Genomic DNA, 111,378 nt, shown 5'->3' on the forward strand with positions numbered 1-111,378 from the left:
CAGGCCGTGGCCGCTTCCCACGGCGGCCTGGATCAACCGACCGCAGATCCAAACGACCACGAAGGAGGTGTGGCGACCGGGAGCCTAATTCACAAAGGAACTTGTCTCAGAGGTGTTGACACGTTCCACAAGTGCTATGGTATCAATGCCAGGGCCGCATCCAACATCAAGCACTTTGTGCCCTGTTTGAATGTGCATACGTGCATATGTGCGTTGCTTGAGTTGTTTGAGAAACGCTCCAGCAACCTGAAGATATTCTTGGTCAACATATCCTTTGGGTGTAGCCATGAAATGTTCCTCCTCTGCCCTGGTGGGCAGGCTAACAAGAAATGGACAGACCTGCCTAAACCCCCAAACACAGCAAGCCCTGCAGTCTAGCACCTACCACCATGTTCTCCCTGATCCCGCTCGCTTCCTTATGAGCCGAGCCCGCGACCCCCTACCCGCCGCCGCAATAGACAGATCTGCCCATTCCATCCTTCACCGACCTGGCGGCGGCCCCCGCACGCCGCCCGGCTCTTGGCCCGATTATCGCGCGCTGATGATACTCCCGCAATCCTGGAGATGCCTCCACGGGCCGCCGCCCCACCGGGTCTGGCCGCCCCCTACACCCCGGTGAACCGATAGAAAGGGCTCAGAGCCGCCCCGGGCCCCCGGTTCAGCACGAGCGTGTAGATCATGGTCGTGCTCACATCCCGGTGGCTGAGGAATTCCTGGACCGTGCGAATGTCGTGCCTGTCCTCAAGCAGGTGTGTGCCAGACGAATGGCGGAGTGACCAATGGGCCCGTGACAGAAGGGCGGCGCCCGGGCCTAGGTGGGATCTGGCTGGTGGAAGGTTTCGCTCATAGGCCGGCGCAATACCACAGCCGGATCGGCAGGCCCGTGTCCCCTTCCGATCGGCAGGCCGGCCGAGATCGCCGCGGTGATGAGCTCCTTGGCCCGGGCGACCGCGTCGGGCACGGCAAGTCCCCTCGCCAGGCCCGCGGCGATGGCCGCGGAGAAGACACAGCCGGTGCCGTGGGTGTGCCGCGTCGCCGCCCTGGGAGCGGCGAATTGCCGGAACGTTGCGCCGTCGTAGAGAAGGTCCACGGACCGGTCGCTGTCCTGGAGGTGCCCGCCCTTGACCACGACGTACCGTGGCCCCATCGCGCCGATCGCGCGCGCCGCTTCCTCCATCTCGGCGAGAGTCCGGACGGGCCCGCCGACCAGCACGCCTGCCTCATGCAGGTTGGGCGTCACGACCTTGCACAGCGGAAGCAGCAGGAGGCGCAGGGCCTCGGTGGCCTCGGGCCGCAGCAGCGGCGCGCCGCTCTTGGAGATCATCACCGGATCCACAACGAGGCATCTGATGCCCCAACGCCGCACCGCGCCTGCCACCGCCTCGATGATCGCCGCGTTGGATAGCATCCCGGTCTTGGCGGCATCTGTTCCGATGTCGCTCATGATCGCGTCTATCTGCTGGACCACAAACTCGGGCGGCATCTCGACCACGCCGGTGACTCCAGTCGTGTTCTGAGCGGTGAGCGCGGTGATGGCCGACGTGCCGAAGACACCCATCACCGTGAAGGTCTTCAGGTCGGCCTGGATGCCGGCGCCTCCGCCCGAGTCGGAGCCGGCTATGGTCATCGCGCGCGGAACCGTCATCGGAGATCTTCCTTGAAGTGTGTCCATCCACCTGGATCCAGCTGCCGCACCAGCCCACCCTCATCCACGACGATACGGCTCGTACCGTGCCCGGTGAACTCGCCGACCACCGTCGCCGGAGTGCCGGTCTCCTCGACCAGGCCGCGCAGCACCCGGTCGGCGTCCTCCGGCGCCACAGCGAAGAGGAGCTCGTAGTCCTCGCCGCCGGCAAGCGCCAGGTCTAGCGCGTGGCTGGACCCGGCCCGCGTACCACCAGGAGCTACGGCCGCGGCTGCGGCCATAACTGCAACAACGTCGGGATCCGCTGGCACCCTTCCGGCGTCCAGGCGCACGCTCAGACCGCTGGCCTCGCACAACCGCCATAGGTCGAGCAGCAGGCCATCGGAGATGTCAATCATGGCCCGCACCGCGCCGGTCTCCGCCAGGGCCCGGCCTTCACGCAGGCGCGGCCGGGGACGGCGCTGCGCGGCCAGGAGGCGGTCGAGCGCAGGATCGTCCGGCGTGTCGCCCAGCCCCTCAAGCACTGCCAGCCCCGCGGCCGCCCTGCCCAGGGTGCCAGTAACCGCCAGCAGATCGCCGGGGCGCGCGCCGACGCGACGTACTAGCAGTTCGGGCGCGACCTCACCTAGCAGCGCCACGTCCACCACGACGACCGGCGCCTGCGCCAGGTTGCCGCCGACGACGGCGACGTCCGCCTCCCCGGCCATCTCCAGCAGGCCGTCGTAGAGTCCATCCACCCAGGCAGCCTCCAGGTCGCCGGGCAGCATGAGCGAGACAATCGCGTGCTTCGGTACGCCGCCCATCGCCGCGATATCGCTGGCGTTGATGGCCAGGGCCTTCCAGCCGGTGTCGGCCGCCGCGCTGGTGGCGCGCCGGAAGTGCACGTCCTCCACCAGTGCGTCGGTGGTCGCCAGGACCAGGGCACCGGGTGTCCACCGCAGCGCCGCGGTGTCGTCGCCTATGCCCAACACCACATCGCAGCGCTGCCGACCATCGCCGGCCACCGCCTCATCGCGAGGATGCGTGCCGGCGCGAGCCCCGCGGCCGGCGCGTGCGACCCGCGCGGTGATGCGCTCCAGCAGCACCAGTTCGCCCAGGTCGGAGACGCGCACGCCAGAACCAGCCCTCCGAGGGCTATCATCGGAGATGCGCGGGCTATCCCCGGGCCGCACGCACGGCCTCCAACAGGCGGCGCGTCGCACCGGCCACGTCGTCTGCGCCGACCACCGCCGAGATCACCGCAACCCCGTCGGCGCCGGCACGAATCGCCTGGGCGGCATTGTCGTAGGTTATCCCGCCGATGGCAACCACCGCGATCCCCACCGCCGCCCTGATCCGGGTCAGGGGCTCGACCCCTATCGCCTCGCCTGCGTCCGGCTTGGAACTGGTTGGAAAGATGCTGCCCACACCAACGTAGTCGGCGCCCTCGGCCTGCGCCATCAGCGCCTCCTCGACCGTTGCTGCTGAGGCGCCGATGATCTTCTCCGGCCCGAGCAGGCGGCGCGCGTCAGCCACCGGCAGGTCGTCCGGCCCCAGGTGCACACCGTCGGCGCCAACGGCCAGCGCGATGTCAACACGGTCGTTGACGATTAGAGGCGCGCCGGCCCTTCGCGTGATCTCAAGCAGCCGGCGCCCGGCCTCAACCACCCGGCCGGCGGACCACACCTTCTCACGCAGTTGAACCATGGTCGCGCCGCCGGTCACGGCCGCGGTGACGAGGTCCTCCAGCAGACGGCCGCGGCCGAAGGCGCGATCGGCGATGACGTACACGCTTGGATCAAAACCCATCGGACCGAAACGCATCAGCCCTCCCTCACCCGTGCCGCCTGCCGGAGTTGCTCAGCTGTCAGATTGTAGAGCGCGTCCAGCAGGGCCGGGGTCAGCGTGCCAGGGCCGCGCGCGTGTGCAGCGGCGATCTCTGCCGCCACGCCGAAGCACGCTAGTGCCGAGGCGGCGGCCAGCAGAGGTCCCGTACCGTCCGCATATGAGCGGGCGGCCGCGCAGAAGGCCCCGATCACCCCGGTGACCATGCACCCTGCCCCTGGGATCGCGGCCAGCCATGGGTGCCCGTTCTCGACGACCAGAACGCGGCCGGCGCCGGCGACGTAGTCGCACGCGCCTGTCACCGCCGCGACAAGGCCGCGCTCGCGCGAGAGCGCCGCGGCCAAGGCGGCCGCGTCACCCGCGCCACCCGCACCCGCCGATCCCACCGCCGACCCCGCAGAACCCACCGATTCCACCCCGCGGACGAACCCGCTCCGGCCCAGCAGCGCCGCGGCCTCACCAGGATTGGCGCGTACAACTGTCACCAGCAACTCATCGAGCAGGCGGCCGGCCGCGACCGTGCGGTAGCGCGTCGCGCCGGCGCCCACAGGATCCAGCACGATGGGAATACCCCGCACCGTCGCCACGCGCCCGACGGCAAGCATCGCCTCGAGGCGCTCCGGAGTGGGTGTCCCCAGGTTCAGCACCAGCGCGTCCGCAGCAGCGGCCACTTCCTCCGCGTCATCTCCTGCCATCGCCATCACCGGCAGCGCGCCGACCGCACGCGTGGCGCTGGCCACCGCCTGCATCGTCACGAAGTTGGACAAGTGGTGCACAAGCGGGCGCTGCTCGCGCACAGCTGCCAGGAGCAATGCGGCGCGGTCGCCTAGGTGTGCCATCGCTACCGCGACAACCTCCCGGCTGGCGCTGCCACGCCCGCGCGCTCCAGGGCACGCAGGATCAGAACCCCGAGTATCGCGCCCGGAATGCTGCTAGCCAGGAACAGGTATGCGAGCGTCCCCAACGGGATGGCCTTCCCCATCAGGGACGGCGCCACAAGCGCGGCGCCGACCGTGGCTCCGACCACCACGGTTCCGACCGGTTCGAGCAGGCCAACCCAGGACCGGCGCCAGAGCATGTGGGCGAATCCTACGACCAGTGCACCGGGTATGCCTCCTGGAAACGCCAGCAGCGTGCCGACGCCGAACTGGTTGCGCAAGATCGCGGCCACGGTGGCGGCGAGCGCGGCGTACCAGGGCCCCAGCAGAACCCCTGCGATCGCATTGGTCATGTGTTGCCAGGGCAGTAGCTTGGCGCCTGCCACGGGGATGGACCCGGGCACGAACGAAAGCACCACGGGCAGCGCCGCGAAGAACGCGGCAAGAACCAGCTTGCGTGTGGACACTTCTTTGCCTCCTTCTTCTATCCTGTCTTCTATCCTGTCATGGATCAGGTCGCTTTCCGGCCTCGGTGCCGGACTGTCCCGCAAGCGGCCGCACCAGCGTCCGAAGCCGCTCCAAGTCGAACGGCCGGCCGGCAAACGCCAGCGCAGTCGTAATCACCGCCGGCACGGACGCGGCCAGAGCAAACGACGTCAGCAGGTGGCCGCGCGTGAAGCCCGGGTTCGGAAAGAAGGCAACACCGGCGGCCAGACCGGCCAGCGCGCTGACCATCGCCGCCGCTCCGCTGAAGCGCGGCGCGTACATGCCCGCGAAGACCGGCACCATTGCCGCGGCGCAGACCAGGTCGGCGACCAGGAACAGGTAGAGGACGCTGTACCCGCGCGAGGCCACCGCGATCGCCGCGACGGCCAGCGCGACCGTGATCAGGCGCGACCATCGCAGGAGCGGCGCAGGGCCGGCCGCCGGACGAAGCCTGGCCAGGTCCGAGGTAAACACCGCGGCCAGCCCGTTGAGCAGCGTGTCAATGCTGCTCATCGCCAGCGCCACCGCCAGCACCAGTACGGTGAGCACCAACCAGGCCGGCGCCACACCCAGCAGCAGGCTGAAGAACGCTACCGACGGCACTTCCGCGCGGCCGCTGGCGACCGCGACGATGCCCAGCAGGCCGGGCAGGGCCACAATGGGCACCACAACCGCGGCCGATGCGAGGAGCGCATTGCGCAGGACCCGGCTGTCCCTGGCGATGTAGACCCGCTGCCAGTAGCCCTGGTGAAAGAGGTTGGCGGCCAGGATCGCGATCACGAACGTCACGGCGGCCTCGATGCCCGGACGGTGCCCCGGCGAGAGCAGCGCCGGCGCGCCGCTGCGCACCTTCTCGAGCACTGCTCCGCCGCCGCCCATCGCCACCACCACGCCCGAGAGGACCACCACCAGTAGCGGCATGATCACCGCTGCCTGGATCCGGTCGGTGAAGACCGTGGAAGGCAGTCCGCCGTAGGCGGTGTAGGCAACGGTGGCCAGGCCGACCAGCGCCGCGGTCAGTGGAAGCGGCGCCTGCGCCACCTGCCTGACCGCCAGCGCAATCCCGGTCGTCTCGGCGGCCAGGAACACGAACATGTAGAAGAGCATCACCCCCAGGGTCAGGGCATACATCCCCCTTCCGTACCGCAGCCACACGAACTCGGTCAGCGAGTGCCCGCAGGGCATCAGCGCCCGCATCCTCCGGCCGAGCGGGATGAGCGCCAGCATCGGCGCCGCGCTCCCTAGGCCGTAGCCGACCAGCGCGGTCAGCCCGCCCCAGGTACCTGCCTCCGCAGGGCTGTAGAGGATCCATGCGCCCATCGCCGAGGCCACGAGCGTCGTCGCGGTCGCGCTTGTACCGGCCGAGTTCCGATCGCTGATGTAGTCCTCGATCGAGAGGCGCCGGGCGCGCGCGTGGACGACACCGGCAAGCGCGAATCCCAGCGCCGCGGCGATAACCAACGCTATGGCGACGATCCCACCCGACATCCTGCACCCTCGCCAAGCCGCCTTCACAAACCGGCGGCCGCCTTCCCGTCCAGGGCTGGCGGCCACGACCTTCTGCCCTACTTCCCCACGCCAGCATTATCTGGATCGGGTGTATGGGGTCTGCGACAGCGCCGTGTACGGGAGGTCGCACTCTCAGCCCGGCTCGCCCGAGCTCCCCCAGAGGATCGCTATTGAACTGCTATGTCTTACTATAGCCCGGGCGCCATCTGCTGGCAATCGCGCCAACCGCACGATGCTTCCCACGCGTTGAGCCAGCGGGCGGAAACGCTACCCGCTCAATATCCCGGCCAGGGTTCGATCCCCAGGGCGTCCAGCCACGCCGTCACCAGCTCGAAGGCGCGGCGCTGTTCGATGGCGCGCTCTTCTGGGTCTCGGACTTCGTTGAAGTCCGCCACCCAGCTGGGGCCGGCATGTTCCACCGACAAGAACTGCCGTCGGATCTTCCCCAGCCCTTCCCGGACCAACCCGTGGGTGAGGCGCGGGCGAAAGGCCTCGGCCAGCTTCAAGAATCCAACCGGGAAGTAGCGCACGCAGTACAGAATGTCGTAAGCATCCTTCTCTTTCAGACGACCAGCCAGTGCCATTCCCTTCATCACCAGAAACGGGACAACACCGGCCACACTCAATACCACGCGGTCCCGACCACTCCCGGGGAGAGCTCCGTCAACGGTGACACTAACCGTGTCCGCAAAAGCAAGGTCGCACCCCCGAGTCTTCCTCGCCCTTGCGTCCTGCACCGGCACATCGCGGAAGAACCTAAATGGCTGCGTCGGGTCCTGACGATAGCCACGGGCCTGCAGGGCGCGAAGGATGGTCAGGTACGACTCCTCATGGCACCCATCCCCCCACAACGACCATGTTTCCCCGGAACTCACCCATTACGTGCACCAGTTCTATGAGGACGGCCTTGCATGCCTCGACCGCGTCAGGCGAGTAGTCCCCCCCGCGTCACCATTGCGGTCGGAGCCTCTGCTCTAGCAGAAACTGCGCCGCCTCTTCACCACGGCCCTTGTATCCTGCGAGGTCCAGGTAGAGTTGCACGTCACCCACCACGACGTCTCTGCCCACCTTGCGCACGCCGTACAGAAGCCCGTCATCGTATGGCCGCAGGATCGTGAAGTTCGCGCCAGAGGGTACAGGTTTCCACCCAAGGCGCTTGGCCAGTCCTTGGGGATCTGTGACCACATACGAGAACCCTCGCGCATACCGCGCGAAGGGAGCCACTCGGGCTGCTCCCGAGAAGAGCGCCAGGGCATACCGGATGTCGTTGCCCGCGCAGTAGCGGGTCAGTTGCTCCTCCAACTCGGGAGGATCGCCCGGCCCATAGCAATCCAAAGACTCACTCCTGCGGTATGAGTAGTTCGCCGCCCACTGCCGGAGGAGTTCCTCCGGCTTGGTTAGCCTCAACCCCTTGTCCTGTTCCTGGCCGTACTCGAGGTCGAGGAACCGTTGCTTCACCTTGAATGCCAGGCCAATACTTACTCCGGCCTGCAGGGCGAGGGTTTTCACCCGCCAGGGGCACGTCACGTCTTCTAGAAGCACTCGAAGTACGCGGCTGGCTCTAGCAGCAAAGAGGGAGCGTAGCGGACGCCGCTCTAGCCGTGGGTTGGGGAAGTTTCGGTACTCGATGAATACCTTTCCGAAGACGAGGCGGCAGTTGCCCGCCAGGTCCACAAAGCCGACCCCCGCTTCCCGGCAGATCTCCCCGGAGCTTTCACTGATATAGGGGGCGGCGACCACGGGGTAAGTCCGCTGTTTGTCGAAGGTGGCTGCCCGCAATTGTTGGGTCGCGATTCGGATGAGCCGGGGCTCTCCACTCCCTTTCACCTCAACCAGCACTTGCCACCGCTCACCGTCAACCGCGATGTTGAGCGCCAGGTCCCGCCTGCTGCCTCCATCCCGTGCATCGCTCTGCCATCCTTTGAGGCGGATGAAGGGGACCTTCCCTAGGAGGCCCTGGAGGCGCCCCTTCACTTCAGAGACCAGGGCTGTTTCGAGACCTCGAGCGGTTTCGCGGTTCGCGATAGTTTCGCTGTTCATGGCGGTTTCACTCTACTGGGCTCTTTCACCGGTTGGTGAAACAATACTATCCAGTGAAGCCGAAGTCAAGAGGTGGCGTGGCCGCGCGAGACACCGCCGTTGGAGACACCGCGGTTGGGGGCACCGACGCTGGGGCGCCTCCCTATCTACGCCGCCGACAGCCCGCCGTCCACCAGGAGCGCGGCCCCGCTGATCCAGGAGGCCGCGTCCGAAGCGAGAAACAGAATCGCCCGGGCAGCGTCCTCCGGCGTCCCCAGGCGGCGCAGCGGGTAGGTCTGGATGACCTGCGCGCGATGCTCGGGCGTCCACGTCTCCCAGGAGTCGCGGTTCAGGTCGGTCGGCACAAACCCTGGGCAGACAGCGTTGCAGCGCACGCCGTCCGGGCCGTAGCGCACGGCGAGCGAGCGCGTCAGCGCGGCGACCCCGGCCTTGCTGACATCGTAGGCAGGGGTGCGGCCTGCGGCAGAACGGAACGCGAGCACCGAGGACACGTTGACGATCGCGCCCCGGCTCGCGATCAGAGCCGGCAGCGCGTACCTGCAGCAGAGGAACACCCCGCGGAGGTTGACGGCCATCAGATTGTCCCAGCCCTCCGGCTCCTCTTCGAGGACGGGTCGCCGGTGGATCACGCCCGCATTGTTGACCAGGACGTCCAGCCGGCCGAACCGCTCGAGCACTCTGGCGACCATACGCCGCACGTCCTCCTCAAGCGCGACGTCGGCCTCGATGAAGAGCGCGTCGTCGCCGAGCCCGGCGACCGAGCTGCGGCCGCGCTCTGGATCCCGTCCCGCAACCGCCACGCGGGCCCCCAGCTCCAGGGCCAGTCGCGCGGTTGCGAGCCCAATCCCGGCCGTGCCTCCGGTGACGAGCACCGTCTTCCCGTCGAGCCTGATCATCTACCTTCCCTCCTCAATCAGAGACGCGCCACCGACATTCTCCATCCTCATGGTAGGAACGCGCCACCGAACACCGCGAACCGTTCACGGGAGAACGAAGGCGACCCCAGGGGTGCCCATGACCGGCCGCACTATCCTGCACGTGGACATGGACGCGTTCTTCGCCGCGGTTGAGCAGCTGCGGCGGCCCGAGCTGCGCGGACGCCCTGTCGTTGTTGGCGGAAGAGGCGACCCGAGCCAGCGTGGGGTGGTCTCCACCGCTTCCTACGAAGCCCGCCCTTTCGGTGTGCACTCGGGCCTGCCGCTGCGCACCGCCTACCAGCGGTGCCCGCAGGCCGTCTTCCTGCCGGTGGACTTCCAGGCATACAGGGAGGTTTCCGAGCGGATGCACGCGATCCTGCGTGGCACCGGCGCCCGCGTGCAGTCGCTTGGCCTGGACGAGGCGTTCCTCGACGTCACCGACCTCCCGGAACCGGGCGAGGTCATAGCCCGAACCATCCAGGAGCGCATTGCATCCGAACTGCTGCTGACGGCGTCGGTCGGCGTAGGGCCGAACAAGCTCGTGGCCAAGATCGCCTCGGGTCTCAACAAGCCGGCGGGTCTGACCGTGATTGCCGAAGGAGACGTGGAAGCGCGCCTCTCACCGATGCCCGTCACCATCCTGTGGGGCGTCGGGCCCAAGACCGGGGAGCGGCTGTACGAGACCTTCGGTGTGAAGACCGTTGGCGATCTGGCCGGCATTCCGGAGGAGCGGCTGCAGGAAGAGTACGGGCCGCGCGTCGGCGCCCACCTGTACCGCATTGCCCGCGGCATTGACGAGAGCCCGGTCCAGACTGAGTGGGAGCCCAAGTCGGTCAGCCGGGAGCACACCTTCCAGGTGGACCTGCGCCGGCCGGAGGTGATGCGCGAAGCGGTCGCGCGGCTGGCTGGCCGGGTCGCGGGCGACCTCAGTGAGCAGGGCTATCGTGCCGCAACGGTCACGCTCAAGGTCAGGTTTGCCACGTTCATCACGGTGTCGCGCTCATGCACGCTGTCGGCTCCGACGGACGACCGTGCGGCGATAGCGGAGGCCGCGGTGGCCCTTCTCAACAAGGTAACCTTGGACCGCCCGGTGCGCCTGCTGGGCGTGCGGGCGGCGAAACTGACGCCGGCGGTTGTCCAAGCCCCCGCGGCTACCCCAGCGCCGGCGGTTGTCCAAGCCCCCGCGCCTACCCCAGCGCGCTGACCGCCTGCTCCACTGCGTTGTAGTCCGGCTCGGTACCCTGGGTGGGAGCGACCCACCTGTACCGCACGGCGCCGTCGCGGTCGAGCACGAAGACCGACCTCATGGCGACCCCCGGCAGCAGCCCGCCGGCGAAGTTGGGGTCCTCGATGCCAAAGGCGCGAACTGCCTCCCGGTTGAAGTCCGACAGCAGCGGGAAGTTCAGGCCGTGCTGGTCGGCGAACGCCTTCTGCGCGAAAGGCGTGTCCACGCTGATCCCGATGACCCGCGCCTCGAATGCGTTGAACGCGGCCATCGCGTCGCGGAGGGTGCACATCTCCCTGGTGCACGTCCCGGTGAACGCACCGGGGAAGAACGCCAGCACGACCGGCTTTCCACGCAGGTTGCTGATCCGTACGGCCTTGCGATCGTAGTTGATAAGCGTCGCATCAGGTGCCTGATCGCCCACCTCGACTGCCACGAGTCCACCCCCTTTGACTCTGGCGTGCTCAGCCGCTATGGCAGGACCCGTATCCGCGTGCCGGTCGCCGACAGATCGTATCCGCCCAGCGCGGCCACCGCGTGCTTGAAATCGTCGCGGTCCAAGACCTCCAGCACGCGGCGGACCGGATGCGCAGCCATGTGCTCTTCCAGAATCGCCAGGTCGAACCGCTCGCGCGCCACCGGAACGAACTCCAGCCCCATGGCCCTTGCCGCTGCCAGAATGCCGAGCCCTGCATCGGCCGCACCCGAACCGACCGCGGCTGCGGTTGCCATGTGGGTGTAGACCTCGCGGTCATATCCATAGATCTGGTCGGGAGCCAGGCCGCAGCGGCGCATCTCGTAGTCCAGCAGCAGCCGCGTACCGGCGCCGCGCTGCCTGTTGACGAAGCGCACATCAGGTCGGGCAAGATCGGCGATGCTCCCTATGCGCTTCGGGTTGCCGGGTTGAACCATCAGCCCCTGCTCCCGGTGGGCAAGGGTGACCAGCACCACGGGGCGGCCCGGCAGGTACTGGCGGACGTAGGGCACGTTGTACTCGCCCGTGGCCTCGTACAGCAAGTGCACGCCTGCCATGTGCGCCTCGCCGCGGCTCAGCGCCAGCAGCCCGCCCAGACTGCCGACGTGCGCCGATGTGAGCGATGCGCCGGGATCGGCGCGGTGCAGGAAGTCGGCCACCACGTCCAGCGCCACGTCGTGGCTGCCCACGACCAGTACCGCGGCCTCGATCGCGGCCCTGGGGCGCCGCAGCTCGATCTCCACCTCTTCGCCGGCCTCGATGCCCTCGCTTGTCCGCGGGATGACCAGCATCCCGTCCGCCCGCACGAGCGAGGTCACCAGCCCTGCGCCCCGGCCCAGCGGCGCGGCCACCATTCGGCCGCCCACCCTGCCGGCGGTCACGCGCACGAACTCGTCCACGCCCATCGTGGAGTGCACCTTGCGCACGAGCGTGGCGCGCAACCTCTCCCGCTCCGGCGGCGCCAGCCCCAGCAGTCCGTACACGATCGGCCTTGCAAACAGATCGAAGGTGAGCATGGCGGAGACGGGGTACCCGGGCAGGCCGATTGCCAGGCGGCCGCGCACGATCCCAAGGATCACCGGCTTGCCGGGCCGGATCGCCACGCCATGCACAAGCACCTCGCCCATCTTCTCGAAGACCATGGCGGTGTGGTCTCGCTCGCCGGCCGAGGCGCCCGCGTTGACGACCAGCAGGTCGCAGCCCGCCTCGGTCCCGGTCGCGGCTCGGGCCCCGGCTGCGGTCCCAACCGCCGCCTCGATCGCTGCGGCCAGGCGCTCGGGATCGTCGGGCACGATTGAGTGGCGAAAGGCCTGGCCGCCCCAACCCGCCACCTCCGCGGCAAGCATCGCGGTGTTAAACTCGGGCACCTGGCCGGGACGGAGCGGACCGGCGGCATCTGCCACCTCGTCTCCCGTAGGTATGAGCACAACCCGCGGCCGCCGCCGGACCATCACCGCTGTCACACCGGCGGCCGCCATCGCGCCCACGTCCACGGCGCGGATGAGGTGGCCTTGGGGAAGGAGCAGTTCCGTCGCGATGATGTCTTCCCCGACAGACCGAACGTGCTGCCAGGGCACCGCGGGCGCCAGGATCTCAAACGAGCCCCCGACATCCCGGATCTCTTCGACCATCACCACCGCGTCCGCGCCCTGGGGCATCGCATCGCCGGTGTTGACGGTCACAAAGCGATCCGGGGGCAGCAGGATCGGCGTGGTCTCCGAAGCCCCGAAGGTGTCCTCCGCGCGCACCGCGATCCCGTCCATCCCTGCCGCGTGGTAGTGCGGCACGGAACGCGCGGCGCAGACCGCCTCTGCGGTGACGCGGCCGCAGGCATCGGACGCGTCAACCGTCTCGGCCGGCACCGGTTCCAGCAGGCCGCGCGCCCGCAGCGCGCCTGTCCAGCGGGAGAGCGCTTCTTCCAGCGGGAGATCGGTCAGATAGACACGCCGGCCGGAGCTGCTCACCGGCCTTGCACCCAGACGGTCACGAGGTCAGCATCTCCACGACTACCTCTTCCCCGGATTCGATTCCCTCTACCGGCTCAGGTATCGTCGCAAGCCCTTCCGCTCCCACCATGGTGGAGATCAATCCCGACTTTCCAAGGATGGGTTCTGCCCACACGGCTCCGTCACGCTGGTGAAGCGTGACGCGGAGGTAATCTGTCCGGCCGGGTGCGGAGGCCACGCGGCGGGTGAGACGGGCCTTCACGGATGGAAGCGGGTCGGGTCGCCGCCCCAGCAGCCGGGCGATCATCTCGCGCACGAAGACATGAAACACGACCAGCACCGTGGTGGGATGCCCGGGCAGGCCGACAACAGGCACTCGACCGCACAGTCCCAGCACCGTCGGCTTGCCGGGCTTCATGGCCACCCCGTGCACCAGCACCCCGGGCGGGCCCAGCGCTGCGATCGCGCGGGCAACCTCATCGCGGAGCCCGATCGAACTGCCCCCTGAGACCAGGATCAGGTCGGAGCGCTCCTGCGCCGCGCGCATCACGGCCAGCAGCGGATCGAGCCGGTCGGGAACAATCCCGCAGAAGAGCGGCTCCCCTCCCTCGGCCAGGACCGCCGCGGACAGTGCCGGGCCGTTGATGTCGCGGATCTGGCCTGCCTCGGGCGTTTGCTGGGGTGGAACCACCTCGTCGCCGGTCGAGATGATGGCCACGCGCGGTCGGACCGCCACATCCACGTGCGCGATCCCCAGGCCGGCGAGCAAACCAATCTGAGCCGAGCGCAGGACGGTTCCGGCGGGCAGCACGACAGTGCCGCGCCGCGCGTCCTCACCGGGCCTGATAACGTTCTCACCCGGGCCCACGGGCCGGCGGACCTCGATCTCGGCCGTTGCCGCCTCCGCCGTGGCCATCTCGGCCGTTGCCATCTCCTCCGTGTGCTCGACCATCACCGCGGCGTCGGCACCGGCAGGCAGTATTCCGCCGGTCGGGATGCGGGCGGCCTGGCCCGGACCGAGCGTGAGCGCCGGGAGTTGGCCCATCAGGATCTCCCCGACGACCGTCAGGTAGGCGGGAAGACCCTCGCTGGAACCGAAGGTGTCGGCCGCGCGCACCGCGTAGCCGTCAACGACCGAGCGTGGAAATAGTGGCAGATCCTCGGCGGCGACGACATCCGCCGCGAGCACGCGCCCGCAGGCCGCGGAGAGGTCGGCCGGCGCGGTCCGCGGCCTGGGAGGCGCCCACGCCTCCAGGAACCGCGCCCGGGCCTGGGCCACCGTGCGGATGTGCAGAAACTCCCGCACCTGCGCGCCATCAGGGATCGGCGGGAACGCGCCCGGCCCTGCGCCGCCGGCAATCGGCGGGAACGCGCCTCCCCCTTCGCCGCCAGCAATGGGCGGGAACGCGCCCACCTCGTCGCCCGGCCGCAGGACGTACGAGTCCTCCCGCGCGATTCCGCCCACGAACACCTTTCGCACGGTCCCGGCAGGGATGCCGAGGTGCGCGATGAGGCCGCCTACGGTTGTACCCTCTGGGACGTCAACCTCGAGGGCCTTCCTTCCGCCCGGAACCAGATCCCGGAGCGTCGCGTAGAGCCGTACCGTCACGATCACGGTGGGTCCGTCAACTTGCGGAAGTACTGCCGGTATAGCAGCGCCATGTCGCGTCCGAATACCGCCAGGCGGTCCCCAGGCCGCACGCGTCGGCCTGCGGCCGAGTACTCGCCGTTGAGGAAGAGGTGGCTGACCTCGTTGGGTTCTATGCCAAGCTCCACCAGGATGTCCTGGATGCGGCTGTCATGAGACGACACAACCTGTCTGCGCACCGCCTGAAACGGCGACGGCGCGCCGAACCGCTTCTGCAGCGCGCCATAGATGTGCACGTCCACCGGTTCGCTAGACATACAGCATCCTCATGTCCGGCGGGAAGAGTCCTATCCTGTCTCCGCTCCGAACGGTTTGGTCCGGGGCCGCGGGATCGTAGCGGCCGTTGATGAAGATGTTGCTCACTTCTTCCGGCCCAACACCAAGCGCCTCCATCACCTGGGCGACCGTGCCTTCCTGCAGGTCAACCCAGGCGATGGAAGGCCTCCACACCCCGGATTGCGCGGCCAGACGCCGCAACCTTCCGTACAGATGGACCTCAATCAATAGGCGTGCACCTTGTCCAGATCTTCGTCCGTCACGTCGAACACCGTGTTGTGCGGCGGGAGCGGCTCGTACTTCATGAACTCGGGCAGTCGGTCGTGCGCCTTGGTGAATCCGGCCGCCGCGTTGAAGGCGCGCTCGACCTTGAGGACCTCGATGCCGAGACGCCCGATATCGTCAACCGTCCACTTCGTACCCAGCACCGCCGCGCACGACTCCACCATGCCGGCCAGGCCTTCAGGGATGTCCAGCACGGCGAAGGCGTCGAACAGGCAGTACCCGCTAGTGTCAATGAACGCGGTGGCCGCCTGGAACGAGCGCGACAGCTCGGCCTTCTGGGGGTTGAACGGATCGGCCTTGCCGCCCACGCTGAGAATCTCCGGAGCGATCGTGTAGCCCGACGTGTGGTCGGCGCCCATGGTGCTGGTGGCGTAGGTCACGCCTATGCCCTTGACAGCGCGGGGCTCGTAGGCAGGCATGGCCTGCCCCTTGACCGTGGGCACGCGCACTACGCCAAACGCCCTGCCGGTGGTCTCGGCGCCGCAGCCGATGATGCGTCCCAGCGGCGTGCCTCCCCGCACGTCCTCGTTGAGCAGCTTCTTGGCGCCCTCTGCATCGCCGAACTTGAGCAGGCCGCCCTCCATGGCTACGGCGATCGTGGCGCCCGCCTCGATCGTGTCCAGGCCGACATCGTTGCAGGCCCAGATGAGGTCGGCGATGTCGTCCAGGTTGCCTATCCCGCAGTTGGCGCCCAGCGCCCACACCGATTCGTACTCCAGCACCGAGGTGTGGAACTTGCCGTCGGGGTAGGGGTAGATGTTCGAGCACTGGATGATGCAGCCGGGATGGCAGGGATGGCCCGTGGTCCCAACGCCTCCGCGCTTCTTGACGATCTCGGCCACGGCCTCGCCGCTGATCTGCCCGGTCAGCTCGAACCGTCCGCCGCTGAAGTTGCGCGTGGGATATCCGCCGGCCTCGTTCATGATGTTGGCCAGGACGTTGGTGCCGTAAGTGTTGAGGGCGCCTCCTTTCTTGACGATGTCGTGCTTGAGCGAAGCGTCCGTGAGGGGCTTGATCGCTGCGCGGAAGCGCGTCTGATCGGCGATCTCCACCCCCGGACCTCCCGTGTCGTCAACGACTATCGCCTTGAGCCCCTTGGAGCCCATGACCGCGCCCATGCCGCCTCTCCCGGCGTAGCGGCCGGCGCTGTTCTCAGGGTCGTTGACGCAGATGCCGGCGTTGGTCAGGCGGTACTCGCCTGCCGGCCCTATGCCGATGACCGCCACGCCCTTGCCGTGGCGCTCCCACAGCGTGCGGCAGACCTCGTACATGCCCTTGCCCACGAGGTCGGTCGCCGGGAGGAACTCCGCGCCGTCCTTGTTGATCTTGAGCAGCCAGAACTGCCCGGCCTCCTTGGGATGACCCTCGACGATTATCCCCTTGATGCCGAGTCGGGCTATCTTCTGCGAGGACAGACCCCCGACGTTGGTCTCCTTGATGGTCCCGGTAAGCGGGCTCTTGCCGCCGAACGACGTGCGGCCGGAAGTGGGCGCCGCGGTGCCGCTGACGATCCCCGGCGCGATGACGAGCTTGTTGTTGGGTCCCAGGGGATGGCAGTTGGGCGGGACCTCCCTGGATGTGACCATCGAAGTGAAACCCCGGCCTCCCCAGAGCCGGTAGGGCTCGGGGACTTCCTCGAACGCGGCCTTCAGGTCGGCCATGTTGACCCGAAGCAGTCTGCTCATCGGACTCTCCCCTCCCTTCCTCAGAGTGAAAACAGGAGGCCACCCGCATTGGGGTCGCCTCCTTTGCATACGGCAGGCGGGGGAGTTGCCCCCCTCACCCTATCGCCCGCACCTCCCAGGGGGATGGTGTGGGTCGGAGACGGCTATTGTGGAGCACCTGGCCTATTCGCGGCCGGGCGCTGTTCCTCCTGGTCCGCCAGGGCTCCTGCAAGGAAAGCCCTGCCGCGGGCCGAACCTTCATCCCGATGCCTGCATCCCGCTCTGCCATGCAGATCCTGGTCTTCCGCGGCTCGGAGACCATCACCGACCCTCCGGAGCCGCTCGATACCCTCCGTGGGCGCGCGGGTCAGGCCCTGTGGATTGACCTCTCGCACCCCACGTCCGAGATGATGATGCCCATCGCCGCCGCCTTCGGGCTGCACCCGCTGGCAGTCGAGGACGCGCTCAAGCGCCGGCAGCGGCCCAAGGCCGAGGAGTACGAAGGGTTCCTTTTCATCACCACCCACGCCGCGCGGCTCCGCGGCGCGGCCGGGCACGACGTGTCCCTGGACGAGATTGACATCTTCTTCGGCGCGGGCTTCGTCATAACCGCGCACAGCGGCGCGGCGCCCGTTCTGGACGAGGTCCGGCGGCGGCTGGCGCTGACCTCGCCTGATCTGCGCGACACGGATGGCTACCTCCTCTACGCCATCCTCGACGCCGTCGTGGACTCGTACTTCCCGGTGCTCGACGCCCTGGACGACTACGTTGAGCGCCTCGAGGACACGCTCTTCAAAGGCCCAAAGCAACGGACGATGGACCAGCTCTTCGCGGCAAAGCGCGCGCTGCTGCACCTGCGGCGGGTCGCCGCGCCCCAGCGCGACATGATGAACCTGATGCTGAGGCACGACTCGCGGTTGATCGGCGCGCCGCTGCGCGCGTACTTCCGCGACATCTACGACCACCTGCTGCGCATCACCGAGCAGATTGACACGCACCGCGACCTGCTGGCCGGCGCGCTGGACATCTACCTCAGCATCGTGAGCAACCGGCTGAACGAGGTCATGAAGGTGCTCACGGTGATCACAGCGGTCTTTGCCTCGCTGGCGGTGATCTCCGGGGTCTACGGGATGAACTTCGAGCGCGCCTATCCGCCGTTCGGCTGGCGGCACGGGTTCATCGCGGCCCTGGGGTTGATGGCCGCGAGCGTGCTGACGATGCTCGCGATCTTCCGCCGGCTGCGTTGGCTGTGAGCGGCCCCGCACCTTCGCCCGGCTTCGGCTACGTAACGCCGTCCAACGTTGCCCTGCTCGTTGACCTCTACGAGCTGGCCATGGCGGACAGCTACCTGCGCAACGGCATGAACGGGCGGGCGACGTTTGCCCTGTTCGTCCGATCCCTGCCCCCGTCCCGCGCGTTCCTGGTAAGCGCCGGGATCGAGCCGGCCCTGGCCTGCATCGAGGCGCTGCGCTTCACAGACGAGGCAATCAGCTACCTGCGTGGGCTGCGGCTGTTCAGCGAGCAGTTCCTGGAGTACCTGCGCGACTTCCGCTTCACCGGCGACGCGCGCGCGATCCCAGAAGGCGAGGTGTTCTTTCCACCAGAGCCCCTGCTGGAGATCAGCGCGCCCCGCATCGAGGCCCAGATCGTCGAGACGCTCCTGCTGAACACGCTGAACTTCCAGGTGATGGTTGCCAGCAAGGCGGCCCGGACGGTGCTGGCCGCCCGGGGCCGCGGGGTGGTGGACTTCTCGCCGCGGCGTGACCACGGCGCCGACGCCGCGCTGAAGGCCGCGCGCGCCGCCTACATCGCGGGCTGCACCGGCACGTCGAACGTGCTCGCAGGCATGATGTACGGAATCCCGGTCGTGGGGACCATGGCGCACTCGTACATCATGTCCTTCTCGGATGAACTCGAGGCCTTCCGCGCGTTCGCGCGCGACTTCCCCACCAACGCCGTGCTGCTCATTGACACCTACGACACGATGCAGGGCGTGGTGAACGCCATCACGGTCGGCCGCGAGATGACCGCGGTGGGCGCGCGCCTGCTCGGCGTGCGCATAGACAGCGGGGACCTGACCGCGCAGAGCCGGGCCGTGCGCGCGGCGCTGGACGCGGCCGGGTTGCGTGAGGTGCAGATCTTCCTCAGCGGAGACCTCAACGAGTACCGCATCGCCGAGATGCTGGCGCAGGGCGCGGCCGCGGACGCCTTCGGCGTTGGCACCGAGCTGGGGACCTCCGCGGACGCGCCCAGCGTCGGGGGCGTCTACAAACTGGTCGAGGACGAGAAGGGCTACCGGATCAAGTTGAGCGCCGGCAAAGCGACCCTGCCGGGTCGAAAGCAGATCTGGCGTCGCCACGACCCTGAAGGACAGCCATCCGGCGACCTGCTGGCGCTGCACGACGAACCCGGACCGCCCGGCGCGACGCCTTTGCTGCTCCCGGCTATGCAGGCAGGCAGCCGGATCCGGTCCGAGTCCCTTGCGGAGGTCCGGCAGCGGTGCACCGAGCGGCTGGCCGCGCTACCCGAGGAGCTGAAGCATCTCGACGACGGCGCGGCCTACCACGTGTCCCTGAGCCCAGGGCTGGCTGCGCTGCGCGAGCGGATGGATACCTAGGGCAGCCCGGCGAACCGCTCGATCAACCGCGCCATCATGTAGATCGTCTCATCGAAGTCCGCCATCCGGATGTTCTCGTCCGGCGTGTGGGCGCGGCTGCCCCAGTAAGACCCCCCGACGCTCACAACCGGGATTCCCAGCGCCGCGCCCAGGTCGTGCATCGGCCCGGTGCCCGGAGAAGAGGGGTACAGCTTGACCTCGCGGCCCGTCGCCTCCCCGGCCACGCGCGTCACGAGCGAGACAAACGGGTCGTCCAGGTCGGTGCGGTAGGCGCGCTCGCCTCCCAGGAGCGACACCGCGATCTCGATCCCCAGCTTCTTGAAGTGCGCTTCCACCAGGGCCGCGATCTCGCGCGGATCCTGGTCGGGCACGAGCCGGAAGTCCACCTTGGCCCGGGCACGACGCGGTAGCACTGTCTTGGAGCCCTCTCCGGTGTAGCCGCCCTCCAGGCCGCACACCGTACACGTTGGCTGGTAGAGAAGCCTCATCACCGCGTCGAAACCGGTCGCCCCTCCGATGAAGCGGTCCACGCCGACGTGCGCCCGGAACTCGGGCTCATCGAAGGGGACCTTGCGCGCGGCCTCGATCTCTCGCGCGCTGGGCTCCCTCACGCGGTCGTAGAAACCCTCCACCAGGACGCGGCCCGTGACCGGATCCTTCAGGGAAGCCAGCGCCCAGGCCATCCGGTTGCCGGCACCCTCCACGACAGCCCCCAGCGACGAGTGAAGATCCCGGCTCGTGGCGTGCAGCTCCAGGTCGAGGTAGCATATCCCCTTGATGCCGGTGGTGATCTGCAGCCGCTCCTTGAGGTCGCGCTGCCCGGATTCCCAGATGCAGGCGTCGGAGCGCAGCGCGTCCGCATGAGCCTTCACATAGGAGCCAAAGTTGGGCGATCCGATCTCCTCCTCGCCCTCGACCAGGAACTTCACCCGGCACGGCAGCCGGCCGTGGGCTGCTTCAAGCGCCCTCACCGCGGCCAGGCGGGTGACCAGGTCACCCTTGTTGTCCGCGACGCCGCGCGCGTAGAGGCGGCCGTCCCGGACCACCGGCTCGAACGGCGGTGAGGTCCACTCGGCGAGCGGATCGGCGGGCTGAACATCGTAGTGGTCGTAGAACAGGAGCGTGCGTTCTCCCTCACCGGGGAACTCGGCGATCACGATCGGGGCGGCGTCTCCCTCCTGGTGAACCGCGACCGCGGCGCCGGCCTCCTCGAGCGCACCCCTGACCAGTGCCGCGCACTCGGCCACCCCCTCGCCGGTGGCCGCCACGCTCGGCTGGCGGAGCAGCGTGCGCAGCACCTCCAACGCGGGATCGGTCTGCTCTCTGGCGATGTCTCTCAGCGACGGCATCAGGACCTCCGCACTATGATTCGAGCGCGAAACGCTCCAGCACGTGCGCAATCATCACGATCGTCTCCTCGAAGTCGGCAGCCCGGATGTGCTCGTCCGGCGCGTGGGCCCCGCAGCCCCAGTAGCCGCTCCCGATGCTGAGGATGGGCACGCCCAGCAGATCCCCCAGGGGGTACATCGGCCCCGTGCCCGCCGAGGTGGGAAGGAGCACCGTCTCGCGTCCGGTTGACGCGCGGACCGCGTTCACGACAGTTCGTACGAACGGATGGGACAGATCGGTCTGGAAGGCGCGCTCACCCCCCAGAGATCTGATGTCGCAGTCCGCAAACCCGGCGCGGTCGAGGTGGGCGCGCAGGAGTCCTACGATCTCCTCGGGATCCTGGTCGGGCACAAGCCGGAAGTCAATCTTGGCGCGCGCCCTGCGGGGGAGCACGGTCTTCATCCCGCCTCCGGTGTATCCCGCCTCAAGCCCGCAGACGGTGCAGGTGGGTTCAAAGAGCAGGGCACGCAACGCATCCCCTCCGGTGCGTCCGCCGATGAAGCCGCGCACGCCCGCGTGTACCCGCATCTGCCCCTCTTCGAAGGGCACCTCCCGGGCGGCGGCGAGCGCTTCGGCCCGCGGGGCTTTCACCCTGTCGTAGAACCCCGGGATCAAGATGCGACCGGTGGCGTCGCGCAACCCGGTGACGGCCCACGCCAGACGGGTAGCAGCACCCTCGACGAGGGCGCCCAGCGAGGAGTGCAGGTCCCGACTGGCGGCGGTCAGTTCGATCTCAACGTAGCAGATGCCCTTCACCCCGGCGATGACGTTCATTCGTTCGGCCGGATCCCGGTCGCCGTACTCCCACACGCAGGCATCGGCCCTCAACCGATCGCGCAGGCCGGTGACGTAGGAGTCGAAGTGCACCGATCCGATCTCCTCTTCACCCTCAACCAGGAACAGCACGCGACACGGGAGCCTGCCCGAGGTATCGCGCAGCGCCCGCAGCGCGGCCACCCGCGTGACGAGGTCGCCCTTGTTGTCGCTCGTCCCCCGTCCGTAGATGCGGCCGTTCCGCACCGTGACCGCAAACGGCGGAACCGTCCACTCATCGAGGGGCTCTGCGGGCTGCACATCGTAGTGGTCGTAGAACAGGAGTGTCCGGTCGCTGCGGCCTGCGAACTCAGCCAGGACCACGGGCGCGGCGCCGGGGAGGCGCAGTATCTCGGCGGTTCCTCCGGCGGCCTCGAACATCCCGCGGACCGCGGCCGCCGTCTCTTCCAACCCCTGCCCCTGGGCGGCAACGCTGGGCAGCCGGACAAGCCCATCGAGGAGGCTGATGTGTTCGGTCAGGTGAGCGGCGGCGTGGGCGCGGAGTGCATTCATGGGAGTCGCAGGAAGAGTTCTGACCTGGCCCGGCGAATCCTTCCCCGTTGTGAAGCGGTCATGAGCGAAATCATAATCAAGACCCTCAAGGACATCGAGTCGTTCCGGCGGATCGAGGCACTCCAGATGGAGATCTGGGGAATGCCCGAGCGCGACGTCGTGCCGGTGCACCAGTTGCAGGCGGCATCCGGTGCCGGCGGCGCGGTGATTGCCGCGGTTGACCCCGACGGCGCATTTGTCGGGTTCTGCTACGGCTTCGCCGGATGGCGCGACGGCCGGCCGCTCTTCTATTCGCACATGGCCGGCGTCCTGGGAGGCAGGCAGTTGCAGGAGGTAGGGTTCCGGCTGAAGTGCGCCCAGCGGCAGGCCGCTATCGCCATGGCATATGACCGCGCGGTCTGGACGTACGACCCGCTCCAGAGCGTGAACGCGCGGTTCAACATGCACAAGCTGGGGGCCACGGCCTGCCGCTACTACGTCAACTACTACGGCGACATGCCGGACGAGCTGAACCGCGGAATGGAGAGCGACCGGATCGAGGTGGATTGGGAGCTATGCTCCCGTAGGGTTGAGGACGCGATGTCGGGCCGGGCCCCGGACCGCGCGTGGCCGCAGGCGCCGCACGCGTTGCGGGCAGAACCGGCAACCTCGGCGCCAGCAGATCCGGAGCTCGGCATCGAGGCGCCGGTGGTCCTCCTGGAGATCCCCACCGATTTCCCGGCCGTTCGGCTGCGGGACCAGAGTCTGACCCAGGCGTGGCGGGTGGCCAGCCGCGAGGCGTTCCTGCACTACTTCGGTCGCGGCTACCGGGCCGTGGACTTCCTGCTGCACCGGGGCGAACGGCTCAGGGGCGAGTACGTGCTTTCACGAGAAACCAGTGAGGAGGAGCCATGAGGGTCGAGGCGGTTGAACTGCGCCAGATCGAGATGAGGTTGCGTGCGCCGTTTGAGACTTCGTTTGGGCGCGAGGAGGACAAGGTCTGCCTGTTGGTGCGCGTGCAGGCCGGCGGCCTGGAGGGTTGGGGCGAGGTCCCGGCCGGCACGGCCCCGCTCTACAACGAGGAGACATCTGATACGGCCTGGTCGGTGCTGGAGCGGTTCCTGGTCCCGCCGCTGCTTGGAAAACAGGTTCCCTCACCGCAGGAGTTCGCCGCCGGCGCCGTCCATATCCGCCGCCACCACATGGCCAAGGCAGGGTTGGAGGCCGCGTTGTGGGACATCGCGGCACAACAGCAGGGGCAGCCGCTGTCGCGGCTGTTGGGCGGCGAACGCGCCACGGTGCCGGTGGGCGTGAGTCTGGGAATCGAGCCGACGGTGGCCGACCTGCTCTCCCGGGTCGCCAACTACCTAGGGCAGGGCTACCGGCGCATCAAGGTCAAGATCAAGCCGGGCTGGGACATCGAGCCGACACGCCGCATCCGCGAGCGGTTCGGGGAAATCCTTCTCCAAGTGGACGCCAACTCTGCCTACAATCTGGCCGACGCCCCGATCTTCAAGGCGCTGGACGCCTTCAACTTGCTGCTGATCGAGCAGCCGCTGGCCGAGGACGACATGGTGGACCACGCCGCGCTTCAGGCGCAACTGCGGACAGACATCTGCCTGGACGAATCCATCGTCCACGAGCGCGCGGCCAGGGCGGCCCTGCAGCTCGGGGCCTGTCGGGTCATCAACATCAAGCAGGCGCGGGTCGGCGGGCTATCGGCGGCGGTGGCGATCCACGACGTGTGCCGTGCGCAGGGCGTCCCGGTGTGGTGCGGCGGCATGCTGGAAACGGGCATCGGCCGGGCGGCCAACCTGGCGCTCACGTCGCTTCCGAACTTCGCGCTACCGGCCGACCTTTCGGCCAGCGACCGCTACTTCGCGCAGGACCTGATCGACCCCCCTATCACGCTCAACACCGACGGGACGATCACGGTTCCGACCGGCGTCGGATTGGGCGTGCGGATCGTGCCCGAGCGTGTCGAGAAGCACACGGTGCGGATGGTGCGGCTAACGTCGTAACGATCTCACCGCTAGTCACCCAGCACCGGCGGCGGAACCACCGGCACCGGAGCCGGCGGTCTCCGGACTGCCGGAGCGCCCGTGCCCCTGAACACCGATACCGCCTGGATCAGCGTGCCGCCCTCGGCGTAGATGACCCGGAAGCCGATCCCGGCCCCGCGATAGAGCAGCCAGTCCGCCCGCGTGCCGGCGAAGTTGCTGGGAACCGCCTGGTCGGGCGGGCCGTGGATCCACCAGACGCGTGAACCATCCAGGCCGACGGTGATGCCCTCCGCGGTCTGATAGGCCACGCCGCAGTTGGTTTCCAGGCGGCTGACCCGGCCGTCGGTGTAGGCCACGGCGATCTCGCACGGCAGGCGACCGAGCAGCGACCGCACCTGCGCAGCGGTCATGCCGATCTTGACAGGGCCGATCGCTTCGCCCGGCACGATCGCCCAAACGCCCGGGATCTGAGCGGCACCGGCCGCAGGAACCGCCAGGACCAGCAGAGTGGCCCAGGCGGTCAGCGCGTGGATGTGGGCCGACATGTGTCCTCCCTGCTTCACCTCGCCTGCGTGGCCGCGCGGAGCCGTTCGAGTATCTGCCCCAGCCGCTCGATCTCCTGCCCGTAGCCCGCCAGGTCGCCAGCGCGAAGGCGCTCCTGCGCCCTCCGATGTACGTCCACCGCCTGCTGGACCAAGGCCCGCACCTCATCTGCGGATGGCCCCGAGGGGAGCGGGGCTGCTCCCGGAGCCACGCCCGGGACCGGTACGGAGGGAACCGGCCTGCCCGGCGGCGCGCCGCCAAACAACTCGGCGAGCGCTCCTTCCAGTGTCGGCGCCATCACTATCCGGGCGCCGCTGGCGGCGATCACGCGTTTCAGCTCGGGCATCTGGCTGCGCTCCGCCTGCAGGAACAGGGGCTCGACGTAGAGGAGACCGTCCTCGATCGGGATCACGAGCAGGTTGCCGCGGATCACCTGCGAACCCAGCTGGTTCCACAAGGTCAACTGCTGGGAGATGAAGGGATCCTGGTTTATCCGCGCCTCCACCTGCATCGGCCCGAAGACGACGCGCGCCTTGGGGAACCGGTAGACGATCAACTCGCCGTAGTGCGGCTGGTCGTTCCGCGCGGCCATCCAGGCGATCATGTTGTCCCTGCCGGCCTGGACCATGGGCAGCATGAGCACGAACTCGGGCGCGGTGCCCTCGGCCAGCCGCATCGTCACGTAATAGGGCTCGACCCAGACCGTCTCGTTGCCCAGCAGCTCGCGCGGGATCGCCCACACGTCCTCTTTGTTGTAGAACACCTGGGGATCGCGCATGTGAAACGTGGCGTAGACCCGCGCCTGGAGCTCGAACAGGTCCACGGGATAGCGCAGGTGGGCGGCGATCTCCGGTGGCATCTGGCCTGCCGGCCTGAGAAGGTCCGGGAAGATCGCGGCCAGGGTGCGGGCAATCGGCTCGTCCGGGATCATCTGGTAGAAGGTCACGGCGCCGTCGTAGGCGTCTACCACGACCTTGACGCTGTTGCGCATGTAGTTGACGTCGCCGTACCGGGTCGCGTACGGGTAACGGTCCGTGGCGGTGTAGGCGTCAATGATCCAGAACAGCCGGCCTCCGGCCAGCACAAGGTAGGGATCGCGGTCGTAGCGGAGAAACGGCGCGATCAGCCCCACGCGGGTAGCAATCTGTCGAGCGAAGAGCAGCCGGCTGTCCCGGCCGATGTCCGTGGACAGCAGTAGCTTGGCATCGCCGAACCGGTAGGCCAGGGCCAGGCGCGCCAGGTATCCGAGACGGATCCCGCCCTTCCCCTGGTAGCGGGTGTAGACGTTCTCGTCCCCGCGCGGGTAGTCCAGCTCGCGGACGTTCGTGTTCACGATGGCGTAGCTCGTGGTCAGCTCGCCGAAGTAGATCTCCGGCCGCGCAACCTCCATACCTGGGATCGCCTCGGGGGGGATGTCCTTGATGAGGAACGCGGGCATCCCCTCCTCGGTGACACGGTTGACAGGCGCCATCACAAGGCCGTGGCCGTGGGTATAGACAAGGTGCTCGTTGACCCAGGTGCGCGCCTGAGTGGCCAGCCGGCGGGTGTCCATCTCGCGCGCTGAGAGCATTACCTGCCGCTGTGCGCCGTCGATCGCGTAGCGGTCTATGTCCACGTCGGAGAAGGCGTAGTACTGCCGCAGTGTCTGCAACTGCCCGTAGGCCCGCAGCAGCGGCCGGTAGTCCCACAGGCGCACGTTCTCCACGGTGGCACGGTTGCGGGTTATCGCGGCGGCATCGAGCGGCGCGGTACGGAACTCGCGCTGCCGCACACGGTCCAGACCGAATCCCCGCAGCGTGCCCGCGATGGCGTGGCGGATGAACGGCGTCTCGGCGGTGAGTTCGTTTGGACGCACGCGCAGCGCCTGCACCAGACCCGGGTACACCACAAGACCCCCGGCCCAGGCCACGACGATCAGCACAACCGTCCAGATCGCCAGGCGCACCGTGCGCAGCCAGGCGTTGGCGATCAGCAGCAACCCGCACGCTGCGAAGAGCACGGTCAGCACGCGCAGCGCCGGCAGTACCGCGTGGACATCGGTGAACGCGGCGCCCAGAACCGGCCCTCGTGACGAGTACAGGAGATCGAAGGCGTCCAGATGGAACCCCCAGCCGCGCGTCAGCACCGATGCCCCAAGCAGCACTGAAAGATGTACCCGCACGCGCATGGGCGCCAGAGATACCCCGCGCAGCATCATGCGTCCGTGGACCGCGCCGTATCCAGCGGCGACGCCGGCGGTGATGACCACGAGCCAGGCAAAGAGACCGTCGGCCAGCATGCGGTATACCGGCAGGCGGAATACATAGAAGCCCACGTCGAGGCCGAAGAGCGGATCGGTCTCGCCGAACGGCCGGGCGTGCAGGAACTGCTGGAAGGCCACCCACTCGCGCGAGGCCGACAGGCCGGCCAGCACCGCGACCGCCACCAGGACCCACCTCCACCACCGGATGCGACCGTTCCCCAAGGCCGCGAGCACGGGCCGCAGGTTGACGACCACCAGCAACCACACCGCGGCCGCCACACCGAGCGTCATTGCGACCCTCGACAGGAACGGCACCCAGAAGACCCTCAAGTAACCGACCTCGGCGAACCAGAGCCAGTCGGTGTACCAGCGCGCGATCGCCGGCCCCACCACGAAGAACGCGGCGATGGCAATCAGAAGTGCAAGCCTGAAGCGTCGCATGGCTCGGCGATCCCCTTCCCTCGTTTGACTGCCCCTCTGGGGGGCGATACCATATTCGCTATGGACGAGCCGATCACCCGCGAGCAGGCCATCGAGGTGCTCAAGACCGTCTTCGATCCCGAGATCCCTGTGAACGTCTGGGACCTGGGGTTGATCTACGACCTCCAGGTGGCCGGCGGCGAAGTTGCCGTCAGGATGACGCTCACGGCGCCGGGGTGCCCGATCGGCCCGCAGATTGCGGCGGAGATCGAAGAGAAGATGCAGGCAGCCGGCGCCCAGCACGCTTCGGTGGCCTTCGTGTGGTCCCCGCCGTGGACCACCAAGATGGTCACACCCGATGGACGGCTGCAGCTCCAGATACTCGACATCCCGGTCTAGCCGGGGATCAAGAGTGTGCCCCATGAAGCGCCAGGCCGTAGTGCTCGCCCTGCTCCTGGTGCCTGCCATGCTCCTGGCCGGGGCGTGCGGTCGCGGCGACCGGCTGGGCGACATTCCCTACTTCCCGGGATCCACGCACGTCGGGAGGGCGTCGTCCGTCGGCGAGGCGCACGGGTTCCCCAGGTCAAAGTGGGAACAGATCGAGTTGCGCAGCACCGCGCCGTATGATCAGGTGCGGGAGTTCTACGCGAAGCTGACAATCAGCGGCTGGACGTCCACCTTCGAAAGCGAGATCCCAAAGAGCGCGGGAAGCGTGTACTACCGGTTCCTGGCTGACGCCAAGCGCAGGCAGTTCTACGTCATCACCGTGGAGGAAAGGCAGGCGTCGCGGACGGTGACGATCCTATTGCGCCGCGGCCTGGCCACGACGGCCCCACGGTGATGCCGCGAGCGCACAACCAGGTGACCAGGCGGGGGCTGTTTGCCGGACTCTCGGTCTTCCTGTGCCTGCTGTCCGCCGGCGTGACCGTGGCGCAGCCGGGCGGGACCGCCGCCTACGATATCGTCATCCGCAACGGGCGGGTCATGGACCCGGAGACCGGGCTCGACGCCGCAGGGGTCGCGGTGGGCATCCGGGGCAAGACCATAGCCTCCATCTCCCGCGATCCTATCCGGGGGCGGGCGGAGGTTGACGCGCGCGGCCTCGTCCTGGCGCCCGGCTTCATTGACATCCTCTCCTACAACCCAAACGGATACGGCGTCTGGTATAAGATCGCCGATGGCGTGACCACCAACCTGTCCATGCACGGCGCAGAGGGAACGCAGGGCGACATGGCTGCCTGGTATCGGATCCAAACGAACCAGCGGCCGCCCGTGCACTTTGGCGGCGCCTTCCACTACGAGGCGGCCAGAACCCGCCTGGGCGTGGGGCGCTATCGCCCTGCCGGCGTAGAGCAGGTGGCGCGCCTAGTCGCCCTGGCCGAGAAAGCCCTGCTGGACGGCGCGCTGGGGATCGCCATGAGCCCTGAGTACGCCCCAGGAACCAGCACCGGTGAAATCGAGGCCATGATGCGGGTGGCCGCACGGTACAACGTGCCCGTCGTGTTCCACGCGCGTTACTCCGACATGACCCCGCCCGGGACGAACCTGGACGCCCTGAAAGAGATCGTCGCCGCCGCTCGGAAAACAGGTGCCGCGGCGCACATCGGGCACATCAACAGCACCGGCGGCACGTTCTCAATGGTCGAATCCCTGCGATTCCTCGAGGCCGCCCGGAAGGAAGGTCTTGACATCACCGCCGACGCCTATCCCTACTCCTTCTGGGCCACATATCTGAACTCGGCACGATTCGACCCCGGCTGGCAGGAGCGGTTCCGCATCTCCTACGGGGATCTCCAGATAGCCGGGACCAGCGAGCGCCTGACGGCCGAGAGCTTCCAGCGGTACCGCAAGACCCGCAAGGTAGCCGTGGCCTACGCCATCCCCGAGGATGACATCGTGGCCGCTCTGCGTTCGCCCTTCGTCATGATCGGCAGCGACGCCATCCTGGAACCGGGAAACAACAACCATCCGCGGGCAGCGGGCACGTTCACCCGGACGCTCTCGGTGTACGCGCGCGACCGGCAGGTGCTGACCTTGATGGAAGCGCTGACGAAGATGACGATAATGCCAGCGCGGCGGCTGGAGGCCCAGGCGCCGGCACTACGCCGCAAGGGGCGCCTGCAAGTGGGCGCCGACGCCGACATCGTCGTCTTCGACCCTGCGCGAGTGCGCGACCGGGCCACGGTGGAGAGGCCCAACCAGTTCGCCGAAGGCATCGAGTACGTGCTGATCAGCGGGAAGGTGGTCAAGGACCCCCGAGGGCTCCGCCGCGACGTGCGCGCGGGAGAGGCGGTCCGCGCCGTCTTCCGGTAGGTCCTGCCGACGGTTTCTGGGCAGGACTCTGCAATCCCCGCAGCGTAGTGACCAGTCAATCGGTTCGCGCCTGATCCTGACGTCGCGCCACGGATGTGACGATGCCTCGTACCCTGCGACGCCGCATGATAGCCCTGGGGCTTCTCGTCGGCCTCGGCGTGGCGTCGCACGGGGTTCCGGCAGGGGCCGCCGACCACTCCGCCCGCATCCTCGACCTCCGCTGGCGCCTGACCGGTGAGACCGCGACCGTGACGGTGCGGCTCTCCGCGCCTGTTCGGCACCGCACGTCCGCCTCGGATCTTGCCGTGGCCGTTGATCTCTGGACGGTCCGGCACGAAGGCGACCGCACCGTCGCCGTTGGGGGAGGCGTGGCCTCCTCGATATGGGTGCGCCGGCTCACCCCCGAGGTTGTGCGCCTGACGATCTCCCTGCGCCGGCCGGGCCGGTTCAAGGTATTCGCGCGCGAAGACCGCCTGACGATCAATGTCTTCCCCATACGGCAAGGAGCCATCGCGCTCCCGAAAGGCGTGACATACAGATCGCTCCTCGTCGCCACCCGCGCAGGCCGCGCGCGTGCTCACGTGGTGACGATAGACCCGCGCGCACCTGGTATCGAGATCCGATCGGCGCTCGGCGGCGGCGCGGTAGCCGCGACCGAGGCCACGAGCACGGCAGCCACCCGGCTGGAAGCCGCGGCCGCGATCAACGGTAACTACTACTCGCGCGCAGGCCTGCCGCTGGGACTGGTCGTGCTTGACGGGCGCATCCTGTCGGCCCCGCTGCCGCGGCGCACGGCATTTGGCGTGGACGCCGCGGGCCGGCCCTGGATCGGCACCGTGGAGTTCGGCGGGCGGCTCGTAGCCGACACCGGAATGGAGGTCCCGATCTCCGCGGTCAACCGTCCGCCGCGCGCGAGCGGGGTCGCTCTATACACGCCGGAGTTCGGGCCGCACACCCCGCCGCAGGCGCTGGTGGCTGTTGTGCGCGGTGGACGGATCGCCGCATTCAGCAGCGGGCGTCCGGCCATCCCCTCTGATGGCTACGCGCTCGCTGCGGCCAGCTCCCAGCAACACTTCCTAACCAACCTGGTACGGGAGCAGCGCGTCACGGTGCACCTGGCGCTCGAGCCGCGCGGCCTCCACCACGCCCTTCAGGGCGGCCCGCGCCTGGTGCGGGCCGGGGCGGTGGAGGTCCCATACGCTTGGGAGGGATTCGGCAGGTGGTTCGCCAGGGTGCGGACTGCCCGGTCGGCGATCGGCATCACGAGGAACGGCACGGTGCTCTTCGTCACCGTGGACCGAAGGGCTGGCCGCCGCGGCCGCATGGAGAGCACGGGCATGGACCTGTTCGAGCTGGCGTCGCTGATGCGCTCGCTCGGCGCGCGCGACGCGGTAAACCTCGACGGAGGCGGATCCGCGACGCTCGTGGTGGGCGGACGCGTGGTCAGTGCTCCACCCCGGGCTGGTGAGCGCCGGGTTTCCGCGATGTTGGTCGCACGGCACCGACCGGCAGAGCGGTAGCAGAGAGGACCGCAAGGGGACCCCACGGTCCGGCGATCCTATAGCCTGGCGATCCTGGGCGATGCAATCGCCAGCAGGCCGACCAGGGCCACGACCACCGCCCCGCCCAGCGCCAGGGTCAGCGGAACGCCTACGACGCCGGCCAGGGCGCCCAACGGCAGCGTGCCCAGCGCAAGCATTCCAAACGTGACCATGCCGTAGAGCCCCATTATCCGCCCACGCTGGTCGGGCTGCACGCTTGTCTGCACCAGCGTGTTGGCCGCCGCCATCGCCACGGCATGGCTGGTGCCGGCCAGCACCAACAGCCCTACCGAGACGGCAAACAACGGCGAGAGCGCGAAGAGCACCACCATGACGCCGGTCGCCATCCCAGCCCCCACAAGCAGCCTGCCCTTCTGCGCCGTCTCGCCTATTGCGCTCAGCAGAAACACCGCCAGGATTGTGCCAACCCCGGGCGCGGCCTGCAGCAGGCCCAGCCCGGAGGGGCCCACGCGCAGCACCTCGCGGGCCAACGTGGGCATCAAGCGAATGTAGGGGCGGCCGAAGAAGTTGATCGCCGCGACGATCCCCAGGATCGCCAGCAGGTGCCGGTGCCGGACGAGCAGCCCGACCCCCTGCCGGATGTCCTCCCCAACTGATTCCTGCCTTCCGGCGTTCGCCGGCGGCACGTCCATCAGCCAGAGCGCCGTCATCACGGCGATGTAGCTTGCGGCGTTGGCGAAGAAGCACCCTGCGACACCCACCGTGGCGATCAGCACCCCGCCCAGCGACGGTCCGAAGATACCGGAGCCGTTGAACGCCATCGAGTTCAGACTGACCGCCTGCATCAACTGGCGCTCGCTCACCAGGAACGGAACCAGCGACTGCCTGGCCGGCATGTCGAACGAGTTGGCAAGCGAGTTGAAGGCGCCGATCGCCAGGATCTGCCAGACCTGGACGCGGCCCGAGATCGTCAGCAACCCCAGCAGGACCGCGGAGATCATCGTGGCGCCGTTGGTCCAGAGCAGAATCCGGCGGCGGTCGAAGCGGTCGGCCGCCACGCCGCCCAGGAAGGCGAAGAGCAACCGGGGCACGGCCTGGCTCAGCCCCAGCAGGCCAAGGTAGATGGGGTCCTTCGTGATCTGGTCAACCAGATAGCCGAGCGCTGTGAACTGCATCCACGATCCGGTGTTGGAAACGAGCAGGCCGGTCCAGAGCAAACGGAAGTTGCGCCGGCGAAGCGGCGCAAAGACATCTCTTCTTCCGGCGGGCCGCACGGCGGCGTCAGCCAACGTGATGGCCCGCCTTGCGAGGAGCGTTCACCACGGCGGCGAGTAACGCTCTTCCTTCCAGGGATCGCCGTGCATGTGATACCCGTTGCGCTCCCAGAACCCGGCACGGTCCTCGGCCATCAGCTCGATGCCGCGCACCCACTTGGCGCTCTTCCAGAAGTAGAGGCGCGGAACCACCAGGCGCAGGGGCCATCCGTGCTCGGGGGTCAGGTCCGCGCCGTCGGCGCGGTGGGCAAAGAGGGCGTCGCCGGCGAGCAGGTATTCCAGGGGCAGGTTCGTCTCAAACCCTGCCTCGGCGTGTACCATGACGAATCGTGCCTCCGGGCGGATGCGCACGATGTCCAACACCACCCGGGCAGGAACACCTTCGAACGTCATTCCGAGGCGGCTCCACGTCGTCACGCAGTGGATGTCGCACGTGGTCGAGGCGGTGGGCAGAGCGCGGACCTCGTCGTACGAGAGCCGCACCTGCTCCTCGACCAGGCCGAAGATCCGGAAATCCCAACTGGCGGGATCGAATCCAGGCACGTCGCCGTAGTGGAGCACAGGCCACTTCTCGGTGACGCGCTGTCCGGGCGGGACACGCTCCTCGGAGCGGCGCACCATCATCCCTCGCTCCCCTTCGCAGCGCCCCGAGCAACGGAACCCTGACCAACGGGGCCCTGGCCGACGGGACCCTGCTCCGCGGCGCTTTGATCCGCTAGAGATGCCGGGCGCTTCGGGTTACAGAGGCGCATGGCCGCATCAACGCCCTCGGTCACCCACAACCCCACGCCCTCGGCCGCGAGTGCGACCGCCTCGTCCAGCAGGACGCGTTCCTCTGCCGCGGGCCGCTGGAGTACGTACTCCGCAGGATCCTCGCCCGCCGGAGGCCGGCCGATGCCCACGCGTACGCGGGCGAACGCCGTCGTGCCCAGGGCTTCGATGATCGAGCGGAGCCCGTTGTGTCCCCCGTGGCTGCCTTTCTCGCGCACGCGTACTGTACCAACCGGAAGATCGAGGTCGTCTACGATCACCAGCAGGTGCTCCACCGGAACGCGGTGGCGCCGCCGAAGGTCGGCGACGGCCGTACCGCTAACGTTCACGTAGGTCTCCGGCCTGGCGAGCATCACGCGTCGGCCGCCGATCGCACCTCGCCCCACCTGGGCCCATCCGTCCTCGGTATCAATGGAGATACCGTGGGCGCTTGCGAGCGTCTCCAGTACCTCCCACCCGATGTTGTGCCGGGTGCGGCGGTACCGGCGCCCAGGATTGCCCACTCCCACGATCAGTCGCATGTGATCTCTCGCATCTCCTATGCGAGCAGGGGCGCCACCCGGCGCCCCTGCTCACACTTTGGGGCCGACTCGCCCTGGGCGTCGCGCCGCCTACTCCTTCTCGGGAGCCGCCTCGGGAACCGCAGCAGCAGGCGCGCCCTCCACCGCGACCGCCGCCGCCGGCGCCGCCTCCTCGTGCACGCGGGGCGCGACGATCGTCACGATGACCTCGTCAGGCGGGGTGAGCAGCGTCACGCCCCCTGGGACCACCAGGTCACTGGCGTGCAGCGAGTGCCCGACTCCCAGTTCGGTGACGTCCAGATCGAGCTGCTCGGGGATGAGCGTCGGCATGCACTCAACGAGCACATCCCTCAGATGGTGCTCCACTATGCCGCCCTCGGCGACACCCTTGGATGCACCCCGCAGCACGACCCGCACGCGCGTCTCGATCGTCTCGGTAAGTGAGATTGCGTGGAAGTCCGCGTGAATGATGTGCTGCTTGAAGACGTCGCGCTGGATCTCCTTGACCATGACCGTTGCCGGCTCGCCCCCGCCGCTCCCTGTCACGTCGAGATCAATGAGCACGTTGCGCCCGGCGTCGGTCTGAAGCGCCGACGAAAGCGCTCTTCCATCAACGGCAACGGGCATCGGCCCGCGCCCGCGGCCGTAGACCACGGCCGGTACGAGCCCCTTGCGGCGCAGGCTTCTCGCCACGCCTTTTCCAACACCCTCGCGAACCTGTGCAGTCAGCGCCAACCGCTCCATACGGGAATCCCTCCAACACACAACAGGCCCCAACCGCGGGGGCCCGAACACCAACCATTATAGCACGCGGGACCCTTGCCGCAAGCGGTGCCGCGGGTCGGGGTGCTAGCGCGGTCCGGCGCCGTGGTATCGTTGTGGGGATATCGCCGCCACGGGAGACCGCACGATGACGCGAATCGAACGCCTCGCAAACGACTTGATGCTGATTGACACCGGCTACTGCCGCGCTCCCGCGGCGATCGGCGTCTACCTGCTGTCGGGCGACCGACCGGCCCTGGTCGAGACCGGGCCTGCCTCGACCGTGGACGCGGTGCTGGAAGGGGTGAGGACCGCCGGGATCGAGCCGAGAGATCTGCGGGCGGTCGCGGTCACCCACATCCACCTGGACCACGCGGGCGCGGCGGGAACGCTCTTGCGGCGGTTGCCCCACCTGGATGTGTACGTGCACCCTGTCGGGGCGCCGCACCTGGTGGATCCCTCGCGCCTGATCACCAGCGCCCGCCGGCTCTACGGGGACGATCTCGACACGCTCCTGGGAGAACCCGAGCCGATCCCCGGCGATCGAGTGCACCTCCTTGAGGACGGAACCCAGATCATGCTTGGATCACGGCGGCTGCGGTCTCTCGATACGCCCGGGCACGCCCGGCATCACCTTGCGCTCCTGGACGAATCCTCGGGCGACCTCTTCACCGGTGATGCGGCAGGCATCTGCCTGCCAGGAGCGCGCTACGTGCTCCCACCGACGCCGCCGCCGGAGCTCGATGTGCCGACCTGGGATGCGACCCTGGGCCGGCTGCGCGCCCTGCGGCCCCAACGCCTGCTGCTTACGCATTTCGGGCCGCACGCCTGGTGCGACGAGTTGCTGGCGCAGGTGCAGCAACGCCTACCCGCAGCCGTGGATCTCGTGCGGTCGGCGCTCGGAGCCGGTATGGACGAGGAAGCGATCGTGGAGCGGCTGCGGGATGCGGGCGCCAGCGCGGCCGCGGAGGATGGACCTGATGCGGCGGGCCGGCTGGAGGTCGTGATGCCCTCGCGCCTGAACGCGTTGGGGCTGATCCGGTACGTCAGGACTGCAGCGTCACGGTAAGCCACGTCCAGCCACACCGAGAGGGCGCGGTCTGCGGCGATCCCTACTACGCGGCAATGGCTCGTGCTGCCGACATCATTCAACCGGGAGCGCCCTCAGGTCTCCCGAGTGTGTATCCAGGGTGATGGCGAACACGATACTGCGCTCGGGGTCTACTTTGCCCGTCAGGGGGTCGGTCGGGTTGGCCCTAGAGTAGGCCGATGTTGCGAAGACGGCCTTCACCGTGATGCCTCCCTGCGCTTCGGTACGTGTGGCCTGGGCCGGGGGTTGCCCCGTCGCGGCGTGCGCCATGAACAGGACCAGGACAACGGCAACGAACATGCCAACCAGGCCGTGTGAGGTGTTCCGCCGCATCAGACTCTCCTCGTGCCCCTGTACGATCTACTGTTCCAATGCCTTCCGCAGCTCACGGTGCTGTTCGAGCGTGATCTCGCCTCGGGCGAGGCGCTCGTCCAGGATCTCTCGGAACGTTCCCGACGCCCGCGTAGGGGGCCCTGACTTATCCCTTTGTGAGGTCGCCGCCTGGGCGATCCACCAGATCGCGGCGACGATCACCACGATCCACAACAGCATCCCGATACCACCGAATCCACCCATCATTGTGAGTCCCTCCTTCCGTGCACCGTCCGATTCCCGTCACCTCGTATGGTGATCGACCCGTATGCACTCACAATGAAGGTGGCGTGAATTTACCGTGAACGAACTGCCGGCGTCACGGCGAGCATCGACATCACTGTGCGCGCCTCCGGCGTATCAACGCCGCGAGCACTAGCACGACAACCACTCCTCCTCCGACCCACAACCAGCGCGCGGGCCGGGAAGCACGCTGCTGAGCCGCGGCCGGGGGCCCCACACCTGCAGCCACTGGCGCATCTGCTCGATCTCGTGGCTCTGGGCGCCGATGATGGCCTGGGCCAGGGTCTTGAGCTCGGCCCGCTCCGCTCGCTCTGCGACCAGTTGCGCCATCTCGATTGCAGATTGGTGATGGACGATCATGTCCTCTGCGAACTTACGGTCAAACTCAACGCCGCGGGCCGTCTTCAGCGCGGTCATCTCCCGGTCCATCTCCTGCATGAAGGCGATCTCAAATGCGGCACGGCTGAGACCCTCGAGCCTGGCGGCCGCATCCTCCTGAGCCGCGGAGACTCCGACCAGTGATAGCGCATCCAACAGTGCCGCGGCCGGTACGCGAAGCAGCTTCATCATGAAGTACCTCCTCATCAGGATGAACACCGCCCGCGGCGGCTCAATCCGGGACGCGCTCCGGCCCCTTGTTGCGGTACGCCTTGATAAACGCCACGATCCGCGGCTCGTCGTAGGTGTCCAACTTCAGCAGCCGCTCCCAGGCCGCGACCGCGATCGGGCTGTCGTTCCGGGGTCGCGGCGTCAAGATGATCTTCGACCTGTAGCGCGCCACCAGGGTCTCGAGCTTTCCCACCAGGACGGCGTCGCCGGGGTCCTTGTACGAGATCCAGATACCGCCGTGCTCGAGGTTGTGCAGCACGACCTCGTCCGGGATCTCGGTCTGGTTCGCGCCCCACCGGGCCTCCTGCGGCGTGTGCCACCCCGAGGCTGGGGGGTTCGAGTTGTACGGTGGGTGCGACTGCCCGAGCTGCACGTGAGCCTGACCCTGACCTGGGATCTTCTCTCCCAGGTCAAGAGGAGCAGGACGGACCGCCACCTTTGCGATCAGGACTGCGGCCGCAGCCACAGCGATTGCGACCCCTCCATAGATCGTCAGGGACCGCCTGCGCCGTTGCCCCTCGCGCCGCCGCTGCTCCTGGCGGCGCGACTCGAGCGCCGCCTCACGGCGCTGCCGTTTCGCCTCCCGGGATGCGCTGCCTCGCGTCGTCATGCGTCTAACCTCACAAGCAAGGCCTACCTACAGAGACTTTGCATAGTCGATCATCCCCTGGAAGTCCACCACAACCGCGGGCTCATCTCCGACGACCCACGCATCGTGACCTGAGGGAAGAAGCGACACGTCTCCTGGCCGGGCGTCAAACTCGGTGCCGTCGTCCATCCGGATCCTCAGCGCCCCTGAAATATGATACTGAAAGTGCGGAGCTTCGCAGCTCTTGGTCTTCGCGAGCGGCTGGACCGAGGTCGCCCATCTCCAGCCCGGCTCGAAGATGGCACGGCCCACCGTCGCACCGCCGATCTTGATGAGCTCCAGTCGGCCCTTTGGGAACTCCCGAACCTCATCTGGCTTGCCGAAATGCTTCACCTCTGCCTTGTTCACGGTTCACCCCCCTGTTCTTGGATAGCCACCTTTGGTGGCCGCCTTGCCTTATGCTCCTCTACGACTACGAGGGCGGCTCTATTCCAGTAGAGCGCCCAGAGATCCAACTGGGAGGAATCCTCTGCTGGCAGGGAAGAGGTAGATGGTACGCCAAGACACATGCATGCGGTATCTGCCCATGCGCGTTGCACGTGCGATCCGGCCGGTGCCCTAGGATGACGAGCTCGGGCCGTCTTCGGTTCGACCGCGGCTCTCTCCGCCTCGACCTCCCAAAGGCCACCTGGGTGCCGCCCTACATGGTCTGGGACCCGCGAGTGCAGGCGTGGCGCACCGAGGCGGTGCACTACCCGCAGGTTCGGGAGGACGCGCCGGCCTACCACCTGGACCTATCCGACGAGGCGCCGCGGTTCTTCGACTGTCCGCCGCTGACCCCATCGCTGCCGGCGCTGCGGCCCGACCAGCAGGCCGCGGTGGAGGCATGGGAGCAAGCCGGAGGCAGGGGTGTCGTCGTCAAGCCCACGGGCACGGGCAAGACCGAGATCGCGCTGGCGCTGATCGCCCGCCACCGCGTCTCGGCGTTGATCGTGGTGCCGCTGCGCGACTTGATGTACCAGTGGCAGCGCCGGATCAAGTATGGTTTGGGCTTCGACGCCGGGGTCCTGGGCGATGGACGCCGCGAGGTCTGGCCGATCACGGTCACCACCTACGACAGCGCCTACATCCACATGAAGGAGATCGGCAACCGGTACCGCCTCATAGTCTACGACGAGGCGCACCACCTCCCGGGGGCCACCTTTCGCGAGAGCGCGCTGGACTGCCTGGCGCCGATGCGGCTGGGGCTCACCGCCACCCCCCGCCGTGCCGACGGTCTGGACCGGTTGCTCGACGAGCTGATCGGCCCGACCGTGTACGACGAACAGATCGTTGACGCAAGGGGGAAGACCCTGGCCGGCTACAGCATCATCCGTGTGCCGATCGCCCTGACCGAGGACGAGCAGGCCGAGTTCGACGGGCTGTCGCGGCGGATCCGCGCGTACGTCGCCCGCCGTCGGCGGGAAGGCGCCGTAAGTAAGGCAGCGCGGGACGGGGGCGTCCGGGGCGGGGCTGCGGGCGAGCGAGCCCCGGCGTTCGACTGGACGCATGACCTGGCCAGGCGGTCGCGCACCGATCCCGAGGCCAAGGCGATCCTGCGCGCCTACCGGAGGAAGTTGACGCTCATCCATCGCTCCGCCGAGAAGTTACGCGTGGTCGAAGACGTCCTGCGCCTGCACCCTGCGGATCAGTGCGTGGTCTTCACCGCCTCCAACCGAATGGCCCTGGACGTCTCGGCGCGCTTCCTCATCCCGGCGCTCACCGCCCACTCGGACAAGAAGGAACGGAACGCCGTGCTCGACGCGTTCGCTCGGGGCACGCTGCGTGCGCTCGTCGCCTGTGAGGTCCTCAACGAGGGATGGGACGCGCCTGCGGTGAAGGTCGGCGCGGTGCTCGGGGGAGAGAAGGGCGCCAAGGAGGCCGTGCAGCGCCTGGGGCGGCTGCTGCGCAGGTCGGGCGACCGCTCCGCGCGCCTCTACGAGGTCGTGGTGCAGGAGAGCCCCGAGATCACCAGGGCACGGCGCCGGAGCCGGACGGATGCTTACCAAACAGCAACGCGTCTATCGGTGGATCAGGCCCGGCAGCTCGATCTCTTCTGATCGGCTGGACGACGAGGACCTGCCGCATCTGGCGCGGGCCATCTCCGTCTACCGGCGGTTGGTCGGCGGCCGGCGGGGACGCGTGCGGGATGCGGCGCGGGGCGCGCTCGGCGGGATCCAGCCTGATCGGGTCGAGGGGATCATCAAGCTCCTGGACGATGTGGCCACCTACGAGTGGCCCCGTGGCTCTCGGCAGGCCGAAGTGCGGGTGCGGGTGTTCGAGACGGCCGCCCGGAATCACCCGGTGCTGGACCGCGCCGGAACCGAGGCGATCATCGTCGCTGCGCTGCCCGAGGCGCCCCGCCAACCCGAAGGCCTTGTACCCTTCCTCTACGCCGACTACCCCGAGTTCCACCGCCTCGTCGCCTTCCCGCAGAACTACGCCGCAGAAGATCTACGGGCAGATTACGACCTCGCCCAAGCACAGGCGTTGCTCTACGACGCCGTCCGGATCACGGTTGAAGCCCGGCGCGACTTCAGGCACATCGTCCAGTACGCGCGTCTCTCGCGGCTGCTGCACCGGGGCGAGCGGGTGCGCGGCGGAGCATACCGGCTGGTCTTCGACGGCCCCAACTCGATCCTCCGATACACCCATGCCTACGGGGTTGACTTCGCGAAGTTCCTGGCGGCGCTCGTCCAGGCCCGGGGCTGGACCTTGACCGCGGAGGTCGTGATGCGCAAGGGGTGGCGGCCGGTTCTGTTCGTGCTCTCGGACGCCGACGGCCTGCGCTCGCGGGTGCCTGTCCCGGCGCTGTTCGACTCGCGCCTGGAGGAGACTTTCGCGCGCAAGTTCGGTCCCGAGCGCGACGGCTGGCGACTCGGCCGGGAAGCGCTCATCCTCGAAGCGGGCGAGGCGCTTGTGGTGCCGGACTTCGTCTTCACTCACGAGGATGGTACCGAGGTGGCCATGGAGATCGTCGGGTACTGGACCCCACAGTACCTCAAGACGAAGCTCGATAAGCTCGCCGCGGTGCGGGGACCGAACCTGGTCGTAGCCGTCCGGAAGGCGATGGCCGTGGCGGCGGGGGGTCTTCCTGCGGCGGTGTTGCCGTTCTCGAGCGGAATCCTACTGCGGGACCTCATGCCAAGGCTGGAGGCGTTCCGGCCGCGGCCGGGAGGTGCCCGACGCGGCCGGCACTAGACCCATGGATGGCCGGTGCAACGCAGCTCCCCGCAGCGAGCCAGAACAAATGGCAACTGGGCCGTGTCGCCCGCCGTCGGCCGCACACCGGTGCTAGCCCGCCGCTGCTCGGATTATCACTGACCTCTCCTCCAACGAGCGAACTTCGTAGATGAGTCGGTAGGAGCAAACGAAGACTTCGCGGATGTCGGGATCACCGAGCTCGGGAATCACGCGACCGCGCTCTCTGAGGGTAGCGACATGTCCCGCGTCCGCCTCCGAGTGCCCCTTCTGAACCGCATGAACGACATGAAGATGATGGAGCACGCCGTCCATTCTGCAGTCGTCTGGCAGGCGGTCCAGCTGCTCTCTTGCTGTCTGCTTGGCTTGCTCAAGAACCGCCCTCCGAATGCCGACTCGTTCTAGCCCATCTCCGACTCGCCGGCCACTGGTGCCTTTCGCTTCTCCCCCGGGATTTGCGCCGGACCAAGGCGGTGTCGGGCTAACGACTGGCGGTGAGCCGCGGGCGCGGCCGCGTGTCGCGATCGCACTGATCCTGGCCTCCGCTGGCCGCGCCCGTCGGCTCCATGGGCGGGTTAGGCGGCCGCTTCATCGAAGTAGCCTCTTGAACTCCTCAATTGTGAGGCCTGCGTCGACTATAAGGCCACCCATCGTGTACGCGTTGACCGGGGCATGCCGCGGGATTGTGATAATGCGTGTCCCGTCTGACATCACGACGTGTTTCCCCTGGCGAACAATGCGGAACCCCGCCTTCTCAAAGGCCCGGACTGCATCGGGGTGGTTGACGCCAGCGAGTTTGGGCAAGATCAGACGAGGACCTCGACCTCCCGAGTCCTCTCGTCTCTCAAAGATGCGTCCCGAGCTTCGAGGTACTCGCGAATCGCGTCCTGAATGTTGTTCAGGGCCTCCTCCTCGGTCTTCCCCTGTGACCAGCACCCGGGCAGGCCTGGACAGGAAACGCTGAAACCCTCTTCTGATTCCCTCAGGACAACCTTGTACTTCACATCTTCCACCCCCTCCGGGCCCATCCTACAGCGGGATCGCTCGCCCGCCTAACAAGAATTGGCGCTTTCCTTAGTCTTCAGCAAAATAGTCTGAATCCATGCGCTTCACTGCATAGCTCGCAACAGGCGCAACCCCGATGTTGTGCTCAATCATATATCGCGCGAGCTGCTCACCATCGATCAGGATAATCTTGCTGTCAATGCGCGAGGCATACTCCGTGGCATCCTTCGAGAAGTCTGAGGTGGTTACGAAGATCCCTTTCCTGGCACGCTGACCCTGAAGAGCGCCGGCAAACTTCTGAATCTCGGGCCGAGGAACCGTGCTCGACCAGCGCTTTGCTTGAACGTATATGATGTCGAGACCCAGTTTATCCTCCTTGATGATTCCGTCAATCCCCTCATCCCCTGACCTGCCGGCGGCTTGCCCAGCATCCTTCAGTGAACCCCCGTAGCCCATGCTAACTAGTAGCTGGATGACGATCCTCTCGAACAGGCGGGGGGAACCAGATCTGATCTGCTGAAGCAACTCGCTGGCAAGGTTGTCCTGCAATGTTTGAATGGCTTGCTCCAAGAGCTCCTGTGGCGTCTCGTCAGTCGGCTGCTCCTGCTGCTTCTCCCGCTTCAAGGCGCGAAACTCTTGGAACTCGGGGAACTGCTCGAGGAATGCAACATCTATCTTCAATGGGCATGTGGCAAGAACCTCGCGACCTCTTTGCGTTATCATGATATGCCCACGCCGCGGCATCTCGAGCAATCCGGCCTTCTTCATATACGTCCTGGCCCAGCCGACCCGATTGTCGAAGATCGGCTGCTGTCCACTCGGGAGCAAAGCGCGCCGTTCGTCGAGAGTCAGATTGAATTGAGCAGCCAGATTATCGATTGCCTCGCGCAGAGTGTGCTCCTTCGCATCACCGGCGAATGTGAGCAGCGGCAGCATGATGCTCTGATAATCAGGGATTGCCATTTCGAGCTCCCTTCATCCCCGGCATCAAGAGCGCTAACGGCCTCGAGCTGAGCCGCCTGGCCAGCCCAAGGTTAGTATGGATCGCAATTCAAGGAACCGGGCTGGCCAGGTCGGCTCCAGCGAGTTGTTAGGCGGATGACGGACTACCCGCCTTGCCATATAGACACAGATCGGCCTCGTCCGGGGAGAAGACCCGGAAGAGGGCCACGCAATCCTCTTGAAGGCAGCCGCCATCGAATCCGTGGATCCTGGCTTTCATGTAGGGGTTCGCCTCCAGCGCAATGCGGCCCGCGGTGTAGTTATCCAGCATCCCAAACACGATGTTCCTGATGTTGGCCATCACGATTGCGCCGATGCACATCGGGCAGGGCTCACAGGTAGTGTACATGGTGCATTCGGGCCCGTGGAGCTTGAGGAAGCTGGCCGAGGCAAGGATCGCTTGAAGTTCAGCGTGGGCAACGTCGCTTGAGGCCGACTGGAATGCATTGGAGCCCCGAGCGACGATCCGCCCTTCGTGGACGATGATGGCGCCGATCGGCCTATCGCCACGCTCAAGGGCCTTCTCGGCCTCCTCGAGAGCCAGCCGCATGAAGCGCTCGTCAGTTGAATCAGAGATACTCATCGTTCCACTTAGGGCAGAAGGTGGTTAGAAGTGGAAGGCTCGCTGCAAGCAGGGAGCTCCATCCGCCTAACAAGAATTGGACAGACCTGCCTAGCATCCCAAACACAGCGAGCCCTGCAGTCTAGCGCCTGTCACCGTTTCCCCCCTGGCCCCACAATCTTCCTTATGATCCCTGCCCGCGACGCGCTCCCTGTAACCGTGATAGGCAGACCTGTCTAGTCCGGCGTCACTGGTGCTCCGGCACCGCTCCGGCGCGCCAGCCGTCCTTGGCCCCCATTATCACGCGCCGGTGATGCCTCTGCAATCCTGGGAGGACCTCTGCCGACCGGTGGCCCACCGTCGCCTAGCCACCTACTCTACACCCCGGTCAGCCGATCGGCTGGGCTCCGGACCGCCCCGGGGCCGCGGTTCAGCACGTGCGTATAGATCATGGTCGTGCCCACGTCCCGGTGCCCCAGCAGCTCCTGGATCGTCCGGATGTCGTGCCCATCCTCGAGCAGGTGGGTGGCAAACGAATGGCGGAGGATGTGGCAGGTCGCGTGCCTGGCAATCCCGGCCCGGCGGGTGGCCGGGAAGACCCACTGCCAGCCCCACTCTTGGCCCGCGTTGGCGTATTTCCGCATCAGGGCGCCGGGGAGCTCAACCCAGCCGGCACAGCGCGTGAGCTCCCGCTCATGCAGCCGCCTCACGGACTCAAGGTGCCGAGCAAGCTCAGCTTTGACGGAAGCGGGCAGCATCGTCACGCGGTCCCTGTCCCCCTTGCCGGCCCGCACCACAATCTGGTTCGACGCGAAGTCGATGTCCTTCACGCGCAGCCGGGCGCACTCGAGTACGCGCAGCCCTGCTCCATACAAGAGCAGCGCCATCAGGCGCGGGACGCCATGGAGATGGCCAAGCAGCGCCCGCACCTCATCGCGGGCCAGGACAACAGGGAGCCTACGGGAGCGCTTCGCCTGCACGAGACCGTCGAGCCAGGGGACCTCCTGCCCGAGCACCTCGCGGTAGAGGAACAGGAGCGCGCTCAGGGCCTGGTTCTGCGTGGAGGCGGCCACCTTTCCCTGAACGGCGAGAGCCGTGAGGAACTGTGTGAGTTCCGCGGCGCCCATCTCGGCTGGATGGCGCTTGCCGTGGAACAGGATGTACCGGCGGATCCACGCGATGTACGCTTCTTCGGTGCGGCGGCTGTAGTGGCGCGCGCGGAGCGCGTCTCGCACACGGTCGAGGAGACGCGGCTACCGTGTGCCGGCCGGACCGGCGTCAGAGGTGAAAGGGCTTGTCACGCAGACGTCCCCTCACCTTCGGGCATTCCAACACTCAGTCCCTCGTACCGGTGATCGGTCAAGCGGGGCGCTGTATGTGGGGGCTCGGTCGCAGCCAAGCCCTGTCGCAGCCGGGGACTGGACCGGGGCCGTCCTCCCGGTTGCCGTACTTGGTGGCAACCGGTGTCTGGCGCGTGCGGAGCGACAGAGCACTCGTCTCCCTGAATCCATCGCTCAAGACGCAGGCCGTGGCGGGCGTTCTAGGGCTGGAGGCGGGTGCCGGCCGAAAAGCGCGCCGCGGTGCTGCTGCGCGCCGCGGACATCCTGCGCCGACGTCGCCGAGGCGATCGGCTTCCTCAAGTACTACGCCCGTGAGGCGCTGCGCAACGCCCCCACCATTCGCATCCGCAGGAAGAGCTGCGCCCGGTGGCGCACCAGGTGCTCGCGAGCATACCACACCGCGTCGAGTCCATCGAGGGTGGCTGTCACTGTTGGAAACCTGTCACCGGCGGCGGCAGGGGCTCGATGAGGTCGGGTGAGTCGTTGGCCGGCGCGTTCACGGTCGTCGAGACCTCATGGGCTTCCATCGGCTCTTCCTCGTAGGGACGGAGCAGGCCCAGCAGCCGGGCTTCGTCCCCGAAGTCAGGATCCAACCACATCGCCTCCTGGTCCCGGGGGATGATCACCGGCATCCGGTGGTGGATGGGCCGCATGAAGGCGTTGGGCCCGGTGGTGATGATGGTGCACGTGCCGATTCGCTCGCCCGAGGGCGAGATCCGGGTTTCGTACAGGCCGGCGAACCCAAAGGGCCGACCCGAGACCAGATGCACATAGATGGGGCGCTTGCGGGGACCCACCTTCTGCCACTCGTAGAAGCCGTCGGCGATGATCAGACACCGGCGCCGGCGGAACGCCGACCGGAAGGCGGGCTTCTCGGCCACCGTCTCGGCGCGCGCGTTGATCATCCGGTTTCCGACCGCAGGGTCCTTCGCCCACGAAGGGATCAGCCCCCAGCGGAACTGCACCAGCTGCCTGCCGCCCTCGTCGTTGATGACGACCAGGTAGTGCCCGGGCGCCACGTTGTAGCTGGGCGCCAGACCGGTGGCCACGCGCACCACTCCGAACGCCTCCGCGATTGCTGGCACCGGGGTCCTGCGGACGAACCGGCCGCACATGGGGTCAGCGCGTCGGGCCGTGCGCGTTGGCGAAGGATAGCTGGGCCTCACCCACCAGGCGTCGGGCCTCAACGGCGCCGGCCCAGCCGCGAATCTCGACTGGCTTCTGCTCGAGCGTCTTGTAGACCGTGAAGAAGTGCTGCACCTCCTTGAGGAAGTGCGGTGGCACGTGCTCCAGTTCGGTCACGCCGTCGAAGCGCGGATCGCCCACGGGCACGGCAAGCACCTTCTGGTCGTGCCCCTTCTCGTCGTGCATGTCCAGCACGCCGATGGGGCGCACCTCCACCAGGCAGCCAGGGAACGTGGGCTCGTAGGTGAAGATCAGCACGTCCAGGTGGTCGCCGTCGTCGGCCAGGGTGTCCACTATGAACCCGTAGTCGGCCGGGTAGTGCAGCGGCGAGTAGAGCACCCGGTCGAGCCGGATCCCGCCGCGGACAGGGTCCAGTTCGTACTTGTTTCGGCTGCCGCGCGGAACCTCGACATGGGCCAGCACGGTCACGGCTCGTTCGGTCATCCCCGTCTCCCTCCGTTGGGCCCGGCCGCCCCCGTGTCGCGATCCGCCAGGTCCCGAACCAGCGCTTGGATACGGCCGGCCAGGTCGTCGCGGATCGCGCGGTAGAACGTGAGATCACCGCCGGCCGGATTCGGCAGCGGCCAGTGCATGCTGCGCGCCCCTGGCACCACCGGGCACGCCTCCTCGGCGCATAGGCCCACCACCAGTTCGACGTCGGGCCCCAGGGCCGCCTGCAGTGGCTTGGGCACGTGGCCACTGATGTCCACGCCGATCTCGCGCATGATCGTCACGGCCTCCTCGCGCACGCGCTCCCCGGGGTCCGTGCCCGCGGACCCAGCCCGCCAGCCCGCAGGCGCCAGGGCGTTGAATAGCCCCTCCGCCATCTGCGACCGGGCGGAGTTGTGCACTCAGAGAAACAGGACCTGTCGCATCTGCTCCCCCCTCGAGGAGCCAGTTCTGTCCCGCGCGGAGGATTCCTGGCCGGCCCGGGCCGGACGCGGCAGGCGCCCGGTTACGGCGTGCCGAACTGCCTGTCCAAGGCACAACGTGGCTTGGGGGGAGGAGCATGCCGCTGCAACTGCTGCCCAGAGAGGATATCTTCTTCGACCTGTTCAACCAGGCGGCCGACAACGTGCTCCAGGCGGCGCGGCAGCTCAGGGACTTGATGGACGACTACCGCGACGTCGAGCAGCGGGCGGCCGCGATCAAGGCCCTGGAGGACCGGGGCGATGAGATTACCCACTCGATTATTGACCGCCTCAATCGCACATTCGTCGTACCCCTGGACCGCGAGGACATATTCGACCTGGCCAAGGATCTCGACGACGTGCTGGACTGGATCGAGGCGGCCTCGGCGCGGATGGCCGTCTACCGAATCCCGCGGTCCAGCGGTGAGGCGCGAGAGATGGCTCACATCATCGTCAGCGAGTGCGAGGCAATCGTCGAAGCCGTGGGCAACCTGCGCCGGCTCGACCGGATCGAGGGGCCCATCCGCGAGATCAACCGCCTGGAGAATCTGGCCGACCACGTACAGCGGGAGGCCATTGCACGACTCTTCACCGAGGAAGCCGATCCCATCGAGATCATCAAATGGAAGGAGGTCTACGAGACCCTGGAGGAAGCCACCGACCGGGGCGAGCACGTCGCGCACGTGCTCCAGGGCATCCATGCGAAGAACCTGTAGCGCCGCAGGCCCAGACGCGGCGAGCCCTCCCACGGCACGGACCCGCTGATGGACCTGGCCCTCCCCGCCGGGCTGATACCCATTCTCCTGCTGGTACTCGCGGCCGAGTTCGTCAACGGCTGGACCGACGCGCCCAACGCCATTGCCACCGTAGTATCCACGCGCGTGCTGACCCCATCGGTGGCGGTGGTCATGGCTACGGTTATGAACGTCCTGGGCACAATGGCCGGCACCGCCGTGGCCGCGACGATCGGCAAGGGGATCGTGCGCGCCGAGGTCATTGACCCGATCACAATCGCCGCCGCGATGCTGGCCATCGTGGTGTGGAGCACGCTGGCCTGGTGGCACGGGCTCCCCACAAGCGAGAGCCACGCGCTGGTGGCGGCGCTGTCCGGGGCAGGGCTGGCCACCGCCGGCCCGGGCGTGCTGCTGTGGGATGGCTGGCGCAAGGTGATAATCGGCCTGGGGTTCTCGTCGGTGCTCGGCTTCTCGGGCGGATTCCTGCTACTGCTGGCGGTCTCCTGGTGGTTCACGAAGACCCCGCTGGGCCTGGCGCGCCGCCTGTTCGGACGCCTGCAGATCTTCTCCGCCGCCTTCATGGCGTTCAGCCACGGGAGCAACGACGGCCAGAAGTTCATCGGGGTCTTCGCCCTGACCCTGGTGCTGGGAGGAGTCCTGCCCGAGTTCCAGATCCCCTTTTGGGTGATTCTCCTGTGCGCGGTCACGATGGGGATCGGCACGGCGCTGGGCGGATGGCGGATCGTGCACACGATGGGGATGCGCCTGACCAAGCTCGAGCCCTACCAGGGGTTTGCAGCCGAGACGGCCGCCGCCTCTGCTATCGAGCTGGCCAGCCGTCTCGGCATCCCCGTGAGCACGACCCACACCATCAACACCGCGATCATGGGCGTCGGCGCGACGCGGCGCCTCTCCGCGGTCCGGTGGGGCGTCGGCCTGGAGATCGTGGCGGCCTGGGTGCTGACCTTCCCCGTCTGCGCGCTGATCGCCTGGGTGGCCGCCGCGCTGCTGCGCCGGGTGTTCTAGCGGTACAGCGGCAGCGGGTGCGGCTGGAGCGCCGGACCGATCCGCCGCTTCAGCAGGTCGAACACTTCCATGTCGTACTGACCTACAAAGGTGACCGCCTCGCCTGCACGGCCGGCCCTGGCAGTGCGGCCGATCCTGTGAATGTAGGTATCCACGTCCTCGGGCATGTCGAAGTTAATCACGTGCGAGATGTCGGGAAGGTCCAGCCCGCGGGCGGCCACGTTGGTGGCCACCAGCACCTGGGCCTTGCCCTTGGCGAAGGCGGTCAGCGCGCGCACCCGCGCGCCCTGGGTCATGTCGCCGTGGATCACCTCTACCGGCTGACCGCGCTCACGCAGGATCTTCGCAAGGCGATCGGTGCCACGGCGGGTCCGCCGAAAGACAAGGGCAGAGGGCACGTCGCCGCTGGTCAGCAGCAGCCGCAGCGCCCGCACCTTGTCCTGCTCGGCCACTTCCAGGTAGTACTGCGTGACCGTATCCACCGTGGGCATCGTGGCGGCAACCCTAACCCACGCCGGGTTGCGCATGTGCCGCGCCGCGATTGTGGACACCGCGTCGGGCAGCGTGGCCGAGAACAGAGCGGTCTGGCGCGCCGGCGGCGTCCGCCGGAGGATCTCCTCAACGTCGGGCAGGAAGCCCATGTCCAGCATCCGGTCGGCTTCGTCCAGAACAAGGAACCGTACGCCGTCGAGCTTCACGGATCCCCGGGAGATGTGATCGAGCAGGCGGCCCGGCGTGGCCACGGCCACCTGAACGCCGGATCGCAGCGCGCTGAGCTGCCGTTCGATGGGCTGCCCGCCGTACAGCGCGGTAACACGGAGCCTAGGTCCACCCAGCGCGCGCACGGCGTCCGCGATCTGCAGGGCCAGCTCGCGGGTGGGTGAAAGTATGAGCGCCTGGATCCCTCGGGCGTTACGGTCGAGGCGCTCCAGCATGGGAATCACATAGGCACCGGTCTTACCGGAGCCGGTCTGGGCCTGGCCGGCCACATCGTGCCCGGCGGCCAGCTTTGGAATCACCTTCAACTGAATCGGGGTGGGTTCGGTCCACCCAAGACGGGATATCGCCCGGATGGTCTCCGGACGCAGTACGAGGCCGCCGAACGCGGTCTCGTGCGTTGAAATAGAAATCAGACTTACCTCCTGATTAGACCCGGGGGAAACCCGGGCCGGGTTTGAGCCGGCATCCTGCGCGTGCCCACCGGTCCACCCAGCCCTGGTGAGAGAAACTCCGCGGACACATGAAACGGGCGACTCAGCAGTTACATCGCCCGTTTCGGAAGACGCAACTATGTCGACTAGAGTTACTGTATCACACTACGCGTACGAGTTCAACCCCGCCTGACTCCAGAACCCGGTGCGCCGCCTGATCTGGATACTCGCCCGCGAAGACGACGCGGCGCAACCCTGAGTTGAGGATCATCTTGGCGCAGGTCAGGCACGGCTGGTGGGTGACGTAGATCGCGGCGCCCGCGATGGCGACACCGTGGTAGGCCGCCTGGATAATGGCGTTCTGCTCAGCGTGCAGGCACAAACAGGTGTCGTGACCCGTGCCAGCAGGCGCATCGCTGGCGCACCTCTCGCAGCCACCGTCCCCGCAGTTGGGCAGGCCCCGGGGAGTGTCGTTGTAGCCCGTTGACAGGACCATCCGATCCTTGACCACGACCGCGCCCACCTGGCGGCGCAGGCAGGTGGAACGGCTGGCCGCGAGTTGGGCCATCCGCATGAAGTAGGTGTCCCACGAAGGCCTGCTCATCTAGAAGGCCGTAAGGTAGCAGTCAACCTCCCAGGGGTGCACGCGGGTGACGTACTCCCGCCACTCCAATCGCTTGGCCCGCGTCAGGTGGTCTACAATGTGGCTGCCGAGCGTATCGCAGATGAGCTCGTCGGCCAGGAACTCTCCCACCGCCTCGTTGAGGTTCCGGGGAAGCACCCGGATTCCCAACTGGTCCAGCTCGTCTTCGGTCATAGCGTAGATGTTCCGGTTGAGCGGCGGGCCGGCGTCCAGTCCCCTGGCGATGCCGTCGAGGCCGGCGGCCAGCATCACCGCCATGGCCAGGTACGGGTTGCAGGAGGGATCCGGCATGCGCAGCTCTATGCGCGTGCCATCCCCGCGCGACACCGGGACGCGCACCAACGGCGACCGGTTGCGCTCTGCCCAGGCGATGTAGACCGGCGCCTCGTACCCTGGCACCAGGCGCTTGTAGGAGTTGACCAGGGGGTTGGTCACCGCGCACATGCCCCGCGCGTGGGTCAGCAGCCCGGCGATGTATTGCAGGCATGTTGCGCTGAGCTGGTGGGTGCCCTCGGGGTCGTAGAAGGCGTTCGTCCTGTTGCGGTACAGCGACTGGTGGGTGTGCATCCCCGACCCGGCGATGCCGGCAATGGGCTTCGGCATGAAGGTCGCGTGCAGCCCGTGGCGCCTGGCGATCGTCCGCACAACCAGACGGAACGTGGCTATGTTGTCGGCCGCGCGCAGCGCGTCGGCGTACTTGAAGTCAATCTCGTGCTGGCCATGGGCCACCTCGTGGTGACCGGCCTCGACCTCGAAGCCCATGGCGGAGAGCGCGGTCACCATGTCGGCCCGCGCTTCTTCACCCTTGTCTACCGGCGCCATGTCAAAGTAGCCGGCCCGGTCGTGCGTCGCCAGCCTGGGCTGACCGTCGGCGTCCGTGGGAAAGAGAAAGAACTCGCACTCCGGCCCGGCCATCATGCTGAACCCGCTGCGCGCGGCAGCGGCGATGACGCGGCGCAGCACAGAGCGGGGATCGCCGGCGAACGGTTCCCTCTCGGCGGTATAGATATCGCAGATCAGGCGCGCCGTGGCCCCTTCCCGGTTCTTCCATGGGAAGAGCGCGAAGGTCGCGCGATCCGGTATGAGATACATGTCCGACTCTTCGATGCGCACGAAGCCCTCGATTGAGGAGCCATCAAACAGGATCTCGTTGTCGAGCGCCCTCTCGAGCTGCTCTACCGGGATCTCCACGTTCTTGAGGGTGCCAAGGATGTCCGTGAACTGCAGACGGACAAACCTGACACCCCACTCGCGGGCCTGCTCAAGAACCTGTTCCTTCGTCATCGCCGCTCCTCCGAAGTGCCGTGGTCTGAACCTCGAACCCCATCTCGGCCGCCCGTGCCACCAGGTACTCGATGTTCTCGGTCTTGGTGCGGTCCCCCAGACTGACGCGCTGGGTACACCCATCGAGCGCGATGATCACCGTCTCAGCCAGGCAGGCAGGCACGAGGCCCGGACCGTAGCCCAGGTTGATATTCCAACTAGGATTCCCGGGAAGGCGCACGACTCCTCCTGGAATGACCTCGGCTCCCGGCATTGTCTTCACCGAGTCGTCTACATCGTAGGGCCTTCCCAGGTCTATGATGAGACAGCCTTCTCTGACGTGCTCAGGGAAGATGACCGGCCGCGGCGAGGAGGTGGCGGTAAAGATGGCGTCGGCCCCGCACAGCACCCCGTGGTCGGTCGTCGCTTCGATGCGCGCGCCGGGGTGGCGGCGCGCCAGCAACTCACGCGACCGCTCCAGCCGTGACGCATCGGTCCCCAACATGATCAGGCGACCCACGTGCTCCACCACCTGACGGCAGATTCCGAAGCCCACGACGCCGTTTGCGCCAACCACCGCGATCGTGGCGTCTGCCGGATCAATGCCGCGGGAGCGAAGCCGGTCGAGGATCACGGGCACTGCCATCTTCACGGTGCCGGCGGTGTAGGCGCCGCCGTTGGTGACCGCGATCCCGGATCTGGCCGCCACCTCGGTGCCCTTGTTCCCGACGACCGACCAGTAGGCGCCCAGCCCCAGCACCGTGGCTCCCAGGTTCTCGGCCAGGTGGGCGGCCTGCACCGCCCGCCGTACCGCAAGACGGGGACGCGCTCGAATCTGGTCGGGCAGTAGCGGCACGCCAATCAGGTAGACGCGCGCCCGCCGGCCGTCGGCGGTGACAACCGGGTGGAGATCGTCAACCTTCATGGGCCGCACGAAGCGCGCGATCCAGCGCACGACGACATCGGAGATGATCCCGCGCCGGCGTAGGGGCATCAGCCAGCGGAACCTGCCGGCCTCCCAGTTGTCGTCAACGGTCATCGGGTGGATCAGGAACGCGCACACGGCGTCGTCGCCCAGGAGCAGCGGCAGTGGAAGGCGCTCGCCCATTCTGGGCTCGGTGCCATCGGCTATCCGCGCCAGGTGCTCCTTGTGGTTCCACAGGATCACGATCGCGAGCGCCAGACCCAGTACCAGGTACGGCGCGCGGCTGCCAAGCACCCACAGGGCCGGGGGCAGGCTTGCCGTGCCGAGCACCGTCGCCAGCGAGAGATAGCCCCAGCGCCGGCCCGCGATCCTCGGCAACCCCAGCGCCACAAACGCTACGGCCGCGGGAACCGCCAGTGCTGTCCAGGGTACCGCGCTCAGGATCGCCAGGCCGAGAAACGCACCCGCGGCCACCACGACACCCTTCACCCGTACCGTTGCCGGCGGCGCAAGAAACCAGAAGGGCGAGTAGGCGTGGCCAGCCACCACCGCGGCCGCGGAAGCGGTCAGGGTCCAGTCGCCGCCGCCCAGCAACCGGGCGGCGGCAACCGCGAGTCCTCCTTTGAGCAGGTCAAGCGCGGCGGCCAGCGCAAGGGTGTGGGCCCCGGCCGCGGCGGCTACCGTCCCCAGGCCGAGGTTGTGCGCGGAGTAACGGCGCAGATCCACGCCGCGCAGGAGCCGGCCAACGGCGTATCCGGTGGGAAGGCCTCCGAGAGCGAAGGCGAGGACGGTGGCTACGATGCTCAGCACAGGGTCTACTTGGTCCCGAACAGGCGATCGCCCGCGTCTCCCAACCCGGGCACGATGTAGCCCTTGTCGTTGAGGTGGCTGTCCACCTCGGCGGTGTAGATCTCAACGTCCGGGTGGGCGTCCTGGACCTTCTTGATCCCTTCGGGCGCGGAGATGATCGCCATCACCTTGATGTTATGGCATCCATGGGCCTTGAGGGTGTTGATCGCCTCCACGGTTGATCCACCGGTGGCCAGCATGGGATCTAGAATCATCGCCTCCCGCTCGGCGATGTCGGCCGGCAGCTTGACGAAGTAGCTGACCGGCTGCAGGGTGTCGTGGTCGCGGTACATGCCTATGTGTCCGACCCGCGCGGTGGGAATGAGCCGGGTAATCGCGGTCTCCATCACCAGCCCGGCTCGTAGAATCGGAATCACCGCCAGTTCTTGCCCGGCTATGGACCAGCCGGTGGTTGTGGCGAGCGGCGTCTCGACCTCGATCTCGCGCACCGGGTGCGAGCGGGTCGCCTCATAGGCCATCAGCGCCGCCAGCTCCTCGGTGAGTTCGCGGAACTCCTTGTGGCCGGTGCGTTTGTCTCGCAGGATCGTGAGCTTGTGCCTTATCAGCGGGTGATCGAACACGTGCACGGTGGGCATCACCGGGCCTCCTGGATGGTCTGGAAGTTGCTACCGGCTTCGATGCCGTCTGGAGGCATCCCTCCCCACAGATGCGCACCTCCCCATGGAACCATCCCTCCCCGTGGAGGCAAGTCGCTGGCCTCCGCCGAAGACATATGGGGACGCAACCGCACGGATCCCCTGGAGGCCCGAAGATGATCCTTGAGCGTCAGGACCTGGAACTGTCCGCGATAATGGCGCGCGAGCGCGCGCGGCAGCGGGACGGCATCGAGCTCATACCGTCCGAGAACTACGTCTCGGCCGCTGTGCTGGAGGCGATGGGCTCCATTCTCACCAACAAGTACTCGGAGGGGTATCCCGGCCACCGGTACTACGGCGGAAACGAGAACATAGACGAGATCGAGCGGCTGGCGCAGCGGCGCGCCAGGGATCTGTTTGGCGTGCCGCACGTGAACGTCCAGCCCTACTCCGGCAGCCCTGCCAACCTGGCGGTGTACCTGGCGACCTGCGAGCCGGGCGACGTCATCATGGGCCAGAACCTGACAGACGGTGGTCACCTGACCCACGGGTGGAAGGTCAGCGCCACCGGTATCTTCTACCGGAGCGTCCCTTACCACGTGCGCCCCGACGGCCTGATTGACCTCGACGAAGTACGGCGTCTGGCGCACGAGGCCCGGCCCCGTCTGATCTGGTGCGGCGCCACCGCCTACGTGCGGGAGATGCCGTTTGCGCAGTTCGCCGAGATCGCCGACGAGGTGGGGGCGTATCTGGCCGCGGACATCGCCCACATAGCCGGGCTTATCGCAGGAGGCGCGCACCCCAGCCCGGTCGGGCACGCGCACATCGTCACAACCACCACGCACAAGACGCTGCGCGGCCCCCGCGGCGCCATGATAATGGTCACCGCCCGCGGCATGGCCAAGGACAGGCAACTGCCCGAGAAGATTGATCGGGCCATCTTCCCCGGACTCCAGGGCGGACCGCACGACCACACGACCGCCGCGATCGCGGTTGCGCTGGCCGAGGCCTCGCGGCCGGAGTTCAGTGACTACGCCGCGCAGATCGTGGCGAACGCGCGGGCGCTGGCCTCGGCGCTGATCAGCAAAGGGTTCACGCTCGTGACGGGTGGGACCGACAACCACATGCTGCTGGCGGATCTCACACCGGGGGGTGCCGGCCGCGGCGTGTTCATGCAGGAGGCGCTGGACGCCGTTGGGATCACGGCCAACAAGAACACGATTCCCGGGGAGCCCTCGTCGGCGTTCTACCCCTCGGGTGTGCGCCTGGGCACGCCGGCCGCGACGACGCGCGGCATGCGCGAGCCAGAGATGGCCCAGATCGCGGGCTGGATGGCGCAGGTGCATGAGGAGATCCGACCGTTCCTGCTGCCGGAGGATCGGGTGGCCAGGAACCGGGCGCTGAAGGAGTTCCGCGCCATGATCGGCGCAAGTCCGCGCCTGGGGGCAATCAGGGAAGAAGTGCGGGCGCTATGCCTGAGGTTCCCGGTGCCGGGTATCTCGTAGTCCGAACACCGGGCCGGCTTACCTCCTGTGGTCCCGCTCGTACTTCGAGATCTTCTCGATCCGCGGGATGTGCCGGCCGCCCTCGAACGGGGTCGTCAACCAGGCCCGGACGATCTCCTTGGCCACCTCCATGCCCACGATGCGCGCGCCCAGGGCGATCATGTTTGAGTCGTTGTGGGATCTGGCCAGCCGGGCGGTCGTAACGTCGTGGACCACGGCGCAGCGAATGCCCAGGACCTTGTTGGCCGCCATGGCCTCGCCGTTGCCGGTCCCCCCAAAAATGATGCCCCGGTCGGAATCACCGCGTGCAACTGCCTCGGCCACCGCGATGCAGTAGTCGGGATAGTCCACGGGCTCGACCGAGCCGGTGCCAAGGTCGCGCACCTCGTGGCCGAGTTCCAGCAGCAACCGCGCCACCTCGGCCTTCAGGATCACGCCCGCGTGGTCTCCACCGATCGCTATCCGCATACGGATCACCTCCCGCAATCAATGCCTACACAACGAGCACCCGCGGGCCAGCGGGCGGCGACCACGCGTTCCCATCCCAGCCCGTCGCGCCGCACCTGCACGGCTTCGTAGCCGGCCCTCTGTTCCAGAAGTTCGACCACCCGCGGCGCCTGGCCTGCTGCCACCTCCATCACCAGCCAGCCGCCAGGACGCAGCGCCCCAGGTGCCTCGTCCACCAGGCGAGCGTGGACGCTCTCGCCCTGCCCTGGCGCCACAACCGCCAGCGCCGGCTCGAACTCCCGGATCTCGCGCGGCAGGCCGGCGGCGGCCTCCGGGGCAATGTACGGCGGATTGCACGCCACGGCGTCGAGCCGCCATCCCCCACCGATCACCGGTTCCAGCAGGTCGCCGGCGAGGAAGGTGATGCGCTCAGCGACCCGGTGGCGCGCGGCGTTGGCGCGGGCTACCTCCAGGGCGCCGTGCGAGAGATCGGTGGCCACCACCGGCGCATCGGGCCGCAGGACGGCCACGCTCACCGCTATCGCGCCGCTGCCCGTGCCGATGTCGGCAACAACCGGAGAGGTGGCGCCGCGCAGCAGTTCCAGCACGGTTTCTACCAGTACCTCGGTCTCGGGGCGCGGGATCAACACCCGCTCGTCCACCAGGAAGTCGAGTCCCATGAACTCGCGGTGACCGACGATGTAGGCCAGCGGCCGCCCGCGGGCACGCTCGCCGATGTAGCCCAGGTACCGGTCCCGGGCCCTGTCGGGGACCGGTTGGTTCCTTGCGATGTGGAACTGGGTGCGGGTCAGGTCGAGCGCGTGGCGGAGCAGCAACTCTGCCGTGACCGCGGCTTCCTCGATCCCCAGCGCCGCCAGGTGATCCCTGCCCGCCTGCCAGGCCTCGGCGACCGTTCTCAATCCACGGCCGTCAGGCGCTCTGTCTCCTCGGCCGCGGTCAGCGCGTCAACGACCTCGTCCATGTCGCCGTCGAGGATCGCGTCGAGGCGGTGAAGGCTGAGCCCGATGCGATGGTCGGTCATGCGGTTCTGGGGAAAGTTGTAGGTCCGGACCTTCTCGCTGCGCACCCCGGTTCCCACCTGCAACCGGCGTTCCTGGGCGATCGCCTCGGCCTGCTCCTGCTCGGCCCGCTCCAGAAGGTGCGCCCGCAGGATGCGCATCGCCTTCTCCCGGTTCTGAAACTGGGATCGCTCGTCCTGGCAGGCCACAACGATCCCCGTGGGGATGTGCCGGATCCGCACCGCGGTCTCGACCTTGTTTACGTTCTGGCCGCCGGCCCCACCCGCCCGGTAGGTCCCCACGTCAATCTCGTCGGGCCGGATGGTGACCTCCACCTCTTCGGCTTCGGGCAGCACCGCAACCGTGACGGTGGACGTGTGGATGCGTCCCGAGGCCTCGGTCACCGGCACGCGCTGCACGCGGTGCACGCCGCTCTCGTACTTCAGCCGGCTGTACGCCCCGCGGCCGGTTATCGCGAAGATCACCTCTTTGAACCCGCCGATGCCGGTTGCATTCGCTGAGAGAACCTCCGATTTCCACCGGCGCAACTCCGCGTAGCGCGAGTACATCCTAAGGAGATCTCCGGCGAACAGGGCGGCCTCATCGCCGCCGGTCCCCGCGCGGATCTCAACGATGACGTTGCGGTCGTCGCGCGGATCACGGGGCAGCAGGAGTACCCTCAACTCTTCCTCGAGATCGTCGAGCACCTCGCGCAGTTGGGCGGCCTCGCTCTTTGCCAGATCGCGGAGTTCGGGGTCGGCCTCCTCGCGCACCATCACCTCGGCCTCTTCGGCGTCGCGGCAGGCCGCGCGATAAGCGCGGAAGCGCGACACGGTCAGATCGAGCCCCGAGAACTCGCGGGCGATCTGCTGATAGCGGGCCCGGTCGGAGTGAACCGCCGGGTCGGCCATGGCCGCGGACAGCGCCTCGAACCTGGCCTCCGCTGCTTCCAGGCGGGCCTGCATGCGTGAATCCATACGTGTCATGGCTCTCCGATTATATCATCGGTCCGGCGGGATGGCCGAAATGGTCAGACAGCCGGTCCACCCGGGCGGCCTGGGACCTGATGGCACCTGCGGCAGCGTGCTTCATAGGCCTCTCGCGCGCCCACCAGGATTACCGGATCGTTGTAGTGCGCCGCGCGGCCTTCCACCAACCGCTGGGTGCGGCTCGCAGGGGCCCCGCACGTCATGCAGATCGCCTGCAGCTTGGTGACTTCCTCGGCCACCGCCAGCAGGTGGGGGATCGGTCCGAAAGGCACGCCCCGGAAGTCGGTGTCGAGGCCGGTCAGGAGAACGCGGATCCCCCTGCCGGCAAGCGTCTCGGCCACCTCCGCGATCCCGTTGTCGAGGAACTGCACCTCGTCCACGGCCACGACCTCGGTGCCCGGATCCACCAGATCCAGGATCTCGGCGCTCCGGGTCACTGGTATCGCCTCGATGCGCACGCCGTTGTGCGAGGTGATCGCGCCTGCGGCGTAGCGGTCGTCGAGCGCGTGCTTGAAGACGGCCACTCGCTGCCGGGCGATCTGAGCGCGGCGCACGCGGCGGATTAGCTCCTCTGTCTTGCCACTGAACATGCTCCCGCAGATGATCTCGATACCCCCGGTAGCGCGATTCATCGTCGCCTCCTGGTTCCTGCGCGCCTGTACCCCCGGCCTCGCCAGGCGTGGCGGATGGTCGGCCCCGCCAGCAGGAGCACGGCCAGAACGATCGGTCCCAGGCCCAGTGCCCACAGCGCCGCCGTGACTGCCAGCCGCGTCCGGGAGACCTGCCGCTGGACCTGCTCGCCGGCCTTCCGGCCTGCCTCCACAGCCCGAGAAGCGCCCACGATGTCCAGCCGGCGCAGGGCCCCGGTTGCGCGTAGGGCCTCGACATAGGCCGTCGCGCCGCCGGGTCTGGACACCAGCCGCCCTGGGGTCTGGGCAAGGGTATAGGCGCATGCATATTCTACCCCGCGCCTGTAGGTGCGGAAGTCCACGTCCGAGAGGCGCGGGGGCGCGGTCTGCGCGAGCCGCGTGCGCCAGCGCCAGTCGGCCTCGGCCATTGAAATGCCAAAGTGCCGCTGGAAGAGCGAGGGGAAGTCGTACCACCGCACTCCGCCCTCCAGCGCAAACGCCGCCACATGCCGCAGGCCGTGCTCCTCGGCCAGGTAGGCGAGAAACGATACGCTCTGGGCGTAGGCGCTGGGCAGGGCCCGGCTGAAGTCGAGCTGGTGCACGATCTCCGCAATCGGCGGCAGGCCATCCCTCTCGAGGAACAGCCTGGCATGAGCGTGGCTGTCAACCCCGATCAGCCTGTCGGCGATGAGATCCCCCATCCCCCAGGATAGGAGCGGCACTGATCGTCCCACTGCCTGGCGGACGACAATCCGCGCCACCTGGTAAGGGGAGACCAGAACATCGCCTCCCTCCACGACGGTCCCCCACCCGTGGACCGTGCCGTCCCGAAGGATCGCAAACTGCCACCAGTCCTTCTGGAACCGATCAGGCGATGGGAACAGCGGGTAGGTGAGCAGGCCGTCGGGCGCAAGGCCGCTGTCGCGCTCAATCCGCAGCAGGAGGTTGTCTAGGAGGACCGCAACCCGGCCTGCCATGGCTTCTTCTCGCGTTCCGGGCAGAGTGTAGACCGCGGACCGCGCGCCGGCGGTGGCCACCCAGGGGGGAACCTGGGGCGCGGTGGCACCGGAAGGCGGGCTCCACGCCAGGACGGATCCCGCGGAGAGAGCCACCAGTGCCAGGGTCAGCGAGCGCGTGGGGTCTACTGGACCTTCAGGCCGTACTTGCGGGCGAACTTCTGGACCCTGCCCTCGGCATCAACGAACCTGCGTTGGCCGGTGTAGAAGGGGTGGCACTTCGAGCAGATCTCGACGCGGATCGCCTTCTTGGTGGATCCGGTCAAGAACGTTTCGCCGCAGGCGCAGGTAACGCGCGCCTCATGGTAGTTGGGGTGGATACCCTGCTTCATGTCCTTCTCCTCGTTGCCGTTCACCCTGGGTGGGAACACGCGGCATTATACCAGACCGGACCGCCAGCGTCGAGGCCAGTTCATGCGCGCGAGAATGGATCAGCGAAGGTAGCTGAGAGGATTGACGGCGCGGCCGTTGACGCGAACCTCGAAGTGCAGGTGCGACCCTGTACAACGGCCGGTGCAGCCAACACGGGCGATCAACTGGCCCTTCTTGACGGGCTGCCCGGGCTGGACATGAAGCTTCGATGCGTGGCCGTACACGGTCACGACCCCGCCGCCGTGGGCGAGAAACACCACCCTGCCGTAGCCGCCCTTCCACCCGGAGAACTCCACGACGCCGTCGCGCGCCGCGTAGATCGGCGTGCCGCGCGGCGAGGCCAGGTCAATGCCCTCGTGGTGACGGCGGTACCGCCAGCCGAACCGCGAGGTCAGTGTGCCGCGTGCCGGCCATATAAAGGCCCCGCCTGAGCGCAGTACCGAGACGTCTGCCATCACCGGCTCGGACGTACCCGGCCGGGTCCGCGACCGCAGTTCTACCTGGCGGTGCCGGGGCAGTGCCCCTGCCGAAACAACGATCCGCTGGCCCGGCCTGATCCAGTCGGAGTCGCCCAGATCGTTCATGGCCATGAGGTCCTCGACCCGCGCCCCGTACCGCCCTGCGATCTCCCACAGGGTCTCACCGCTCCGCACCACGTGCACCGCGGACCGCTCGGGACGCGCGGGGGTACGGGTTGCGGTCTGGGAGGCAGGAGCCGGCGCGGACGCCGACGGGATCTCAAGGGACTTGCCGAGCGGCAGGATCGCGGTCAGGGCAATGCGGTTGGCCCCGGCCAGAGTCTCGACCGTCACGGCGTACCGCTGTGCGATCGTCCAGAGGGTATCCCCGGCCTGCACCGTGTAGGCGAGGGGCGCCGGATCAGGCCCGGATGTCTTCACGGCCGCCTGCGCCGCGACGATCTGCCGAACGGCACGCGACGATGGCCGCGCGGCCGTGATCTGCCGGAGGCCTTCTTCCGCGGAAGCCGGAACCACAACGGCCTGGGCGCTGGAGCGATGGGTGTCCGTAACCCCGATCGCGGGAGCAACCGCCACGAAGATCCCGAGGAGCACGATTACTGTGGCGGGTGTAGGCAAACTTCCCTCCGAGGTTTGACTGGGCAGTGTTACTGGTTCGACGCCGGGCGACCGGTTCCTGCTACGGCCCGTTGTCTTCTGAACTCTTGACTATGGACCTGAGGAAGCCCGCGTTGTTCGAGGTCTTGCGCAGCCGGTCAAGGATGAGTTCGGTCACCGCCACGGTATCGAGCTGCTCCAGGCTCTTGCGCAGCACCCAGACCTTGCGCAGCTCCTCGTCGGTCAGCAGGAGCTCCTCGCGCCGCGTACCCGACATCTTGATGTCTATCGCCGGGAAGGTGCGCCGCTCCTGGAGCTTCCGGTTGAGGTGCAGCTCCATGTTGCCCGTGCCCTTGAACTCCTCGTAGATCACATCGTCCATCCGGCTGCCGGTGTCCACCAGGGCGGTTGCGATGATGGTCAGGCTGCCGCCTTCCTCGATCTTGCGAGCGGCGCCGAAGAACCGTTTGGGCCGGTGCAGGGCCGCGGGGTCGAGTCCGCCCGAAAGCGTGCGGCCCGACGGCGGAATGACCAGGTTGTTCGCGCGGGAGAACCGGGTCAGGCTGTCGAGCAGGATCACGACGTCCCGGCCTCCTTCCACGATCCGCTTGGCGCGCTCCAGGACCAGGTCGGCCACCTGGATGTGCTCCTCGGGCGCCCGGTCGAAGGTGCTGGCCACGACCTCGGCCTCCACGGAGCGCCGCATGTCGGTGACCTCTTCGGGGCGCTCGTCGAGCAGCAGCACCATGAGGTAGATCTCGCTGTGGTTCGCCACGATGGACTGCCCGATCTTCTTGAGCAGGGTGGTCTTCCCGGCCTTGGGCGGCGAGACGATCATGCCGCGCTGCCCCTTGCCGATGGGCGAGAACAGGTCCACCACCCGCACCGTCAGGTCGGACTCGAGCAACTCCAGCCGTATCCGCTCCAGCGGGAAGACCGGCGTCAGTTGCTCGAACGACGGACGCGAGCGCGCCTGCTCAGGGTCGAGGCCGTTCACCGCCTCCACGCGCAGGAGCGCGAAGTACTTCTCGTTGTCCTTCGGCGGCCGGACCTGACCCAGGACCTCGTCGCCCACGCGCAGCCCAAACCGCTTGATCTGCGAGGGTGACACGTAGATGTCCTCGCCCCCGGGCAGGTAGCCGCTGGTCCGCAGAAAGCCGTAGCCCTCCGGCATGATCTCCAGGATCCCGGCGCGAATCAGCAGGCCCGCATCTTCGGTCTGCTTCTGAAGCACGCGCATTATCAGCTCCTGCTTCCGGTAGCGCCGGTAGTTGGCTATGTTGAGATCGCGGGCCATATCCTGAAGGTCCGCGAGGGTCTTGGCTTCGAGTTCGGCTATCGGCACGGCTAGATCACCTCTCGTATTCGGTCCCCACCGCGGCGAGGGCTCAGCCGCGCGGGGTGCGCCGGGCCTGGAGTTCTACCTGAAGCCGGCGGGCGTCCGCCATGAACTTCTCGAGCCCGATGTCGGTCATCGGGTGGTTGAAGAGCTGCTCCATGACCCTAAACGGCATCGTGGCCACGTGGCAGCCGGCCAGCGCGGACTGGATCACGTGAACCGGGTGCCGGAGACTCGCCGCCAACACCTTCGTCTCGAACCCGTAGTTCCGGTACGCGTCGCAGATGTCGCGCACGAGCTCCATGCCGTCGGCGCCCGCGTCGTCCAGGCGCCCGACGAACGGGCTTACGTAGGTCCCGCCGGCTTTCGCGGCTATAAGCGCCTGGGCCAGTGAGAACACGAGCGTGACGTTGCACCGAATGCCCTTGGCGCGCAGCGCACGCAGTGCCCGAACGCCCTCGGGCGTGATCGGGACCTTCACGACCACATTGGGAGCCCAGGTGGCGAACTCCTCACCCTCCCGAATCATCCCATCGGCGTCGGTTGCCGTCGTCTCGACGCTCACCGGGCCAGGGCAGATCGAACAGATCTCCAGGATCAGGTCCTTGTGCTCGCGGCCTTCCTTGGCAACGTGGGTGGGGTTCGTGGTGACCCCGTCGAGGATGCCCCACGACTGCGCGGCACGGATCTCCTCTATGCTGGCGGTGTCGACGAAGAACTCCATTGCCGCTACCTTCCGGTGGCCTCGATGTACATGACCTCTGCGGCCTCGGTCGGACGCAGCATCTTGAGCGTGTCCCCGGGCCGCAGTTGCATCAGCAGTACCGGTTGATCGTTCCGGTAGATCGCGCTGACTACCGCCACCCGGTGCGATCGAACCTGGCGGTTCGCGTCCTCGACGACCACAACCGGAGGCGGTCCGCCGCGCATCTCGCGCAGCGTCGCGGTCACGAAGTCATAGCGACCGGCTGCCTCCATCAGGACGTTGAGCGCAAAGATCGCCTCGCCGCGGTTGGCGGTCCGTGCCGGCCGGAAGGTGTTGTCGGATAGGGGAAGGACGATCTTGCGGTCAATGGCCACCACCACGCTCCCGCGGATCTCGGTCGGGATATCGCGCGCGTCGGCCACCATCAGCGTGTCGTTGGCGCGGCGCAGTGCCTCCACCTCCAGGCCCATGGCGCGCACGACGAACGCCGCCAGTTCGGCCCTGGTCACCGGCTGGCGCGGCCTGAACGTGTTGTCGGGGTACGCGGAGATGAGCCCGCGCTGAAACGCGATCAGGACCGTCGTGGGGTTCTCCTTGGTCGTGTGCACCGCGACCAGCTCGTAGCGGCCCGGCCGGACCGGCTGTGAGTTTTGGTCGAGCTGGAGCCAGAAGGTTTCGAACTTCATAGACTGATTGGCGGCCAGGGACACTGGCCGTTCCACCGGGACGAACGGCCGGTTCAGCGACCAGCGCGCCACCTCGTTCCCGTCCGCGTCGCGGATCACGAAGTCGTGGAACTGCGAGGTCGTGTACTCAAACGCGACGTCCTGCAGCAGGAACACCTTGAGTCCTGGCTTGACCTGGACCGTGCCCTCGTCGTAGAGCTCAACGGTCGAGCCGTCCGCGCGCGCCTCCAGTACCCGGAACCTCGCCACCTTTCCCCGCGTCACTCCGGCCGCGGTGCGGGTCTCGGTGTACAGCTCGCCCTCCATACCCGCCTTCAGCTCATCGCGGTCACTCATCTTGATGCGCGTGCGGCCGCGGTCCGGGGACAGGAACTCGGTCTCACGGCCCGCACCATCGTTGGCGATCGTGAAGGTGAGCGTTATCTTCTCGTCTGGACCGTACGTGGTCTTGTTTGTGACCAGGGCATACCGGACAGTACCCTTCCTTACCTCGGTCTTCGTGGCCGAGACCGTGCCCATGATCGAGGCCGCGGCCACGGCCATCCGGTCGGCGGCTGGAATCTGGTCCACGTCGCGGAAGTCGGGCGGACGCACACCGCCCGTTGGGATGCCGAGCGCGCGGGCCAGGAACAGCGCCATGTCCAGCCGGGTGAGGGGCTCGTCAGGGGCCAGCCGGCCGTCGGGCAGGCGAATAGCCAGTCCCTTCGCGGCCATCCGCTCCGCGGCCCGCCGCGATGGGTGCGTGCTCATGTCCGTGAAGATCTGTGCAGTAGCCGGGCCTGCGGCCAGGGCAATCAAGACGAAAACCGCGGCCACGCGTGTGCGAATCGTCATCACAGGTGCGCCTCCCTCGGGGTCACCGATGGCGTGCAGGTCTATCAGGACTGTTCACTGCGCGATTTGTGGTTCGAACATCGTCTGGGACACAACCCCGGAAGTTTCGTTTGGACCGGAGATTGAGAGCGGCAAGCGGCGACCGCGCACCTGCCACCGGTAGGTCTTTAGATATTCGTAACACACAGGCCGATGCCATTGCAATAGCAATCCCGGCCGAATTGAACCGGCGCCGATCAGGCAGGCCTCCGATCACATGCTGTCGGGAGCTGAAACCCCCAGCAGCCCCAGAGTGCGCCGCAGCACGATCCGGGTTGCCTCGACCAGGGCCAGCCGGGCGGCGGTCAGATCTGGATCATCGGTGAGGACGCGGCAGTGTGTGTAGAAGAGATGGAAGGCCTCTGCGACCTCGCGGGCGTAGGAGCAGAGACGGTGGGGCTCGCGCCGAGTGCCCGCCAGCCGGATGACCTCGGGGAGTTCGCCCAGGGCGTGGATCAGGGCGGCCTCGCGTTCGTCGGCCAGGCGCTCCAGCGAGAGGTCCAGGGATGAGCAGGCGCCCATGCCCTTTGCCTTCCCGGCCGCCTCGCGCAGGATGCCGGCGATGCGCGCATGGGCGTACTGCACATAGTACACGGGGTTGTCCTGCGAGTGCTGCAGCGCAAGCGCGACGTCGAAGTCCATGGGAACCGCGGGCGAGGCCATCGCGAAGAAGTACCGGGCAGCGTCCACACCCACCGCGTCAATCAGTTCCCGCAGGGTCACGAACTCGCCGCTGCTCTTGGACATGCGCAGGGACTCACCCGCGTTCTTCAACCGCACGTGCTGGTAGATCAGGATCTCCAGGGCCTCGGGCGAGACGCCCAGGGCGGCCAGCCCGCCCTTGACGCGGGCCACGTCGCCGATGTGGTCAATGGCCCAGACGTTTATCATCAGGTCGAAGCCGCGCGCCAGCTTGTCGAGATGGTAGGCAATGTCGCTGCCGAAGTAGGTCCACTCGCCCGTGGGTTTCACGATCACCCGGTCCTTGTCGTCGCCAAAACTGGTCGAGCGAAACCAGGTCTTGCCATCGGCATCGTAGATGTAGCCGCGAGCCCGAAGCTCGGCGAGCGCCCGGTCCACGGCCCCTGAGCGGATCAGCCCGCGCTCGCTGAACCATGTATCAAACCTCACACCAAAGCGCTCGAGCACCTCTCTGATCTCCGCGACGACCGCAGTCACGCTCACGTCCCGGATGTGGTCGAGGCGCTCGTCCTGGGAGGCCCGCAGCCATCTGTCACCGTCGTCCGCGACGATCCGGCCTGCCAGGTCCTTGACGTACTCGCCAGGATAGCCCTCCTCGGGGAACGGCGTGGTCTGCCCGAGCATGTTCAGATAGCGGGCCTCAACCGAGCGCGCCAGGTTGTGTACCTTCTGGCCGGCATCGTTCATGTAGTACTCGCGCGAGATCGAGAATCCGAGAGCCCCCAACAGGCTGGCCAGCACGTCGCCTATGACCGCGTTGCGGCCGGCGCCGACGTGGAGCGGGCCCGTGGGGTTGGCGCTGACGAACTCAACGTTCACGCGCCGACCCGCGCCGATAGTCTGCAGGCCGTAGCCGTCCCCGAGCCGGCAGATCGTCGCAACCATGTCGCGCTTCCAGGGCCAGGCAACGGTCAGGTTGACAAACCCGGGGCCGGCGACATCGAGGCGCTCGATGCGATCAGGTGGAGGCGCATACGCCTCTATCAGGCGTTGTGCGATCTCGCGCGGCACTCCGCCGGACTGCTTGGCAAGCAGCAAAGCGGCGTTGGTCGCATAGTCGCCGTGCCGGCGATCCCTGGGGACCTCCACGTCGAACGACGGCACATCACCCGAGGGAATCGCGCCGGATTCCATGGCCCTGGTGATGGCGTCCCGGATCTCCTGTCTCAGGGCATCGCGAAACATCGCCTTACTATACCACCTATCCCGTGCGGGATACCGGCGCGCAGGGCGCAGACGCCAGGGGCGCCGGCGTGAACTTGCCCAGCACGCGCGGCCCGGCCGCCCCGGTCGCGGCCGGCACGTTCGTGGCCAGCCCGGCCACAGCATCCGAGGCCAGCAGCGCGAACGCCATCGCCTCCTTCAGTTTGCCGTCTATCCCGAACTCCTCGCAACGGTAGACCGGAAGGCCCAGGCCGGAGGCGATGCGGCCGCGCAGGAAGTCGTTGTAGGATCCGCCGCCTCCCAGCACCACCTCGTCCAACCCGGATCGGGGAATCAGGAACTCGCGGTAGGCCCACACGATCGAATCCGCTGTAAGCGCCGAGACCGTTGCCACGGTATCCTCTGGGCCGAGCCCGCGGCGGAGCGCCTGCTCAACGAGTTCGGCGGCAAACGGCTTGCCGTAGACCTCCCGCCCCGTGGTCTTGGGAGGTGAGAGCCGGAGGAAAGGATCGCCCAACAGCTCGTCCAGCCAGCCCTCGTGCACCCTTCCCCGGGAGGCCATAGCGCCCCCGTGGTCGTATGCCTGGGCACCGCCGGTGATGAGCTGCACCAAGCCGTCAATCAGCATGTTGCCGGGGCCGGTGTCGAACGCCAGGGCGTCGCCTGGACCGCATCCGGCCGGCAGATAGGTGACGTTGCCGATACCTCCAATGTTCTGCACCGCACGCGTGCGCGCGGGATGCCGGAACACGACCAGGTCGAAGTACGGCACCAGCGGCGCGCCGTGCCCGCCGGCGGCGATGTCGGCCACCCGGAAGTCGGCCACAACCGGCAGGCCGGTGCGCTCCGCGATCACCGCCGCTTCCCCCACCTGCAGCGTCGCGCCGTCCGGGGCAGGGATATGCCAGACAGTCTGGCCGTGCGAGCCGATCAGGTCCACCTCTGCCGGACGCAGTCCGGCCTGGGAGATCACCGCCAGTGCAGCGTCCGCGAAGAGAGAGCCCAGCCGGAAGTTGAACCGGCACAGGCGATCCACCGAGGCGGTCGCTGGATTGAACATGGAGAACAGCTCGTCGCGATCCGCGTCGGAGAAGGGCTTCGTCAGGCCGGCGACCAGCCGTAACCGTGCCTCCAACCCGGCGCCGTTGATCTCGACGAGAGCGGCGTCAATCCCGTCGGCCGAGGTGCCGGAGATCAGGCCCACGACGCGCTTCGGATCCCGGCGCGCCAGGTCAGCCGCTTCACGCATCACCTGCCCCCTCTCGGCTCGTCCCCTCGCCTGCGGCCTCGATCGCCTCCCGGACAAACCCGCCCGCGCGATCCAGCAGCCGCTCGGCCTCCCCGCGCTCCACCGCGGCCAACGCCATGACGATCGCCACCTTGGCACTGCCGCCGGCCTGGTCCAGCAGCCGGCCGGCGGCTTCGGAATCCAATCCGGTCGCCTGCGCCACCATGCGCTGCGCGCGGGCGGCCAGCTTGTTGTTGCTGGGGGACATGTCCACCATCAGGTTCGAGTACACCTTGCCCAGCCGCACCATGACCGTGGTGCTGAGCATGTTCAGCACCATCTTCTGAGCCGTTCCGGCCTTCATGCGCGTCGAGCCGGTCAGAACCTCGGGCCCTGTCGCCGGAGCAATAGGGATGTCCGCCAACCGGGCCAGCGGCGAGCCGGGAGCGTTGCACAGGCCGACCACGGTGCAGCCGCGCCTGATGGCCTCTCCGACGGCGCCGAGCACGAATGGCGTCACGCCGCTCGCGGCGATCGCCACAACCGCGTCGTTGGGCCCCGCGTCCAGTCGCGCGAGCTCCGAAGCGCCCGAAGCGCCGTCGTCCTCGGAGGGCCCCGCAGAACCTATCGTGGCCTGCACGCCCCCGGCGATGATGACCGGAACGACCTCCGGCTCGACCCCGAAGGTGGGCGGCCACTCCAGCGCGTCGAGCAGGCCTATCCTCCCGCTGGTGCCTGCGCCGATGTAGACGACGCGTCCCCCAGAACGCAAGGACCGAACCATGGCCTCCACCGCCCTGGAGATGTTGGGGATCTCCGCGGCCACGGCATCAGGGACGGCGCGATCCTCCAGGTTGATGGCGCGCAGTATCTCCTCGGTGGAGAGGCGGTCCAGCTCCATGGTCCTGGGATTGCGCTGCTCCGTCTCCAGTTCCCAGTAGTTCACCTGGGACCGTTGATCAGGCGGTACCATCGCCATCACCTCGTTCGCGCCACGCGGTCTCCACGCCGGCCGCTCGCGCCGCCAGCAACGCGGCGCCGATCTCGGGCGGAAAACGGGCAGGCGTCAGCACGGCCGGGCACGCGCGGGCGTCCAGCGCCTTCATCATCAGCCCGGCCACCGGTCCCTCCTCGCCCAGCACCCCTCCCGTCGCCACCAGCGTGAACCTGTTCTGCATCCAACCCAAGGCACGCGCAACCGCGGCCACCATCGTGGCAAGCCCATCGCCAGCCCGCTCCAGGATGCGCGCTGCCACAGGGTCTCCCGCGGCCGCGGCGTCTATCGCAAGCGGGGCGATCGAAGCGATCTCATCAATGCTCGCGCCGCGCACGGCGGCCTTGAGCGCCGTAAGCGAAGCGATGCCGAATCGTGCCCGGACCGCATCGGCCACGAGAGTGGGGGCCCCGCGACCGTCGTGGGCGCGCATCGCGGCCCGCAGGACTGCGCGGCCGATCGAGTAGCCGCTACCCTCGTCGTCGAGGAGCGGTCCCCACCCGCCGGCACGCGCCCGTCGGCCGTGCTCGTCCACCCCGAACGCTATGGAACCGGTGCCGGATATGATGACCACGCCGGGCGCCAGCGCTGTGCCGCCTGCCAGCGCGGCCGCGGCGTCGTGATCCACGTGCACGATCCGGGCGATGTTCGCCCGGGTGAGCGCGCCGATCAGCTGCTCACGGATTGCCGGGTCGTCTGCGCCGGCCAGCCCGGCTCCCAGCGCATCTATCGGCTCGCCCACGCCGGAGGTGGCCAGTGCCTCGCGCGCCGCGGCCACGACCACGGCCGCGGCCTCCTCGGGCTCCCGATGGTAGGCGCTCGAGGAACGCACCGACGCGGTCGCCAGCACCAACCCGGTCGAGGAGACCACCGCAGCGCGGGTCTTCGATGCGCCGCCATCCACCCCGACCAGCACCGCGTCAGCCATCAGGACCGGCCTCAGGGTCAGCCATCGAGGGCCTCGATCACCGCGTCGTGGAACGCCGGGCGGAAGACCTGAATGTCCTCCCGCTGCGCGGCAGGATGCACCCGGTTGGTCAACAGCACTACCACAAGGTCGCGCGCCGGATCCACCAGCAACGAGGTCCCTGTGAAACCGGTGTGGCAGAACGCCTGCGTCGAAGCGCGCGCGCCGGCAGAGGGCCCTCCCTGCAGGCTCCACCCGAGCCCTCTTCGCCCCGGCCCCGGTTCCCGCGTCTGGTCCCGCGTGGCCTCCGCAACGGTCGCCGCACGCAGGACGCGCGCGCCGTCCAATGCTCCACCGCGCAGCATGGCCGCGCCGAACCGCGCAACTTCCCCGGCGGTGGCGAACAGCCCGGCGTGACCCGCCACCCCGCGCCCCAGGTGCCAGGCGTTGCCGTCGTGCACCTCGCCTCGCAGCAGGTAGGTTCGCCAGGCGAAAGCGCGGCCCAGTCCCTGCTCGCGGGCCTTCGTCCGCTCAAAGTCGTTTCCGACCTCGGTGGCGGCGCAGCGCGTCCGCCATGCCAGCAGCGGTGCGAACCGCATCGTACCAAGTCCCAGTGGCCCGAAGATGTGCGCACGCGCATGGGCGTCGAGGGGCATCCCGGATAGGCGCTCCACCAGATACCCCAGCACGATGAACCCCAGATCGCTGTACTCCATCCGCGACCCGGGCGGCGCCAGGGCGGGCGTGGCGCAGATGCGCTCCACCGCTCCTTCTATGGATCGGCAGGCGCCCGCGCGCTCTACTCCTCCCCCCGAACGACGCGGGAGGTAGAGCATCTCCCAAGCAGGGAGCCCCGAAGTGTGCGCCAGCAGGTGGCGCACCGTAGCCCCTTCCTTCCCTCCCCGGGCGAAGCGAGGCAGGTATGCCGCGACCGGGGCATCGAGATCAACGGCGCCTCGCTCCCAGAGCTGGAGCACGGCGGTCGCCGTGGCCAGCGGCTTGGTCAAACTGGCCAGGTCGAACACCGTCCCCACCAACATCGGGCGTCGCCTGGGCACTACCTGCGCGTCGCCAAACGCCTCGTGCAGCAGCAGGGCGCTCCCTCTCACGACCGCGACAACCGCTCCTGGGAAGACACCGTCCCGCAGCCCCTCTGCCACGAGCGCCCTCACCGCTTCGCGCACGCGCACGGCCGTCATCGCAGCCTCGGGTCGAGCAGATCGCGCAGGCCGTCGCCCAACAGGTTGAACCCGAGCACAACGATCATGATGGCCAGCCCTGGAAAGACGGCGTTCCACGGAGCCAGCTCGAGCAACTGGCGGCCGTCGCTGAGCATGTTGCCCCACGAGGGTGTAGGCGGCCGCGTGCCGAGCCCCAGGAAACTGAGCGCCGACTCCGAGAGGATGGCCAGTGACAGACTCAGCGAGATCTGCACGATCATCGGGGCCATCACATTGGGGATGACGTGCCTCCCAACGATGCGCGCGTTGCCCATCCCCAGCGCCCTGGCGGCGTCAATGAACTCCAGGGAGCGCACGCTTAACGCCGCGGCCCTTGCCACGCGCGCGAACTGGGGCGTGTAGACTATCCCGATGGCGACTACCAGGTTGAACAGGCTGGTGCCCAGCACGGCCATGATCGCGATGGCCAGGAGGATGGCCGGGAACGCGAAGACGATGTCCATGACCCGCATCGAGACCGAGTCCCACCACCCACCGTAATATCCCGCGGCCAGACCGACCGAGGTCCCCATGGCCACGGCCGTCAGCACGGATAGAAAGGCGACCACCAGGGAAACGCGCGAGCCCATCAGCACGCGGCTGAACACGTCGCGGCCGAACTCATCGGTGCCGAAGAGGTAACGGCCGCCCGGCGGAGAGAGCGCGTCCGCGGGGGTCATGACCCGGACATCGTGGGGCACGATTGCCGGTGCCGTCGCCGCGATCCCAACGCTGGCAAAGATGATGACGAAACCGATCGGCGCGACGCGGTTGCGCAGGAACCGGCGCGTCCACCACCGCCAGCCGGTGCCCAGGCGCGGCCCCGCGGCCGCCGGCGCCTTATCCATATCGGATGCGTGGATCGATCCAGGCATAGAGCAGATCCACCACCAGGTTGGTGACAACGAAGAGCAGGGCAATGGTCAGCACAACCCCCTGCACCACCGGATAGTCGCGCTGGAAGATCGCCTGCAGCACAAGGCGGCCCATCCCCGGGAGGGCGAAGATCTCCTCGATCACGACGGTGCCGCCCAGCAGGTAGCCCATCTGGAACCCCACAACCGTAATGACCGGGATCATCGCGTTCGGCAGGGCGTGGCGGAGCATCACGACCGATGCCCGCAGCCCCTTTCCCCGAGCGGTCCGGACGAAGTCCTGCCCCAGTACCTCGAGCAGTGACGAGCGGATGTACCGCATCAGAATGGCCGCGATCGCCACCCCCAGGGAAATGGCCGGCAGGTAGAGACTCTCCAGTGTGCCGAGCGGGTTCTGACTCAATGGGACGTACTGGCCGAGCGAAACGTGCAGGTATCGGGAGAAGACGAGAATCAGCATCGCGCCGAGCCAGAAGTTGGGCATCGAGAGACCCAGCAGCCCGCCGATGCGCGTCAGCACGTCGAACGTAGAGTTGCGCGTAACCGCCGAGAGGATGCCGAGCGGCACCGCAATAGCCAGCGCGATGGCCAGCGCGAACATGGCGAGCTGAAACGAGAGCGGCAGGCGGGCCATGATGTCGGGAAGCACCGGTCGCGACGTCCGCAGCGAAACGCCGAAATCCCCGCGGAGAATCCGCCCCAGGTAGTCAACAAACTGCGCCCAGATCGGCTTGTCCACCCCAAAGAACCGGCGCAGCTCGGCCATCTGCTCGGGCGTCATCTCCACCTGGGTTCCCAGGAAGAGCTGAACGGCATCTCCCGGTATCAGCCGGATCAGCAGGAAGACGACGGCAAGGATGCCGAGAAGTACGGGAATCAGCGCCAGCAGGCGCGTGGCCAGATACCTTTGCATGGTGGATGCTGGTTGGGTCCCGGGGCGGGGAATCTCCCCACCCCGGGATCACCCTCTCACTCTAGCCAGTTACCCGCTAACCTGTGACCCGTCAGCCTGTGACCCGTTAACCTGTGACCTGCGTGCGGCAGTGCCTACCGCTCGATTGTCGCTCGTTCCAGCAGGTAGAGGGCACCGTTGCCTATGATCCTGAAGCCCTTCACGTACCCCTGAAGCACCTGTGTCTCCATGGGCACATAGAGGAACAGGGCCGGGGCGGCCTCTATCAAGGCGCGCTGCAACTCGTCGTAGATCGGCCTGCGAGCGTCTGCCTCGAGGTTCACGCGGCCCCGCTCCAGCAGCCGGTCTATTGCCGAGTCCTTGAACAGGAAGTTGTTGACCCCTCCGGTGCTGTGGAACGTGCGGTACAGGAACCGGTCGGGGTCCGGGTCGCCCCCGCGCAGCTCGATCATCGTGTCGAAGTCGCGGGCAACCCACCGGTTGATGTACGTCCCCCACTCGAGCGTCTCCAGGGTCGCGGTCACGCCGATCGCCCGGAGCTGCTCCTGGATCACCTGCGCCACCGCGATGCCACCCTCGTAGGTCGGAGAGGTGACGATCCGCGTGGCGAACCCGGCCGCGTGGCCGGCCTCGGCCAGCAACTGGCGGGCGCGCGCGATGTTCTGGGTGTAGGACGGGAAGCGCGACGTCGGCAATGCCCACGGCGTGGGTGCCGATACAGGGCCGGAGACCGTCGCGAAACCGAACTCCGCGGTGTTCACGATCGCCTGTCTGTCAATCGCGAACGAGAAGGCGTACCGCACCCTCGGATCGGTGTAGGGCGGCCGGCTGGTGTTGAACGCGAAGATCCTCAGGTTGATGCCAGCCTTCTGCATCACGTTCAGCGCCGCCTCGCGCCGCGCCGCGGCAATCACCGGGCCCTGGTTGATCGTGGCCATGTCCAGCGCGCGCGTCCGAACGCCGGCAAGCAGCGATGCCTGATCAGGTATGACCCGAATGATCAGCGTGTCGAAGTTCGGAAGGCCGCTGCGGAAGTAGTTGGGGTTCTTCACGAGGCGCATGAAGTTGTCGGGCACCCATTCGGCCATCATGAACGGTCCGGTGCCTGCGACGTTGCGCTGCAGGTTGCCGTGCCGCAGGACGGCCGCCTTCTCGACGATCGAGAGGTTGGCCGAAGCCAGGCCGGACAGCAGCGATGCCAGCGGGAAGGTCATCTTGACCCGCACCGTGTAGCGGTCCGGGGTGTCAATCTCCTTGATGACGTCAATGAACGACCGGCCCGGCGACCGCGTCGCAGGATCCAGCACGCGATCGAGGGTGAACTTCACGTCCTCGGCCGTCATCTCGGCGCCGCTGTGGAACTTCACCCCGCGGCGAATCCGGAAGATCGCGGTGCGGGGATCGGGGAACTCCCAAGACTCGGCGAGATCCGGCTCGATCTCAAGCTTGTCGTTGTAGCGGACCAGCTTGTTATACAGGAAGTCAATGCGCCGGAACGAGGAAAACGCGGTCACCAGGTTGGGATCCAGCCCCACGACCTCCTGGTCCACGCCAATCGTGAACGTCACACCGGCCGGGCCTGCGCGCACCGGCATCACCGGCAGCGCCAGAGCCACGACCACGAGCATCAACCACCAGCGTCCCTTCACTGTCGTCCCCTCCTTGGACGTTGCGTTTGTGATCCGCCCTGCCCATTCTCAGCATTCACATCTCTCGCCGAGACCGGCCCCTTCGTCTTGCGATAGAGAAGCTCGGTGACTCCCCGCACCATGTAGTCAGGAATCGCTCCCACGCGCGCGTAGCCCAGCTTCTTGTAGAACGCCTGCGCCCTCGAGTTGAAGGCGGCAACCAGCAGCAAGACGTTGGGCCCCTTCTTGAGTATCCTCTCCTCAGCGTACCGCATCAGGCCACTGCCCACCCCCCGCCCGCGCGCCGTTGGGGCCACGGCCACCCACTGTATGTACCCGCTGTGACGAAACGTGCCGGTGCGGTGAAACCAGATGAAACCAAGGACCCGCCCGCCCTCGGACGCGACGGCCAGGTCCCCAACAGCGCGCGCGGGCGCACCGCCGCGCCTTCTCGATGCCTGTGCCCGCCGCAACACACGCCGGGCTCGCTGCAGGGTGAGGCCGTAGCGCTGCCACAACCGCTCGCCTGCGACGATCTGCGCGCACGCCTCAATGTCGTCCACCCGCATGCGGCGCACCTGGGTGGCGCCCATCAGAACTTCTTCTCCGCGACCGCGTCCCGTGTCGCCCGCAGAGCAGCCAGCGTCTGCTCGTAGCGTTGAAGCGCTACCGACATCGTAACGGCATCCACCACTGCGAGCTGCGCCATGCGGCTGGCGATCGCCGCGCCACGGATGCCTCCCTCGGACGAGGTTGTGTGCAGGCGAATATCCGCAACCTTGTCGATAGGGGACGGTCCGTACCTGGTAATGGCCGCCGTTGTCGCCCCGGCCGCCTGTGCCACTCCCAGCGCGTGCACCGTATCCCGGGTCGAGCCGGAGTCCGAGATACCTACCGCCACGTCGCCGCGGCGGAGCAGCGCGGCTGAAACCGCCTGCATGTGGGGGTCCACAAAAGCCTGGGCGTCAATGCCGATGCGCAGGAACTTCTGCTGCGCATCCATGGCGACGATTCCCGACGCGCCCACGCCGTAGAAGTCCACCCGCCGTGCCGCTGTGATGGCCTCGACCGCGCTCTCAAGCGCCCTGTCGTCCAGCACGTCCAGGGTTTCCTCAAGAGCCCTGATTGAGATCCCGAACACCTTGCGCTTGACGGCGGGGCTGTCATCGTCCGACTCGATCTCCTCGTAGATCTGCCGCGGCGGGAGCACCAGATCGGCCGCCAGTCGGATACGCAGGTCCTGATATCCGCGGCACCCTATGCGCCGGCACAGACGTACGACCGTGGCCTCGCTCACGCGGGCCCGTCCGGCTACGAGGGTGATCGAGGAATCCAGGACCTGACGGGGGTGCCGCAGGATGTAGGTGGCCAACCGGCGTTCCGCATCTGCGAGGCGGGGTTGGAGCTCGCGGAGCCGGGTCAGGCTACCGATGCCGGTATGGCGCACAGGGGGCATCGTTGTGCTCTTCTGGAGGGGCGCGAAGATATCCTTCTCGTGTACGGTGGTACTGACGAAGGGATTCTTCATCGGATTCGCATGCCCCGGGCCTTGGCAGCCCAGGGCTATATGCGCCGCGGGCGACAGGCGGTCCGCGGCATGTGCCGAATCAACAGGATGCCGTGCGATGTATCCACGCGGGCGTCGCGCTGGTCAGCGCGGCGGCCCTGCTGCTGCAGATCGTCCTCACCCGGGTCTTCTCGGTGGTGCAGTGGCACCACTTCGCCTTCATGGCGGTTGGGCTGGGGCTGCTGGGATTCGGGGCCAGCGGCACCGCGCTGGCCGTGTTCCCAGGCCTGCGCCGGGCGCCGCTGCGCACCGCGGCGTGGGGCGCGCTGCTGGTCGCGCCTGCGGTCGGCCTGGCCCTTCTGACGATCGCGGCCGTTCCCTTCGACGCCTATCTGATGGCGCTGGAGCCGGTGCAGGTTCTCTACCTGGCCGTCCAGGCAGCCGCGCTTGTGCTTCCCTTCCTATTCGCTGGCCTGGTGGTGGGTGCGGTCCTGGCGGGCTTCCCCGATGCCGCCGGCAGCATCTACGCCGCTTCGTTCCTTGGGGCCGCGGGAGGCGCACTGGCAGCCGTACCCCTCCTGAGCACCCTGGGCGGCCCACAAGGCATGATCGCCTCAGCCGCCCTGGCGACATCAGGAGCGGCGCTTCTCTGGCAGGCCGATCCGACGCCTAAGCACAGTCCGGCCCCCAAGGGCGGTTCAGCGTCTGATCGCAGGCCTGCGATAGCCGCGGCGGCCCTGGCAGTCCTGACGGCGCTCGCGGCCGCTCTGGTCCCGCTGGACCTCCCCATCTCGCCCTACAAAGCCCTCAGCCAGTTGCGGCGGTTTCCCGACGCGAGGGTGGAGTTCTCGAAGTGGAACGCGATATCCAGGGTGGATGTGGTGCGGAGCGCTGCGGTGCGCTCTGCGCCAGGGTTGAGCGTGACGTTTACCGGCGTGCCGCCGGCGCTACCGGGGCTGACCGTTGACGGGGACGGTCCCCGCGGCCTGCCCGCCGGTGTGGACGCCGCGTTCACCGAGTTCCTGCCGTCGGCCGCGGCATATCGCCTGCGCCGGGGGCGGACGCTGGTCGTGGGCATGGGCCTGGAGGTGCTCGGCGCGCTGCGGCACGGGATGGCGCCGGTGGTCATCGTGGAGGCCAACCCCCTGGTCGTCGAGGCCGCGCAGCGCTTCGGCGGGGGTCTGCCCGACGGGCAGCCCGCGCACGTAGCCACCGCACTGATAGGCGCGCGCGTCGTCGTTGAGAACCCGCGAACATACCTGCGCCGGGCCCGCGAACGTTTCGATCTCATACAGGTCCCTCCCCAGGAATCGTTCCATGTCGTGGCCTCGGGCGCGTTCTCACTCGCCGAGAACCACCTCTACACTGTCGAGGCCCTGCGCGCCTACCTCGACCGGCTGGCACCGGGCGGCGTGCTGGCGGTGACCCGCTGGATCCAGACGCCGCCGAGCGAGGAGATCCGCGTCTGGGCCGCGGCGGTGGCTGCCGTCGGCGATGCCGGCTCGGACTCCTGCCTGGCCGCAGTACGCTCTCTCAACACGATGACGGTCCTGGTCAGGCCGGAGGGGTTCGGCCCTGCCGATGTGGCGGTGATCCGGGAGTTCGCTTCCTCGCGGCGGTTCGACATCACGTACGCGCCGGGTGTGGACGCCGCGGAGGGCAACCGGTACAACGTCCTCCCCAGGGACGTCCACCGGGAAGCGTTCACCGCGGTCCTCGATCCGGCCCGGCGCGAGGAATTCTTGCGCGCCTATCCCTTCGATGTCCGCCCGGTCAGCGACGACCGACCGTTCTTCTTCCACTTCTTCCGGTGGCGGCAGGTGCCGCAGATCCTGGCCGGCCTGGGGCGGACATGGCAGCCGTTCGGCGGCGGTGGCTACCTGGTGCTGCTGGCCATGCTGGTTGTCGTCACACTGCTTGGCGCCGGCCTGATCCTGCTACCGCTCCGGTACCCAGGAGGAACCCAGCAGCGGGCCGTGCCCACGGCACCTCCTCCAGCGCCGACACGCGGCCACGCGGCACCCTATGGCCGCCGAGGCCTGGTCTTCCTCTACTTCCTGGCCATCGGCGCCGGGTACATGTTCATAGAGATCCCGCTGCTCCAGAAGGCGATCCTCGTGCTGGGCCACCCCACATACGCGCTGGCCGCGGTCCTGGCCGGCCTGCTGGTCGCCTCGGGAGCCGGAAGTTTGGCATCGCCGCGCGTCGGGCACCGGCTGCCCGCGGTTGTCGCCGCCGTGGCGGTGGTCGCGGCCGCCGCGGCGCTGTTCCTTCCCGGGGTCTTCCAGACCAGTCTCGGGTTCGCGCTACGGGTCCGTCTCGCCGTGATCGCCGCGGTTGTGCTGCCGCTGGGCCTGCTGATGGGAGTGCCCTTTCCAGCCGCAGTTCGGGCGCTGGGCCGCACGGATCCCGCGGCCATCCCCTGGGCCTGGGGCGTCAACGGCTGCGCCTCGGTGATCGCCTCGATCCTGGCAGCGATAGCGGCGCTGGAGTGGGGGTTTGGTATGGTGATGCTGCTGGGGGCGCTGGTCTACGCCGCTGCTGCGGTCGTCATCGCGCCGTCGTCCGCATTTACCTCCTCGCCAGCGGCACGAACATCACCGCCCCCAGACTGTGGAACTTCAACTGGCCGCCCTCCTTCGTGATCCGCCACAGCGTCTGCACGAGCCCGGGCGGACCCACCGGCACCACCATCCGTCCGCCTTCCTTGAGTTGCTGAACCAGAGGCGGCGGCACGTGGTCCGGCGCTGCGGTCACCAGGATCGCGTCGAACGGCGCGGCATCGGGCCAGCCCAGGTAGCCGTCACCGGTGCGCGTCCGTACCTTGCCGTAGCCCAGTTCTCGCAGCCGCCTCGCCGCGGACTGCGCCAGCGGCTCGATTATCTCAACGGTGTAGACCCTGTCATGATCGGTCAACTCGGCCAGGATGGCGGCCTGGTAGCCGGAGCCGGTACCGATCTCCAAGATGCGCTGCCCTGGCCGCACCGCCGCCTCCTCGGACATCAGCGCCACGATGTAGGGCTGCGAGATCGTCTGGCCGAATCCGATGGGCAGCGGGTGGTCGTTGTAGGCCTGGTGAAGGTGGCGCTCGGGCACGAAGCGGTGCCTGGGCACGGTCAGCATCGCGCGCAGCACGCGCTCGTCGCGCACCCCGCGCGCCTTGATCTGGCTCTCCACCATGATGCGGCGGGACTCTACATAGCGATCGGCGGCCACTGCGGGAGCGGCAAGGATAACAATGGCGGCAAGTGAAACGATACAGCGCATGGGACCGATCCTCTGTTGTGATGGTAGACGCGCGCCGACCCTCAAGGCAAGGGTGAGACGATTGCGAGGAGGACTCACGTGACGCTATCCGGGCTTCATCTGCTACTGACATACCAGTGCAACCTGGAGTGTGACCACTGCTTCGTCTGGGGCAGCACGCGGCAGAGCGGAACGATGACCCTACGGAGCATCCGGCGGATACTCCGGCAGGCCAGGAGCGTAGGCACGATCAAGTCCATCTACTTCGAGGGCGGCGAACCCCTTCTCTACTACCCCGTCCTGGTCAAAGGGGCCCGGATGGCGGCGCGCATGGGCTTCCGCGTTGGCATCGTCTCGAACGCCTACTGGGCGACAACCGTGGAAGACGCGCTGGCGTGGCTGCGCCCTCTCGCGGGGCTGATCCAGGACCTTTCCGTGAGCAGCGACCTGTACCATTGGAGCGAGAAGTTGAGCCAGCAGGCCAGGGATGCGCGCGCGGCGGCAGAGAGACTGCGGATCCCGATCGGAACAATATGCATCGCCCAGCCCGAGGCCACGAACGCCGCGCCGGCGACCGGCCAGTTGCCGCCCGGTGAGTCCGCGGTCATGTATCGCGGGCGCGCCGCGGAGAAGCTGGTCGCGCGGGCCGCCCGGCATCCCTGGGAGCAGTTCACGGAATGCCCGCACGAGGACCTGCGCGAGCCGGGCAGGGTGCACGTTGACTCGCTCGGTAACCTACACATCTGCCAGGGGATCGTGATAGGCAACATGCTCCGGACGCCCCTTCTGAAGATCTGCCGCACCTACGATCCGGACGCGCATCCTGTCACCGGCCCGCTCCTCGCGGGCGGCCCTGCGGAGATGGTCCGTCGCTATGGATTGGCGCACGAGGAACTCTACGCCGACGCGTGCCACCTGTGCTACGAGAGCCGGCTGGCGCTGCGTGAGCGCTTCCCGGGGATACTTGCGCCGGGCCAGATGTACGGAGCGCCCGAGGAGCAGTGAACGGGAACCCCTTGGCCACCAGGCGGATGCTGGCCGTTGGGCTCACGCAGAAGATTGACACTCTGGATGGTATGACGTATCGTCATACCCGGAGGTGCTCGATGGCGAGGTCTAAGGTCGCAATATCACTCGACGAGACTGTGCTCGCTCGGCTCGACCGGCTCGTCCGGGAGCGGGTGTTCCCGAATCGCAGCCGAGCCATTCAGGAGGCCGTGTCCGAGAAGCTCCAGCGCCTTGAGCGGAATCGGTTGGCGCGCGAGTGCGCCAAGCTTGACCCTGGTTTCGAGAAGGCGCTGGCCGAGGAGGGGCTTTCCCGGGAGTTGACTGAATGGCCCGAATACTGAGAGGCGAGATCCGCTGGGCCGACCTCAGTCCGGCCCGCGGCCATGAACAGGTTGGTCAGCGCCCAGTTCTCATCTTGAGCCAGGACGTCTTCAACGAACGTTCCGGGACCGTTATCGCAGTTGCGATCACCAGCCAGCCCCAGCGCGCAGGCTTCCCGCTCACACACCTACTTCAGTCAGCAGGGCTTCCGAAGCCGTCTTGGGTCAAGATCAGTCAGATCCGAACCTTGGCGGTTGAGAGAATAGGAAAGAAGCTGGGAAACGCGAGAAACGAGGATATTGCCCAGGTGGTCGAAGGCTTGAATGAAATCATCGGACTCTAACTGAACAACCCTGCAGCGTGCCATCGTGGGAACGCTCCGGCTCACCGCCTGACCAGCGCCCAGAGCCCAGCGAAGAGGTTCACAGCGAACATCGAGAACACCAGACTGCTGCCGACCACGACGGGCCACAGGCGGCGCCGGCTCCCACGGACTAGCGCGATCATGAGACTGGTAACCGTGGGGCCGAGAAGGATCGACGACACGACGAATCCTATGCTGCTCCCAGCATGGTAGGCCCACCTGATCGCCGCGCCGGGATGTTCCGCGCGGTTGATCGCCCAGTCCCTAAGCCATTTGAGCCAGCGCCCGGCCAAGGTGGTGCGGCTGACCCTCGGGGCCCAGGAGAGCACCGCCGTTGTGACGGCGATGCTGCCTAGAGCCACCACCGCCGTGCCCCAGAACACCCCGAGCAGGATCCCGGCTGCTGCCACGGGCGCGGCGAACAAGACGACGCCGGCCACCGCAAGCGCCCCCAGTCCTATCCAACGAACGGTCACGGTCGCGATTCCTCCGGGCACAGCCGTGCCACGTGCGCGTGTCGCAACAGGCTCTGCTGAATCATAATACTGCCATTATAGCCACGCCCGGGTACTCGGTGGAACTTCCGATGCGAACATCCGGCTTGACGATCAATGCCACCTGCTCAGTAGCCTCGGCTTTGAGACGCGCGCGAGGGAGACAAGGCAAAGCCTTACCTGGTGCGTCAGGTACGCGCCGTGATCCTGAAATACCAAGTTGGGAGTGAAGAACTGTGAACAAGTACGAAACCATCATCTACCGGAGCGAAGAAGACCGAGCGTTTGTTGCTGAAGTGCCAGAGTTGCCGGGTTGCGCAGCGCACGGTGCAACGCAGGAAACCGCCCTGGCCAATGCACAGGAGGCCATTCGCCTTTGGCTCGATACCGCCAGGGAATTCGGCGATCCAATCCCCGAACCAAGAGGGCGGCGTCTCATTCTTGCCTAGTGCCACATAGCGGGTAGTCTGTAGCAGAACGCCGGCAGACCGGCCGGCGCGCCCCTACATTCCCGCAAACTCGTAAATGAACCGCGCGACGGACCGCTCGAACAGCCGCGTCCCTTCCACGGTCGCGTACTCGTTGGGGCTGTGGGGGCGTCCGCCGTGCCCCAAGCCGCCCGTGGCAAACGGCTGCTTGAGGACCCTGCTGAACAGGTAGAGCGGCGCACTCCCGGCCACGTGCGGCCAGATCTCCGGCTCGGCACCCAGCGACCTGCACGAGCGAATTAGCGACTGGACCACGTGCTCGCCGACACTGGTCTTGGCCGCGGGATAGCCCTCATAGAAGTGCACGTCGAGGTCACCGCGCCCGATCCTTCCCAGATGGTACCGGATGCGCTGGCGCACCCGCTCCGGTTCCATGTTGGGCACGAGGCGCACGTCCATCTTGACGCGCACCTCGTGAGGGAGGAGCGTCTTCATCCCTGGACCGGTGTAGCCGCCCCAGATGCCGTCAATGTTGAGCTGCGGGTCGTAGAGATAACGGCGCAGCAGGTCGGCGCCGTGTAGGTCGTACTTGAACCGTTCGGCGTCCCACATCCACAGCTCGTTAGCCGGATCGAAGGTCCGGGCCAGTTGCTGGAGGAGCGCCTCGTCCTCGGCGCTGGGCGGGGTCACGTCGTCATAGAAGCCGTCGATCTGGATCTGCTCGGCATCGTCCATCATGGTGGCCAGGGCGCGGGTCAGCCGCCAGATCGGGTTGCCCACCCAGACCGCGTTGCACCCGTGCACGCCCCGCGTACGGGGACCTCCCCAGGCGCCCCCACGGCACGCGATCTCGAAGTACTGGATGCCCTTTACGCCCAACCACAGTACTGGCTTGCCATCGCGGTTCTGAGAGTAGAAGGGAAAGTACGTGGCATCGGCGCCCAGACGGTCCTTGTAAGCCTCGATGAACCCGGGCAGGTTGCGGCTGCTGAGTTCTTCCTCTCCCTCCACCACGAACTTCACGTTCACCGGGAGCCGTCCGCGCACCGCCCGTATGCTCTCCAGAACGTTGAAGAGCCCGGCCAGCGGCCCCTTGGTGTTGTACACGCCGCGGGCCACCATGCTGGGCCCGAACTCGGGCAGATCAACGATCTCGCCCGCAAACGGAGGGGCGATCCACTCCTCCCCTTCGACCGGCTGCACATCGTACATTCCATAGAGCAGCAGGGTGCGGGGCGCGCCCGCGGCCACCTCGCCAAAGACAACCGGCCATCCGGGAGTCGGGACGATCTCCGCGGTCCCACCCAGCCGCAGGATTGAGTCGCGGACCAGCTCGGCCATCTCTGCCATTCCGGTTCCCTCGCCGCTGATGCTGGGCTGGCTGACGAACGACCTCACGCGTGAGATGTGGTCCTCGAACCGGGCGTCCATGTGGGCGAAGATGTCATCCATGTGGGGGCTCCTGGTTGCGACCGGGCGAAGGGATGTTCCCGTCCCGGGCCGTGATCAGGAGAAGGGGGCGGTAAACTCCGCCCCCTCTTCCTGCAGATCACTGCCTTTCTAACTCTGCGCCGACTACTGCGTTCCAGCGACCCAGCGGTAGGTCTGAAAGTCGAACAGGCCCGAGGCATCGAACAGGACATTGACCATGCGCTTCGTCACCGCCGTCCGGGCATTCGGGTAGTACAGCGTGATGGTCGGCAACTCGTCCGCGAAGACCTCCTGGAACCGATCGTACACGGCGCGTCGCTTGGCGGGATCCGCGGTCTTCACGCCCTCGTCGAGAACCTGATCCAGCGAAGCGATCGAGTGGTGGCTGAGGTTGTACTGACCGCCGGTGCGATACTGCGAGGAAACGTCAGGATCGGTGGGGCCTGCCCATCCCATCAAGCCCAGATCGTAGTTGCCCGCTCGCACTGCGGCCATGTTCGTTGGAAAGTCGGCCTTCTGGATTTCCACCTTGACGCCCGCGGCTATGAGGTTCTCCCGGATGATGTCGGCCGACCGCTCGCGGATGATGTTGCCGGTCGGCACCCGCAGGATGATGGTCCTGTTGAAGTCCCACCCCGCTTCCGTGAGCAAGGCCCGTGCCCGGGCGGTGTCAAAGGGCCACGGCCGCACCTTCTTGTTGAAGTAGGGGTTGGCCGGCGGAATCGGCCCCTCGGCCAGCTCTCCCTCGCCCTTGAGCAACTGGTTGACTATCAGCGACCGATTGATGGCGTGGGCAAATGCCCGGCGCACCCGCTTGTCCTGCAGGTACGGCCTCTGGAAGTTGAACAGCATGTACTGGTAGCCCGGGGCCGAGAAGGAGACAGCGCGGACATGGCCCATGCCCTTCACGCGGTCCCAGTCCTCAATCATGACCTCCCCGATGCCGAACCCGGCGCTGACGTCGAGATCTCCCCGCTCGATCTGCGCGAGCATCGTGGTGGGCGGGATGATACGCACGAAGACGCGGCGCACGTTTGGAGCGCCCAGGTGGTAGCTCTCATTCAGCACGAACTCCACGAACTGGTCGGTCTTGTACTGCACGAACTTGTAGGGGCCGTTCCCCACGGTCGGATTGTGGAAGAACAGATGCCGGGCGAGCTGGTCGGGCGGCACGTCGCCCAGGACGTGCTTGGGCAGAATGTAGACGTTGGCGCCGAACATCTCCAGGAACATGGTCGGGTCCACCGGCGTGGTGGTTTTGATCTCAAACTTCCTGGGCTCCAGGATCCTGAAGCCGAGCTGCGCGCCCGCCGCGCGCTTCCCCCGCGCGTCCAGGCCGGCAATGGAGGCGATCTGGGCGCCCCGGTTGGTCTCGGTCCTGGGATCGCTGATTGTCATGAGGGTGAACAGCACGTCCTCGGCCGTGACGGGCTTGCCGTCGTGCCAGGCGGCCCGCGGATGTATCGTGAAGGTGTAGGTCTGGTTGTCTGCCCCGACCTCCCACCTGCTGGCGAGAGCCGGGAAGAACTTCGTCTGGTTGTTCTCCACCCGCGCCTCCACCATGCCCATGAACATGAAGCGGACGCAGTAGAACCCGTAGGAGCTGTCGGTGTTGATGGGGTTGAAGTTGTTGGGCGGGCTCCACATGCCTGCAACGGCAACGAACTCCGACTTGGGACCGCCCAAGGCCCCTCCGGGCAGCAACAGGCCGACAATGAGGACGGCCGCAATGGCACCGGCCAACCTTGCGCGCAGACCTTTCATCCCTGTTCCCTCCTGGTGTGCGTGTCGCCGAATTCTGTAAATCCTACCCCAATCCACCTACAGTGAGCCAGGGCATCTGCTCCAGCACCGTGAGCGACTGCGCGTCGGTGAGCATGTTGCCCCAGGAGGGCGTGGGCGGCTGCACCCCCATCCCCAGGAAGGACAGCGCCGCCTCCACCAGGATCGCGTTGGCCGTCCCGAAGGTCGCGGCCACCAGCACCGGCGCCATCGCGTTGGGCAGAAGGTGGCGCATCACTACTGCGGGATCCGACGCACCGATTGCGCGGGCAGCCTGCACGAACTCCTGCTGGCGCAGCGCCAGCACCTGGCCGCGCACCAGGCGTGCCACCGCAGGCCATCCCAGCAGACCCAGCACGATGATGACGTTCCACAGACTGGGCCTACCGAAGACGCTGACCGCGAACAGGATGATGATCAGAGGCGGGAACGAGAGCATGATGTCCATGATCCGGCTGAGCGCCAGATCCACGGTTCCCCCGTAGTATCCGGCAACAGCGCCAACCGAGGTGCCAATGACGACGTACATCGTGACGGCCAGGATCCCCACGCTCAGCGAGACGCGCGCGGCGTAGATCAGGCGGCTGAGAACGTCGCGACCCACGCTGTCGGTACCGAGGAGGTGTGCGGGGGAGGGTCGCCCCTGGAATGTGGTCGGGTCAATAGCGGTCGGACTCTGCGGCGCCAGCACGGGCGCGGCCAGCGCCATGATGGCAAGCAGTCCCAGCGCGACGGTCCCCACAACCGCAAGCCTGTGGCGCATGAACCGCCGGAAGGCAAGCGACCAGAAGGAAGCGGTCCGGGAAGGAGCCCGATCACTCATAGCGGATGCGGGGATCAACCAGTGAGTATGTGATGTCGGCCAAGAGGTTGCCCAGCGTCACCAGCAGCGCGGTAATCAAGGTTATGCCCATCAATACAGGGTAGTCGCGCTGGTTGATCGCCTCGATGGTGAGGCGTCCCATGCCCGGCCACTCGAAGATCTGCTCGGTGATCACGGCGCCGCCCAGCAGCGCCGGAATCTGCAGCCCGGCGAGCGTGACGACCGGGATCAGGGCGTTGCGCAGCGCGTGCCGCCGCAGAACGACGGCCTGGGCGAGTCCCTTGGCGCGGGCGGTCCGGACGAAGTCCTGCCCCAGCACCTCCAACATGCTCGACCGCACGTACCGGGTGAGGGCACCTGCCCCGGCCACGGCGAGGACCGTGGCGGGCAGGGCCAGGTGCAGGAGCAGATCCAGCAGTCCTCCTTCGCCGCCCAGGGTCATCGTCCCGCCCACGGGCAGCCACCGGAGCCGCAGCGCGAACACGTAGATGCCGGCCAGCCCCAGAAAGAAGGTGGGCAGACTGATGCCCAGGAAGGCAAAGAAGGTGGCCGCGTAGTCAATCCAGGTGTACCGCCGTGTGGCGACCACCACCCCGATGGGAACCGCTATCAGGTAGGAAAGAACCAGCGCGGAGACGGTCAGCGTGAGCGTGGGCGCCACCCGCTCGCCAACCCTCTTCGTGACAGGCGCGCCCGTGCTGTAGGAGTACCCGAGGTTACCGTGGACCAGCTCGTTGAGCCACTTGGCGTAGCGCACGTGAACCGGCCGGTCCAGGCCCAAGGCACGCCGCTTGATCTCGACGTCGGCCTGGCTCATGCCGGGGTTGATCAGCATCTGCACCGGGTCACCGGGCGTCAGCGACATGATGAAGTAGCTCATCACCGTTATGCCAAACAGGATGGGTATTGTTACAAGCGCGCGTCGTATCAGGTAGCGCTGCATGATCAGGCATGGTTCTTGCGCGGCGCGGGAATCCCCTCCCTGGGCCCGGCGCCAGACCTTCTCCGGGCTCGCGGACGCATGCGCGCGCAATGCCCCCGAGCGCCGAAACCAATGGCCCGAAAGGGGTCACCGGGTGGGCCGCCGAACCCCGCCGCATGGACACCTTGCGGACCGACGCAGCAGGCGGATCGGAGACAGGGCTCTCGTTCCACGGCCACGGCGGAACCCTCTTCGGGATTCACGTTATCAACCTGCTCCTTAGCGTCCTCACCCTGGGGGTCTACTACTTCTGGGGCAAGGTCAGGGTGCAGCGCTTCCTTCACAGCCAGATGGAGTTCGATGGAGACCGGTTCGCCTACCACGGCACCGGCGTCGAACTGCTGATCGGGTTCCTCAAGACGCTCGGGCTGGTCGTGCTGGGCGTCATCGGCCTGGCCCTGCTCCAGCTCTCCGGTGCTCGGCCCGAGACCGTGGCTGCTGCCACGCTACTGATCTATCCTGTGCTGCTCGTGGTGGTCCCTGTGGCCATCGCCGGGTCGCGCCGGTACCGGCTGAGCCGCGCCTCGTGGCGGGGCATCCGGTTCTCGTTCCGAGGGCAGACAGCAGCGTTCGTCCGGCTGTTCGTCTCCGGGGCGCTGCTGAGCGTGGTTACCTTCGGCGTGTACTACCCCTTCTTCTACAACAACATGTGGCGGTTCCTGATGAACAACACCTACTACGGGACTGCACGGTTCGAGTACGACGGGACCGGCGCGGACCTGTTCGGCCGGTTCCTCCTGGCAATGGTACTGACGCCGCTGACCCTTGGGATCTACTGGTTCTGGTTTGCCGCGCATCGGCAGCGGTACATGTGGGCACACACATCGTTTGCGGCCTCGCGGTTCCGCTGCACCGTGACAGGGGGCCGGCTGTTCCGGCTCAACCTAGGCAACGGGCTTCTCCTGGTCATCACCCTGGGACTGGCGCTCCCATGGGTACAGGCACGCAACATCCGGTTCCTTTGCGGTACTCTTGCCGTCGAGGGTCTGCCGGTGATGGACGCCATCCGGCAGGAAGCCCAGGCGGCTTCGCCGACGGGTGAAGCGATAGCCGATTTCCTGGGCCTGGACTTCCCCGGCCTGGCCCCGGGCTGGTAGCCCTTTCTCATCAACGCCGATGTGGGCGCGCCGGAGCACGACATGGTCGGGCTCCTACTTCGACGGCAGGACCGCTAATCGCATTCCGGTCACCATCACGGTGATGGCCACGGGCCTGCGCCTTGCCACCGTGGAAGGCACGTTCCTCTGGTGGCCGTACGAGCAACTCCATCTGGCGCAGGGCGCGCTGCCCGGGGAGCAGATCAGGATCGAACGGGGGCTGGAGCCCTCTGAGACGCTCGTGGTATCCGATGAAGCGTTCCTGTCTGCGATCAGGGAGGCAGCGCCGACCGCAGGCAGGCACCTGATCCCCATGTTCAGGCGGCGGCACTGGGCCGGCGTTGTCCTGCTGGCAGGAGCCGGGGCCGTCATCGCCGGACTCGCGATCTACTTGTGGGCCATCCCGGCGCTGGCCGAAGTGGCCGCAGCGCAGATGCCGCGGGCGTGGGAGGAGCGGCTGGGTCAGGCCGCGCTGGAGTCCCTGGCACCCACCACACTCCGGTGCGCCGATCCACAGCGCGATGCTGCCCTGAGCGAGATCGTGGCCAGGCTGGCCGCTGCGGGTCCTGGGAGCGCCTACACCTTCCGGATCACGGTGGTGGATCATCCCGCGGTCAACGCATTCGCGGCGCCCGGCGGACACCTGGTCGTCTACCTGGGCATGCTGAGGGCGACGCAGACCCCGGCAGAGATGGCAGGGGTGCTGGCCCACGAGATGCAGCACATCCTGCACCGCCACGGCACGAAGGCCCTGTTCCGGGAGGTCTCTATGAGGGCGCTGCTCAGCCTGGCGGTGGGCGACGCCGGTGGGCTGGGCCAGGCCCTGGAAGCAGCCGGGACGCTCGGCCAACTGCGCTACCGACGCCAGGACGAGGAAGCCGCCGACCGCGACGGCATGAGCCTGATCCAGGCGGCGCGCATCGATCCCAATGGGATGATCGGTTTTCTGCGCCGGCTCAGCCAGGAAGGACCAGGCGCGCCACATGGCCTGGCCTACCTGTCAACGCACCCGTTGACCGCCGAGCGAATCAGGCAGTTGGAGCGCATGGCCGCACGGGCCAGCCACGCTCCGGTGGCCCTGCTGCCGGAGTACCCCTGGCGGGAGATCGGGAGGAGCTGCGCCGCCGCGCCGTAGCCGGCTATCCTCGCTTCGGTTGACCGGCTCCCCGCACGAAGAACCCGTACATCAGCGCAATCGCCGCAACGTAGAGGACCGCCATCAGCCCGAACGCGGTGTTGAACCCCGCCTCGAAACCAGCCAATCCGCGCCACCACCCGCTGAAGGCCGAGCCGAGCGCCCAGCCCAGACTCCAGGCGATGGCGGACAGACTGCTGTAGGTTGCGCGCTCTCCGGGCAGGATCTGCTCCTGCGCGAAGGCCTGATAGACCGGATTGCCCATGTTCATCAGGGCGGTGCGCACGACGAACGAGACGGCAACGAGCCAGAACACGGGCACGAAGCCCAGGATCAGCAGAAACGGTATCGAGGCCGCCTGCACGATCAGCACCGATTCCATCTTGCCCATGCGGGCGGCCAGCCGCGGCTGCGCCAGCGTAGCAAGGGTGGTCCCAATCGCGCCGACCGCAAAGAAGACCCCAAGCGAACGGAAGTCCACGCCGAACTTGCCTGAGACGTAGATGTTGAGAAACGGCATCGTCTGCCCGGCGCCGAGACTTATCAGGAACGCGGGCAGGAGCAGCCGGCCGACGGTTCCGGGATTGGACAGCATGCGCCTGCGGGGTGCCTTCCCTGTGCCGTCCGGCTGCAGCCCGACGGGCAGGGCTCCTGGCAGGCCAGGTGCACTCAGGCCGGTGTGTACGCTCGGGCCGGTGAGCGCGATCGGCAACGCCGCAAGCGCCCAAAGCGCGGCGACGACCAGCATCGTCAACCGCAGGGGGAGCAGCGTGTCGGCCGGCAGGCCGAGCCATCCTCCGAACACCGCCGGCAGGCGGCTGCCCACCAGGTTGCCCAAGAAGGCAGTGCCGGTTATCAGGGCAGCCTGGGCGCTGAACAGGGCAACGCGCTCGCGCTCGGTGCTGTTGGCCATCTGAAACGGTGCCGTGCTTATGAACCCGAACGCCGCGCCCACTCCTTGAATCACGGTGAAGGCAAGCAGTGCCGCGGGCACGCTGGTGAGCGCGAACCCGAGCGCGGCCGCGGCCGCCGACGCTGTGCCGACCAGCAGCCCCCATCTAGGACCGTGCCTGTCTATGAGCCGGCCGGCCGGAAGCCCGACCGCAACCAGAACAAGGGATGGTAGCGCGTTGGCGAGCCCGATGAACTGCTGCGAGAGCCCCATGCTCTGTAGGTAGAAGTTCAGGAACAGCCCTCCGACGGCCATGCTCAACCCGACGAAGAAGGCGGTCGCGAGCAGCAGACGTGCGTTGCGGGTGAAGCCGCGGAACTCCTGTAGAATGGCCATCGTCGTGGTTGGGGGGAGGCCGGGCATCGTCGGCAACAGCCTCGACCTCGGATAGCGTACCGGCCTGGGTGGGGAGTGTCAAACGCGGCCCGCGGTGCTATGATTGCTGCAGCCAATACCCTCCCCCGGGGCGGGGGGGTTCCCAACGGGGGACAACGAGGCGACACCATGAGCAAGAGCACAGGCAAGGCCCACGGATCGGCGGTCGGGCAGCGAAGCACGGGTGGGCGAAACACTGGTAGCGGGAAGAAGGCGCGCGGAGTCGGCCTCGTGATGCTGGTGGCCGCGGCGGTCCTCGTGCTGACCGGCCTCCTCCTGGCAGCGGGCTGGCAGTACCTGCCCGGCATGCCGGGGTGGCCCTGGGCGACCGGATCCGGCCGGGCTCCATTGCTGCGCGTTTCTCCGGGCACCTACGAGCTCGGCGAGGTCAGCCAGGCCAAGGGAATCGTGACCGTGGAGTTGTCGGCGGCAAACGGCGGAGAGGCAGATCTGGTAATCAACGAGATGGAGACCTCGTGCGGTTGCACCAGGGCGGCCCTGATCGTGGACGGCAAGGAAGGCCCGTGGTTTGGCATGAGGGGACACGGCGAGTGGCCGGTCGGGTGGTCGGCCCGCCTGCGTCCGGGAGAGCGGGCGGTCCTGCGCGTGCAGTACGATCCGGATGCGCACGGCATCTACCGGGGCCCGATTGACCGGATTGTGGTCATTCACTCAAGCGACCCGCGGCAACCTCAGGTCCAGGTCCGCCTTTCCGGAACGCAGGTTCCGTAGGGAGCCGCGCCGGTGGGGCAGTCGCGACGCGTGAGGGCCCTCGTGGTTGCGGCCGGGCTGCTCGTGGCCGGGCTTCTCGTGGTCGGCGGCGCTGCCTGGGCGGTCTGGATCTACACGGCGCGACCCGCGATTGCGCTGGACCCAATCACGCTCGACTTCGGCCACCTATCAGCACCGATGGTGAAGACAAGGACGGTTGTGGTGCGCAACATCGGGCGGGCGCCGCTGCGCATCGAGGCCATCAGTTCCTCCTGCGGGTGCACGACCGGGAAGATGGACGCCACCGTGATCTCCGCGGGCAGGGCCGCGCAGATGCGCGTGGCCTTTGACACGGTCGCGCACGGACCGCAGACAGGCCCCGCGCGCCACGCCGTCTACCTGCGCACCAACGACCCGCGCAACCCCGAGGTAGAGATCGAGGTCCGCGCAGTAGTCTTGAAGGGAGGCTCGCCATGAGCCGCGTACTACCGGTTGTTCTGATGGTGCTACTTGCGGCCGCGTCCCTGGTACCTGCAACCGCGTTCCTGGTACCCGCGACCGCTGGAGCCGCCGCGCCCGCCGCGCCTACCACACCCGAAGCAGGCGGCGCGCCCGCTGTTTCCATCTACTTCAACGGCTCGTGCCACGATTGCGTCCCATATCTCAACCAGGAACTGGTTCCCCTGCTGCAGGGTCTGGGGGTCGGCGAGATCGTCCGCCGTGACTACATCCTGGAGCGCCGCTACAGGAAGGAGCTCGTTGAGCGCAGCGAGGCGCTGGGAATCCCCCCGCAGATGCAGGGGCACATGACCATCTTCATCGGCGACCGGATCGTGCTGCAGGGCCACGTGCCCTCGGGAATCATCCGCGACCTCTTCTCGCCTGAACTGGCTGGCAAGTTCTCCCGCATCGCTGTGCTTCAGGATAGGATGGGCGGGCACGGCGAGCCCCCGAAGGACTACACGGCCTGGGCGCCCGGCGGGGAGATCAGGATCTATCCGCTCGACGCGCCGATCAGGACGTACGTCGCGACCCTGCCGCGGATCGAAGCGGGCACCTCTGCGGCGCCTGTTGCGCAGCCCACCCTTGGGGCGGGCCGCAGCGGCATCGGGTTCACGCTGATGGTGCTGGGCGCCGGGCTGCTCGACGGCATCAACCCCTGCGCGTTCGCGGTCCTGCTGCTGTTCGTGGCCTTTCTGTTCACGCTGCAGCGTGGCCGCGCCGATCTGCTGGCCTTCGGCTTCACGTACATTGGCGCTATCTACATCACGTATCTTGGGATCGGCATCGGGCTGCTCAAGGTCTTCCAGCTGGGAGCGCCGCACCTGATGGCGAAGCTCGGCGCCGGCCTGATGATCGTCCTCGGCCTGGTCAACATCAAGGACTTCTTCTGGTACGGGATCGGGCCCAGTCTGACCCTACCCAAGGTCGGTAGCGCCGCGCGCGATCGCTGGATGCGCCGCGCAACCCTGCCGGCGACCGCGGTGGTCGGCTTCCTGGTTGGCATCTGCGAGTTCCCGTGCACCGGCGGCATCTACGTGGGCATCCTCGGGCTGCTCTCGACCCAGACCTCCTTCTGGAACGGCTTCGCGTACCTTACCATCTACAACGTGATGTTCGTGCTGCCCCTAGTGGCGCTGCTGCTGGTCATCGGCAACCGTCGTGTCGTCGGGCAGTTCTCGCGCTGGATGGCGACCAACAAGAAGCAGCTCCGTCTGGGGCAGGGCCTGGTGATGATCGGGATAGGCGCCGCTATCCTGCTCTGGTTTGTGTAGGGGAGGAAGAGTTGAACCTGCACCGACGTGTTATTGAGAGCGCAACTTCGCCGGTCGGGCGGTGTGCGCGGATCGTCGGGGGACGCGCTCCTCGTTCTTCTTGGATCAGAGGCCGACGGCGCGCCTGGATACGCCGCGGCGGCGGCCGGGCGGTCCCCCACGGGTCCGAGAGCCCTGCCGGGGGTCACTCGAGACCGGAAGGAGATCGTGAGTAGCGGGTCCCAGGATATGAGCGGACGCGCCACGCGGCTAACCCGCAACAGGTACGACCGTCTCGCGCCGGTCTACGATCTGCTGGAGTGGCTACCTGAGCGTGGCGCGCTCGCAAGGTGGCGTAAACGGCTGTGGGCCGCCATGCGAACGGGTCGGACCGGCGGCGGCGTACTCGAGGTCGGGGTGGGCACCGGCAAGAACATGCCCCACTGGCCGCGCGGCACCTCGATTGTGGCCGTTGACATCAGCCCCAGGATGCTAGGGCGCGCCAGGCGCAGGGCGGAGCGGCTCGGCCTGGATGCAGAGCTCCACCTGATGGACGCGCAGGCGCTCGCGTTTCCAGACGCGGCGTTCGATGCGGCCGCGGCAACCTTAGTCTTCTGCTCGGTACCCGACCCCATCCAGGGGCTCCGCGAGCTGGCACGGGTTGTGCGGCCGGGCGGCACCGTTGTCCTGCTGGAGCACATGCGCGCCGAGCACCGCCTCCTCGGCATGGTGATGGACTGGCTCGACCCGCTCATCGTGCGGATCACCGGCGCGCACATCAACCGGCGTACGATTGAGAACGTGAGGGCCTCAGGGCTCCTGATCGAGGAGGTCACGGAACTGGCCCCGATGGGAATGGTCCAGCTGATCAAGGCGAGGGCCCCAGACCGAAGGTAGGGCGCCTCCGGCACCGCCTGGAGTCACTACCCTTCCTCCCACGATGAGCGCGCCCACGGCCCGACCCTTGGACAGGACGGCCAGATCCGCGCGTAGCCCTGCGCGCAGATCTCCCTGCTCCAACCCCAGCAGGCGCGCCGGGGTCGTGGAGGCCATCCGCGCGGCTTGGTCCCAGGCCCCGATGGCCTCCGCCATATTCCGCACGGCCCGATCCATCCGGAGGATACTGCCCGCAAGCTTCCCGCCTGCCAGGCGCGGCGCGCCGTCTGCGACGGTGACGGTCTGATCGCCCAGCGTCATCCCAGCCTGATCCGCACCGGCCGCGGCAATCGCATCGGTGACCAGGGCCGTGCGCTCCCACCCTTTCAGCACCGCAACCTGGGCAAGGACGGCCGGATGCACGTGCACGAGGTCGGCGACAACCGAGCAGGTCACCCTTCCGTCGGCCAACGCCGCGCCTACGACACCTGGCTCGCGGTGATGGTACGGCGGCATGGCGTTGAACAGGTGCGTGGCCAGCCGCGCCCCTGCATCGAAGGCCGCCATCGCCTCGTCGAAGGTCGCGTTCGTGTGGCCTATGGCGGCGACGATGCCCTGGGAGTTCAGGTACCGAATGACCTCAAGCGCACCGTCCAGCTCGGGCGCCAGGGTGACGATGCGGATCAGCCCCCTGAAATCGTCCACCAGCCTGCCGATCCATTCAACAGAGGGCGGGCGAAGGTGCTCCGACCTGTGCGCGCCGGGCCGCTCCGGCGACAGGAACGGGCCCTCCAGGTGAACGCCCAGGATGCGCGGGGCACCTCGTACGCCCCCGGCGTCCATGCGCGCCGCGAAGAATGAGAGTGCCTCGCGCAGCTGCGCCTCGGGGGCAGAGATGAGCGTCGGGAGGTAGGCGACGGTGCCGGTGGCCAACAGGTAGGCATGGGCGGCCGCAAGGCCGGCCTCGCTCGGCCTCAGGAAGTCGCACCCGGCTGCGCCGTTGATCTGTAGGTCAACAAAGCCGGGGGCCACGGTGGAGTCTGGGTGGGTCAGGTCGGGGCTTGGATGGAGCCCCTCTTCCACCTGGGCGATGCTCTCGCCCTCGATCACCACGAAGCCGGGGCTGACCGTGCCCTCAGGGAGCAGCAGGGTGTCTGCCTGGAGCACCCATCTCGTCGAAGAGGCCGTCCGGTTGTGGCTGGTCATAGAACGTCTCCGGCCGCACCGCCGAGTCGCACCGGCAGCCTCCCCCGGGCGCTCGCCTGCCCGAGCAGCACGCGCGCGGCAGCGTCCAGACTGGGCTCGTCCGGGCCGTAGGTTGCCAGATACACCGGAATCTCAGGGACCGACGGCAGGTCGTATGGATCTCCTGCGCCGACCACGATCAGGCGATCTCCCACCTGGCGGTGCAGCGCGCGCATGGCCGCGACCGTCTCCGTATCCGGGGTCCCCCTGGTGCACGCTACGGCTACCACCGGGCCTTCCGGGATTGGAGCGTCATGGCGGTGGACTTCGCCCACGTCCGCGCCGTGCCTCCTGAGCGCTGATGCAAGGATGGACCCGGCCTCCTCCGAGGGCACCGAAGAGCCCGCGCGCACCGGGGAGCCCAGGCGCACCGGCGGGACCGAGACCACGCTTAGGCGCCCCGGCCATAGTGGAATCGCACCTGGGAGATCCCGCACCAGCGTGACAGCGGCAGCGGCGATCTCTGCTGCGATCCGTTGGTGCTCGAACACTTCAACGGCTCCGGATGCCTCCATAGCCTGACATGCTTCCGTGGCAGAGGGACGGACCGTGGTCGCTGCCGCAACCCGCGCCCGCGTCTCCGTGAGCCGCACCTGGTTGATCTCGTCCCTCTCGATCGCGACGGCCAGGCGGTCAAGTATCTCCTGCTGGGCTGATTCTTCGCCCAGGGCCAGCACCGCGTCACATCCAGCCCGAACCGCGGCCACTGCCGCGTCACCCATCCCGTAGTTGTCCGCTATGGCGCGCATGCTCATTGAGTCGGTAAGCACCAGGCCACCGAACCCCCAGCGCTCTCTTAGGATCCCGGTCAGAATCGGCGCGGAGAGAGTGGCCGGCACGCCGGAGGGGTCCAGCGCGGGATAGACGATGTGCGCGGTCATGATCCCTGCCACGCCGGCACGCACCGCCGCGGCAAACGGTGCCAGCTCCACGGCCTCGAGCCGCTCGCGACAGTGGTCCACCCTGGGGAGCCCCAGGTGTGAGTCCACGGTGGCATCGCCGTGGCCCGGGAAGTGCTTCGCCACTGCTGCCACGCCACAGGACTGCAGGCCACGGATGTAGGCCAGCCCCAGCGCCGCCACGTCCGCCGAGGAGTCGCCAAATGCGCGCGCGCCGATGACCGGGTTTGCCGGGTTGGTGTTCACGTCCAACACGGGCGCGAAGTTCAGGTGGATTCCCATTGCGCGCAGTTCGCGCCCCGCGACGCGACCGGCGGCCTGGGCCAGCGCCGGATCCCCGGCTGCCCCGAGCGCCATCGCAGAGGGTAGCAGCGTCACACGCGGCGGTAGGTCTGTCGCGTGCTGCGTCGTGCACGGCGGCGACGCTCGCGGCGCAGGGCGGTCCGTGGACGAAGGGAAGCGCGTAACCTCACCCCCCTCGTGGTCTATGGCCACCCATAGCGGGGGCGCGTCCGCGACGTGCGCGATCGCCCGAAGCGCGTCCGTCAGTTGAGCGACCTGGACCGGGGATGTGATGTTCTTCCGGAAGAGCACAACCCCGAGGATGTGCCGGTCGGCGATCAACCGCTCCATGGCCGCAGACGGCGAGGGGCCGGGGAAGTCCACCAGGCACAACCGGCCGGCCGCGCGCCGGGCATCCCGGCCCGGCACGATCACAGCAGGATCGAGCCCGCCTTGGCCCGGTCGGAGATGTGAATGCCGTCTACGAAGCGGATCTCTCCGGACCGGCGCATCATCACCAGCGAGTGGGTGCGGGCGCCACCGCCGAAGAATCGTACCCCGCGCAACAGGTCGCTGTCGGTGATGCCCGTGGCGACGAACACCACCTCGTCGCCAGGGGCCAGTTCGTCCGTGTCGAAGACGCGATCAGGATGGGCGACGCCCATCTGACGGACGCGCTCCCTCTCCTCTTCGGTACGGAACCAGAACCTGCCCTGGACCTTCCCTCCCAGGCACCGCAGCGCCGCGGCAGCCAACACGCCCTCCGGAGCACCGCCGATTCCCATGACCGCGTGGACGCCGGTGCCCCTCACCGCGGCTGCGATCGCGGCCGACACGTCCCCGTCGGAGATCAGCTTGATGCGCGCGCCGGCCGCCCGAACCCGCGCGATGAGATCGGCGTGGCGGGGCCGATCAAGGATGGTGATCGTCAGATTGGCTACCGGCCGGTTGAACGCCTCGGCCATCGCGTTCAGGTTCTCCTCGACGGGCTGGCGGATGTCCACGCAATTGGAGCAAGACGGCCCGACGATCAACTTGTCCATGTAGATGTCGGGGGCGTGAAGTAAACCCCCGGGCTCCGAGACCGCCAGCACCGACAGCGCTCCAGGCAGCCCCTTGGCGACGAGATTTGTGCCTTCCAGTGGGTCCACGGCAATGTCAACCACGCGGGGTCCGCCACGGCCCACCACCTCGCCGATGTAGAGCATCGGGGCCTGGTCGCGCTCGCCCTCGCCTATCACTATCACGCCGCGGAGATCCAGGCGGCTCATGGAGTCCCGCATCGCCTCGACCGCCGCGCGGTCGGCGGCATCATTGTCGCCCTGGCCCATGTGGTGGGCTCCGGCCAGGGCCGCGGCTTCGGTTACGCTCACCAGATCAAGGATAGGCAGACTTTCCATCACGCCACCAGCCACGCGGGGAGTCCTCCCCGGAGTTCTATGAGCTGAACGGTCAGCGTCAGACGCCGCCCGTCGCGGACAACCTCTACCCGTACGCTCTCACCGGGCTTTTTGCGAAACAGCTCGCGGCGCAGGTCACCGATGGTGGACACCTTCTGGCCGTTGATGGCTACGATGATGTCCTGAGGCCGCATCCCGGCCCGGTCGGCCGGGCTCCCTGGCTGGGGCACGACTACCACGCCGTGGTCAACCGGGAGTTTGTAGGCCCGCGCGGTGCTGGCGTCTATCTCCCCTCGAATCTCGACGCCCAGGGCAGGACGGATTACCTTGCCTTGCGTGATGATCTGATCCATTACGATGCGGGCGTGATCCATCGGGATCGCAAAACCGATACCCTGGGCTTCGCGGATGATCGCCGTGTTGATGCCGATCAGGCGCCCGGATGAATCCAGGAGCGCGCCGCCGCTGTTGCCGGGGTTGATGGCGGCGTCGGTCTGGATGAGGTTCTCGACGACGAAGTCAGGGCCGGCCTGGATGCTGCGGTTCAACGCGCTGATCACCCCGACGGTCACGGTGCTGCCAAGGCCAAAGGGGTTCCCAATGGCAATCGCGAGCTGCCCCACGTTCAACGCAACGGAGGCCCCCATCTCGACCGCGGGGAGCGGCTGAGGGCTGTCCACCTTGACGACGGCCAGGTCCGCGAACCGATCGGCGCCCAGCACGCGCCCACGCAGGGTCTTGCCCGAAACCAGCGTCACCGTGATCTCCTGCGCGCCCTGGACCACGTGGTTGTTCGTAAGGATCAGCCCGTCGGGCCGCACGACCACGCCCGAACCCTGGCCTTCCTGCGGGAACAACCCAAACGGCGTTGCCACCTGCGCGCGGACGCTGATGTTGACCACTGCAGGCCGCACCTGCTGCACCACCCTGACCACAACCGATTCGTGCCCCTCGAGCAGGCGGGGAGCCGGTGCTCCGGGCAGGGCCTGCCCGACAACCGGCGGGGCGGCGGCCCCGGGTTGCTGGGCGCCGGGCTGTTGGGCGCCGGGCTGCTGAGGGAGGGGCTGCTGGGCTCCGGGCGCGGGTTCGACCTGTGGCGATGTCGTCCGCGGCGCTGTCCCGCCTGTGGCTCCAGGGAGATGAGGACCTGTAGCCCACTGCTCGGGAATCAGCCCGTAGCGGGGAGCGATGACTCCACCCAACAATCCTCCCAACACGAGCACACCCAGCAGTGCGAGCGCCCGGCCCGCAGACCCCGCCCGGGGAGCACCCCTGCCACCAGACATGGACAACGCCTCCTTCGGGTCCGCATGGCTGCTTAGCCAGCGAGATCGAACCAAACACCATTATACAATCTTACAGTCCGATTCCTGAGAGCACAGATGCATTTCGTTGACAGGAAATCCACCCCGCCTGTACCATGGGCGGGGAAAACAAGGGAGGTGAACCGATTGGCATTCATCATCGCGGAACCCTGTGTCGGCACTAAGGACCGTGCGTGCGTCGAGGTCTGCCCTGTGGACTGCATCTACGAATACGTCGAGTCATCCGGGGGCTTCGTCGTACCCGATCCGTCCACGGGCTCCGGCGTCGACAAGACGGTGGTCCCAAAGGGCGGCGTGGTCCATACCCCTTCGGGCAAGCTCACGAAGGATCAGCTCAACTCCATTCTCTTCATCCACCCGGAGGAGTGCATCGACTGTGGGGCGTGCGAGTCCGCCTGCCCGGTTACGGCCATTTTCGCCGAGGCGGACGTGCCGGAGAAGTGGAAGCAGTTCACCGACCTGAACTACGACGCCTTCGGAGTTCAAAGAAAGTAGCAGCAGTACAATCTCGCAACACCGGAGCCCGCCGGTCCGCCGACGGGCTCCGATGCTAACTGGTGGCGGCGGCCTCCCTGCGGTATAATCAATCCTCGAACCGGCGGGGTCTGCCGCCAATCCTGCTCGATTCCCGAGGCGCAAATGCTGAACTGGCTGCGCCGTCCCAAGCATGGCCGCATAAGTCGTCGCGACATGCCCGCCGGGCTCTGGGTCAAGTGCTCCCGGTGCGGCGCGGCGGTCTATCACAAGGAACTGGAGCGCAATCTCAAGGTGTGCCCGAAATGCGGGTGGCATCACCGGCTGGGCGCCGAGGAGCGGCTCTCGATAACACTCGATGAGCACTCGTTCGAGGAGATGGACGCGGACCTCGCCTCCGGAGACCCGCTCCGCTTCGACGGCTACAGCGAGAAGCTTTCCGAGGCCCGTACCAACACGGGCAACGCGGATGCCGCGATCGTCGGTATCGGCAGCATAGAAGGACGCCGCGCTGCGGTCGGCGCGCTCGACTTCGCCTTCATGGGAGGCTCGATGGGCTCGGTGGTCGGGGAGAAGATCGCCCGGGTAGCGGAGCGCGCCCTGGCCGATCGGCTGCCGCTAGTGATCTTCTCTGCCTCCGGCGGTGCCCGGATGCAGGAAGGCGCGCTCTCACTGATGCAGTTGGCAAAGACCAGCGCCGCGGTAGGACGCCTGCACGAGGCACACCTCCCCTACGTGTCCGTCATGTGCGACCCCACCACAGGCGGTGTCACGGCAAGCTTCGCGTTCCTGGGCGACGTCATCATCGCCGAGCCCGGGGCCCTGATTGGGTTTGCCGGCAGGCGCGTGATCGAGCAGACGATCCGGCGCAAGCTGCCCGCCAGCTTCCAGACGGCCGAGTTCTGTCTGGAGCACGGCCTGATTGACATGGTCGTCCCTCGACCGGAGTTACGCGGTGTCCTGGCGCGACTGCTGCGATTCTTCGGCGCCCCGCAGGTCGAGGCGTCGACGGCTGCAGCACCGGCGGTCGCGGCACCGCAACCGACACCTGGCGAACCCGGGGGCCCCGAGGTCCCTCGCCCGTGACCAGGGCGCTCCCGGAGCGTGACCGCGCGGCAGAGGCCCGTGCCGCCGAGATGGAGGCCCAGATAGCCGGGATCCAGCGCGAGATTGACGCGCTGCGCCGGCGGGGGGAGAAGGACAGACCGGAGGTCGCCGGGCAGATCCGCGCACTGGAGGCACGCGGCGAAGAACTCCGCGAGGCCATGCTGGCCTTCCGCACCGCCTGGCAGGCGGTGGCCATGGCGCGCCATCCCCAACGGCCCAAAGCCCAGGAGTTCGTCAGAGCGCTTCTGGACGAGTTCACGGAGTTGCACGGCGACCGGCTCTTTCGCGATGACCCGGCGATGCTCGCGGGGCTGGGATGGTTCGAGGGGCAACCGGTGGTCGCGGTGGCTCCCTGCAAAGGTAGGGACACGTGCGAGAACATCGCGTGCAACTTCGGCATGCCCTATCCCGAGGGCTACCGTAAGGCGCTGCGGGCCATGCGGCTGGCCGAGAAGTTCGGCTGCCCGGTGCTCAGCATCGTGGACACGCCGGCCGCTTTCCCAGGTGACGCCGCTGAAGAGCGCGGACAGGCCGAGGCCATCGCCCGCAACATAGAGGAGATGACGCGCCTACGGGTGCCTGTGCTCGTGGTGATAACGGGCGAGGGGGGCAGTGGTGGCGCGCTGGCAATCGCGGTTGGCGATGAGGTGCTCATGCTGGAGCACGCCGTCTACACCGTGATCCCTCCCGAAGGGTGCGCGGCCATCCTCTGGCACGACGCCGGCCGCGCAAGGGAGGCGGCCTCCGCGCTGCGTCTGACCGCGCAGGAGATCGCCGCCCTGGGCGTCGTGGACGAGATCCTTCCCGAGCCGCGCGGCGGCGCCCACCTTGAACCCCAGGCGGCCATCGCCGCGGTGCGGGAGGCGCTTCGCCCTCGGATGCAGGCCCTTGCCTGCCTTCCGGTGGAAGAACTCCTGCGGCGCCGGTACGCCAAGTACCGCGCCATGGGGTATTATGAGGAGCAGTCATGAGCGACCGCATTGATTTCGACCAGGTAAGAGAGGTCATCCGCATCGCGGCGGAGTCGGATCTCATCGAGCTCGAGGTTGAGAGTCCGACGCTCAAGGTCCGCGTCAAGAAGGCGGGACCTAACCCGGCTACCGGAACGCAGGCAACATCGGGAGCGCCAGCAGCGACGGCCGCCGTCGCTCCCGATGCGGACGATCAGGACCACCTCGAGACGGTCGCCGCTCCCATGGTAGGAACCTTCTACAGGGCCAGCTCGCCTGAGGTGCCGCCGTTTGTCAAGGAAGGCGACATCGTAGGCGAAGGCCAGGTAATCTGCGTAATCGAGGCCATGAAGCTCTTCAACGAGATCCAGGCCGAGAAGAGCGGGCGCATCGCCCGCGTGCTGGTTGACAACGCGTCGCCCGTTGAGTACGGCCAGCCCCTGTTCCTTCTCGACACCACCGCCCGGACCTAGCCGATGTTCCGCAAGCTGCTCGTGGCCAACCGCGGGGAGATCGCCGTCCGCGTGATCCGCGCGTGCCACGAGATGGGCATCGCGACCGTGGCCGTCTACTCCGAGGCCGACCGGACCTCAATGCACGTCAAGATGGCCGACGAGGCGTTCTGCATCGGCCCGGCCCCCAGCCCCGGATCGTACCTGAACATACCAAACATCATGAGCACGGCCGAGTTGACAGGGGTGGATGCAGTCCATCCCGGATACGGGTTCCTGGCCGAGAACCCGCGTTTTGCCGAGATCGTAGCGGACTGCAAGATCGCGTTTGTCGGCCCCCACGCCCGGGCGATAGAGTTGATGGGCGACAAGGCCGCCGCCCGCGTGCAGATGCAGAAGGCCGGCGTGCCGATCATCCCCGGCACCCGCGGGACAGTATCCGGAGTGCGCGAGGCGCTGGATGCCGCCCGGGCCACCGGCTATCCGCTTGTCATCAAAGCGGCGGCCGGCGGAGGCGGGCGTGGGATGCGCATCGCACAGACGGCGGAAGACCTGCCGGGGGCGCTGCAGTCCGCCCAGCAGGAGGCCGCGGCGGCGTTTGGCGACGGGCGGGTGTACATTGAGAAGTACCTCCAGGAACCGCGCCACATCGAGGTGCAGGTTCTGGCCGATGCCCACGGCGCGGTGTTGCACCTGGGCACGCGCGACTGCTCGATCCAGCGCCGCCACCAGAAGCTGATCGAGGAGTCCCCGCCGCCGCGGTTGCGCGAGCGGACGCTGGCCGCGCTCGGTAGGGCCGCGGTGCGCGCGGCAGAGGCAATCGGCTATGTCAACGCGGGCACGGTCGAGTTCCTTGTGGACGCCCACGACGACATCTACTTCATGGAGATGAACACGCGCATACAGGTCGAGCACCCGGTCACCGAGGCGGTCACAGGCCTGGACCTGGTCAAGGAGCAGATCCGAATCGCCGCAGGGGAGAAGCTCCGGTTCGGCCAGAGAGACGTGGAGTTCCGAGGACATGCGCTGGAGTGCCGGATCAACGCCGAAGACACGCGGCACGGCTTCCGGCCGTCTGCCGGAACGATTACCGGCTTCATTCCTCCAGGGGGCCCGGGAGTCCGCGTGGACACCCACTGCTACCCGGGCTATGCCGTGCCGCCGAACTACGACTCGCTCATCGCCAAGGTGATCGCCTGGGGACGCGACCGCGAAGAGGCCATCATGCGGATGCGCCGCGCCCTGCTGGAGTTCGAGGTCGAGGGGATCCACACGACGATCCCCTTCCACCTCAAGGTGCTCGACAACGCCTTCTTCCGCCGTGGAGAGGTGTACACGAACTTCGTGGCGCGGCGCATCGAGATGGATGTGTTCTAGGAGCGCACCCTCTCGTACACCACAGCCGCCGCACCGATCACGCCAACATCATCACCCAACGCCGCTGGCACGACCCGCACAACGGCCCCCGGCCGCTCGAACGCCTCTGCCAGCACGATCCGACGCACAGGTGCAAACAGCAGCTCCCCCGCCCGACTCACCCCGCCTCCGACGATCACCATCGCCGGGTTAAGCAGGTTCACGAGGTTGGTGATGCCGACCCCCAGCGCCGCGGCCGCGCCGGCGAAGATCTCGCGGGCCAGCGGATCCCCGTCCTCGGCAGCGCGCGCGACCACCTCCGCCGTGATCGCCTCGCGCGGCACCTGAGAGAGCACAGACGGACGGCCACCCTCCAGCGCCTGTCGCGCCTCCCTTGCGATCGCCGGGCCAGAGGCCAGTGCCTCCAGGCATCCGGCCCGACCGCAGCCGCATTCCGGGCCCCCTCGTGCGATCACCATGTGCCCGACCTCGCCAGCGGTCCCGGAGGCACCACGGTAGAGGCGCCCTCCCAGGATCAAGCCGCCACCGATCCCGGTGCTGACCGTGAGGTAGACGAGATCGTCCACGCCTCGCCCGGCCCCTACCCACCACTCGGCCATCGCTGCGGCGTTGGCGTCGTTCTCAACGAAAGCGGGCACGCCCAGGCGCTCCGCCATGAGCGCCGCCAGGGGGACGTCTCGCCAGCCGGGCAGGTTGGGCGGCTCGAACACGACGCCGGAGTCCGGATCCAGGGGGCCGGGCGCACCCACGCCCACGCCCAGCGTAGAGCGCGGGGCGATGCCGGATTGGTCTGACAGCTCGGTAACGCAGGCGACGATCGCCTCGATCACCCCATCCGGGCCCGTCGCTGGGGTCGCCACGCGTACGCGCGCGACCACCTCACCGCGCCCATCCACCAGAGCGGTGAGGGTCTTCGTGCCGCCCAGGTCCACACCGATCGCGTAATGTGACATCCCCCCACCTCCGCTGATCTCTTCGGGCCGCGGTCGCGGGCTCCTGGCCGCAGGCAGGACCAACAAGGAAGCCGCCCCCGGCAGCCAGAAGTACACTTCGCGCCGGGATACAGGGAGGTGCACAAGTGCCAAACATAGTCACGCTCCTCACGTATGGCATCGCCATTGTCATCGCGGGCATGATCGTCATTGGCTCGGTGGTCAAGATCGTCCGCGAGTATCAACGCCTGGTCGTGTTCCGGTTCGGCCGAAGCATCGGCCGCCGGGGACCGGGCATCGTGCTGTTGATCCCGCTCGTGGACAGGGCGGTGTGGGTGGACCTCCGCGAGTTGTTCCTGGAGATCCCTTCCCAAACCTGCATCACGCGCGACAACGCGCCGATCAACATTGACTTCCTCATCTACTGGAAGGTCGTGGACCCCGAGCACTCGGTGATCCAGGTGGCCGACTTCGCCGGCGCGGCGCGAGGCATCGCCACGACCACGCTGCGCGCGGTGATTGGCGACATCATCCTCGACGACGTGCTGGCCCGCCGCGAGCAGATCAACAACGTGCTGCGGGCGAAGCTCGACGAGGTGACCGAACGCTGGGGCGTCAAGGTCACCACGGTCGAGATACGCGAGATCCTGCCGCCCAAGGACGTCCAGGAGGCCATGACCCGGCAGATGTCGGCCGAGCGGACGCGCCGCGCCGTCGTCACAGAGGCCGATGGTAAGAAGCAGGCCACGATCACCGTGGCCGAGGGCGACAAGCAGTCGGTGATCCTGCGGGCTGAGGGCGACCGGCAGGCAGCGATCCTACGGGCCGAGGGCTTCGCCCTGGCGCTGGAGAAGATCTTCAGCATCGCCAAGACAGTGGACAGCAAGACGATGGCACTGCAGTACCTGGAGGCGTTGAAGTCCCTGGGCCAGGGCGCCGCGACCAAGTTCATCTTCCCGATGGAGTTCACCAAACTCCTCGCACCGCTTGCGGAGATGACCGAGAAGGGGTTCAAGGAAACGAAGGAGACATAGCCGGCGCGAGGCACAGCCCGCGCGGCGGCCGCCCGCCGGCCGCGGGCCTGACAACACAGGCGCCGCCCCCGAGGGGGCGGCGTCTGGTATTCGCAGTCTGACGGCGTAATCCGCCGTCCTAGGGCGTGCGCCTGAGTCTCTGCGACGCGTAGACGAGCAGTATCAACCCGAGCCCAATCAGGTCCGTCACAATCCCCGGCTTGATCAGCGTGAACGCCGCGACCAGCATCGGAATGCGCTCCCACCATGCCATCCGCTTCAGGAGGTATCCCTGCGTCGCGGCGACGAACGCCAGCATCCCTACCAGCGCGGTGAGGATCACGTGGGCGCCGTGGGCAAACCCGCCGACGTTGATGAGCAGCAATTCGGGGTTGAAGATGAACAGAAACGGCAGGATGGCCGTACGCATGTCGTAGATGAAGCCCTGGATCCCGGTCTTGATGGGGTCCGAACGGGCGATCGCCGCGGCCGCGTACGCGGCCAGCCCGACGGGGGGCGTGTCGTCGGCCAGGATGCCGAAGAAGAACACGAACAGGTGGATGGCCACGATCGGGATGTCCATCCCCGCGGCCTTCGTCAGGTTGACTATGACCGGCGCGACGAGGGCGGCCATTACGATGTAGTTGGCAGTAGTAGGCAGGCCCATCCCCAGGATGAGTGAGGCCACCGCGGCAAGCACCAGGACGACGATAATGTTGCCGCCGGAGAGGGTCTGCACGATGTCGGTGAGCCCGAAGCCCAGGCCCGTCATCGTCACTATCCCCACGATGATTCCTGCTGCGGCGGTCGCGATCGCGATCGTGACCATGTTGCGCGCCCCGGCCTCGAATCCGCCTATCACCGACGTCCAGGCCTGCCTGAGGCCGACGACGATCCCTTCGCGGCGCTGCACCGAACGCCAGAGTTCCTGGACCAGGATGAGGACGATCAGGAGAAGCATGGCGTTGAGCGCGCTGCGCTCAGGGGTAAGCCGGATGATGATCAGGGCGTAGAGCAGGTAGGCGACCGGGATCAGGTAGTGCAGCCCCGAGAACAGAGTCGGCCAGAAGAGGGGCAGTTCGACCCTGGGCAAACTCTTGATGTCGAGCTTCAAGGCCTCCAGGTGCACGACGTAGAACAGCGCGATGTAGCTCAGCACCGCCGGAACCGCCGCGTAGACGATCAGCTTCGCATACGGGATCCCCAGGAAATCCGCCATGATGAACGCCGCGGCGCCCATTACCGGGGGCATGAGCTGCCCGTTGGTGGAGGCGGCCACCTCGGTGGCTGCGGCCTTCTCGGGTGTGTACCCCACGCGCTTCATCAGGGGGATCGTGAATGTGCCGGTGGTCACCACGTTGGCGATAGAGGACCCGGATACCACGCCGGTCAGCATGCTGCCTACGACCGCAGCCTTGGCAGGTCCGCCCCTGAAGGTGCCGAGCAGGCTGTAGGCAAGGTCCACGAAGAACCGGCCCGCCCCTGCCTTGTCCAGCAGCGCGCCGAAGAGAACGAACAGGAACACGAAAGTGGCCGACACCCTTATCGGCGTGCCCCAGATCCCCTCGGCGGTCAGGTACAGTTGCTGGATGATCTGGCTCCAGCGATACCCGCTGTGCAGGAAGAGCACATCCGGGGGGCGGATGGGCACGATCCCCGACGGCCCCATGGCTGCGTAGAGGACCAGCACCCCGGCGATGATCGGGAGGGCCGGGCTCACCACGCGGAACGAGGCGATGAACAGCGCCACCAGGGTAATGGTGCCCATGACCACGTCGCGCTGGTTCGGTACCCCGCCCCGCACCGCGACGATGCCGTAGTAGTCCACCACGACGTACATGGCGCCGACGACCCCCAGGATCGGCAGCGCCCAATCAATCAGCGGGATGCGATCCCTCGGACCACGCCGTGACGGGTAGGCGAGGAAAGCCAGCGCGAAGGCGAACGCCAGGTGAATGGGGCCCAGGCGCAGCGGATCAATCCTGCCGCTCCACGTCGCCCAGACCTGGAACACGCTCCACCCAACCGCCAGGAGGAACAGCAGCCATCGCTGCCAGGCGATCTTGGGGGCCCTGGCCCCGAACTCGACTGCCTGCCTCAGTTCCTCGGCCTTGTTCACGCTCATGGGCGCCTCCATTCTCTGCGCGGCGAAAAAAGGCCCGGCCCCAGGGAGGGGCCGGGCCCTAGGGCATGTGCCTATTTGGGCGGCAGGAGCCGCTCAGGAATCCTTATGTTCTTCTCCTGGTAGAATCGAACGGCGCCGGGATGCAGCGGGATGGCCATTCCCTCCAGCGCCTTCAGCGGATGGAAGTAGCGCTCCAGGTTGGAGTGGAGCCCCCTGAACTCGTCAACCTTCTCGTCCAGCAGTAGTTTGGTGATTCGGTACACCACGTCCCCGGACACGTCGGTGGATGTCACCAGGGACGCCAGCACGGTAACCGTCACGACAGGCGCGTCCACGCCCCGGTAGACGCCCGCCGGAATCCCGAAGGCGCTGAGGAACGGGTACTTCTCCCTGATGTCGCGGAGCTTCATCGGTTCGATCGCGAGGAACTCGATGGGCGCGGTCAGGGCCGCCTGCATGATCGCGGCGTTGCCCAAGCCAACCGTGTAGAACATGGCGTCAATGCGCCCGTCCTGCAGCAGCTGCACGCCCGTCGTGGCCGACCCGCGCACCGCCTGCCCCAGATCGGCGAACGTCAGGCCGTACCCCTCGAGCACCTGCTTGGAGTTCTGCTCGGCGCCGCTGCCGACATCACCGACGTAGACCTGCTTACCCTTCATGTCGGAGACGGTCTTGATCCCGCGATCGCGGCGCGCCAGGATGTGGATCGGCTCCGGGTACAGCACTACCATTCCCCGCAGCTTGGTGGTGGGCTTGCCACGGAACGCCTCGACGACCGTCCCGCCGTAGGCATAGAACGATATGTCGTTCTGGGCCAGCGCCATCTGCAGCTCGCCGCCCTGGATCGCGGTGACGTTGAAGACGCTGCCACCTGTGGAGCGAGCGTTGGCCCGCCATCCGATGTTGGCGTCGTTGATCATCTTCGCCATGCCGACTGCGATCGGGAAGTAAACCCCGGTGGTCCCACCGGAGCCAATCGTCAGGAACCCTGTCTGGGCCGAAACGCCCGCCGCGAGGGCGAGCACCAGCAGGGATGTCAGTACCAGCATGCGGTGCTTCATCCTGCCTTCACCTCCTGGAGTCCGTTGCTTGTAAACCATCCTCGAAAACCGTCGCGCAGTCGCGGGGTGGGTGGACGTGTATGCGGCGTGTACGGTGCACCTGTAAAATATACCGCGCCCGCCAGAAGCCAGTCAACACGCACGTGGCGAATCAGCGACAGGAGGGACTTCCAACAGGCGGTAAGGAAATACCTCTGGACGGTGAAGGGCCCAGCGGAGATCATGGGACACCAGCGGATCATTGATGTCATTGCGCTCTCGCACAGACTCGTGCGCGAGCACCTGGGCGTGCGGGCCGGGGAACGCGTCCTGATCGTCGCCGATCCGGCCACCGAACGCGCAATCTACCTGGCACTGGCCGGCGCAGTCCAGGCCGCGGGCGCCGAGTACACCGTGGCGATCATGCCCACCAGGAACGCGCAGGAGGCCACGCGTCTCACCGCGGCCATCGAGAGCGCGCTCCTGGCCTCTGACGTGCTCATCGGCGTCACCAGATCGTCCGGCGCCCCCACCTACTCCCGCAAGGTCGCGGAGTTGCTGGCCGCGCGGCGCCTCCGGTCGCTGTCCATGGTGATGCGCGACCTGGACAACTACCTGGCCGGATCGGCCACGGCCGACTACGAGGCGCTCGAAGCGCTGGGGCAGCGCGTGGCCGCGCTCTGGGCCGGCTCAGAGGAGATCCGCGTCGTTACGCAGGCCGGGACCGACCTTCGCGCAGGCGTCACGCACGAGCCGGTGATGGGCCAGGTGGTAATCGTGGAGTGCGGCCTGGCCCGGGAGCCCGGCAGGGAAGCGGCCTTCTCGGACGGCGAGGTGTCCCAGCGCCCCAGGTCCGGAACCGCCCGCGGTGTTGTCGTGGTGGACGGGCCGGCCGCAGGCCTGCGCGGGAGCGATCCATTCGTCATGGAGGTTGAGGAAGGGAGCATAGTGCGCGTTTCCGGGACAGGCGGGCGTACCCGCCAGCTAGAGGCGGTCTTACGTTCGGTCCCTGGCGCGCGTCACCTCGCCGAGATCGGCATAGGACTCAATGGCAGCGCGCTGCGGTCCGGTGACTTCGAGGAAGAGAAGAAGGCACTGGGCAACGTGCATCTCGGCCTGGGTGACGACATCTTCTACGGCGGGAGAAACGCCTGTTCCATCCACTGGGATATGGTACTCTACGACGCCACGGTCTTGCTGGATGGTCAGGAGTTGTTCCGGGAGGGAAGACTCCTGCTCCCGGACCTCTCCTCATGAGGTCTCTGGAGGGACTCACCGTCCTCGATCTCACGCGGGTGCTGGCAGGCCCGTTCTGCACACAGATCCTCTCCGACCTGGGCGCCGTTGTCTGGAAGATCGAGCCCCCCTGGGGCGACGACACCCGCAGATGGGGCCCGCCGTATGCCGAAGGGGAGAGTGCCTACTATCTGTCCGCCAACCGAGGCAAGAAGAGCATTGCGGTGAACCTCAAGTCCGGACGCGGTCAGGCAGTGGTGCGGGAACTCGCTCTGCGCGCCGACGTCCTCGTGGAGAACTTCAAGCCGGGCGATCTCGCCAGGGCTGGGCTCGACTACGACGGCTTGGCGCCGCTCAATCCCGGTCTGGTCTATGCATCCATAACGGGATTCGGCCATGATGGACCCCGTGCCGATGAGCCGGGTTACGACCTGGCGCTTCAAGGTATGACCGGAATCATGAGCGTGACCGGAGAGCCGGGCGGGCCCCCGGTCAGGATCGGGGTCGCCTGGATAGATGTGCTCACCGGCCTGGTCGCCGCGGTCGGGATCCTGGCCGCGCTGCGCGACCGGGATCGCCGGGGGCAGGGACAGCACCTCGACCTGTCTCTGTTCGATGTCGGCCTAATGTGCATGGCCAACCAGGCCCAGGGTTACCTGCTGAGCGGAGAGCCACCCGGACGGCTGGGCAGCGCCCACCCTCAGATCGTGCCATACCAGGCGTTTCAGGCCCTCGACGGATGGTTCATCCTCGCTGTGGGAAACGACGCGCAGTACCACAAGATGGTCGAGGCGATCGGGCAGCCGGGGCTGGGAGCGGATGCCCGGTTCAAGACCAACGCCGACCGTGTGCGCACCCGTGAAGCCCTAGTGGAAGCGCTCGCCATCGTCTTCGCCGCCCGGCCCAGGGAGGAATGGCTCCGCGCCCTGAAGGCCGCAGGGGTGCCGGCTGCGCCCGTGTGGGATCTGCGCGAGGCGTTCGCGGACCCGCACGCGCGGGCACGGGATGTGATCTGGAACGTCGGACACCCGACCCTGGGCGAGATCCCGCTGGTGGCCAACGCCCTCCAGCACATGCGAGGAACGCCTGCGGCACCAGGAGCGCATCCTCCTCTGCTGGGAGAGCACACGCGCGCGATTCTGGCGGAGGTGCTCGCGATGCCTCCGGAAGAGATCGCCTCCCTCGAAGCAGAGGGAGCGATCCTGACGCGGCCCTAGACGATCGCTGCCTGGATTGTCGCTGCCTAGATGATCGCCTTGTGGGTCTCCGTCTCGAACAGGTGCATCTTCCGCATGTCCAGGACGACCTCGGTCGGCTGTCCCATCCGCGCAGAGCTGTGGGCGTCCACGCGGGCGACGATCGTGGTTGGTCCGGTGCTCAGGTAGAGGATGACGTCCGAACCCAGTGGCTCATGGACCTCCACCATGGCCCGAAGCACCCAGGCAGGGTTCGGATCGCGCACGAAGACCACGTCCTGGATGTCCTCTGGTCGAATGCCGAAGACGACCTGCTTGCCAGCACAATCCTTCGCGATCGCCGCCAGGTCAGGAGGCATCTCAATGGCAAACGACCCGCAGTCCACGACGAGCGCGCCGTTACGCGGCACAAGCGTGGCCTCGACGAAGTTCATGGCCGGGCTGCCGATGAACCCGGCGACAAACAGGTTCGACGGCTTCTCGTAGAGGTTGAGCGGGCTGTCTACCTGCTGAACCAGTCCGTCACGCATCACCACGATGCGGTCGCCCATTGTCATGGCCTCGACCTGGTCGTGAGTGACGTAGATGGTCGTCGTCTGTAGCCGGGCCTGGAGCTTCTTAATCTCCGCGCGCGTCTGTACCCTGAGCTTCGCGTCGAGGTTCGAGAGAGGCTCGTCCATCAGGAAGACCTGCGGCTCTCGGACGATCGCGCGCCCCAGGGCCACGCGCTGGCGCTGTCCGCCCGAGAGCTGCTTGGGCTTGCGGTCGAGCAGTCCCTCGATGCCCAGCATCCCCGCGGCCTCCTTGACGCGGCGGTCAATCTCCGCCCGCTGGTACCGGCGCAGCCGCAGGCCGAACGCCATGTTGTCGTACACCGACATGTGGGGGTAGAGCGCGTAGTTCTGAAAGACCATCGCGATGTCGCGGTCTTTCGGA

112 protein-coding genes and 2 riboswitches (1 of these 114 only partly in view) are annotated in these 111,378 nt (G+C 67.4%); of the genes, 34 read left to right on the top strand and 78 right to left on the bottom strand.

Features of this window, described 5'->3' with window-relative positions:
- Positions 1 to 84 precede the first annotated feature (84 nt).
- The 11 genes from FJX73_03735 to FJX73_03785 form a co-directional block, all read right to left on the bottom strand.
- Entirely contained in the window at positions 85 to 288 is a 204-nt protein-coding gene (locus FJX73_03735; GenBank protein MBM3469885.1) for a hypothetical protein, read from the bottom strand.
- Between the two features lie 317 nt (positions 289 to 605).
- A complete protein-coding gene (locus tag FJX73_03740) occupies positions 606 to 860 on the bottom strand; it encodes a hypothetical protein (protein ID MBM3469886.1) in 255 nt (84 codons plus the stop codon).
- On the bottom strand, positions 812 to 1,645 hold the full coding sequence (gene thiD, locus FJX73_03745; GenBank protein MBM3469887.1) for a bifunctional hydroxymethylpyrimidine kinase/phosphomethylpyrimidine kinase: 834 nt from the start codon (positions 1,643 to 1,645) through the stop codon (positions 812 to 814). The genes FJX73_03740 and thiD overlap by 49 nt, the downstream gene beginning before the upstream one ends.
- A complete protein-coding gene (gene thiL / locus FJX73_03750) occupies positions 1,642 to 2,847 on the bottom strand; it encodes a thiamine-phosphate kinase (protein MBM3469888.1) in 1,206 nt (401 codons plus the stop codon). Before thiL ends, thiD begins: the two co-directional genes overlap by 4 nt.
- Entirely contained in the window at positions 2,801 to 3,433 is a 633-nt protein-coding gene (gene thiE / locus FJX73_03755; protein MBM3469889.1) for a thiamine phosphate synthase, read from the bottom strand. The genes thiL and thiE overlap by 47 nt, the downstream gene beginning before the upstream one ends.
- A gap of 14 nt (positions 3,434 to 3,447) precedes the next feature.
- Positions 3,448 to 4,308, bottom strand: coding sequence for a hydroxyethylthiazole kinase (thiM, locus tag FJX73_03760; GenBank protein MBM3469890.1), 861 nt, complete (start codon positions 4,306 to 4,308; stop codon positions 3,448 to 3,450).
- Between the two features lie 2 nt (positions 4,309 to 4,310).
- Positions 4,311 to 4,814, bottom strand: coding sequence for an energy coupling factor transporter S component ThiW (gene thiW, locus FJX73_03765; protein ID MBM3469891.1), 504 nt, complete (start codon positions 4,812 to 4,814; stop codon positions 4,311 to 4,313).
- Positions 4,815 to 4,851: 37 nt separating this feature from the next.
- On the bottom strand, positions 4,852 to 6,321 hold the full coding sequence (locus tag FJX73_03770; protein MBM3469892.1) for a sodium:solute symporter: 1,470 nt from the start codon (positions 6,319 to 6,321) through the stop codon (positions 4,852 to 4,854).
- A 65-nt stretch (positions 6,322 to 6,386) separates the two neighbouring features.
- A riboswitch (TPP riboswitch) is annotated at positions 6,387 to 6,510 on the bottom strand.
- A 107-nt stretch (positions 6,511 to 6,617) separates the two neighbouring features.
- Entirely contained in the window at positions 6,618 to 6,974 is a 357-nt protein-coding gene (locus tag FJX73_03775) for a hypothetical protein (protein MBM3469893.1), read from the bottom strand.
- A 316-nt stretch (positions 6,975 to 7,290) separates the two neighbouring features.
- Positions 7,291 to 8,382, bottom strand: a complete 1,092-nt coding sequence (locus FJX73_03780; protein ID MBM3469894.1) for a hypothetical protein — start codon at positions 8,380 to 8,382, stop codon at positions 7,291 to 7,293.
- Between the two features lie 146 nt (positions 8,383 to 8,528).
- Positions 8,529 to 9,278, bottom strand: a complete 750-nt coding sequence (locus tag FJX73_03785; protein ID MBM3469895.1) for an SDR family oxidoreductase — start codon at positions 9,276 to 9,278, stop codon at positions 8,529 to 8,531.
- A gap of 118 nt (positions 9,279 to 9,396) precedes the next feature.
- On the opposite strand from FJX73_03785, the gene FJX73_03790 reads away from it, so the two are divergent.
- Positions 9,397 to 10,503: a DNA polymerase IV gene (locus FJX73_03790; GenBank protein MBM3469896.1), complete on the top strand. Its 1,107-nt coding sequence runs from the start codon at positions 9,397 to 9,399 to the stop codon at positions 10,501 to 10,503.
- Here the strand turns inward: FJX73_03790 and FJX73_03795 are convergent.
- From FJX73_03795 to FJX73_03820, 6 genes are read right to left on the bottom strand one after another with little or no spacing between them, the layout of a single operon-like run.
- Positions 10,487 to 10,960 carry a peroxiredoxin gene (locus FJX73_03795; protein MBM3469897.1) on the bottom strand — a complete coding sequence of 158 codons (474 nt, stop codon included), beginning with the start codon at positions 10,958 to 10,960 and terminating at the stop codon, positions 10,487 to 10,489. The two genes, FJX73_03790 and FJX73_03795, sit on opposite strands and share 17 nt — an antisense overlap.
- Positions 10,961 to 10,995: 35 nt before the next feature.
- Positions 10,996 to 12,963, bottom strand: coding sequence for a molybdopterin biosynthesis protein (locus FJX73_03800; protein MBM3469898.1), 1,968 nt, complete (start codon positions 12,961 to 12,963; stop codon positions 10,996 to 10,998).
- A 19-nt stretch (positions 12,964 to 12,982) separates the two neighbouring features.
- Positions 12,983 to 14,560 (bottom strand): molybdopterin molybdenumtransferase MoeA, encoded by a 1,578-nt coding sequence (locus FJX73_03805; GenBank protein MBM3469899.1) that lies wholly within the window; start codon positions 14,558 to 14,560, stop codon positions 12,983 to 12,985.
- Complete coding sequence (locus FJX73_03810) at positions 14,557 to 14,850, bottom strand: hypothetical protein (GenBank protein MBM3469900.1); 294 nt, start codon at positions 14,848 to 14,850, stop codon at positions 14,557 to 14,559. Before FJX73_03810 ends, FJX73_03805 begins: the two co-directional genes overlap by 4 nt.
- Positions 14,843 to 15,208, bottom strand: a complete 366-nt coding sequence (locus tag FJX73_03815; GenBank protein MBM3469901.1) for a MoaD/ThiS family protein — start codon at positions 15,206 to 15,208, stop codon at positions 14,843 to 14,845. Before FJX73_03815 ends, FJX73_03810 begins: the two co-directional genes overlap by 8 nt.
- On the bottom strand, positions 15,094 to 16,839 hold the full coding sequence (locus tag FJX73_03820) for an aldehyde ferredoxin oxidoreductase (protein MBM3469902.1): 1,746 nt from the start codon (positions 16,837 to 16,839) through the stop codon (positions 15,094 to 15,096). Before FJX73_03820 ends, FJX73_03815 begins: the two co-directional genes overlap by 115 nt.
- 42 nt (positions 16,840 to 16,881) lie before the next feature.
- Positions 16,882 to 16,990, bottom strand: a riboswitch (molybdenum cofactor riboswitch).
- 94 nt (positions 16,991 to 17,084) lie between these two features.
- On the opposite strand from FJX73_03820, the gene corA reads away from it, so the two are divergent.
- Together corA and FJX73_03830 are read left to right on the top strand one after the other, a co-directional pair.
- Positions 17,085 to 18,071, top strand: coding sequence for a magnesium/cobalt transporter CorA (gene corA / locus FJX73_03825; protein ID MBM3469903.1), 987 nt, complete (start codon positions 17,085 to 17,087; stop codon positions 18,069 to 18,071).
- An 80-nt stretch (positions 18,072 to 18,151) separates the two neighbouring features.
- Positions 18,152 to 19,435 carry a nicotinate phosphoribosyltransferase gene (locus FJX73_03830; GenBank protein MBM3469904.1) on the top strand — a complete coding sequence of 428 codons (1,284 nt, stop codon included), beginning with the start codon at positions 18,152 to 18,154 and terminating at the stop codon, positions 19,433 to 19,435.
- Here the strand turns inward: FJX73_03830 and FJX73_03835 are convergent.
- Positions 19,432 to 20,784, bottom strand: a complete 1,353-nt coding sequence (locus FJX73_03835) for a M20/M25/M40 family metallo-hydrolase (protein MBM3469905.1) — start codon at positions 20,782 to 20,784, stop codon at positions 19,432 to 19,434. The genes FJX73_03830 and FJX73_03835 overlap by 4 nt on opposite strands.
- Positions 20,785 to 20,797: 13 nt before the next feature.
- Positions 20,798 to 22,150 carry a M20/M25/M40 family metallo-hydrolase gene (locus FJX73_03840; GenBank protein ID MBM3469906.1) on the bottom strand — a complete coding sequence of 451 codons (1,353 nt, stop codon included), beginning with the start codon at positions 22,148 to 22,150 and terminating at the stop codon, positions 20,798 to 20,800.
- A 60-nt stretch (positions 22,151 to 22,210) separates the two neighbouring features.
- On the opposite strand from FJX73_03840, the gene FJX73_03845 reads away from it, so the two are divergent.
- Positions 22,211 to 23,044, top strand: a complete 834-nt coding sequence (locus FJX73_03845) for a GNAT family N-acetyltransferase (GenBank protein ID MBM3469907.1) — start codon at positions 22,211 to 22,213, stop codon at positions 23,042 to 23,044.
- Positions 23,041 to 24,150, top strand: a complete 1,110-nt coding sequence (menC, locus tag FJX73_03850; protein MBM3469908.1) for an o-succinylbenzoate synthase — start codon at positions 23,041 to 23,043, stop codon at positions 24,148 to 24,150. Before FJX73_03845 ends, menC begins: the two co-directional genes overlap by 4 nt.
- Positions 24,151 to 24,161: 11 nt before the next feature.
- Here the strand turns inward: menC and FJX73_03855 are convergent, their stop codons facing one another.
- Positions 24,162 to 24,677, bottom strand: a complete 516-nt coding sequence (locus tag FJX73_03855) for a hypothetical protein (GenBank protein ID MBM3469909.1) — start codon at positions 24,675 to 24,677, stop codon at positions 24,162 to 24,164.
- A 14-nt stretch (positions 24,678 to 24,691) separates the two neighbouring features.
- The gene (locus FJX73_03860) at positions 24,692 to 27,358 is read right to left on the bottom strand and encodes a UPF0182 family protein (protein MBM3469910.1); all 2,667 of its coding nucleotides are present in this window, start codon (positions 27,356 to 27,358) and stop codon (positions 24,692 to 24,694) included.
- A 60-nt stretch (positions 27,359 to 27,418) separates the two neighbouring features.
- Here FJX73_03860 and FJX73_03865 point away from each other — a divergent pair, with 60 nt between their 5' ends.
- The 4 genes from FJX73_03865 to FJX73_03880 all read left to right on the top strand — a co-directional run bounded on the left by FJX73_03865 (position 27,419) and on the right by FJX73_03880 (position 31,170).
- Positions 27,419 to 27,736: a DUF59 domain-containing protein gene (locus FJX73_03865; protein ID MBM3469911.1), complete on the top strand. Its 318-nt coding sequence runs from the start codon at positions 27,419 to 27,421 to the stop codon at positions 27,734 to 27,736.
- Positions 27,737 to 27,758: 22 nt separating this feature from the next.
- Positions 27,759 to 28,178 carry a hypothetical protein gene (locus tag FJX73_03870; protein MBM3469912.1) on the top strand — a complete coding sequence of 140 codons (420 nt, stop codon included), beginning with the start codon at positions 27,759 to 27,761 and terminating at the stop codon, positions 28,176 to 28,178.
- Positions 28,178 to 29,650 carry an amidohydrolase family protein gene (locus FJX73_03875; protein ID MBM3469913.1) on the top strand — a complete coding sequence of 491 codons (1,473 nt, stop codon included), beginning with the start codon at positions 28,178 to 28,180 and terminating at the stop codon, positions 29,648 to 29,650. The genes FJX73_03870 and FJX73_03875 overlap by 1 nt, the downstream gene beginning before the upstream one ends.
- Before the next feature lie 101 nt (positions 29,651 to 29,751).
- A complete protein-coding gene (locus FJX73_03880) occupies positions 29,752 to 31,170 on the top strand; it encodes a phosphodiester glycosidase family protein (protein ID MBM3469914.1) in 1,419 nt (472 codons plus the stop codon).
- 38 nt (positions 31,171 to 31,208) lie between these two features.
- Here the strand turns inward: FJX73_03880 and FJX73_03885 are convergent, their stop codons facing one another.
- From FJX73_03885 to FJX73_03900, 4 genes are all read right to left on the bottom strand, one after another.
- Complete coding sequence (locus FJX73_03885; protein ID MBM3469915.1) at positions 31,209 to 32,447, bottom strand: MFS transporter; 1,239 nt, start codon at positions 32,445 to 32,447, stop codon at positions 31,209 to 31,211.
- Between the two features lie 21 nt (positions 32,448 to 32,468).
- Positions 32,469 to 33,047 (bottom strand): sulfite oxidase-like oxidoreductase, encoded by a 579-nt coding sequence (locus FJX73_03890; protein MBM3469916.1) that lies wholly within the window; start codon positions 33,045 to 33,047, stop codon positions 32,469 to 32,471.
- Positions 33,047 to 33,718, bottom strand: coding sequence for an aminoacyl-tRNA hydrolase (locus FJX73_03895; protein MBM3469917.1), 672 nt, complete (start codon positions 33,716 to 33,718; stop codon positions 33,047 to 33,049). The genes FJX73_03890 and FJX73_03895 overlap by 1 nt, the downstream gene beginning before the upstream one ends.
- Before the next feature lie 90 nt (positions 33,719 to 33,808).
- Positions 33,809 to 34,462: a 50S ribosomal protein L25 gene (locus FJX73_03900; protein ID MBM3469918.1), complete on the bottom strand. Its 654-nt coding sequence runs from the start codon at positions 34,460 to 34,462 to the stop codon at positions 33,809 to 33,811.
- Between the two features lie 166 nt (positions 34,463 to 34,628).
- Here FJX73_03900 and FJX73_03905 point away from each other — a divergent pair, with 166 nt between their 5' ends.
- A complete protein-coding gene (locus FJX73_03905) occupies positions 34,629 to 35,549 on the top strand; it encodes an MBL fold metallo-hydrolase (GenBank protein ID MBM3469919.1) in 921 nt (306 codons plus the stop codon).
- 75 nt (positions 35,550 to 35,624) lie between these two features.
- Here FJX73_03905 and FJX73_03910 read toward each other — a convergent pair whose 3' ends face one another.
- From FJX73_03910 to FJX73_03930, 5 genes are all read right to left on the bottom strand, one after another.
- Positions 35,625 to 35,903: a hypothetical protein gene (locus FJX73_03910; GenBank protein ID MBM3469920.1), complete on the bottom strand. Its 279-nt coding sequence runs from the start codon at positions 35,901 to 35,903 to the stop codon at positions 35,625 to 35,627.
- Between the two features lie 27 nt (positions 35,904 to 35,930).
- Positions 35,931 to 36,146, bottom strand: coding sequence for an SHOCT domain-containing protein (locus FJX73_03915; GenBank protein ID MBM3469921.1), 216 nt, complete (start codon positions 36,144 to 36,146; stop codon positions 35,931 to 35,933).
- A gap of 171 nt (positions 36,147 to 36,317) precedes the next feature.
- Positions 36,318 to 36,770 carry a DUF305 domain-containing protein gene (locus FJX73_03920; protein MBM3469922.1) on the bottom strand — a complete coding sequence of 151 codons (453 nt, stop codon included), beginning with the start codon at positions 36,768 to 36,770 and terminating at the stop codon, positions 36,318 to 36,320.
- Between the two features lie 25 nt (positions 36,771 to 36,795).
- Positions 36,796 to 37,404, bottom strand: a complete 609-nt coding sequence (locus FJX73_03925; protein ID MBM3469923.1) for a DUF3105 domain-containing protein — start codon at positions 37,402 to 37,404, stop codon at positions 36,796 to 36,798.
- 27 nt (positions 37,405 to 37,431) lie between these two features.
- A complete protein-coding gene (locus tag FJX73_03930; protein MBM3469924.1) occupies positions 37,432 to 37,791 on the bottom strand; it encodes a cupin in 360 nt (119 codons plus the stop codon).
- 50 nt (positions 37,792 to 37,841) lie between these two features.
- Here FJX73_03930 and FJX73_03935 point away from each other — a divergent pair, with 50 nt between their 5' ends.
- Both FJX73_03935 and FJX73_03940 read left to right on the top strand, forming a co-directional pair.
- Positions 37,842 to 39,482, top strand: coding sequence for a DEAD/DEAH box helicase (locus tag FJX73_03935; GenBank protein ID MBM3469925.1), 1,641 nt, complete (start codon positions 37,842 to 37,844; stop codon positions 39,480 to 39,482).
- Positions 39,421 to 40,623, top strand: coding sequence for a DUF790 family protein (locus FJX73_03940; protein ID MBM3469926.1), 1,203 nt, complete (start codon positions 39,421 to 39,423; stop codon positions 40,621 to 40,623). The genes FJX73_03935 and FJX73_03940 overlap by 62 nt, the downstream gene beginning before the upstream one ends.
- A 588-nt stretch (positions 40,624 to 41,211) precedes the next feature.
- Here the strand turns inward: FJX73_03940 and FJX73_03945 are convergent.
- The 8 genes from FJX73_03945 to FJX73_03980 form a co-directional block, all read right to left on the bottom strand.
- Positions 41,212 to 41,427, bottom strand: a complete 216-nt coding sequence (locus FJX73_03945; GenBank protein ID MBM3469927.1) for a type II toxin-antitoxin system HicA family toxin — start codon at positions 41,425 to 41,427, stop codon at positions 41,212 to 41,214.
- Positions 41,428 to 41,429: 2 nt separating this feature from the next.
- Positions 41,430 to 41,627: a type II toxin-antitoxin system HicB family antitoxin gene (locus FJX73_03950; protein ID MBM3469928.1), complete on the bottom strand. Its 198-nt coding sequence runs from the start codon at positions 41,625 to 41,627 to the stop codon at positions 41,430 to 41,432.
- 70 nt (positions 41,628 to 41,697) lie between these two features.
- Positions 41,698 to 42,591, bottom strand: a complete 894-nt coding sequence (locus tag FJX73_03955) for a restriction endonuclease (protein ID MBM3469929.1) — start codon at positions 42,589 to 42,591, stop codon at positions 41,698 to 41,700.
- 127 nt (positions 42,592 to 42,718) lie between these two features.
- Complete coding sequence (locus tag FJX73_03960; protein MBM3469930.1) at positions 42,719 to 43,213, bottom strand: nucleoside deaminase; 495 nt, start codon at positions 43,211 to 43,213, stop codon at positions 42,719 to 42,721.
- Positions 43,214 to 43,569: 356 nt separating this feature from the next.
- A complete protein-coding gene (locus FJX73_03965; GenBank protein MBM3469931.1) occupies positions 43,570 to 44,427 on the bottom strand; it encodes an integron integrase in 858 nt (285 codons plus the stop codon).
- A 530-nt stretch (positions 44,428 to 44,957) separates the two neighbouring features.
- Positions 44,958 to 45,647 (bottom strand): SOS response-associated peptidase, encoded by a 690-nt coding sequence (locus FJX73_03970; GenBank protein ID MBM3469932.1) that lies wholly within the window; start codon positions 45,645 to 45,647, stop codon positions 44,958 to 44,960.
- 4 nt (positions 45,648 to 45,651) lie between these two features.
- Entirely contained in the window at positions 45,652 to 46,161 is a 510-nt protein-coding gene (locus tag FJX73_03975) for an inorganic diphosphatase (protein ID MBM3469933.1), read from the bottom strand.
- The gene (locus FJX73_03980) at positions 46,158 to 46,544 is read right to left on the bottom strand and encodes a hypothetical protein (protein MBM3469934.1); all 387 of its coding nucleotides are present in this window, start codon (positions 46,542 to 46,544) and stop codon (positions 46,158 to 46,160) included. Before FJX73_03980 ends, FJX73_03975 begins: the two co-directional genes overlap by 4 nt.
- A 182-nt stretch (positions 46,545 to 46,726) precedes the next feature.
- Here FJX73_03980 and FJX73_03985 point away from each other — a divergent pair, with 182 nt between their 5' ends.
- On the top strand, positions 46,727 to 47,344 hold the full coding sequence (locus FJX73_03985; protein MBM3469935.1) for a DUF47 domain-containing protein: 618 nt from the start codon (positions 46,727 to 46,729) through the stop codon (positions 47,342 to 47,344).
- Between the two features lie 48 nt (positions 47,345 to 47,392).
- Positions 47,393 to 48,388, top strand: a complete 996-nt coding sequence (locus tag FJX73_03990) for an inorganic phosphate transporter (GenBank protein ID MBM3469936.1) — start codon at positions 47,393 to 47,395, stop codon at positions 48,386 to 48,388.
- Here FJX73_03990 and FJX73_03995 read toward each other — a convergent pair.
- The 5 genes from FJX73_03995 to FJX73_04015 form a co-directional block, all read right to left on the bottom strand.
- Entirely contained in the window at positions 48,385 to 49,407 is a 1,023-nt protein-coding gene (locus FJX73_03995) for a DEAD/DEAH box helicase (protein ID MBM3469937.1), read from the bottom strand. The genes FJX73_03990 and FJX73_03995 overlap by 4 nt on opposite strands.
- Before the next feature lie 292 nt (positions 49,408 to 49,699).
- A complete protein-coding gene (locus tag FJX73_04000) occupies positions 49,700 to 50,143 on the bottom strand; it encodes a dCMP deaminase family protein (GenBank protein ID MBM3469938.1) in 444 nt (147 codons plus the stop codon).
- Positions 50,144 to 51,466 carry a type I glutamate--ammonia ligase gene (glnA, locus tag FJX73_04005; protein MBM3469939.1) on the bottom strand — a complete coding sequence of 441 codons (1,323 nt, stop codon included), beginning with the start codon at positions 51,464 to 51,466 and terminating at the stop codon, positions 50,144 to 50,146. It abuts the gene before it with no gap.
- The gene (locus tag FJX73_04010) at positions 51,444 to 53,180 is read right to left on the bottom strand and encodes a hypothetical protein (GenBank protein MBM3469940.1); all 1,737 of its coding nucleotides are present in this window, start codon (positions 53,178 to 53,180) and stop codon (positions 51,444 to 51,446) included. Before FJX73_04010 ends, glnA begins: the two co-directional genes overlap by 23 nt.
- 5 nt (positions 53,181 to 53,185) lie before the next feature.
- Entirely contained in the window at positions 53,186 to 53,815 is a 630-nt protein-coding gene (locus FJX73_04015; protein MBM3469941.1) for a uracil phosphoribosyltransferase, read from the bottom strand.
- 137 nt (positions 53,816 to 53,952) lie between these two features.
- On the opposite strand from FJX73_04015, the gene FJX73_04020 reads away from it, so the two are divergent.
- Positions 53,953 to 55,320 (top strand): serine hydroxymethyltransferase, encoded by a 1,368-nt coding sequence (locus FJX73_04020; GenBank protein MBM3469942.1) that lies wholly within the window; start codon positions 53,953 to 53,955, stop codon positions 55,318 to 55,320.
- Between the two features lie 18 nt (positions 55,321 to 55,338).
- On the opposite strand, the gene rpiB is transcribed toward FJX73_04020, so the two are convergent.
- From rpiB to FJX73_04120, 20 genes are all read right to left on the bottom strand, one after another.
- Positions 55,339 to 55,788, bottom strand: coding sequence for a ribose 5-phosphate isomerase B (rpiB, locus tag FJX73_04025; GenBank protein MBM3469943.1), 450 nt, complete (start codon positions 55,786 to 55,788; stop codon positions 55,339 to 55,341).
- A gap of 5 nt (positions 55,789 to 55,793) precedes the next feature.
- Positions 55,794 to 56,687 carry a peptide chain release factor N(5)-glutamine methyltransferase gene (gene prmC / locus FJX73_04030; protein ID MBM3469944.1) on the bottom strand — a complete coding sequence of 298 codons (894 nt, stop codon included), beginning with the start codon at positions 56,685 to 56,687 and terminating at the stop codon, positions 55,794 to 55,796.
- Positions 56,684 to 57,751, bottom strand: a complete 1,068-nt coding sequence (prfA, locus tag FJX73_04035; protein MBM3469945.1) for a peptide chain release factor 1 — start codon at positions 57,749 to 57,751, stop codon at positions 56,684 to 56,686. The genes prmC and prfA overlap by 4 nt, the downstream gene beginning before the upstream one ends.
- Positions 57,752 to 57,816: 65 nt before the next feature.
- Positions 57,817 to 58,407 (bottom strand): thymidine kinase, encoded by a 591-nt coding sequence (locus FJX73_04040; GenBank protein MBM3469946.1) that lies wholly within the window; start codon positions 58,405 to 58,407, stop codon positions 57,817 to 57,819.
- Positions 58,404 to 59,441: a hypothetical protein gene (locus FJX73_04045; GenBank protein MBM3469947.1), complete on the bottom strand. Its 1,038-nt coding sequence runs from the start codon at positions 59,439 to 59,441 to the stop codon at positions 58,404 to 58,406. The genes FJX73_04040 and FJX73_04045 overlap by 4 nt, the downstream gene beginning before the upstream one ends.
- Before the next feature lie 104 nt (positions 59,442 to 59,545).
- Positions 59,546 to 59,752 carry a 50S ribosomal protein L31 gene (gene rpmE / locus FJX73_04050; protein ID MBM3469948.1) on the bottom strand — a complete coding sequence of 69 codons (207 nt, stop codon included), beginning with the start codon at positions 59,750 to 59,752 and terminating at the stop codon, positions 59,546 to 59,548.
- A 99-nt stretch (positions 59,753 to 59,851) separates the two neighbouring features.
- Positions 59,852 to 60,889 carry a LysM peptidoglycan-binding domain-containing protein gene (locus FJX73_04055; GenBank protein MBM3469949.1) on the bottom strand — a complete coding sequence of 346 codons (1,038 nt, stop codon included), beginning with the start codon at positions 60,887 to 60,889 and terminating at the stop codon, positions 59,852 to 59,854.
- Between the two features lie 61 nt (positions 60,890 to 60,950).
- On the bottom strand, positions 60,951 to 62,213 hold the full coding sequence (locus FJX73_04060; protein MBM3469950.1) for a transcription termination factor Rho: 1,263 nt from the start codon (positions 62,211 to 62,213) through the stop codon (positions 60,951 to 60,953).
- A gap of 43 nt (positions 62,214 to 62,256) precedes the next feature.
- Entirely contained in the window at positions 62,257 to 62,931 is a 675-nt protein-coding gene (gene fsa / locus FJX73_04065) for a fructose-6-phosphate aldolase (protein MBM3469951.1), read from the bottom strand.
- 5 nt (positions 62,932 to 62,936) lie between these two features.
- A complete protein-coding gene (locus FJX73_04070) occupies positions 62,937 to 64,433 on the bottom strand; it encodes a hypothetical protein (GenBank protein MBM3469952.1) in 1,497 nt (498 codons plus the stop codon).
- A gap of 252 nt (positions 64,434 to 64,685) precedes the next feature.
- Positions 64,686 to 66,503: an arginine--tRNA ligase gene (locus FJX73_04075; protein MBM3469953.1), complete on the bottom strand. Its 1,818-nt coding sequence runs from the start codon at positions 66,501 to 66,503 to the stop codon at positions 64,686 to 64,688.
- Positions 66,376 to 67,587: an anhydro-N-acetylmuramic acid kinase gene (locus FJX73_04080; protein ID MBM3469954.1), complete on the bottom strand. Its 1,212-nt coding sequence runs from the start codon at positions 67,585 to 67,587 to the stop codon at positions 66,376 to 66,378. Before FJX73_04080 ends, FJX73_04075 begins: the two co-directional genes overlap by 128 nt.
- A complete protein-coding gene (gene murQ, locus FJX73_04085; protein ID MBM3469955.1) occupies positions 67,580 to 68,539 on the bottom strand; it encodes an N-acetylmuramic acid 6-phosphate etherase in 960 nt (319 codons plus the stop codon). Before murQ ends, FJX73_04080 begins: the two co-directional genes overlap by 8 nt.
- The gene (locus tag FJX73_04090) at positions 68,526 to 69,488 is read right to left on the bottom strand and encodes a hypothetical protein (GenBank protein MBM3469956.1); all 963 of its coding nucleotides are present in this window, start codon (positions 69,486 to 69,488) and stop codon (positions 68,526 to 68,528) included. The genes murQ and FJX73_04090 overlap by 14 nt, the downstream gene beginning before the upstream one ends.
- A 17-nt stretch (positions 69,489 to 69,505) precedes the next feature.
- A complete protein-coding gene (locus tag FJX73_04095; GenBank protein MBM3469957.1) occupies positions 69,506 to 70,666 on the bottom strand; it encodes a beta-lactamase family protein in 1,161 nt (386 codons plus the stop codon).
- A complete protein-coding gene (locus FJX73_04100) occupies positions 70,663 to 71,535 on the bottom strand; it encodes an ABC transporter permease (GenBank protein MBM3469958.1) in 873 nt (290 codons plus the stop codon). Before FJX73_04100 ends, FJX73_04095 begins: the two co-directional genes overlap by 4 nt.
- Positions 71,528 to 72,475 carry an ABC transporter permease gene (locus FJX73_04105; protein MBM3469959.1) on the bottom strand — a complete coding sequence of 316 codons (948 nt, stop codon included), beginning with the start codon at positions 72,473 to 72,475 and terminating at the stop codon, positions 71,528 to 71,530. The genes FJX73_04100 and FJX73_04105 overlap by 8 nt, the downstream gene beginning before the upstream one ends.
- 134 nt (positions 72,476 to 72,609) lie before the next feature.
- Positions 72,610 to 74,124, bottom strand: coding sequence for an ABC transporter substrate-binding protein (locus tag FJX73_04110; GenBank protein MBM3469960.1), 1,515 nt, complete (start codon positions 74,122 to 74,124; stop codon positions 72,610 to 72,612).
- Positions 74,121 to 74,696, bottom strand: a complete 576-nt coding sequence (locus FJX73_04115; GenBank protein ID MBM3469961.1) for a GNAT family N-acetyltransferase — start codon at positions 74,694 to 74,696, stop codon at positions 74,121 to 74,123. The genes FJX73_04110 and FJX73_04115 overlap by 4 nt, the downstream gene beginning before the upstream one ends.
- The gene (locus tag FJX73_04120; GenBank protein ID MBM3469962.1) at positions 74,696 to 75,631 is read right to left on the bottom strand and encodes a MurR/RpiR family transcriptional regulator; all 936 of its coding nucleotides are present in this window, start codon (positions 75,629 to 75,631) and stop codon (positions 74,696 to 74,698) included. The genes FJX73_04115 and FJX73_04120 overlap by 1 nt, the downstream gene beginning before the upstream one ends.
- Positions 75,632 to 75,723: 92 nt before the next feature.
- Here FJX73_04120 and FJX73_04125 point away from each other — a divergent pair, with 92 nt between their 5' ends.
- Positions 75,724 to 78,255, top strand: a complete 2,532-nt coding sequence (locus FJX73_04125; protein MBM3469963.1) for a hypothetical protein — start codon at positions 75,724 to 75,726, stop codon at positions 78,253 to 78,255.
- Here FJX73_04125 and FJX73_04130 read toward each other — a convergent pair.
- The gene (locus FJX73_04130; protein ID MBM3469964.1) at positions 78,182 to 78,877 is read right to left on the bottom strand and encodes a protein-L-isoaspartate(D-aspartate) O-methyltransferase; all 696 of its coding nucleotides are present in this window, start codon (positions 78,875 to 78,877) and stop codon (positions 78,182 to 78,184) included. The genes FJX73_04125 and FJX73_04130 overlap by 74 nt on opposite strands.
- A gap of 60 nt (positions 78,878 to 78,937) precedes the next feature.
- On the opposite strand from FJX73_04130, the gene FJX73_04135 reads away from it, so the two are divergent.
- From FJX73_04135 to FJX73_04145, 3 genes are all read left to right on the top strand, one after another.
- Entirely contained in the window at positions 78,938 to 79,861 is a 924-nt protein-coding gene (locus FJX73_04135) for a radical SAM protein (protein ID MBM3469965.1), read from the top strand.
- A 101-nt stretch (positions 79,862 to 79,962) separates the two neighbouring features.
- Positions 79,963 to 80,205, top strand: a complete 243-nt coding sequence (locus FJX73_04140) for a ribbon-helix-helix protein, CopG family (GenBank protein ID MBM3469966.1) — start codon at positions 79,963 to 79,965, stop codon at positions 80,203 to 80,205.
- Positions 80,190 to 80,528, top strand: a complete 339-nt coding sequence (locus FJX73_04145; GenBank protein MBM3469967.1) for a type II toxin-antitoxin system PemK/MazF family toxin — start codon at positions 80,190 to 80,192, stop codon at positions 80,526 to 80,528. The genes FJX73_04140 and FJX73_04145 overlap by 16 nt, the downstream gene beginning before the upstream one ends.
- A 41-nt stretch (positions 80,529 to 80,569) precedes the next feature.
- Here FJX73_04145 and FJX73_04150 read toward each other — a convergent pair whose 3' ends face one another.
- On the bottom strand, positions 80,570 to 81,025 hold the full coding sequence (locus FJX73_04150; protein MBM3469968.1) for a hypothetical protein: 456 nt from the start codon (positions 81,023 to 81,025) through the stop codon (positions 80,570 to 80,572).
- 254 nt (positions 81,026 to 81,279) lie between these two features.
- Between FJX73_04150 and FJX73_04155 the strand changes: the two genes are divergently transcribed.
- The gene (locus tag FJX73_04155; GenBank protein ID MBM3469969.1) at positions 81,280 to 81,492 is read left to right on the top strand and encodes a type II toxin-antitoxin system HicB family antitoxin; all 213 of its coding nucleotides are present in this window, start codon (positions 81,280 to 81,282) and stop codon (positions 81,490 to 81,492) included.
- Positions 81,493 to 81,546: 54 nt separating this feature from the next.
- Here the strand turns inward: FJX73_04155 and FJX73_04160 are convergent, their stop codons facing one another.
- From FJX73_04160 to FJX73_04175, 4 genes are all read right to left on the bottom strand, one after another.
- Complete coding sequence (locus FJX73_04160) at positions 81,547 to 82,923, bottom strand: M20/M25/M40 family metallo-hydrolase (protein MBM3469970.1); 1,377 nt, start codon at positions 82,921 to 82,923, stop codon at positions 81,547 to 81,549.
- 123 nt (positions 82,924 to 83,046) lie between these two features.
- Complete coding sequence (locus FJX73_04165; protein ID MBM3469971.1) at positions 83,047 to 84,666, bottom strand: hypothetical protein; 1,620 nt, start codon at positions 84,664 to 84,666, stop codon at positions 83,047 to 83,049.
- Positions 84,667 to 84,709: 43 nt separating this feature from the next.
- Positions 84,710 to 85,507, bottom strand: coding sequence for an ABC transporter permease (locus FJX73_04170; protein MBM3469972.1), 798 nt, complete (start codon positions 85,505 to 85,507; stop codon positions 84,710 to 84,712).
- Positions 85,500 to 86,450: an ABC transporter permease gene (locus FJX73_04175; protein MBM3469973.1), complete on the bottom strand. Its 951-nt coding sequence runs from the start codon at positions 86,448 to 86,450 to the stop codon at positions 85,500 to 85,502. Before FJX73_04175 ends, FJX73_04170 begins: the two co-directional genes overlap by 8 nt.
- An 8-nt stretch (positions 86,451 to 86,458) precedes the next feature.
- Here FJX73_04175 and FJX73_04180 point away from each other — a divergent pair, with 8 nt between their 5' ends.
- On the top strand, positions 86,459 to 87,586 hold the full coding sequence (locus FJX73_04180) for a DUF898 domain-containing protein (GenBank protein MBM3469974.1): 1,128 nt from the start codon (positions 86,459 to 86,461) through the stop codon (positions 87,584 to 87,586).
- A gap of 19 nt (positions 87,587 to 87,605) precedes the next feature.
- Positions 87,606 to 88,721 carry a M48 family metallopeptidase gene (locus FJX73_04185; GenBank protein MBM3469975.1) on the top strand — a complete coding sequence of 372 codons (1,116 nt, stop codon included), beginning with the start codon at positions 87,606 to 87,608 and terminating at the stop codon, positions 88,719 to 88,721.
- A gap of 4 nt (positions 88,722 to 88,725) precedes the next feature.
- Here FJX73_04185 and FJX73_04190 read toward each other — a convergent pair whose 3' ends face one another.
- On the bottom strand, positions 88,726 to 90,036 hold the full coding sequence (locus FJX73_04190; protein MBM3469976.1) for an MFS transporter: 1,311 nt from the start codon (positions 90,034 to 90,036) through the stop codon (positions 88,726 to 88,728).
- 72 nt (positions 90,037 to 90,108) lie between these two features.
- On the opposite strand from FJX73_04190, the gene FJX73_04195 reads away from it, so the two are divergent.
- From FJX73_04195 to FJX73_04210, 4 genes are all read left to right on the top strand, one after another.
- Entirely contained in the window at positions 90,109 to 90,780 is a 672-nt protein-coding gene (locus tag FJX73_04195) for a DUF1573 domain-containing protein (GenBank protein ID MBM3469977.1), read from the top strand.
- A 12-nt stretch (positions 90,781 to 90,792) separates the two neighbouring features.
- Positions 90,793 to 91,236 (top strand): DUF1573 domain-containing protein, encoded by a 444-nt coding sequence (locus tag FJX73_04200; protein MBM3469978.1) that lies wholly within the window; start codon positions 90,793 to 90,795, stop codon positions 91,234 to 91,236.
- Complete coding sequence (locus FJX73_04205) at positions 91,233 to 92,534, top strand: hypothetical protein (GenBank protein MBM3469979.1); 1,302 nt, start codon at positions 91,233 to 91,235, stop codon at positions 92,532 to 92,534. Before FJX73_04200 ends, FJX73_04205 begins: the two co-directional genes overlap by 4 nt.
- Positions 92,535 to 92,762: 228 nt before the next feature.
- Complete coding sequence (locus tag FJX73_04210; GenBank protein MBM3469980.1) at positions 92,763 to 93,410, top strand: methyltransferase domain-containing protein; 648 nt, start codon at positions 92,763 to 92,765, stop codon at positions 93,408 to 93,410.
- On the opposite strand, the gene nagA is transcribed toward FJX73_04210, so the two are convergent.
- Genes nagA through FJX73_04230 form a run of 4 tightly spaced genes read right to left on the bottom strand, consistent with a single transcriptional unit; the run spans position 93,324 to position 98,501 of the window.
- Complete coding sequence (gene nagA, locus FJX73_04215; GenBank protein ID MBM3469981.1) at positions 93,324 to 94,595, bottom strand: N-acetylglucosamine-6-phosphate deacetylase; 1,272 nt, start codon at positions 94,593 to 94,595, stop codon at positions 93,324 to 93,326. The two genes, FJX73_04210 and nagA, sit on opposite strands and share 87 nt — an antisense overlap.
- Positions 94,592 to 96,367: a beta-N-acetylhexosaminidase gene (nagZ, locus tag FJX73_04220; GenBank protein ID MBM3469982.1), complete on the bottom strand. Its 1,776-nt coding sequence runs from the start codon at positions 96,365 to 96,367 to the stop codon at positions 94,592 to 94,594. Before nagZ ends, nagA begins: the two co-directional genes overlap by 4 nt.
- Complete coding sequence (gene glpX / locus FJX73_04225) at positions 96,247 to 97,215, bottom strand: class II fructose-bisphosphatase (protein MBM3469983.1); 969 nt, start codon at positions 97,213 to 97,215, stop codon at positions 96,247 to 96,249. Before glpX ends, nagZ begins: the two co-directional genes overlap by 121 nt.
- Entirely contained in the window at positions 97,215 to 98,501 is a 1,287-nt protein-coding gene (locus tag FJX73_04230) for a PDZ domain-containing protein (protein MBM3469984.1), read from the bottom strand. The genes glpX and FJX73_04230 overlap by 1 nt, the downstream gene beginning before the upstream one ends.
- A gap of 165 nt (positions 98,502 to 98,666) precedes the next feature.
- Here FJX73_04230 and FJX73_04235 point away from each other — a divergent pair, with 165 nt between their 5' ends.
- The 5 genes from FJX73_04235 (at position 98,667) to accC (ending at position 102,900) form a co-directional block, all read left to right on the top strand.
- Entirely contained in the window at positions 98,667 to 99,035 is a 369-nt protein-coding gene (locus tag FJX73_04235; GenBank protein MBM3469985.1) for a 4Fe-4S dicluster domain-containing protein, read from the top strand.
- 144 nt (positions 99,036 to 99,179) lie between these two features.
- Positions 99,180 to 100,100, top strand: a complete 921-nt coding sequence (locus FJX73_04240) for an acetyl-CoA carboxylase carboxyltransferase subunit beta (GenBank protein ID MBM3469986.1) — start codon at positions 99,180 to 99,182, stop codon at positions 100,098 to 100,100.
- Positions 100,101 to 100,150: 50 nt separating this feature from the next.
- Positions 100,151 to 101,092, top strand: a complete 942-nt coding sequence (locus FJX73_04245) for an acetyl-CoA carboxylase carboxyltransferase subunit alpha (protein ID MBM3469987.1) — start codon at positions 100,151 to 100,153, stop codon at positions 101,090 to 101,092.
- Positions 101,089 to 101,544: an acetyl-CoA carboxylase biotin carboxyl carrier protein gene (accB, locus tag FJX73_04250; GenBank protein MBM3469988.1), complete on the top strand. Its 456-nt coding sequence runs from the start codon at positions 101,089 to 101,091 to the stop codon at positions 101,542 to 101,544. The genes FJX73_04245 and accB overlap by 4 nt, the downstream gene beginning before the upstream one ends.
- 3 nt (positions 101,545 to 101,547) lie before the next feature.
- Positions 101,548 to 102,900: an acetyl-CoA carboxylase biotin carboxylase subunit gene (gene accC / locus FJX73_04255; GenBank protein MBM3469989.1), complete on the top strand. Its 1,353-nt coding sequence runs from the start codon at positions 101,548 to 101,550 to the stop codon at positions 102,898 to 102,900.
- Here accC and FJX73_04260 read toward each other — a convergent pair.
- Positions 102,897 to 103,853 (bottom strand): ROK family protein, encoded by a 957-nt coding sequence (locus FJX73_04260; GenBank protein ID MBM3469990.1) that lies wholly within the window; start codon positions 103,851 to 103,853, stop codon positions 102,897 to 102,899. The two genes, accC and FJX73_04260, sit on opposite strands and share 4 nt — an antisense overlap.
- 179 nt (positions 103,854 to 104,032) lie before the next feature.
- Between FJX73_04260 and FJX73_04265 the strand changes: the two genes are divergently transcribed.
- On the top strand, positions 104,033 to 104,866 hold the full coding sequence (locus FJX73_04265; protein ID MBM3469991.1) for an SPFH/Band 7/PHB domain protein: 834 nt from the start codon (positions 104,033 to 104,035) through the stop codon (positions 104,864 to 104,866).
- A gap of 118 nt (positions 104,867 to 104,984) precedes the next feature.
- Here the strand turns inward: FJX73_04265 and FJX73_04270 are convergent, their stop codons facing one another.
- Together FJX73_04270 and FJX73_04275 are read right to left on the bottom strand one after the other, a co-directional pair.
- The gene (locus FJX73_04270; GenBank protein ID MBM3469992.1) at positions 104,985 to 106,982 is read right to left on the bottom strand and encodes a TRAP transporter permease; all 1,998 of its coding nucleotides are present in this window, start codon (positions 106,980 to 106,982) and stop codon (positions 104,985 to 104,987) included.
- Positions 106,983 to 107,041: 59 nt separating this feature from the next.
- Positions 107,042 to 108,031, bottom strand: a complete 990-nt coding sequence (locus tag FJX73_04275) for a TAXI family TRAP transporter solute-binding subunit (protein MBM3469993.1) — start codon at positions 108,029 to 108,031, stop codon at positions 107,042 to 107,044.
- A gap of 222 nt (positions 108,032 to 108,253) precedes the next feature.
- Here FJX73_04275 and FJX73_04280 point away from each other — a divergent pair, with 222 nt between their 5' ends.
- Both FJX73_04280 and FJX73_04285 read left to right on the top strand, forming a co-directional pair.
- Positions 108,254 to 109,267, top strand: coding sequence for a leucyl aminopeptidase (locus FJX73_04280; protein MBM3469994.1), 1,014 nt, complete (start codon positions 108,254 to 108,256; stop codon positions 109,265 to 109,267).
- The gene (locus tag FJX73_04285) at positions 109,264 to 110,463 is read left to right on the top strand and encodes a CoA transferase (GenBank protein ID MBM3469995.1); all 1,200 of its coding nucleotides are present in this window, start codon (positions 109,264 to 109,266) and stop codon (positions 110,461 to 110,463) included. Before FJX73_04280 ends, FJX73_04285 begins: the two co-directional genes overlap by 4 nt.
- Before the next feature lie 26 nt (positions 110,464 to 110,489).
- Here the strand turns inward: FJX73_04285 and ugpC are convergent, their stop codons facing one another.
- On the bottom strand, positions 110,490 to 111,378 hold the 3' portion of the coding sequence (gene ugpC, locus FJX73_04290) for a sn-glycerol-3-phosphate ABC transporter ATP-binding protein UgpC (protein ID MBM3469996.1). Its footprint extends 212 nt past the window's final position; only the last 889 of its 1,101 coding nucleotides appear in the window; its start codon lies beyond the right edge, outside the window — the gene reads right to left on this strand; its stop codon occupies positions 110,490 to 110,492.

Source organism: Armatimonadota bacterium (genome assembly GCA_016869025.1).
GTDB lineage: Bacteria > Sysuimicrobiota > Sysuimicrobiia > Sysuimicrobiales > Humicultoraceae > VGFA01.

What these genes read in the sequence shown, in the direction of transcription:
- FJX73_03735 (MBM3469885.1), bottom strand. Translation starts at nt 288, where the DNA reads ATGGCTACACCCAAAGGATATGTTGACCAAGAATATCTTCAGGTTGCT.
- thiD (MBM3469887.1), bottom strand. Translation starts at nt 1,645, where the DNA reads ATGACGGTTCCGCGCGCGATGACCATAGCCGGCTCCGACTCGGGCGGA.
- thiE (MBM3469889.1), bottom strand. Translation starts at nt 3,433, where the DNA reads ATGGGTTTTGATCCAAGCGTGTACGTCATCGCCGATCGCGCCTTCGGC.
- thiM (MBM3469890.1), bottom strand. Translation starts at nt 4,308, where the DNA reads ATGGCACACCTAGGCGACCGCGCCGCATTGCTCCTGGCAGCTGTGCGC.
- FJX73_03770 (MBM3469892.1), bottom strand. Translation starts at nt 6,321, where the DNA reads ATGTCGGGTGGGATCGTCGCCATAGCGTTGGTTATCGCCGCGGCGCTG.
- FJX73_03780 (MBM3469894.1), bottom strand. Translation starts at nt 8,382, where the DNA reads ATGAACAGCGAAACTATCGCGAACCGCGAAACCGCTCGAGGTCTCGAA.
- FJX73_03785 (MBM3469895.1), bottom strand. Translation starts at nt 9,278, where the DNA reads ATGATCAGGCTCGACGGGAAGACGGTGCTCGTCACCGGAGGCACGGCC.
- FJX73_03790 (MBM3469896.1), top strand. Translation starts at nt 9,397, where the DNA reads ATGACCGGCCGCACTATCCTGCACGTGGACATGGACGCGTTCTTCGCC.
- FJX73_03810 (MBM3469900.1), bottom strand. Translation starts at nt 14,850, where the DNA reads ATGTCTAGCGAACCGGTGGACGTGCACATCTATGGCGCGCTGCAGAAG.
- FJX73_03820 (MBM3469902.1), bottom strand. Translation starts at nt 16,839, where the DNA reads ATGAGCAGACTGCTTCGGGTCAACATGGCCGACCTGAAGGCCGCGTTC.
- corA (MBM3469903.1), top strand. Translation starts at nt 17,085, where the DNA reads ATGCCTGCATCCCGCTCTGCCATGCAGATCCTGGTCTTCCGCGGCTCG.
- FJX73_03830 (MBM3469904.1), top strand. Translation starts at nt 18,152, where the DNA reads ATGGCGGACAGCTACCTGCGCAACGGCATGAACGGGCGGGCGACGTTT.
- FJX73_03835 (MBM3469905.1), bottom strand. Translation starts at nt 20,784, where the DNA reads ATGCCGTCGCTGAGAGACATCGCCAGAGAGCAGACCGATCCCGCGTTG.
- FJX73_03840 (MBM3469906.1), bottom strand. Translation starts at nt 22,150, where the DNA reads ATGAATGCACTCCGCGCCCACGCCGCCGCTCACCTGACCGAACACATC.
- FJX73_03845 (MBM3469907.1), top strand. Translation starts at nt 22,211, where the DNA reads ATGAGCGAAATCATAATCAAGACCCTCAAGGACATCGAGTCGTTCCGG.
- menC (MBM3469908.1), top strand. Translation starts at nt 23,041, where the DNA reads ATGAGGGTCGAGGCGGTTGAACTGCGCCAGATCGAGATGAGGTTGCGT.
- FJX73_03855 (MBM3469909.1), bottom strand. Translation starts at nt 24,677, where the DNA reads ATGTCGGCCCACATCCACGCGCTGACCGCCTGGGCCACTCTGCTGGTC.
- FJX73_03860 (MBM3469910.1), bottom strand. Translation starts at nt 27,358, where the DNA reads ATGCGACGCTTCAGGCTTGCACTTCTGATTGCCATCGCCGCGTTCTTC.
- FJX73_03865 (MBM3469911.1), top strand. Translation starts at nt 27,419, where the DNA reads ATGGACGAGCCGATCACCCGCGAGCAGGCCATCGAGGTGCTCAAGACC.
- FJX73_03870 (MBM3469912.1), top strand. Translation starts at nt 27,759, where the DNA reads ATGAAGCGCCAGGCCGTAGTGCTCGCCCTGCTCCTGGTGCCTGCCATG.
- FJX73_03875 (MBM3469913.1), top strand. Translation starts at nt 28,178, where the DNA reads ATGCCGCGAGCGCACAACCAGGTGACCAGGCGGGGGCTGTTTGCCGGA.
- FJX73_03880 (MBM3469914.1), top strand. Translation starts at nt 29,752, where the DNA reads ATGCCTCGTACCCTGCGACGCCGCATGATAGCCCTGGGGCTTCTCGTC.
- FJX73_03890 (MBM3469916.1), bottom strand. Translation starts at nt 33,047, where the DNA reads ATGGTGCGCCGCTCCGAGGAGCGTGTCCCGCCCGGACAGCGCGTCACC.
- FJX73_03895 (MBM3469917.1), bottom strand. Translation starts at nt 33,718, where the DNA reads ATGCGACTGATCGTGGGAGTGGGCAATCCTGGGCGCCGGTACCGCCGC.
- FJX73_03900 (MBM3469918.1), bottom strand. Translation starts at nt 34,462, where the DNA reads ATGGAGCGGTTGGCGCTGACTGCACAGGTTCGCGAGGGTGTTGGAAAA.
- FJX73_03905 (MBM3469919.1), top strand. Translation starts at nt 34,629, where the DNA reads ATGACGCGAATCGAACGCCTCGCAAACGACTTGATGCTGATTGACACC.
- FJX73_03910 (MBM3469920.1), bottom strand. Translation starts at nt 35,903, where the DNA reads ATGCGGCGGAACACCTCACACGGCCTGGTTGGCATGTTCGTTGCCGTT.
- FJX73_03915 (MBM3469921.1), bottom strand. Translation starts at nt 36,146, where the DNA reads ATGGGTGGATTCGGTGGTATCGGGATGCTGTTGTGGATCGTGGTGATC.
- FJX73_03920 (MBM3469922.1), bottom strand. Translation starts at nt 36,770, where the DNA reads ATGAGGAGGTACTTCATGATGAAGCTGCTTCGCGTACCGGCCGCGGCA.
- FJX73_03925 (MBM3469923.1), bottom strand. Translation starts at nt 37,404, where the DNA reads ATGACGACGCGAGGCAGCGCATCCCGGGAGGCGAAACGGCAGCGCCGT.
- FJX73_03935 (MBM3469925.1), top strand. Translation starts at nt 37,842, where the DNA reads ATGCTCCTCTACGACTACGAGGGCGGCTCTATTCCAGTAGAGCGCCCA.
- FJX73_03940 (MBM3469926.1), top strand. Translation starts at nt 39,421, where the DNA reads ATGCTTACCAAACAGCAACGCGTCTATCGGTGGATCAGGCCCGGCAGC.
- FJX73_03955 (MBM3469929.1), bottom strand. Translation starts at nt 42,591, where the DNA reads ATGGCAATCCCTGATTATCAGAGCATCATGCTGCCGCTGCTCACATTC.
- FJX73_03960 (MBM3469930.1), bottom strand. Translation starts at nt 43,213, where the DNA reads ATGAGTATCTCTGATTCAACTGACGAGCGCTTCATGCGGCTGGCTCTC.
- FJX73_03970 (MBM3469932.1), bottom strand. Translation starts at nt 45,647, where the DNA reads ATGTGCGGCCGGTTCGTCCGCAGGACCCCGGTGCCAGCAATCGCGGAG.
- FJX73_03975 (MBM3469933.1), bottom strand. Translation starts at nt 46,161, where the DNA reads ATGACCGAACGAGCCGTGACCGTGCTGGCCCATGTCGAGGTTCCGCGC.
- FJX73_03980 (MBM3469934.1), bottom strand. Translation starts at nt 46,544, where the DNA reads ATGGCGGAGGGGCTATTCAACGCCCTGGCGCCTGCGGGCTGGCGGGCT.
- FJX73_03985 (MBM3469935.1), top strand. Translation starts at nt 46,727, where the DNA reads ATGCCGCTGCAACTGCTGCCCAGAGAGGATATCTTCTTCGACCTGTTC.
- FJX73_03990 (MBM3469936.1), top strand. Translation starts at nt 47,393, where the DNA reads ATGGACCTGGCCCTCCCCGCCGGGCTGATACCCATTCTCCTGCTGGTA.
- FJX73_04000 (MBM3469938.1), bottom strand. Translation starts at nt 50,143, where the DNA reads ATGAGCAGGCCTTCGTGGGACACCTACTTCATGCGGATGGCCCAACTC.
- glnA (MBM3469939.1), bottom strand. Translation starts at nt 51,466, where the DNA reads ATGACGAAGGAACAGGTTCTTGAGCAGGCCCGCGAGTGGGGTGTCAGG.
- FJX73_04015 (MBM3469941.1), bottom strand. Translation starts at nt 53,815, where the DNA reads ATGCCCACCGTGCACGTGTTCGATCACCCGCTGATAAGGCACAAGCTC.
- FJX73_04020 (MBM3469942.1), top strand. Translation starts at nt 53,953, where the DNA reads ATGGGGACGCAACCGCACGGATCCCCTGGAGGCCCGAAGATGATCCTT.
- rpiB (MBM3469943.1), bottom strand. Translation starts at nt 55,788, where the DNA reads ATGCGGATAGCGATCGGTGGAGACCACGCGGGCGTGATCCTGAAGGCC.
- prfA (MBM3469945.1), bottom strand. Translation starts at nt 57,751, where the DNA reads ATGCAGGCCCGCCTGGAAGCAGCGGAGGCCAGGTTCGAGGCGCTGTCC.
- FJX73_04040 (MBM3469946.1), bottom strand. Translation starts at nt 58,407, where the DNA reads ATGAATCGCGCTACCGGGGGTATCGAGATCATCTGCGGGAGCATGTTC.
- rpmE (MBM3469948.1), bottom strand. Translation starts at nt 59,752, where the DNA reads ATGAAGCAGGGTATCCACCCCAACTACCATGAGGCGCGCGTTACCTGC.
- fsa (MBM3469951.1), bottom strand. Translation starts at nt 62,931, where the DNA reads ATGGAGTTCTTCGTCGACACCGCCAGCATAGAGGAGATCCGTGCCGCG.
- FJX73_04070 (MBM3469952.1), bottom strand. Translation starts at nt 64,433, where the DNA reads ATGACGATTCGCACACGCGTGGCCGCGGTTTTCGTCTTGATTGCCCTG.
- FJX73_04075 (MBM3469953.1), bottom strand. Translation starts at nt 66,503, where the DNA reads ATGCTGTGGCCGGGCTGGCCACGAACGTGCCGGCCGCGACCGGGGCGG.
- FJX73_04080 (MBM3469954.1), bottom strand. Translation starts at nt 67,587, where the DNA reads ATGCGTGAAGCGGCTGACCTGGCGCGCCGGGATCCGAAGCGCGTCGTG.
- murQ (MBM3469955.1), bottom strand. Translation starts at nt 68,539, where the DNA reads ATGGTACCGCCTGATCAACGGTCCCAGGTGAACTACTGGGAACTGGAG.
- FJX73_04090 (MBM3469956.1), bottom strand. Translation starts at nt 69,488, where the DNA reads ATGGCTGACGCGGTGCTGGTCGGGGTGGATGGCGGCGCATCGAAGACC.
- FJX73_04095 (MBM3469957.1), bottom strand. Translation starts at nt 70,666, where the DNA reads ATGACGGCCGTGCGCGTGCGCGAAGCGGTGAGGGCGCTCGTGGCAGAG.
- FJX73_04100 (MBM3469958.1), bottom strand. Translation starts at nt 71,535, where the DNA reads ATGGATAAGGCGCCGGCGGCCGCGGGGCCGCGCCTGGGCACCGGCTGG.
- FJX73_04105 (MBM3469959.1), bottom strand. Translation starts at nt 72,475, where the DNA reads ATGCAAAGGTATCTGGCCACGCGCCTGCTGGCGCTGATTCCCGTACTT.
- FJX73_04115 (MBM3469961.1), bottom strand. Translation starts at nt 74,696, where the DNA reads ATGGGCGCCACCCAGGTGCGCCGCATGCGGGTGGACGACATTGAGGCG.
- FJX73_04120 (MBM3469962.1), bottom strand. Translation starts at nt 75,631, where the DNA reads ATGAAGAATCCCTTCGTCAGTACCACCGTACACGAGAAGGATATCTTC.
- FJX73_04130 (MBM3469964.1), bottom strand. Translation starts at nt 78,877, where the DNA reads ATGCGCTGTATCGTTTCACTTGCCGCCATTGTTATCCTTGCCGCTCCC.
- FJX73_04140 (MBM3469966.1), top strand. Translation starts at nt 79,963, where the DNA reads ATGGCGAGGTCTAAGGTCGCAATATCACTCGACGAGACTGTGCTCGCT.
- FJX73_04145 (MBM3469967.1), top strand. Translation starts at nt 80,190, where the DNA reads ATGGCCCGAATACTGAGAGGCGAGATCCGCTGGGCCGACCTCAGTCCG.
- FJX73_04160 (MBM3469970.1), bottom strand. Translation starts at nt 82,923, where the DNA reads ATGGATGACATCTTCGCCCACATGGACGCCCGGTTCGAGGACCACATC.
- FJX73_04165 (MBM3469971.1), bottom strand. Translation starts at nt 84,666, where the DNA reads ATGAAAGGTCTGCGCGCAAGGTTGGCCGGTGCCATTGCGGCCGTCCTC.
- FJX73_04170 (MBM3469972.1), bottom strand. Translation starts at nt 85,507, where the DNA reads ATGAGTGATCGGGCTCCTTCCCGGACCGCTTCCTTCTGGTCGCTTGCC.
- FJX73_04175 (MBM3469973.1), bottom strand. Translation starts at nt 86,450, where the DNA reads ATGCAGCGCTACCTGATACGACGCGCGCTTGTAACAATACCCATCCTG.
- FJX73_04180 (MBM3469974.1), top strand. Translation starts at nt 86,459, where the DNA reads ATGGTTCTTGCGCGGCGCGGGAATCCCCTCCCTGGGCCCGGCGCCAGA.
- FJX73_04185 (MBM3469975.1), top strand. Translation starts at nt 87,606, where the DNA reads ATGTGGGCGCGCCGGAGCACGACATGGTCGGGCTCCTACTTCGACGGC.
- FJX73_04190 (MBM3469976.1), bottom strand. Translation starts at nt 90,036, where the DNA reads ATGCCCGGCCTCCCCCCAACCACGACGATGGCCATTCTACAGGAGTTC.
- FJX73_04195 (MBM3469977.1), top strand. Translation starts at nt 90,109, where the DNA reads ATGATTGCTGCAGCCAATACCCTCCCCCGGGGCGGGGGGGTTCCCAAC.
- FJX73_04205 (MBM3469979.1), top strand. Translation starts at nt 91,233, where the DNA reads ATGAGCCGCGTACTACCGGTTGTTCTGATGGTGCTACTTGCGGCCGCG.
- FJX73_04210 (MBM3469980.1), top strand. Translation starts at nt 92,763, where the DNA reads ATGAGCGGACGCGCCACGCGGCTAACCCGCAACAGGTACGACCGTCTC.
- nagA (MBM3469981.1), bottom strand. Translation starts at nt 94,595, where the DNA reads ATGACCAGCCACAACCGGACGGCCTCTTCGACGAGATGGGTGCTCCAG.
- glpX (MBM3469983.1), bottom strand. Translation starts at nt 97,215, where the DNA reads ATGGAAAGTCTGCCTATCCTTGATCTGGTGAGCGTAACCGAAGCCGCG.
- FJX73_04230 (MBM3469984.1), bottom strand. Translation starts at nt 98,501, where the DNA reads ATGTCTGGTGGCAGGGGTGCTCCCCGGGCGGGGTCTGCGGGCCGGGCG.
- FJX73_04240 (MBM3469986.1), top strand. Translation starts at nt 99,180, where the DNA reads ATGCTGAACTGGCTGCGCCGTCCCAAGCATGGCCGCATAAGTCGTCGC.
- FJX73_04245 (MBM3469987.1), top strand. Translation starts at nt 100,151, where the DNA reads ATGGAGGCCCAGATAGCCGGGATCCAGCGCGAGATTGACGCGCTGCGC.
- accB (MBM3469988.1), top strand. Translation starts at nt 101,089, where the DNA reads ATGAGCGACCGCATTGATTTCGACCAGGTAAGAGAGGTCATCCGCATC.
- accC (MBM3469989.1), top strand. Translation starts at nt 101,548, where the DNA reads ATGTTCCGCAAGCTGCTCGTGGCCAACCGCGGGGAGATCGCCGTCCGC.
- FJX73_04260 (MBM3469990.1), bottom strand. Translation starts at nt 103,853, where the DNA reads ATGTCACATTACGCGATCGGTGTGGACCTGGGCGGCACGAAGACCCTC.
- FJX73_04265 (MBM3469991.1), top strand. Translation starts at nt 104,033, where the DNA reads ATGATCGTCATTGGCTCGGTGGTCAAGATCGTCCGCGAGTATCAACGC.
- FJX73_04270 (MBM3469992.1), bottom strand. Translation starts at nt 106,982, where the DNA reads ATGGAGGCGCCCATGAGCGTGAACAAGGCCGAGGAACTGAGGCAGGCA.
- FJX73_04275 (MBM3469993.1), bottom strand. Translation starts at nt 108,031, where the DNA reads ATGAAGCACCGCATGCTGGTACTGACATCCCTGCTGGTGCTCGCCCTC.
- FJX73_04280 (MBM3469994.1), top strand. Translation starts at nt 108,254, where the DNA reads ATGGGACACCAGCGGATCATTGATGTCATTGCGCTCTCGCACAGACTC.
- FJX73_04285 (MBM3469995.1), top strand. Translation starts at nt 109,264, where the DNA reads ATGAGGTCTCTGGAGGGACTCACCGTCCTCGATCTCACGCGGGTGCTG.